Below are 113,245 nucleotides of genomic sequence, written 5' to 3' on the forward strand. Positions count from 1 at the left end.
CCGGAAGGAGGCCGTGATGGCCGTTTCGCCACCCGATGAATCCGTACGCCAGCAGGCCCGCGAACGCAGCGACGCCCTGGCCAAACCGCTCGGCGCGCTGGGCCGGCTCGAGGAGCTCGGCGCCTGGATCGCCGCCTGCCAGGGCACGTGCCCGCCGCGGCCGATCGAGAACGTCCGCGCGGTGATCCTGGCCGGCGACCACGGCGTGGTCAGCCGCGGGGTCTCCGCCTATCCCGCCGAGGTCACCCCGGCAATGGTGCGCGCGTTCACCTCCGGCCGCGCGGCGATGAACGTGCTCGCCCGCCAGCACGGGGCCAGCGTCCGGGTCTATGACCTCGCCGTGGACGCCGACCTGTCCGACCTCGGCCCCGAGGTGACCAAGCACAAGGTACGCCGCAGCAGCGGTTCGATCGACGTCGAGGACGCCCTCAGCACCGCCGAGGTGGCCGAGGCGCTGCGCGCCGGCTGGGAGATCGCCGCCGAGGAGGTCGCCGCCGGGGCCGACCTGCTGGTGCACGGGGACATGGGGATCGGCAACACCACCCCCTCGGCCGCGCTGATCGCCGCCAGCCTGGGGCTGAGCGCCGAACAGGTGACCGGCACCGGGACCGGGCTCGATGAGGCCGGCCGGCGGCACAAGGCGTCGGTGATCGAGGCCGCGCTGGGTCGCGCGGACTCCCGGGTCGCCGACCCGATCGACCGACTGGCCGCGCTCGGCTCGGCCGACCTGGCCGCCGGCGTCGGTTTCCTGGCCGGGGCGGCCGACGCCCGGGTCCCGGTGCTGCTGGACGGGGTGATCTCGGTCGCCGCCGCCGTGGTCTGCGAGGACTACGCCCCGGGATCGATGGCCTGGTTCGCGGCCGGACACCGCTCCACCGAGCCGGCCCAGGCGTACGCCCTGGACAAGCTCGGGCTGACCCCGCTGCTCGACCTGCAGCTGCGGCTCGGCGAAGGATCCGGGGCGATGGCGGCGGTGCCACTGGTGCGGTCCGCGGTCGGGGTGCTGCGGGAGATGGCGCTGCTCTCGGACCTGGTGGGCTGAGCCGTGTCGGCGCTCCGGGACGGTTGGTGGTGGGCGGTGGGCACGCTCACCGTGCTGCCCACCGGACGCTTCGACACCTCGCCGGCGGCGGCCCGGGTGATGATCATGGTGGCACCGTTCGCGGTGCTGCCGCTGGCGCTGCTCGCCGGTGCGGCGACCCTGGCGGGCCGGGTGCTCGGTGCGCCGGATCTGATCGTCGGGCTGCTCGTGGTCGGGCTGCTGGTCGCCGGGACCCGGGCGATGCACGTCGACGGGCTGGCCGACGTGGCCGACGGCTTCGGCGGCGGCTGGACCCCTGAGCGTGCCCGCGAGCTGTTGAAGCGCGGAGACATCGGGCCGATGGCGCTGGTGGCGCTGGTGGTCTCGCTCGGGCTGCAGGTGGTCGCGGTCGGGGAGTTGGTGCGCGAACCCCGCGGTTGGCTGCTGGTGATCGGGACCGTCGTGCTGTCCCGCTGGGCGTTCGCGCTGTGCTGCCGGCAGGATGTACCGGCGATGCCGGGATCGGATCTCGGGCACGCGCTGGCCGGCCGGTTGCCGACGGCGCTGGCGATGGTCTGCGTGGTCGGCATCGTGGGCGGCTGCGCGCTGCTCGGCTGGTACGCCGGGGAGTCGGCCTGGCGCGGGGCGCAGATCGGGCTGGCCGCGCTGGTCGTCGTGCTGTGGCTGATCAACCGGTCCAAGCGGGTGTTCGGCGGCGTGAACGGCGACGTGATGGGGGCCTCGATCGAGCTGGCTATGACCACCATGCTGATCGGCTGGGCCCTGTGAAGACCGTGGTCACCGGCGGCGTACGCTCCGGCAAGTCGTCGCATGCCGAACGGTTGCTGGGCGAGCACGGATCGGTGGTCTATCTGGCGCCGGGGCCGCCGGTGGATCCGGCGGCCGATCCCGAGTGGGCGCGCCGGGTGGCGGCCCACCGGGCGCGGCGGCCGGAGAAGTGGCGGACCGTCGAGGGTGCGGACGTGGCCGGGCTGCTGCCGGGGCTGCAGGGTGCGGTGCTGCTGGACTGCCTCGGCACCTGGTTGACCGGGCAGCTGGACGCGGTGAACGCGTGGGGTGACGCCGCCGGCTGGGAGGCGGAGATCGAGCGGCGGATCGCGGCGCTGGCAGCAGCCTGGGCGGCGTACCCGTCGGACGCGGTCGCGGTCACCAACGAGGTCGGCTGGGGGCTGGTGTCGGAGCACCGGTCGGGGCGGATCTTCGCCGACTGGCTGGGGCGTACCAACCAGGCGATCGCGGCCGCCAGCGACGACGTCTGGCTGGTCGTGGCGGGGCGTACGCTGCGGCTGTAGTCCTTGCTGGGCTCAGTTTCCGGGGCGCGGCTGCCAGGTGCAGACGCAGGCCTCGTTGCCCTCGGCGTCGGCGAGCACCCACCAGGCGGGAGCATATTCGTCGGTGACCAGGGTGCCGCCGGCCGCCACCGTGTCGCGGACCCGCTGCTCGGCCTCATCGGCCGCCACGATCACGTCGATGTGGATCCGGTTGCGCTGGTCGCGGCGCTCGTCGGTCTGCTGGAACCAGATCGACGGGCCGCTCTTGGCCGGGTCGACCAACTCGTCGTCACTGGTGCGCCGGTAGCCGTAGACGGCCTCCCAGAACGGCAGGATCGCGCCGATGTCCTGGGCGTCGATCGCCAACTGGGTCTCGGTGACCCCGGTCAGGTCGACGGTGCCGTCGCTGACCTTCACCACCGGATTCACCGCCGAAGCGAGGTCGACGTCACGCCCGGAGATGCCGCCCACGTCGTGGCTGCTCAGCGCCAGGTGCACCTTGTTGTAGCGGATGTCGATCTCCGGATGGTGGTTGAGGTCCTCGGCCAGGTTGCCGACCCGCTCCACGAACTCCAGCGCCCGCCGGAAGTCGGCGAACTTCACGGTCAGGTGCATCCGGCCCTGGAGCAGCCGCCACTTCGGCATCGCCTCGACGGCCTGCTCGTCGGTGAGCTTCTGGTCGGGCCCGTAGGGATTGGACATGCCCCCACCGTAGGCCGTGCCCGGTCCGCCCACCACCCCCGCCCAGCGAGGGCTCAGCGGCAGCTGGTCACGGATTGACTCTCAACTCTCCAAGGGCCCCCGAATCGGGGCGTTTCGGCCGTTGAGTGGCACGCGATGACCAGGACCCCCTCCTAAACTGTCCGCCGTGCCCGCACCTGCTCTGCTGCTCGGCCTGCTTGCCGATGAACTGTTCGGCGACCCGCGCCAGGGGCATCCGGTGGCCGGATTCGGGCGGCTCGCCCAGGCTCTCGAGCGACGCACCTGGCGGGACGACCAGCTCGCCGGCATCGCCCACGAGGCGATCCTGGTGGGTGGCGTCGCCGGCGCCGCCGCTGCCCTCCAGCGCGCGACCACCGGAACCGGCTGGCGGCTTCCGGTGACCGTCGCGGCCACGTGGGTGGTGCTGGGCGGCAGCAGTCTGCGCCGAGAGGCCGCCGCGGTGGATGCGCTGCTCTCGGCCGACGACCTGCCCGCGGCCCGGCAGCGGATCCGCAACCTGGTCGGCCGCGACCCGAGCAACCTGGCCGCCGACGAACTGGCCCGGGCCTGCGTCGAGTCGGTCGCCGAGAACACCTCGGATGCCGTCGTCGCCCCCCTGTTCTGGGGAGCGGTCGCCGGCCTCCCCGGGCTCCTCGGCTATCGCGCGGTGAACACCCTCGACGCGATGATCGGCCACCGCACCCCGCGGTACCGCAACTTCGGCTGGGCCGCCGCCCGGCTCGACGATCTCGCCAATTGGATCCCCGCCCGGCTGTGCACGGCCCTCACCATCGCCGCCGCTCCCCTGGTCGGCGGCTCCTCGACCGCCGCCCTCCGAGCCGTACGCCGGGACGCCCACCACCACCCGAGCCCCAACGCCGGCCCGGTCGAGGCAGCCTTCGCCGGCGCCCTTGGCGTACGCCTCGGCGGCCGCAACAGCTATCAGGGCCAGGTCGAGGACCGCGGCACCCTCGGCGACGGACCCCCGGTCACCCGCGCCGACATCGTCCGCGCCAACCGCCTGGCGCTGATCGTGAGCCTCGGCGCCGCGGCCACCGCCGCGCTGCTGGGGCGTACCCCTAGGCTGGCGAAATGAGCACACCGATCCGCGTCGTCTTCGTCTGCTGGGGCAACATCTGCCGCTCGCCGATGGCGGAACGCGTCGCCGAGGGGTACGCCCAACGGCACGGCATCGCCGGGGTCGAGTTCAGCTCCGCCGGGGTCAGCGCCGAGGAGCTCGGCAACCCGATCGACCCGCGCGCGACCCGCGTCCTCGAAGACCACGGTTATCGCGCCGACCGCCACCGGGCCCACCAGATCACCGCCGAGGAGATCGACGCCGCCGACCTGGTCATCTCGATGGAGGACCTGCACACCGGCCGGATGCGGCGCCTGCACCCCCGGCGCACCGACCACCTCCGCCTGCTCACCGACTTCGACCCGGACGCCGAGCGCGGCTCAGGCGTACCCGACCCGTGGTATGGCGACGCCGACGGGTTCGACGACACCCTGGCCAGCGTCGAGGCGGCCATGCCGGGCGTGTTCGAGGAGATCGAACGGATCCGCGCGAGCCGCTGACCGACTCGCTCCGCCCGGTGGATCAAGCGACATCACGCACACTGATGGAAGAATGACCCCATGCACATCCTCGTGGTTGACGACGACCAGGCCGTCCGGGACTCCCTGGCGCGCTCCCTGAAATACAGCGGCTACGAGGTGACGACCGCCAGCGACGGGGTGGAAGCCCTGGCCCGGCTCTCCGCGACCCGACCCGACGCCGTGATCATGGACGTGATGATGCCGCGGCTCGACGGCCTGGAAACCACCCGCATGCTGCGCTCCACCGGCAACGACGTGCCGATCCTGGTGCTCACCGCCCGCGACGCCGTCGGCGACCGGGTTGACGGGCTGGACGCCGGCGGCGACGACTACATGGCCAAGCCGTTCTCGCTGGAGGAGTTGCTGGCGCGATTGCGGGCCCTGGTCCGGCGTGCCGGCAGCGGCAACGAGCCCGACGACGACGGCCGCTCCGAGACCCTCTCCTTCTCCGACCTGAGCATGAACCCGCAGACCCGCGAGGTGTCGCGCGCCGGTCGCCACATCAGCCTGACCCGCACCGAGTTCGCCCTGCTGCAGACGTTCATGGAGAACCCGCGCCGCGTGCTCGAGCGGGGCTGGCTGCTCAACGAGGTGTGGGGGTTCGACTTCCCGACCACCGCCAACTCGTTGGAGGTCTACATCGGCTATCTGCGCCGCAAGACCGAGGCCGACGGTGAGGTTCGTCTGATCCACACGGTTCGCGGCGTCGGTTACGTATTGCGCGAATCAGCCCCGTGATCCGCCGGCTGCGCCGGTGGTTGGGCACCCCTTCGCTGCAGCGCCGGGTGGGCACGCTCACCGCCGTGGCGGTGTTCCTGGGGGTCGCCCTGACCAGCGTGGCCGGGTATGTCAGCGCCCGCATCTCGCTGTATGACCAGCTCGACAATGAGCTGACCGCCCTGGCCAAGCTCACCGGCGACACCGTCGGGTCCGACCTGCAGACCATGGGCGGGATGGACGCCGACTCCCTGCGCGCGGTGAACGTCACGGTGATCCTGCTGAAGGCCGACGGCACCACCGTCCGCGTCCCCGGGGAGCGGGTCAGCCTCGAACTCGGCCCCGACGAACTGGCCCTGGCCCGCCTGCAGCAGGGCTCCTCAACCCGCACCGGGACCGCCAGCGACGGGTCGGCGTACCGGATCGCGGCCGTGCCGCTGCCCCAGGCCGACGGGCGCTATGCGCTGGTGCTGGGTCGCCCGCTCGCGCCGACCCTGGCGATCCTGGACAGCCTGCGGATCGTGCTGACCGTGGTCGGCTCGATCGGCGTGGTGCTGGCGACGATGGTCGGCTCGATCATCGCGCGAAGTTCGGTACGCCCGGTGGGCGAGTTGTCTGCGGCGGTCGCACGAGTCACCCAGACCGACGTGCTCGACCCGATCGAGGTGCACGGCAACGACGAGCTCTCCGAGCTGACCCGGCAGTTCAACACCATGTTGCACTCGCTGGCGTCCTCCCGCGCCCGGCAGAACCGGCTGATCGCCGACGCCGGGCACGAGCTGCGCACCCCGCTGACCTCGCTGCGTACCAACATCGAACTGCTCGTCGCCGACGAGAAGACGCACATGCTGCCCGAGGGCGCCCGCCGCGAGATCCTGTCCGACATCGCCGCCCAGCTGGCCGAGTTCACCTCGCTGATCGGTGACCTGGTGCAGCTCTCCCGCGGCGACCAGGTACGCCCCGCGCGCGAGCCGGTCGACCTGCGCGACGTGGTCAACGCCGCCCTGCAGCGGGTACGCCGCCGCGGCCCGGGGCTGTTCTTCGACGTGGAGCTGAACCCGCTCTATCTGATCGGCGAACCGGACACGCTGGAGCGGGCGATCACCAACCTGCTCGACAACGCGGTGAAGTTCTCCCCGCCCGGTGGCACGATTCGGGTGCTGCTGGAGGGCGATCAGCTGCGGATCTCCGACCAGGGCCCCGGCATCGCCGAGGACGATCTGCCGCACATCTTCGACCGGTTCTATCGCTCGGACCGCGCCCGCAACACCCCCGGTACCGGCCTGGGCTTGTCCATCGTCGCCCAGACCGTCGCCCGCCACGGCGGCTGGGTCCGCGCCTCCCGCTCCGCCGAGGGCGGTGCCGAGTTCACCGTCCGCCTCCCCGGCCGCACCACCCGCGAAGAACTCCTCGCCGAAGAACTCGTGTAACGCCCGCTGTTCTCTTAAGGGCGGTTCGCGCCCGGGCGGTGAGCGTCGGTAAGGGCGCCTCTGGAAGAGCACCCAGGAGAAATCCCGCGTCACCGAGTCCCAGCCGTCAGAGCAGCCGCGTGGATTTCGACGACTGCGATGAAGAGCGGGGATTGGGCGCCCGGGCGCGAGCCGCCCAAATCAGGACGGCAGGTGGGTGGGGAGGGTGCGCCTTGGGCCGTGGCGTTCGGGGCGTATGCCGGCGAGCTCGACGAGCTGCTGCACCCGGTAGCGGTGGCCCCGATAGGGCTCCAGCAGTTCCTCGGCGGCGTCATTGTCGAGCTTCTCGCCGGCCAACGCCAGGGTGATCATCCCCGGCACGTGATAGTCGCCGGTGCTCCAGGCGTCGGGGTCGCCGTGCGCACGCTGGCGTACCTCCGCGGAGGTCCAGGCACCGATTCCGGGCAGCGAACGGAGCGCGGAGTCGGCGTCCGACCGCCCGAGGGTACGCTCCAGCGCCGGCCCGCGGCGGGCGGCGCCGACGGCGGCCCGGCTGCGTTTCTGCTCCACCCCGGCCTTCAGCCACGCCCAGCTGGGAACGGCCGCCCACTGTTCGGCGGTCGGCGGGCACCACATCCCGTACGCCGCAGCGCTCGCCTCCTGCGCGGGGCCGGGGGCCGGCGTACCGAAGCGACGCACCAGCAGCCGCTGCGCCCGGAACGCTTCGGCCCCGGTCACCTTCTGCTCGATCACCGCGGGGACCAGCGACTCGACAACCAACCCGGTACGCCCGACCCGCAGCCACGGGTTGCGCCGCCAGGCCTCGGCCAGCAGCGGGTGCTCGGGCCGAAACCCACCCACCTCGTCCGCGTCCCCGAGCAGTTCCGGCAACTGGTCCAGCGCCCACGCCGCCCCCGCGCCCCAGGCGTACCCGCGCACCTCGACCGCGGTCCCGCGCACCGCCAGCAGCACCGGACCAGAGGGGGTGTTGGCCGCCCGCCACCAGGTATCGCCGACCCGCCGGTGGGTCGGATCGCCCGTGCCCCGGCGCATCCGACCCAGCAACGGCCCCAGCGGGCGGGGGGTCAGGGCCCGCTCGAGCGGACTCACGGCGTACGCCCGGGCTGCGGCCACGAGTTGGCGCGGCAGCCGTCCAGCCCCTTGGTCTGCTGCATCATCACCGGCGCCACCTGGCCCGGGGCGGGGCACTCGGAGTGCTGGTGGCCGAGGAAGTGCCCGACCTCGTGGTTGACCAGATATCTCCGATAGCCGGCGACGTCGCCGCGATAGTCCGGCACGGCCTCCACCCAGCGGCGGGCGTTGAGGTTCACCCCCTGGCCCTGCTGGCAGGACACCTCGCCGAGGGTCTTCAGCGGCAGGCAGCGCTGGTCGGTGGTGTCCGGGGTGAGCACGCGCAGCGTCAGCTCGGCGGGCCCGGTCCCGACGAAGTCGAAGTGCGCTTCGCCGCGGGAGGTCCAGCTGCGCGGGTCCTGCAGCACGTCGGCGGCCTCGCGGGCCACCGCCTCCGGGTCGAGGGCCAGGCCCTGCTCGACCTCGACCCGGATCCGGATCGATCGACCCCTCTGACCGGCCGGGGCGGGTCGGGCGAAGGCGGCCAGGCGGACCTCCCCGGTCCCGTGCTGCGGTACCGGCGGCGGTGTGGGAGCTCCGGGAGCCGGCGCGGGCGCGGGCGGCCCGGGGGTGGCCGGCGCGCCGGCCGGCGGCGTGCCTCCTGTGGCCGCGGGTGTCGCCTCGGCCGCCGGCTGCGGCGTACCCTGACTCCCCGAACCCGCCTCAAAGGCGCCGCCCCAGACCAGCAACCAGCTGGTCACCCCGATCGCGACGATCGCCGCCAGCAGGGGCTTCCAGCGCTGTTTCGGGCGCGCTGGGGGGCGCCGGGAAGAGGCTCGCTTTGCTACTCGGGGGGTAGATTTCGGAGAATCAGGTGGGCGCATGCCCACCGCCGAAGCCGTTCCAAGAACCACGCATCGTTGAAAAAGACTAGGTCATAACGTGTCCCACACCCATACCAGCACGCCCGCGTCCCGCTCTCCGGAGGATCTGGCGCGGCAGCGACGTGCCCTGCGCCTGATGATCATCGCGCTGATCCCGATCGCGGTCTGGACCCTGGGCGCGTTGATCGTGATGTGGCCGACCAACGTCAAGGCCCACCTGACCGAGGGCATCTCCACCTATTCGGTGCAGGGCCTCAGCATCGAGACCGGCCGGATGATCGAGGTCGCCGAGATCAACTGCGAGGGCACCACCGGCTCCACCCCGACGGGCCCCGCACAGTCCTGCGGCAAGGCCCGGGTGGAGATGCTGACCGGTCCCGAGAAGGGGCAGATCATCGACGAGGTCACCCTGAAGGCGTCCGACTTCTCCTCCGGCGCCGAGGCCGGACAGAAGGTACGCCTGTTCCGGGTGCCGATGGAGGGCATGCCGGCGCAGTACCAGTTCAACGACTTCGAGCGCAGTACGCCGATGCTGGTGTTCACCGCCCTGTTCGCGCTGGCGGTGGTCGCGGTCGCCCGGTTGCGAGGGCTGTTGTCCCTGATCGGGCTCGGGTTCGCGGCGTTCATCCTGGTCAAGTTCATGTTCCCGGCGCTGGTGGTCGGGTCGAACCCGATCCTGGTCGGCCTGGTCGGCGGGTCGGCGATCATGTTCGTGGTGCTCTATACCGCGCACGGGTTCAGCGCCAGAACCACAACCGCGCTGCTGGGCACCCTGTTCGGCCTGTTCGCCGCGGCCGGGCTCGGCTACGTGGCGACCAAATGGGCCCACTTCACCGGGGTCACCAGCGAGGACGACTTCGTGCTGCAGGCGGCGGCGCCGGACCTGAAACTCACCTCGGTGGTGATCTGCGGAATCATGGTGGCCGGCCTCGGCGTGCTCAACGACGTGACGATCACCCAGGCCTCCGCGGTCTGGGAGCTGGCCGAGGCCGATCCGGACGGGCCGCGACTGTTCCGCCGGGCGATGCGGATCGGACGCGACCACATCGCCTCCACCGTCTATACGATCGCGTTCGCCACCGCCGGTGCGACGCTCGGCACGATGCTGCTGCTGAGCATCTATCAGCGGCCGCTGTTCGAGGTGATCCAGACCGAAACCTTCGCCCAGGAGATCATGCGGACCGTCGTCGGCTCGATCGGACTGGTGCTGGCGGTGCCGCTGACCACCGCGATCGGCGTGGCCGTGGTGAGCGCCTCCAAGAAGTCGCGCGGCGAGATCTCGCTGGCCACCGACGGCCCCACCGCCGGTCCGGGCGACGAACTGGTCGACAAGGACCGCTACCGGTCCTGATCGCCTGAGCATCCTGCACCGCCGGAGACCTCTCCGGGGTGCAGCCAGCCCACCGCTCCGTTCGGGGCCGGGTCTCGGCTCGGCCCACAGCGGCTCAGCCTGCACCTGGTGCACGGACGCACTGCGGAATCGGTCGACTGAACGCCCACGCCGGGGTCGCCGTACCGACCCGCCATCGGGGCACGTACGCTCGAACGCAGACCCGATCGAAAGGAGGCGCCATGGCACGCATCGCACTGATCGGCGGCCACGGCAAGATCGCCCTGCTGGCCGCCCCGCTGCTGTCCGCCGACGGACACCAGGTCGACTCGATCATCCGCAACCCCGACCACCTCGACGACGTCGCGGACGCCCGCGCCAATCCTGTGCTCGCCGACGTGGAATCGCTCGACACCGACCAGTTGCGCGAACTGCTGCGGGACCACGACGTGGTGATCTGGTCGGCCGGTGCCGGCGGCGGCAACCCCGCCCGCACCCGGGCCGTGGACCAGGAGGCGGCCATCCGCACCATGGACGCCGCAGGCCGGGCCGGCGTACCCCGGTTCGTGATGGTCTCCTACTTCGGTGCCAGCACCGATCACGGCGTACCCGAGGACAACCCGTTCTTTGCGTACGCCGAGGCCAAGGCGGCGGCCGATGCGCACCTGCGCGGCACCGACCTGCAGTGGACGATCCTGATGCCGAGCTCGCTCACCCTGGAGGCGGGCACCGGACGCATCGACGCCACCGCCACCCAGTCGGGCAGCGTGTCGCGGGCCGACGTGGCCGAGGTGATCCGGGCCGTGGTGGCTGCCGATCCGGCAGTGGTGGCCGGGCGGGAGATCTCCTTCAACACCGGTGACACCCCGATCTCCGAGGTCGTCGCCGCCGCCTGAAAACTTTCGGTGCTGGTGTCGCATCCGGCCCACCCCGTTCGTGGAGGGGGTGCGGGCACGGCAATAGGGTCGGTGCCCACGACGATAGGAACGATCATGGCCCAGTATCTGATTTCGGTGATCCACGAGGCCGGTGTCCAGGAGCGCGAGTTCGGGCCCTACGCCGACGAGGCCGCGATGATGGACGCCTTCCGGCGGACCGGTGAGTTCAACGAGAAGCTGATGAAGGACAACAAGTGGGTCTTCGCGGGCGGGCTGACCGCGCCGAGTGACGCCACCGTGGTCGACGGCACCGGCAGCGACCCGGTCGTCACCGACGGACCGTACGCCGAGTCGAAGGAATACCTGGGTGGGTTCTGGGTGATCGAGGCCGACGACCTGGACGAGGCGATCCGGTTGGCCGCCGAAGGATCGAACGCCTGCGGCAGCCCGGTCGAGGTGCGCCCGCTGCAGGGGGCGTGAGCCGATGCCCGCCGCCGGTGCCGGGGCCGGCGCAGAGCTGGAGCAGCTCTATCGCGCCGAGTTCGGCACCGTGGTCGCGGCGCTGGCCCGACGCTTCGGCGACCTGGGCCTGGCCGAGGACATGGCCCAGGAGGCCTTCCTGGAGGCGTTCGCCCGCTGGCCGGAGCAGGGCCTGCCGAACAACCCGGTGGCTTGGCTGGTGCTCACCGCCCGCAACCGCGCCCTGGACCGGCTGCGGCGGGAGGCGAAGCGCCAGGACAAGCACGAGGAGGCGATGATGCTGACCGGCAGCGACGAGGCGGGCGAACCGTCGTCGGTCCCCGACGAGCGGTTGCGGTTGCTCTTCACCTGCTGCCATCCGGCATTGGCACCTGAATCCCAAGTGGCATTGACGTTGCGGCTGCTAGGTGGCCTGACGGTGGCCGAGATCGCGGCCGCGTTCCTGGTCGGTGAGCGCGCTCTGGCCCAGCGGATCACCCGGGCCAAACGCAAGATCGCGCACGCGCGGATCCCCTACCGGGTCCCGGCCGATGCCGAGTTGCCCGATCGGCTGCGCGGGGTGCTGGCGGTGCTCTATCTGATCTTCAACGAGGGTTACCTGCCCCGCGGCGGCGAGCACGCGTTGCGCGCCGACCTGTCGGCGGAGGCGATCAGGATGACCCGGGTGCTGCGGGTGCTGACGCCCGACGAGCCGGAGGTGGCCGGACTGTTGGCGCTGATGCTGCTCACCGACGCCCGCCGCCCGGCCCGGCTCAGCGCCGATGAACGTCTCGTGCCGCTGGCTGAACAGGACCGCGCTCGCTGGAACGCCGAGCTGATCGCCGAGGGGCACGCGCTGGTGCGAGAGTGCCTGACCCGGAACCGGCCCGGGCACTACCAGCTGCTGGCGGCCATCAACGCCGTGCACACCGACGCGGCCAGCTTCGCCGACACCGACTGGTCCCAGGTGCGGACGCTCTATGACCTGCTGTTGACCATCACCCCGACGCCGGTGGTGGCACTGAACCGGGCAGTCGCGGTGGCCGAGACCGACGGGGTCGGCGCCGGGCTGCGAGTGATCGACGCGCTGGAGCTGCCGGACTACCAGCCGTTCCACGTCGCGCGGGCCGAGCTGCTGCGCCGCGCCGGACAACCCGAGGCGGCCGCTGCGGCGTACGAACGCGCGCTGGGGTTGACCACGAACCCGGCCGAACGTGCCCACCTCGAGACCCGCCTCACCGAGTTGCTCAGGCGGTGACCTTGATCAGGCCGCGGGCGCCGCGCTCCATCTCCACGAACGAGTGGTTCACGAACGTGTAGGTGCCGGGCTCGTCAAACACCAGCTCCACGAAACCGCCCTGGGCCGCGGCCAGGTCGAGCGCCTGCGCGCCGCCGCCCTCGGGGTTGTTCGGGCGCAGCAGATAGGCGCCCTCCTTGAACACCGTGTCGAACTGGGCACCCACGACGTGGAAGGAGATCCCGCGGCTCGGGCCCGCCGCGAGCACCCAGATCCGTACCCGCTCCCCGACCCGCGCGGTGAGCGGGTCGAACACGTACTGGTTGGCGTGGCCGTTCCAGATCGTCAGGTCCGGTGCCTCGTTGGCGATCTTGGCCGAGTCGGTCTCACCACCGGGTGGACCGAGGTATGCCTCCTGCTGGATCAGCAGGAATTCCCTGTCCACCTTGGCAATCCCGCGCGGTGGCACAACAACCGCCCCATACATCCCGGCGGCGATGTGCGCCGACATCGGCATCGTCGAACAGTGATACAGCCAGATCCCCGCACGATGGGTGACGAACCGATAGTCCAGCGACTCCCCCGGTGCGATCGTGCGCATCGTGTTGTCCGGTGCGACCGTGCCGGCATGGAAGTCGACCGAGTGACCCATCGAGCCGCGATTCACCAGCCGGCAGGAAATCCGGTCGCCGAGATTGGCGTTGACCGTCGGCCCCATCACCCGACCGTTGTAGGTCATCGCGTGCTGGATCACCCCCGGCGCCAACTCCTGATCGGCCTCGGTGACGGTCAGCTGGATGCTGCGCTCGGGGCTCGGCAGCACCGGTTCGAGAACCGCCGAGCGGGTGCGGAAACCCGGACCGGGTGGCTTGCTCAGGTCGACCTGCTGCCGGGTGGAACCGACGGCGACCGGTGGACCGGCCGGAGCGCCCGCCCCGGGAGTCGTGACGTGGAAGAGCATGCCCATCGACCGGTGTCCGACGATGCTGCACCAGCCCTCGACCGGAGCGCCGATCACCCCGGCGTCCAGCACCGACGTCTGGCCGGGCGGGAGCCGTTTCGTGCTGGCGCCGGTGGCCAGGTAGAGGTCGTGCACCTGCTCGGGATCCTCGTTGACCAAGGTGATCTCGAGCCTGTTGCCGACCGGCACCTGGACGGTGTCCGGGTGGAACCGCATCCCGTTGGCGACCACGCGGACCCGGGTGGTCTGCCCGGTCGCGGCCACCGCACCCTGCGCGGCGGTCGGCGTACCGGAGCCGCCGACCGCCCGCCCGATCGCGACCGCACCGAGCACCCCGCCCAGCCCCATCACCGCCTCGACGAAGTCGCGCCGCTGGCTGGGCGCCTCGAGCACGCCGCTCGTCACCTTTTCGGATTTCACCCTCTGGGCAGGGTTTCCCTTGACCGGTTCGGTGTCCGCGGTTGGCGCGGTTACCTTGGTGCAGCCCCGGGTGACCAGGCGCACCATTCGCACGATGAGCACGACGATGCTGGCCAGGGCGACCAGCGCGAGCAGCGAGGTGAGCACCCGGATCCAGGAGTTGTCGCTGGCCAGGAACGCCACCAGGCTGGCGTTCAGCACCGCGACCCGGGCGGCGCCGAACCGGTTCATCTCCGCACAGCTGGCGCGCACCACCTTCGGCCCACCGCCCATCACCGTCGGCATCAGATAACTCATCGCGCCGAACAGCAGCTGGGCAAGGAATCCTGCCACGAACGGCACCGTGAACCGCTGCACCTGCCCGGCGGCCAGCGAGGGGTGATCGGTGCGCAGCAGCAGCACGGCCAACCCGACCAGGCAGCCGACCAGCCAGACCAGTGCCGCACCGATCGAGTAGGCCGGGAAATCCTGCGGGGGTTTGCGCAGCGCGCACCGCAGGAGCGGGATGCCTATCAGCACCAGCCCGATCAGGTACGCCACCAGTCCCACCGCGACCACCGGCATCCAGCCCGCGAGTGCGGCCACCGCGGCGATCAGCACACCCCCGGCCATAGCCCACAGTGCGCGCCGCCCGGCACGCTCCTGATCCGGTTCCATCTTCGTCCGGAGCACGGTGGGCCACAGGGTGATCAGGGTGCCGATCGCGGTCAGCCCGACGAAGCCGAGCACGTTCACGAGCTGGTGGGCGAGCAGCAGTTTTCCCTGCCAGGGTTCGGGTTGGCTCAACGCCATCGCCCCGCCGAGCACCGCGCCGACCGGCAGCAGCAGGGCCGCCGCGACGTACCACCGCACGGTGAACGCGAAGCGACCACCCAGCGAGCCGCGCAGCTGCGTCAGCAGCGACCAGGCGTACCAACAGAGCGCCAACCCGATCACCGCCGCGCCGCCGATCGCCATGGCCCCGACGCCGGCCACCATGCCGACGCTGGTGATCACGATGCCCAGGTTGAGCACCCAGAGCCGACTCAGCTGGGAACCCCTGTCACCGGCCCGGCTGCGCAGCAGCGTGTCGGTGAAGTGCTGTCCCCAGATCAGGATCGAGTTGGTGACCAGGCCCAGGGTGAACAGGTGCACGAGCAGCCACCGCGACTGCGGCACCCAGCGGTGCACGAACGCCAGCACCAGCAGGGCGACCATCCACCCCAGCACCGGGCGGGCCGCGCGACGGTGCCACGCGCGGCGATCCATCGGGTCCCGGGATGAGGTGCTCGACGGTTCGGACAGGCGCACGGACATGCCGCCGAGTCTAGTTTCCGGAACCCCTTTTTACCATTTTTCCCGTTTCAAAACAGCCGCCTCAGAACCCCTGCCAGTCCGGCTTTCCCCGCGCCGCCTCGACGAAATAGGAGGCGAGCTGCAGCCGCGACGCCGCGGCCGGGTCGAGGAACACGGTGACGTGCGGATGGAATTGCAGCACCGAGCCGGGCCACATCGCGGTGACGGGTCCCTCCACCAGGTGGTGCACCGCCTCTGCCTTGGCCCGACCGTTGGCGAGCAGCACGATGTGGCGGGCATCCATGATCGTGCCGACACCCTGAGTGAGGCAGTGCCGGGGAACGGCGTCGACGTCGCCGTCGAAGAAGCGGGCGTTGTCGGCCCGGGTCTGCGCGGTGAGGGTTTTGATCCGGGTTCGGGAGGCGAGCGAGGAGCCCGGTTCGTTGAACGCGATGTGGCCGTCGGTGCCGATCCCGAGCAGTTGCAGGTCCACCCCGCCGGCCTCGCGGATCTGATCCTCGTACGCCGCACACGCGGCGGCCAGGTCGTCGGCCAGCCCGTCCGGGCCGTGCACCCGATCGGCGGGCAGGTCCACCTTGGCGGTGAAGTCGCGGTCGATCACGTGCCGGTAGCGCTGCGGATGGTCCGCGGCCAGCCCGACGTATTCGTCCAGCATGAACGCCTGCCCCGCGGCCATGGTCAGCTCGCCGGCCCCCACCCGCCGACCCAGCTCGTCGTACACCCAGACCGGGCTGGAACCCGTGGCCACCCCGAGCACCGCATCCGGCTTGTCGCGATAGAGGGCGGTGATCACGTCGGCGGCCAGGCGGGCCGACTCCTGCGGGGTGTCGCTGACGATGACCTCCATCGGCGGCCTTTCGGTTCGTGGATCTGCGCCATGGACTCTACTGCCGGCGCGCGGCGCTCAGTCAGCGGGTCGGCGTACCCACAGGTGCCGCCCGGTCACCGCGAGCAGCACCCAGGTGGCCAGCTGCAACACCGCGACCGCGGCGATCAGCAGCGGCAGCGCGTGGAGCACCCGGTGGCCGACACGGTCATAGCCGAAGCCGGTGATCGGGGCCGCGATCGCCGACGCGAGCTCCCCCCGGCGTACGCCAACGGGACGGCGGCCAGCGGAAGCACCTTTGCGGTGGTCAGGTGGAAGCCGATCACGCCGAAGGTGACCAGCCCGGCGGTCGCGGTCCCGGCCGCCGCGGCGAACAGCCAGAACCCCCGCCCGAGATGGCGGCCGACCGCTTCGGAGAACCAGCCGGTGCGGGTGGTCGAGGGAGCGGGCTGACGGTGGGTTGCTCGGACGGCGGGTCGTGGCTGCGCAGAGGTACCCAGCCCAGCCAGCGCCGCCAGGGGGTGCCGGACTCGGCCGGTTCCGGCTCAGGGAGTGGTCAGGTCAGCCGCGCCGGCCAGGAATTCGGCGACGACGCCCCCGACCTCACCGGGGGCGATCACGTGGGCGAAGTGTCCGGGCGCCTGCAACCGGTGCAGGGTGGCGTTGGGCATGGTCCGGGCCAGGTGCTCGCTGGCAGAGACCAGGTGGCCGGGGCTGCCGGCCCCGACCAGCAGCAGCGTGGGCAGTTCGATCCGTGCCATCGCGGCAAGCTCGTCCACGGTGCCGTCGATCTGGGCCAGCTCGCGGGTCCAGGTCGGGGTCAGCGCGGCCAGGCCGGCCCACAACGGAGTCTGCCTCAGGCCCTCGATCTCCTCGTCGGAGACCCGGACGAAGTGCGCCAGCGCATGCGTCAGTGCACCGTCGTGGTCGCCCGCCTCGACCAGCCGGGCGTACTCGTCCAGCTGGTCGCCGACCACCGGCCCGTCCACCGGCACCGGGGGTTCGTAGAGCACCAGTGCGCGCGGGGTCAGCTGGCCGGTGACCAGCGCGTGCAGGGTGGCGACGCCGCCGAAGGAGTGGCCGAGGACCGCAGCGTCGGGGCCGGCGGCGGCCAGCACGGCGGCGATGTCGGCGGCCTCGGCATCCAGCCCGTAGCCGGTGCCGTCGTCGATGCTGGTGGCGCGGCCACGGCGGTCCATCGCAAAGGTCTGCAGCCGATCAGCGGTGGCCTGGGCGAACGGCTCCCACTGCTCCCCGGTGGAGATGCTGCCGTGCACGATGGTCAACGGAATGCCGTTGCCGTGCCGGCGGTAACCGATGGTGGTGCCGTCGCTCGAGGTGACGGTTTCGGTGCTGAAGGCGTCGTTGCCCATGGATCCTCCCCGGGTGGTCGTGGCCCAACTCTAGGCCTGCGCTCAGGCGGTCTCGGTCACCGGGTCGATCCGCATCCGCACCGTCAGGGACTTGGCGATGAAGCACTCCTTGTGCGCGATCTCGACCAGGCGGGGGATCCGGGTGGTGTCTCCGCGCACGGTGATCCGCGGGCGCAGCACGATCTCGGTGATCTGGATCGGCCCGTCGTCCTCCGGCATGATCGCGGTCGCCTCGTCGGCGTACGCCACCACGTCGATCCGGGCGCGGGCCGCCACCGCCAGGAAGGACAGCAGTTGGCACGAGCTGGCGGCGGCCAGCAGCAGCTGCTCGGGGTTGGCGTACGCCGGGTCCCCGCGGAAGGCGGGGTCGGAGCTCATGGTGATCGCCGCAGCCCCGTGCGGCTCGACACGATGGGTGCGGTCGTACGCCTCGTAACCGACTCCGGTCGACCCGGACCAGGTCAGCGTGGTGGCGTACTCGTGGATGGTCATGACCCGAACGCTAGGTCACCAGTCCACTTCGGCGCAGCCGTGGTGGTCGGCGGGTTCGACCTGCAGGGTGGCGTGCTCGATCCCATAGCGGTCGTGCAGCAGTTCCCGGGCGGCATCGAGCACCGGGTGCATGCCATCGTGATCGACGCTGACCAGGTGGGCGGTGGCGACGTTCATGCCCGAGGTGAGCGTCCACAGGTGCAGGTCGTGCACGTCGGCGACACCCTCGATGGCTGCCAGGTCACGAGTCACCGCGGCGGGGTCGATTCCGGCGGGTACGTGCTGGCCGAGGATCGCGAATACCTCCCGGCCGAGCAGCACGGCGCGGATCGCGACGAAGACGCCGAGCGCCAGGGCGACGATGGTGTCCCACAGGGGCTGGCCCGTGGCCAGGACGAGCCCGCCGGCAATCAGTACGCCGACCGACCCGGCCGCGTCGGCGAGCACCTCCAGGTAGGCGCCCTTGACGTTGAGGCTTTCGGCGGCGCCCTCGTGCAACACCTTGAGCACGATCAGGTTGACCAGCAGTCCGAGCAGGCCGACGACCAGCATCGGGGTGCTCGCGACCTCGGCGGGTTGGCCGAAGCGCTCGATCGCTTCCACCACGACGAATGCGGCCACCCCGAGCATCATCAGCACGGCCAGCAGGGCGGCGAACACCTCGACCCGATAGCGGCCATAGCTCCAGCGGCCGCTGCGGTCAGGGCGGCTCGCGACGACGGTCGCGATCAGCGCGGCGCCAAGGGTGACCACATCGGCGGCCATGTGGCCGGCGTCGGAGAGCAGCGTCAATGAGCCCGACCAGAGGGCTGCGATCAGTTCCACCACGAAGAATCCGGCGATCAGCGCGAACCCGATCGCGAGCCGGCTGCGGTGCCGAGCGCCGGCGTGGCTGTGCCCGGCGCCCATCAGTGGTCCTCTCCGTCGGTGTGCGCCAGGGCGGTTTCGAGGAGGACGCGGACGTGGGCGTCCTGCAGCCGGTAATAGGCCCGGCGCCCCTCGCGCCGCGCGGCCATCACCCGGTGAGCGCGCAGCAGTCGGAGGGCGTGCGAGACTGCCGATTCGCTCTGACCGGTGGCCAGCGCGAGGTCGCCGACGCACCGCTCCCCCGGCAGCAGCTCGAGCAGCAGCCGCAGCCGGTTGACGTCCCCCAGCAGCGCGAACACCTCCGCCGCGTCCACGACCACGGAGGCCACCCCGACCTCTGAATGAGTCTTCATATGTTCATACTAACCGACGGCCGGTGGTCGCTCACGCTCATCGGTCAATCGTCCCGCGTCCCCACTTGGGTGCGCGTGAATTCAGGGCGATAAGCGTGGGCGGGCCTTGCGGTCGGGGTCAGGTCGTGGCCGAGCCTATGCTGACCCCATGCCGCGAGCCCGTGATGCCACCGAGTCGCGGAGCCACCGTCGCGAGATCCTCGCGCTGGCCATCCCCACCTTCGCGACCCTCGTCTCAGAGCCGCTGCTGCTGATGGCCGACGCGGCGATCATCGGGCACCTGGGGACCACCCAGCTGGCCGGACTCGGCATCGCCGGCAACATCATCGGCGTGCTGGCCGGGCTGTGCATCTTCCTGGCCTACGGCACCACCGCGACCGTGGCCCGTCGCCTGGGTGCCGGTGACCGCCGAGCCGCCCTCGCCGGCGGGATCGACGGGATGGTGCTGGCGATGCTGATCGGTGCGCTGCTCGCGATCACCCTGCAACTGGTGCACGCCCCCCTGATCGGGCTCTACGGCGCTTCTGCGGAGGTGGCCGAACAGGCCGCCACCTATCTGCGGATCTCATCGCTCGGTTTCCCTTTCCTGCTGGTGATGTTGGCGGCGACCGGTGTGCTCCGGGGACTCCAGGACACCCGGACCCCGCTCAAGGTGGCGGTCACCCTCAACGTCGCGAACATCCTGCTCAACCTCGCGCTGGTGCACGGGCTCGGGCTGGGGATCGCCGGCTCGGCAATCGGAACCGTGACCGCCCAACTGCTGGCCGCCGGAATCCTTTCCTGGGTGGTGATCCGCGGTGCGCGCCGCGAGGGTACGCCCCTGCGGTTCAACCCGACCGGGGTGCTCGGCGCAGCCCTCGGTGGCGCCTGGTTGGTGCTGCGCACCGCCGCGCTCCAGGTCGGCATCACCGCCACCACGGTGGTCGCCACCCACACCGGCGCGGTCGGCCTGGCGGCCCACCAGGTGGTGAACTCGGTCTGGACCTTCCTCGCCTTCGCCCTCGACGCGGTCGCCATCGCCGCCCAGGCGGTGATCGGACGCCACCTCGGTGCGGGCGACGCGGACACCACGAAACGGCTCACGGCGATGATGGTGCGCTGGGGGGTGATCGGCGGAATCGTCTGCGGGTTGGCGATCGCGGCCGTCTCCTGGCTGCTGCCGGTCGTGTTCACCCCGGACCCGGACGTTCGTTCCCTGGTCACCCGGGTGCTGCTGGTGGTCGCCCTGCTGCAACCCATCGCCGGGGTCGTGTTCGTGCTCGACGGGGTGCTCATCGGCGCCGGTGATGCCCGCTATCTGGCCCTGGGCGGCCTGCTGGTGGCGATCGCCTATCTGCCGGTCGCGCTGCTGGTGGACCACCTGGGCGCCGGGGTGGTGTGGCTGTGGGCGGCCTACGGGGTGTCGATGCTGGGGCGGCTGCTGGTGCTCGGGATCCGAGCCCGCGGTGACAGGTGGCTCCGTCTGGGAGCCTGACCCGTCCCGGCGGTCCCGGCTCGTCAGGAACGGACCTCCGGGGCGGCGTCCTCGTCGAACACGCTGGCCAGCTCCCAGCGGGCGAACGGGTTCTCGCAGGCCGGACCGGTCGCGATCGACAGCCGCCCCGCCTCCGGTTCCAGCAGCAGCGCATAGCAGGTGATGGTCTGCTCGGGCTCGGGCACGTCTGGGTCCACGTGCCGGCAAACGCTGTCCGGGAACGAGAAGTGATCCTGCAACGCGGCCGCGACGGCGGCCGCGTCCACGGCCCGGGCGGCCAGCGCCTCGGCCAACCGGTGCCGGACCCTGGTCGGCCGGAGCAGGGTCAGCGCGGCACGATCCACCCGCAGGTCGGTGAACGGGGTGGGCGGTTCGAAGTGGTTCGCGTGCACCACCAACCCATCAGCCCCCGGCCCCTGCACCGCGTGATAACCCGGAGCGAGCTCGAGATTCAACGCCTCCGCACCGTGCTCATCGGCCGCCCCCAGCATCAGGTTCCCCGAGGAGATTCGTCGCGCCTGCAGCAATCCCTGCAACGCGCGGCTGATCCGCGGGGCGTGCAGCACCGAGCGCAGCAGCAGGTGATAGGGGACACCGTCGGTCCCCCGGTCGCGGTCGGAGACCAGCAGATTGGCGCACACCGCCAACCCCGTCGAGGAGATCCCCGACTTGGCCAGCATGCCGGGCTCGGTCAGGGTCAGCGCGGCGTGCCCCCGCTCGTCGCGGGTGGCCAGCAGGAAGGAGGTGCCCTGCTGACGCGGATGCCAGTCCCAGTTCTGCGCCACCAGCAGCTGCCCGTCGGTGGTGTGGGAGCCGTGCACCGCCAGGGACGTGCACCCCTCCTCGGGGCGCTCGGACTCCCTGCCGCCATAGAGCAGTTCGGTCCGGGCGTTGAGGGCGAAGATCAACTCGGGAGCCACACCGGCTCCTCCGGCCAGTCCCCGCAGCAGTTGCTCGGCCACCGCGTCGAACCCTCGGCAGATCTCGCCGAATCGAGAACCGGCCCGACGTACCGTCGCCTCGTCGAGACCGGCCAGGTCGCGGAACTGGCTCAGGTAGTGCGTCAGCGAGTCCGCCACCAGGTCGGCGGTGGCGGCACCGATCTGCTCGCCCATCTCGGCCGGTGAACCCTGGACCGCCAACAGCGGGGGACCGGCCGGTTGGGCGCGCAGGCTCACGACGGCTCCAGGTCCAGTCGACGCCCGCCCTCACTCAACGCCTCGAATCCGCCGCTGTCGGCCTCGATGGCGGCGGCCAGATCGAGCAGCAACTGATCCGCGAAGCGCGGACCGACCAGCTGCACCCCGATCGGCCGGTTGCGCCCGTCCACCCCGGCCGGCACGGTGATCGCCGGCTGTCCGGTCAGGTTGAACGGATAGGTGTAGGGCGCCCAGTCCAACCAGGACCCCATCCCCGAACCGGCCGGAATGTCAGTGTCCACGTCAAACGCGGGCGTCGTCGTCACCGGGGTGAGCAGCACGTGAGAGTCCCGGTGCAGCTGCGCGAAGCGGCCCGCCAGGGTGGTCCGCGCGGCCATCGCGTCCGCATACTGCACCGCGGTGTGGTTGGCGGCGCGGTCGGCGAAGTACAGCAGGGTGTCGTCGAACAACTCCCGCTGTTCGGGCCCCGCCTTGGCCACCACCGAGGCGCAACCCGACTCCCACAACAGGTCCAGGGTTTCCCGGGCCCCGCTGACGTCCACCTGCACCGGCTGCACGGTGGCGCCCCGCGCGGCCAGCCATTCAGCGGTCCGATGCACCGCCTCCCGCACGTCGGGCTCGGCCGGGAACGGTCCCCAGTCCAGGCCGACGCCGACCCGGACCCCGGTCAGGGCCCGCTCCTGGGGCACCTGGAACCGCGGCCCCGGCCAGCACATCCCGTCCCGGTCATCGGGCTGGGCGATCACGTCCAGCAGCACGGCCAGGTCGGACACCGTACGCGTGATCGGCCCCTGGTGCGACAGCGACCCGAAGGCGCTGCCGGGCAGCGCGGCGACCCGGCCGTAGGTCGGCTTGATTCCTGCCAGGCCACAGAATCCGGCCGGCATTCGGATCGATCCTGCGCCGTCCGAACCGATCGACAACGCGGTCATCCCGGCGGCCACCCCGGCGGCGGCGCCGCTGCTCGACCCACCCGGGGTGAGCCGGCGGTCCCACGGGTTGCGGGTGGTGCCCCACTGCGGAGAGTCTCCGACCCCCTTGCAGCCCCAGTCGGGCATCACGGTGGCGCCCACGATCACCGCACCGGCTTCCAGCAGCCGGTCCACCACGGGTCCGTTCTGCACCGCGGGCGTGTCCGGCGTCGCCCGCGAGCCGCCGCGAGCCACCCGCCCGGCGATCGGAATGTTGTCCTTGATGGTGATCGGCACCCCGTCCAGCGGTCCTCGGGCGGCGCCGCCGCGCCAGCGCTGTTCCGCGGCGCGGGCCTGCACCCACGCGGTGTCGGCGTCCGTCCGGCTCATCGCGTTGAGCAGGGGTTGCAGCTCGGCGGTGCGGTCCAGCACCCGCTGCAGCTCCTGGACCGGTGACCGCTCCCCTGCGGCGTACGCCCGGACGAGCTGCTGCGCGCTCTGGAAGTGTTCGCTCATCAGTTCTCCTCCACCTCGAACCGCTGGGTCCCCCGGGATGTCGATCGGCCTATTCTGGGCGAGCCGAACCCGAAGGAACCGTCTTGCCGCGCAACGCTACGCCGTTCAACCTGACCCTGGCCCTGGACCCCCATGAGGGGCGGGTCGCCAGCCAACTGTCCGCGGCCCTGATCAGGGCGATCGCCGAGGGACAGCTCAGCGACGGCGATCCGTTGCCCTCCACCCGGGTGCTCGCCAGCAACCTGCGGGTGGCCCGCTCGGCGGTGGTGGCGGCCTATGAGGAGTTGACGGCGGCCGGGTTCCTGGTGGCCACGCCGGGGGCCTCGACTCGGGTCGGCCCCGGTGCGCGGGAGGCCTCGCTGGCCGGGGCGTACGCGTCCACACCGAGCGAACCGGTCCCGACCAGCCCGCCGCAGGCGACCGCACCCGAACAGCCGGGGGCCCGGTTCGACCTGCGTCCCGGTTATCCGGACGCCTCGCTGGTCAGCACCCGCGACTGGAACCGGGCCTGGCGAGCGGCCGCGGCCGGCACCCTGTCCGGTCCTGCGGCTCCACCCACCGGCGAGGTACGCCCGGGCCGCGGCCACGCCTTCCACCGACCGCTGCAGGAGGCGCTCGCCAACCATCTGCGCCGCAACCGGGCCGTTGTCTGTGAACCCGAGGAGGTGTTCCTCTTCCCGGGTGTGAACGCCGCCCTGCGGGCGCTGGTCCGGCTGGTCAACGATCCCGACCGGCAGGTCGCCTTCGAGGATCCGGGTTACGTCAGCGGACGCCGCGCCATCCAGCAGGCGGGGGCGCGGATCCGGCCGGTAGGGGTGGACACCGAGGGCCTGCTCACCGATCAGCTGACCGGCGACGACTGGGCCTGCTATGTCACCCCGGCCCACCAGTTCCCGCTGGGCAGCCGGATGTCGGTGTCCCGTCGGACCGATCTGCTGGCGTGGGCCGAGAGCCACGACGGGCTGGTCCTCGAGGACGACTACGACGGCGAATTCCGTTACGACGTGGCGCCGATGCCGGCCCTGCGCAGCATGCACGCCGGTGCCGAGCACGTGGTCTATCTGGGGACGGCGTCGAAGATCGTGGCCCGGGACCTGCGGCTGGCCTGGGCGGTGGTACCGCCGCGGTTGCGTGAGCGCGTGCAGGAATTTCTGCACGGTGAAGGGGATTCGGTCAATCCGGTGGCCGCGGCCGCGATGACCGAGTTCATCTCCTCCGGTGCCCTGGTCCGCCAACTGGCGTACGCCCAACGCACCTATGCCGCGCGCCGGAACCGCTTCACCGACGCCTGCACCGAATTGCTGCCGGAGCTGGCCCAGCAGGGCATCGAGGCCGGGCTGCACGTGGTGCTCACCCTGCCGGCCGGGACCGATGACTCTCTGGTCAGCCGACGACTGCGGGAGCGGGGACTGATCTGCTATGCCCTCAGCGATTACACGCTGACGCCGGTGAGCTGCGGCCCCGGAATCGTCTGCGGGTATGCCCGGCTGCCCGAGACCCGGGCGGTGGCCGCGGTCGAACTGATCCGGTCGGTGCTGAGCGAGCTGTCGCTGGCCTGATCGGCCGAACGCCTGTCTCACAGCACCCGTCTCAGGAACGCCCGGGTACGTTCGTGCTGCGGATCACCGATCACCTCACGTGGGTGCCCGCGCTCCACCACCAGACCCTGGTCGAGGAACACCAACGAGTCACCGACCTCCTTCGCGAACCCCATCTCGTGGGTGACCACGACCATGGTCATCCCGCTCTCGGCAAGATCCCGCATCACGCCGAGCACCTCCCCGACCAGCTCCGGGTCGAGGGCCGAGGTGGGCTCGTCGAACAGCATCAGCGACGGCCGCATCGCCAGCGCCCGAGCGATCGCGACCCGTTGCTGCTGTCCCCCGGAGAGCTGCGCCGGATAGTTGCGCGCCTTGTCGGCCAGGCCGACCTGCTCGAGCAGTGCCACCGCCCGCTCCCGCGCCTCGGCCCGGTTCTCCCGGAGCACTCGGACCGGCGCCTCCATCACGTTCTCCAGCGCGGTCATGTGCGAGAACAGGTTGAACCGCTGGAACACCATCCCGATCCCGGCCCGCTGGGCACAGACATCCTTCTCCCGCAGCTCCATCAGCCCCCGGGGCCGCTGTTCATAACCGATCAGCTGGCCCTCCACCCAGATCCGACCCGCGTCGATCTTCTCCAGGTGGTTGAGGCAACGCAACAACGTCGACTTGCCCGATCCCGACGGGCCGATCAGGCAGGCGACCTCACCGCGATCGATCGTCATGCTGACGTTCTTCAGCACCTCAAGCGGGCCGAACGACTTCCGCACCCGGTCCACCACCACCAGATGCCGATTCGGCGCCACGCTCATCACGCCACCTTTCCGAAGCCCAGCAGCCGTTTGCGCAGTTCCCCAGCGCCGCCGAGGCGTGCCTGGTCACGGCCGAAGTGTCGCTCGAGGAAGTACTGACCCACGCTGAGCACAGCGGTGAACAGCATGTACCACAGGCTCGCCACGATCAGCAGCGGGATGGTCTGGAAATTGGCGGAATAGATCAGCTGCGCGGAATAGAGCAGCTCGGTGAAAGCGATCACCGACACCAGGGAGGTGATCTTCAGCATCGAAATCACCTGGTTTCCCGTGGGGGGCAGGATCACCCGTAAAGCCTGCGGCAGCACGATTCTGCGCAGGGTGAGCAACCGGTTCATGCCGAGCGCCTGGGCCGCCTCGGACTGGCCGCGGTCGACGGCCAGGATGCCGCCGCGGACGACCTCCGACATGTACGCCCCCTCGTTCAGCCCGAGCGCGAGGAGCGCGGCGACGAACGGGGTGATCAGCGTGTTGGCCGACTCGCTCCACAGCACCGGTCCGAACGGGACCCGCAGTTGGAAGTCCGGATAGAGCGCGGCGATGTTGAACCAGAAGATGATCTGGACGAAGACCGGCGTGCCGCGGAAGAACCATGCGTACAACCAGGCCGCCGCCTGCACCAGGCGCAACGGGGACTGCCGCATCACCGCCAGCACGACGCCCAGCACGATCCCGATGGTCATCGCGATCAACGTCAACAGCAGTGTGTTGCCGACACCGCGGAGAATCCTGTGATCGAACAGAAAGCGGCCGACCGTCTGCCACTGCCACCGGGGGTTGGTGAACAGGGTGGAGACCAGGGCCACCGCGATCAGCAACACCACCGCGGTGACGACCCAACGCAGGGGGTGGGCCCGGCCGATCGTCCGGATCGCCTCCCCGTGCTGCTCGTCCTGTTCCTGGTGTGGGGAAGTGTCCTGGTGCACCGACATGGTGATCCCCTCAGTAGGTGACGTTGTTGACCTTGGCTTCGCTGACGGCGTGTTCGTCGACACCCCACTTGGCCAACACCTGCTTGTAGGACGGGCTCTGCAGCACCGCCTGGGTGGCCAGCTGGATCGCCTCCAGGTTGCCCGAGTCCTTCTTCACGCCCAGGGCCACCGTGGTCCAGGTGTCCTGCTTGCCCAGCTCGATCGGCGCACCCTGCTTCTTGGCCCAGGCGACCGGGGGTGCCGACTGCACCACAGCGTCGACCCGCCCGGAGGTGAGGGCCAGGATGGTCGCCTGCTGGTCGGGGAAGGAGTTCACCACGATGGCCGACTGACCCGCCTTGGTGCACGCCTCGTTGTAACCGGGCACGATCTTGCCCTCCTGTACCGATCCCTTCAGCACCGCGATCTGCTGTCCACACAGGGTGTTCAGCGTCAGCTTCTTCGGGTTGCCCGGTTTGGTCGCCAGGTTGGTCCCGGTGCGGAAGTAGTCGACGAAGTCGAGCACTTCCATCCGCTGCTTGGTCGGGGACATCGCGGCGATCGTCAGGTCGTACTTCCCGGCGGCGATTCCCGGGATGATCTGATCGAAGGAGGTGCCCACCGGCTTGACCCGCACCCCGAGCGCCTGACCCAGCAGAACGGCCATGTCTGCGTCCACCCCGACCACCGTCCTGCCATCCTGGCCGACGAAGCCCGAGGGCGGGGTGTGCTCGGTCATCGCGATCACCAGCTCGCCCTTCTGCCGCACGGTGGGCGAGAGCTTGTCCGCCGCCGCCTGGTTCTTGGTCACCGGGTCGATCTGAGCGCCGGCCGGCAGGGTGTCTGGGGACCCGCCGCCCGGTTGGCCACCGGCCGCGGCCTGGACCCCGCCGTCCCCGGACGAGCAGGCGGTCGCGCCGAGCAGGACCAGGGAGACGAGAGCGGTGCTGATGCGACGGATGCGGAACATGGTGACCTCCTGGTGCGGCGGCAGGTCCCTGCCGGTGGCTCCACCCCACTCTTCTGGTCAGCGTCGCAGCAAGACCGGAATGCACCCACTCCGCAAACCAGTACCCCGCACCCGCAATCGATATCCGGGCGTGACCTGCCGGGCCGCTCGACTCACAGCGCCGGGCCGTGCCCCGATTCGTCGATGTAGCTGGTGACCGACGGGGACACCGGAATGTCCTCGGCCAGATAGGGGGACGGCTCGGGCTGGCGATAGCGCGAGACGATCGGCAGCACCCCGGTCCACAACCGCGGATCGGCGTTGTCGGCGGCCGGCGGCTCCCCGGGCGGCTGGTTGCGCACCTTGACCGTCCAGCGTCCGTCGGTGATGTCCAGCGCCAGGCACTGGGTGGCGGCGAGCTGCTTGCGGGTGTGGGTGGGCACCTCGGCCGAGCGGCCGGGCATCATGCACTCCGAGAGCTGGGTGAGCGCCTCGGCGGCCTCCTCCCCCTGCAGCAGTTGCAGTTCCCCGTGCACGACCGCCGAGCGATAGTTGGCGCTGGAGTCGAACAGGGTGTGCGCATAGACCCACCCGTCGATGTGGGCCACGCACAGGGCCGCGGGTGCACCGGCTGCCACGTGACGCAGCGCGCCGGCACCGGTCGAGCCGTGCATGAAGATCCGATCCCCCACCCGGCCATAGAGCATCGGCACCACCCACGGTCGGCCGTCCACGACGGTGCTCAGGGTGCCGATGTTGTGCTCGGCATCCAGCACGGCGTACAGGTCCTGGCGCTCGTGGCGAGCGCGCTCGGGGTGACGGTTCACCCGGTCCACAGATCGGTTCATGCTACCGATCCTGTCGACTCAGCGGGGCCCGAGCAAGGCCACTATGCCTCCGATTCGGAGACCAGTTTCCCGGCCGCCTGGAGCAGCTCATCGCGCTGGGCGAGCTTGACGGTGTGGGCCCCGTGCTCGCTGCCGAGCGCCTTCTCCGCCTCCTCGATCAGGTTCCACTCCGACCAGTCCACGGTGGTCGCCCCACGCTCGGCCAGCAGCTCGGCGATGTCACCGCGCGACTCGGCCTGCGGCGTACGCCCCAGCCGCTCGACCAGCGTCTGCACGGTTTCGGAGGCGTCACCCCGGTTGGTGCCGATCACCCCGGTCGGTCCCCGCTTGATCCAGCCGGTGACGAACTCCCGCCCCTCGGCCGCGGGCGCCGACACCGCCCCGGCCTCGTTCGGGATCAGGCAGGCGGCCTCGTCGAAGGGGAGTCCCGGCACCGGTTCGCCGCGATAGCCGATCGCCCGGATCGCTGCCTGGGTGGGAATCCGCGCCTCGGTGACCGTTCCGTCCGGTGGCCGGGTGACCACCTCCACCCCGGTGACGTGGTCGGTTCCCTCGATCCGGATCGGGGTGGTCCAGAAGTGCACGTGCAGGCTGCGGGTGGGCGATTCCTGCCCGGCCGCGCGCTCCTCGGCGCCGCGGGCCAGCGCCTCGCGGAACAGTTTGAGGTTGATCGTCGCCTCGCGCGGCAGGTCGGTCCGTTCGGCCAGTTCGGCCGGATCGACGTGCAGCTCGACCGCGAGATCGGGCAGGGTGAGCAGCTCGTCGAGCTCGACCCGGGAGAACTTCACGTGCTCGGGCCCGCGGCGGATCAACAGGTGCACCTCGCTCAGCGGGGCCGAGGCGATCTCCTCCACCACCGAGCGCGGCATGTCGGTGTTCTCCAGAATTTTTCTGTCCTGCAGACAGATCCGGGCCACGTCGAGGGCCACGTTGCCCGCCCCGATCACCACCGCGCTCTGGTTACCGGTGAGATCCGCCGGCTGCGGCACGTCCGGGTGCCCGGAATACCACGCCACGAAGTCGGCGGCGCCGACGCTGCCGGTCAGATCCTCGCCGGGAATGCCGAGCTCGCGGTCATAACGCGCACCGGTGGCGTACACGATCGCGTCGTAGTGCTCGAGCAGTTCCTCCCTGGTCACGGTCCGCCCGACGTGCACGTTGCCGAAGAAGCGCACCCGGTCGTCGTCGAACGCGCGCGCCAGGGCGCGCGAGATCGTCTTGGTCTTCGCGTGATCGGGGGCGACGCCATAACGCAGCAGGCCATAGGGCGCGGGCAGCGACTCGAACACGTCGATCCGGGCGACCCGCTCCTGCTTGAGCAGCGCCTGCACCGCATACAGCCCGCTCGGGCCGGAGCCGACCACCGCCACCGACCAACCCTGCTCCACCATTGAGCCCTCCCAACTCGGCCAGCCGGCCCTTCCGCCGGCTGAGCCTGTCGAAGCCCATTCACCAGCAGCCCGGTGCCCTTGTCAACGGTGCGACGCCGGAGTTGAGCACAGCCCGGCACCGATCCTGACCACAGATCGTTACCTGGAAGGTGCTGACCGCGCGGCAACCCGCGTTGTATACAGGTGATCATGCCTGTTGCCAACGCGCCCCGCTCGCTCGACTGGGTGATTCGGCTGGTGTCGGCCGACACCACCAGCCGCAACTCCAACCTGCCGGTGATCGACGCGATCGCCGAGGAGGCGCGGCGGCTCGGCCTGAAACCGCGGATCTGTCCGAGCACTCAGGCGGGCAAGGCGAACCTGCTGATCACCGTGCCCTCGGCCGACGGCTCCACCAGCGGCGGGGTGGTGCTCTCCGGGCACTCCGACGTGGTGCCGACCGACAACCAGGACTGGCACTCCGACCCTTTCCGGCCCGAGATCCGCGACGGCCGGCTCTATGGCCGCGGCACCTGCGACATGAAGGGGTTCATCGCGGTGGCGGTGGCGGCGCTGCCGGAGATGGTGGCCGCCGAGCTGCGCGAGCCGATCCACCTGGCGATCTCCTATGACGAGGAGGTCGGTTGCCTCGGCGGAGAGCAGATCGTCAAAGACATCGCCGACGCCGGGCTGTCCCCGCGCGCCTGCATCGTGGGCGAGCCGACCAGCATGCAGGTGATCCGCGGGCACAAGTCGATCAACCTGACCCGGGTCACCTTCCGCGGCCGGGCCGCGCACTCCTCGTTGACCCCCGAGGGGGTGAACTCCATCGAGTACGCCGCCCGCTTCATCTGCTTCCTGCGTGGTATCGCCGACGACTGGCGTGACAACGGGCCGTTCGATGAGGCGTACCCGGTCACCCACAGCACCCTGTCCACCAACATCGTGCACGGCGGCATCGCCGGCAACACGGTGCCGGAGAGATGCTCGGTGGAGTTCGAGTTCCGCGGGCTGGGCGAGCTCGACGCGCAGGCCACCATGGACCGGATCGAGGCGTACGCCCGCGAAGTCGAGCAGCAGATGCGGGCCGAGCACCCCAGCGCCGGCGTCGACTTCGACGTGATCGCGATGGTGCCCGGCCTGGAGACCCCGGCCGACGCCGAAACGCGCTCCCTCGGCGAGGCGCTCGGCGGCGTACGCTCCGAGGGCAAGGTCACCTACGGCACCGAGGCGGGCCAGTTCTCCGGCGCCGGGATCGAGACGATCGTCTGCGGCCCCGGCGACATCGCCCAGGCGCACAAGGCCGACGAGTTCGTCGAACTCGACCAGCTGATCGCCTGCGAGGCCTTCGTGGCCCGACTCATCTCCCACCTCAGCCTCCCCAACGACGAGGACGACCAATGACCACAACGACCCCCACCGCCACCGCAGAGGAGACCTCGCGGGCCAGAAAGGCGGTGGTCGCCGCCTCGCTCGGCAACGCGCTGGAGTGGTACGACGTCGTGCTCTTCGGCTTCATGGCCACCACGATCGCCACCGTTTTCTATCCCGGTGGAAGTTTCGCCGCCCAGCTGATGACCTGGGCCACGTTCGCGATCACCTTCGTGGTCCGCCCGCTGGGCGCGGTGCTGATCGGCAACTACGCCGACACCCACGGCCGCAAGGCGGCGCTCAGCCTGACCATCGGGCTGATGACGCTGGGGGTGTTCATCATCGTGGTGCTGCCCGGTTATGCCACCCTCGGCATCGCCGCCCCGATCATCCTGGCGATCGCTCGGATCATCCAGGGCATCAGCGCCGGTGGCGAGTTCGGCAGCGCGACCGCCTTCCTCACCGAGAACGCCAAGCGGGGCAAGGCCTATTACGCCTCCTGGCAGGTGGCCACCCAGGGTGTGTCGATGTTCATGGCCGCCGGGATCAGCTGGCTGCTGTCGTCGGTGCTCAGCCCGGGCGCGCTGACCGGCTGGGGCTGGCGGATCGCGTTCGGGATCGGCCTGCTGATCGGCCCCGTGGGCTGGTACGTCCGCACGAAGATGACCGACACCCCCGAGTTCGAGGCCGCCGAGAAGCACCACGCCCCGCTCAAACTGCTCTTCGGCACCTACGGCGGACGCCTGCTCGCCGCCTTCCTGGTGATCGCCATGGCCACCATCTCGGTCTATCTGATCACCTACCTGCCGAGCTTCGCCAAGGGCCTCGGACTTCCTGCGTGGGCAGCATTCCCCGGCGCCGTCGTGGCCGGGGTGATCACGTTCATCGGCTCCCCTTTCGTGGGACGACTGGCCGACCGGGTCGGTGCGACGACGATCATGATCCCCGCCGCGGTGGGCGGCGTGATCGCCGGGTGGCCGCTGTTCCTGCTGCTGCAGAGTTTCCCGTCGATCGCGGTGCTCACGGTGTGCGAGGTGATCGTCGGAATCTTCATGTGCCTCTACTTCGCGCCGATGCCCTCGCTGTTGTCAGAGCTGTTCCCGGTGCAGGTGCGCAGCTCGGGGATGACCATCGCCTACAGCCTCGGGGTCGCCATCTTCGGCGGTTTCGCCCCACTGATCCTGACCGCACTGGTCAACGCCACCGGGATGAAGACGGTGCCGGGCTTCTACTACTCGGCGTGCTGCCTGCTCGCCCTGATCGGCGTGACGATGGCGCGCAAGACGTACGCCCAGCGCTGACTCACGCGCGGGGTCGCGGCGCTCACCGTGCCCCCAACTCGGCGTACCCGCGCCGCAGGTATTGGCTGGCCGACTCGAGGCCGAGTCCGAGCGCGCGCATGGCGCTGGCGTACTCCATGGACAGCTGCAGCGCCCGCCCCGCCACATCGGGCCCGTCGTTCGGCTCGGCGACGACGGTGCCGTTTCGGCCGGCCGTGCGGACGAAGCCGGCGGCCTCCAGCTCCCGATAGGTGCGCGCCACGGTGTTCGGCGCCAGCCCGAGATCGCTGGCCAGCCGGCGTACCGCGGGCAGACGCGACCCCGGCGGCAGCGCACCCGAGCGCATCTGCTCCAGCAGTTGGCCACGCAGCTGTTCATAGGGGGGTACGCCGCTGCTCGGGTCGATCCTCAGCACGGGGCCGGCTCCTTGAAGCCGGCGCCGCGCCACAGCTTCAGCGACGGGTTGGCGGTGAACCGGCCGCTCAGATAGGGCACCAGCAGGATCGCCCAGCAGATCAGCCCGACGACCAGGGCCGCGATGCCGAGCTGCAGGGTCAGGTTCTCGCTGCCCGCACGGACCTGCGGGGGGACCACCAGTCCTCCGGCCACGATCAGGCTGACGAACGGGGCGATCATCCCGGCGGCGATGCCGTTGTCGGTCAGCCCGCGCAGGGCATCGGTACGGTCGGCGTCGTCCCAGGCGAGCTCGAGGTCATCGCGGGCTCGTTGCGGGCGCTGCACCAGCAGCCGGGCGGAGGCTATCAGCAGCGCCCAGCCGGCGAGCAGCACCAGCGAGACGGCCGTTGCGACGGTCATCAGCAGCAGGTGGTCCTCGGGTCGGGTGGGCAGCAGGGCCCAGATCAGCCAGGCGGTGCCCAGGCCGAGCAGGATGCTCACCGGAGCCAGGGCGAAGGCGACCCGTTCGCCGCGGGTCTGATAGTCACGCACGTCGGTCTGCACCGAGCGGGCGACCCTCGGCGCGTCGGAGGCCAGCTGGGGCGTACGCAGCGCTGCAACGAAACCGCCCAGGCTGCCGCCAAGGGCCAATCCGCACATGATCAGCGCGCCCAGCCCACCGGTGCGCTCGGGAGCGAGGCGGCCGAGCACCAGGGCCAGCGCCAGTCCGACCAGCATGCCCGCGCCACCGCAGATCATCGCCATTCGTTCGCGGCGGCTGATCCGCTGCAGGACGAGCATCCGCAGCTGGTCCGGCAGCGGCAACCGGCGGGCCCGGGCATATTTCGCGAATCGCTTCTCGTCGATCTTGCGCAGCCCGCCCTGGGTGATCGGCGCCAGTGAGGCGAGCAGTCCGGCCGAGATCGGCAGCCAGATCGAGATCTCCATGACATCTCCCAACTTCGTAGCAATACATTCAATGTACTGATACAAACCTGGTCACGCAACCCTGGAGATGACCTCGCCCCGCGGCTCGGGGTTCCCCGGGGCGAGGGGAACGGGAGGTCCTGGGGGTGGGTGAGGTTGGTCAGTTGTAGGTCAGGCCGTAGTAGTTCAAGGCATCGGTGACCGGCTGGAAATAGGACGACTCCCCGGACAGGTAGCCGCCGTTGAACGTGCAGCGCTGGGTGGCCGGGCCACCGGAGGTCATCCCCACCGCATAGCCGCCGGGAGACGTACGCCCCACCCGAGTCACCGGCGGCGGTGCACACGGTGCTGGTACCCAGGCCGGAGACGCGCGCGACGGTGCGGCCCTGCTCGTCGGAGTAGGTGACCGACGCGTTGTAGCCGGTGACCTCGCCGCAGGTGATGCCCGAGGTGGCGCCGGACTTGCACATGTCGGTGCCGACCGGGGCCTTCCAGGCCCCCGCGGACGCCTGACTGATGCTGCGGCCATAGGGGTTGACCGAGGTGGTCATCTGGTCCTCGGAATCCAGGTAGATCGCGCCGATGTCGCGGTTGGTGATGTGGAGTATTGCCTGTCCGGCTACGTGAGCCTGGGCACAAAGAAACGGCCGGTCGCCCCGCGATGGGGAGACCGGCCGTTTGTACGCCTGCGTCAGGCGGCGACGACCTGGACCGGCAGGTGCGCGGTCACGGCGTCGTGCAGCTTCACACCGACGGTGTGGGCGCCGGTGGTCTTGATCGGCTTGGTGATCTCGACGGCGCGCTTGTCCACGTTGGGACCGCCCGCCTTCTTGATCGCGGTGGCGATCGACGCGGCGGTCACGGCACCGAACAGCTTGCCGTTGTCGCCGGCGTTCACCGGCAGCTCGACGGTCAGGCCCTCGAGCTGGGTGCGCAGTTCCTGGGCGTGGTCGAGGTTGCGCACCTCGCGGGCGTCGCGCGCCCGCTTGATGCCGTCGATCTGCTTCTCCGCGCCACGGGTCCACCGGATGGCGAAGCCGCGGGGCAGCAGGAAGTTGCGGCCGTAGCCGTCCTTCACCTCGACGATGTCACCGGCGATGCCGAGGTTGTCCACGGCAGCGGTCAGGATGAGCTTCATGCTGGTGTCCTTTCTCAGCGAGCCGTGGAGGCGTAGGGCAGCAGGGCGACCTCGCGCGCGTTCTTGATCGCGGTGGCGACCCGGCGCTGGTCCTGCACGGACAGACCGGTCACCCGGCGGGCGCGGATCTTGCCCCGCTCCGAGATGAACTTGCGGAGGGTGTTGATGTCCTTGTAGTCGACCTTGTCGATGCGGGTCGACTTGACCGGGACAGCCTTCTTGGGCTTCATCGGCTTTCGCGATGCGGCCATTGTGGTGCTCCTTACGTGATGAGCCCGGCGTGATGCCGGAATGTGCCTTGGGTTGTTACTGGGATGGCTTCGACAGGCTCAGCCAACATACGAGTGGCTTAGACAGGCTCAGCCATCGTGTTCATCAGAACGGAGGTTCTTCACTCTGCTGCGAGGCCCACGGGTCCGATCCCTGCGAACGGTTGTTGCCGCCACCGCCGCCCCAGGGGTCGTTGGCCTGCTGGCCACCCTGGGATCCGCCCTGGTTGCCGCCACCGTAGCCACCGCCGGAGGACTGCTGACCCCCGCCGTAGCCACCCTGGCCACCACCCTGACCGCCGCCGTAGCCGCCGCCTCCGCCGCCACCGGTCTTGGTGACCTTGGCGGTGGCGTACTTCAGCGCGGGGCCGACCTCGTCGACGTCGATCTCGAAGACGGTGCGACGCTCACCCTCACGGGTCTCGTAGGAGCGCGACTTGAGTCGCCCCTGGACGATCACCCGCATGCCCTTGGCCAACGACTCGGCGACGTTCTCCGCCGCCTGACGCCAGACCGAGCAGCCGATGAACATCGCGTCACCGTCACGCCACTCGTTGGTCTGTCGGTCGAAGTTGCGCGGCGTGGAGGCCACCGTGAAGTTGGCCACCGCGGCCCCCGAAGGGGTGAAGCGCAGTTCGGGGTCGCCGGTGAGGTTTCCGACGAGGGTGATGATGGTTTCGCCTGCCATGTTCGTCTCCGGATCAGGATCGGTTGATGTGTTCGTGCCCAGCCTGCCAGTCAGCACTGACGGGCGTAAGGGCACTGTCCACAGGTCCCTGCAGCTTGCGTGATCAGTGCAGCTCGGGCCGCAGCACCTTCGTCCGCATGATCTGCTCGTTGATGCCGAACTGGCGGTCCAGCTCCTTGACGTCCTCGGGCTTGGCGGTCAGGTTGACCACCACATAGATGCCTTCGGGCTTCTTCTGGATCTCGTAGGCGAGACGACGCTTGCCCCACAGATCGAAGTTGTCGACGGTGCCGCCGCCCTTGGTGATGATCTGCAGATACTTCTCCAACATCGGAGTGACCTGACGCTCGTCCACCTCAGGGTTGACGATGACCATGACTTCGTACTTGCGCATACGCGAACTCCACCTCCTCTGGTCTGAGCGGCCACGGGTCGGTCCCGTGGCAGGAGGGCGCTATGCCGGCCGGTACCCGTCGGTGAGCACCGGCACAAGGGAGCATTCTATGCCGACGTGGGCGCCGCGAGCGAATCCACGCACCTTCCAGACCGGTACGCCTCAGCGGCGCCGGTTGGCGACCTTGGCGTACAACTCCTCCACCAGGTCGCCGAACCGCTCCTCCACGGCCCGGCGCTTCAGTTTCAGCGTGGGCGTGACGAGACCGTTCTCCATCGTCGGTTCCTCGGGCAGCACGGCCACCTCGCGGATCTTCTCGTGATGCGCCAGCTGCTCGGACACCGCCGCCACCCGCCGCCGCAGCTCCTCCAGCAGCTCGGGGCTGCGGTGCGGTGCGGACCCGTCGACCCCGACCCCCGCCGAGGACGCCCAGCTGCGCACCTCGTCGGCCGAGGGCCAGAGCAGGGCGGTGAGGCAGGGCCGGTTGTCACCGAGCAGCACGGCGAACTCGATCAGCGGATCGGCGGCCAGCTCGGACTCGATCGGCCCCGGCGCGACGTTCTTGCCGCCGGCGGTGACCAACAGGTCCTTCTTCCGGTCGGTGATCCGCAGGAACCCGTCGTCGTCGATCTGGCCGATATCACCGGTGTGCAGCCACCCGTCGACCACCGCCTCGCCGCTGGCGTCGGGGCGGTTCCAGTAGCCGTTCATCACGTTCGGTCCGCGATAGCAGATCTCACCGTCGGCGGCGATCCGCAGCTCCCCGCCAGCGACCACGCGCCCGACCGTGCCGAAACGGAAGGCGCTTGGTGAGTTGAACGAGATCAACGGAGCCGCCTCGGTCAGCCCGTAACCCTGACTGATCAGCATCCCGGCGGCGTGGAAGAACTCCTCCACCTCGCGGCGCAACGGCGCGCCGCCGCTGGCGAGCACCTTCTTCTGACCGCCCAGCGCCTCACGGATCCCCGACAGCACCAGCCGGTCGGCCAGCCGCAGCTCCGCCCGCAGCCGACCGGAGACCCGATCCGCCGCCTGGGCCCGGGCACCCACACCCAGCGCCCAGTCGAAGATTCGCCGTTTGGCCGGCGAGCTGGCCGCACGCTGGTGGGCGATGGCGTACACGCGTTCATAGAGCCGCGGTACCGAGACCATCAGAGTCGGTCGGGTCTGCGGCAGCGCCTCCGCCACGGTCTTCGCGTCCGCCAGATAGGTGTTCATCGCACCGCTGCGCAGCACTACGAACGTCCACGCCCGCTCGAGGGCGTGCGCCAGCGGCAGGAAGCAGAGGCTGTGATCCTCGGGTCCGATCTCGAACAGCTCGCGGACCGCGTCGATCTCGAAGCAGAACGCCTGGTGGGTGAGCATCGCACCCTTGGGGTCGCCCGTGGTGCCGGAGGTGTAGATGATGGTGGCCAGGTCGGAGCCGGTGACCGCGGCCATCCGCTGCTCCAGTTCGGGGTCCTTCACCGGGGCGGCGGTGATCAGCTCATCCCACGCCACCACGTCGGCTGAGCCTGGCGAAGCCCCGTCGGCTGAGCCTGTCGAAGCCACCGGATCGAAGCTGATCACCTGCTCCAGCGCCGGCAGCTCTTCGCGCACCGAGGTCACCCGCTCCAACTCCGCGGCCCCGCCGACGAACGCCACCCGCACCCCGGCGTCACCGAGCACGTGCCGGGCCTGTCGGGGGGTGGAGGTCTGATAGACCGGCACGACGACCCCGCCGATCAGCAGGGTGGCCAGGTCGGCGACGGTCCACTCCGGCCGGTTGGCGGAGAAGATGGCGACGCGGTCGCCGTGGCGTACGCCGAGCCGCAGCAGCGCCTCGGCGACGGTCGCCACCTGGGCGCCGAGCTCGGCGTAGGTGGTCACCACCCAGTCGTCGCCGCGGCGTACCCGCAACGCGGGACGATCGGGATGCGCCGCCACCGACGCGGTGAGCAGCTGGCCCAGATGACTCACAGACATGACTCCCTCTCGCCGTTGGCTACCGGACCACGCTAGCGACTCCGATCAGGTTGGTCGCTTCGAGCGTGGCAGCTTGGCGACCACCAGGTCGTAGGACAGGTCGATCCCCTCGGCGATCTCCTCGTCGGGGATGCCCGTCAGCTCGATGGTGTTCCACCCGTGCCGCCCGATGTAGGCCATCACCGACGCCTGGTCCGGGTAGCGGTGCAGCCACTCGTCGGCCTCCTCGCGGCTGGCTCCGCACTTGAGTCCGATGCTGTCGCTCCCCAGGAACGCGAAGATCTTGTCCCCCACCTTGGCGACGCGGTCACCCTTCCAGGGCTCGTCCGGCCAGGCGCCGGGCTTGCCCAGGGCGTACGCTGCGAAGTCCACGACCCCATCCTGTCAGGCCTGAGCCGGGGCGGCGAGTGGCTCCGGGAGCACGAAGTCGCGGCGCACCCCTTCCCCGTCGGCGCGGTTGAGCAGCACGGTGGCCAGCGTGCGGCCACGGATGGCGTCCCGCAGTTGGGCTTCCGCGAGCCGGCACTCGGCCCGCTCGGCATGGGGCTGGCCTCGGTGGTGGGCGTGCACAGCCCGGTCCGAAACCGCTCCATCATCGTCCCCTTTGTACTTCCCCGTCTGGCCCGTACCACCCCGTCTGGCCCGTACCACCCCGTCTGGCTCGTCCAACCCGGCCTGGCCCGTACTACCGGTTCGGTTCGCGCTACCCAGCGACGCCCGACTTATGCCCCAAGAGACGACGCCTTTCCCCTGTCCGGCACGCCTCTCCGTGGCACAAACCGGAATCGGGGGTGCTGGGGCAGATCCGGGTCGTTGTCTACGTCGCGATCCTGGGCCGACTCGTTGGGGACGAGCGCCCGACCGAAAGGGCCGCAGCGCACTGCTGAGGCCCTTTCGCTTGCCGGGTCAGGAGTTGGCGGGCGCCGAGTCGATGTCCGGGCGTACCGAGATCGTCATCGCCACCGGCTTGGCGACCGAGGCGAAGAAGTCGTTGCCCTTGTCGTCCACCACGATGAACGCGGGGAAGTCCTCGACCTCGATCTTCCAGACCGCCTCCATGCCGAGCTCCTCGTATTCGACGACCTCGACCTTCTTGATGCAGTCCTGCGCCAACCGGGCGGCCGGTCCGCCGATCGAGCCGAGATAGAAGCCGCCGTGCGCGGCGCAGGCGTCGGTGACCTGCTTGGACCGGTTTCCCTTGGCCAGCATGACTTTCGAGCCGCCGGCGGCCTGGAACTGGTCCACGTAGGAGTCCATCCGCCCGGCGGTGGTCGGGCCGAACGAGCCCGACGCCATCCCCTCGGGGGTCTTCGCCGGGCCGGCGTAGTAGACCGGGTGGTTCTTCAGATAGTCGGGTATCTCCTCGCCGGCGTCGAGCCGCTCCTTGATCTTGGCGTGGGCGATGTCGCGGGCGACGATCAGCGTGCCGGTGAGGCTGAGCCGGGTCTTGACGGGGTGCTTGGTGAGCTCGGCGAGCACGTCGTCCATCGGCCGGGTCAGGTCGATGTCGACCACCTCGCCGCCGAGGTCGTCGGCGACGGTGTCGGGCAGGTAGTGCGCCGGCTCGAACTCGAGCTGCTCGATGAACACGCCCTCGGGGGTGATCTTGCCCAGGCACTGCCGGTCGGCGGAGCAGGAGACGGCGATCGCCACCGGCAGCGACGCCCCGTGCCGCGGCAGGCGTACCACCCGCACGTCGTGGCAGAAGTACTTGCCGCCGAACTGGGCGCCGATGCCGAGGGTGCGGGTCAGCTCGAGCACCCGCTCCTCCATCTCGAGGTCGCGAAAGCCGCGGGCGGTCTTCGCATCCCCGGTGGTGGGCAGGGTGTCCAGATATTTCGCGGAGGCGTATTTGGCGGCCTTCAGCGCGAACTCCGCCGAGGTGCCGCCGACCACGATCGCCAGGTGGTAGGGCGGGCAGGCGGCGGTGCCGAGGGAGCGGATCTTCTCCTCCAGGAAGGACATGATGCGATCCGGGTTCAGGATCGCCTTGGTCTCTTGGTAGAGGTAGCTCTTGTTGGCCGAGCCGCCGCCCTTGGCCATGAACAGGAACTTGTACGCCTGCTCGTGGCCCTTGGCGGTGTCGGCGTACAACTCGATCTGCGCCGGCAGGTTGGAGCCGGTGTTCTTCTCCTCGAAGAAGGTGACCGGCGCGTTCTGCGAATAGCGCAGGTTGAGCCGGGTGTAGGCGTTGTAGACCCCGCGGGCCAGCGGCTCCTCGTCGACGCCGGGGGTGAGCACGTGCTGGCCGCGCTTGCCCATGATGATCGCAGTGCCGGTGTCCTGGCACATCGGCAGCACCCCGCCGGCGGCGATGTTGGCGTTCTTGAGCAGGTCGAGGGCGACGAACTTGTCGTTGTTGGACGCCTCGGGGTCGTCCATGATCTTCGCCAGCTGGGTCAGGTGGGCCGGGCGCAGATAGTGCGCGATGTCGTGCATCGCCGTCTCCGACAGCAGCGTCAACGCCTCGGGATCGACCTTCAGGAAGCTGGCGCCGTCGGGGCCCTCAACGGTGCTGACCCCCTGATCGGACAGCTTGCGCCATCGGGTGTCGTCGGTGCCGAACGACTCCACCGGCAGCAGGTCCTCATAGGCGAACTCGCTCATCTGCTCCTCCTTGTGCGACTCGCCGTCCATCCTTCCACCTGCACCGATCTGGCGTTCAATGGGGACTGGAGAATCGCCACCCCGAACGGACCACCCAGCACATCGACACCAGCGAGCGGTTCGGCGCGCACAACTACCACCCGTTGCCGGTGGTGCTGAGTCGCGGCGAGGGGGCCTGGGTGACCGACGTCGAGGGGCGGCGCTACCTGGACTGCCTGGCCGGCTATTCGGCGTTGAACTTCGGGCACTGCAACCCGCGGCTGGTGGCGGTCGCGACCGAGCAGCTGCGGCGGTTGACGCTGACCAGCCGCGCGTTCCACAACGACCGGTTCGGGGCGTTCGCCGAGGCGCTCACCGGGTTGACCGGCAAGCAGCTGATGCTGCCGATGAACTCCGGCGCCGAGGCGGTGGAGACGGCGATCAGGGTCAGCCGGCGCTGGGGTTATCAGGTGAAGGGCGTACCCGAGGACCGGGCGACCATGATCACCATGCGCGGCAACTTCCACGGGCGTACCACGACCATCATCAGCTTCTCCGACGACGCCGTGGCCCATGATCACTACGGGCCGTACACCGGGGGTTTCCGTTCGGTCGGCCATGGGGACGCCGGGGCGCTGGCCGCGGCGATCGACGACACCACGGTCGCGGTGCTGCTCGAGCCGATCCAGGGCGAGGGCGGGGTGGCGATCCCGCCGGAGGGCTATCTGCGCCAGGTGCGCGAGCTGTGCACCGAGCGCGGAGTGCTGATGGTCGCCGACGAGATCCAGTCCGGGCTGGCGCGCACCGGGGAGACCTTCGCCTGCGACCACGAGCAGGTGGTGCCCGACGTCTACGTGCTCGGCAAGGCGCTCGGCGGGGGCCTCTATCCGGTGTCGGCGATCGCCGCGGACCGGGACGTGCTCGGGGTGATCACCCCGGCTCGCACGGCTCCACCTTCGGCGGCAACCCGCTGGCGTGCGCGATCGGCACCGAGGTGGTGGCGATGCTCGCCGAGGGCACCTTCCAGCAGCGCTCCCGCGCGATCGGCGTACGCCTGGCCGAAGGTCTCGCTGCGCTCAGCGATCGTGGGGTGGTCGGGGTCAGGGTGCGCGGTGCCTGGGCCGGGGTCGACGTCGGCACGGCGTTGATGACCGGCCGCCAGCTGTGCGAGCGGCTGCTCGAGCGGGGGGTGCTCGCCAAGGACACCCACGGGTCGACGATCCGGCTCGCGCCGCCGCTGGTCGCCTCCGACGCTGACGTGAAGCTGCTGCTGCCGGCGCTGGCGGACTCGCTCTGAGCAGCTGGTCATGGAGTGCCACTCAACGGCCACGGAGCCCCGCTTTCGGGCCCAGAATCAGGTTGAGTGGCACTCGGTGACCAGGGCGGGTCAGCACCGGTGGTCGGTTCAGCGCGGTTTGCGGCCCGTCCGGGCGAGCAGCCGGTCCTGCCGGCTGGCGTCCTCGCCCACCTCGACCGGTGGTCCGAAGATCCCCGGGGCGTACGCGTGGTCGCCGAACCCGTCGCAGGCGGCCTCGGCCGCCTCCAGCTCCGCCTCGCTGAACCGCTCCTGCCGCCCCTGGGAGGCGGCCAGGTCCCAGCGGTGCAGGATCAGGTCGAAGCCATAAAAGTCGGCCAGGGTGGCGCCGATGGTGGTCGGTCCGAAGAACCCGTCATAGGACTTCTCGGCCACCGCGGGATCGGCGAGCAGCTGGCGTACGCCGGCCTCGTGCCGCCGCCACCGTTCGGCGGGGTCGTCGGCGGTGGCCTCGGGGAGGTCGAGCTGCTGGCGGGTCAGGAAGTCCCGCTCGGTGTCGATCACGTGGTCGAGCAGGTCGGCCGCGGACCAGCCCGCGCACGGGGTGGCCGCTGACCAGTCGGTCACCGTCTCGACGACGGCGGTGAACGGGTCGGCGGTGGTGCGCCAGTTCGTCTGGGCATCGGTCTGCTGCTGTGTTTCGCTCATGTCCGGCACGCTAAGCGGCGGGCGCGGCCGCGGTATTGATAATTTCCGACAGTGCAGCCGCGACGCTCCGACGACATCGAACGGGCCCACCTGCGCGATCCGCGGGATGCCAGCTTCACCATCCACCGCTACCCGCCCACGGCCGAGCTCGCCGGACTCATCCGCCGGTACTGGATCCCCGTCTGGCAGGTCCCGGCCGGGGAGCAGTCGGTGCAGAAGGTGCTGCAGTATCCGATCTGCCTCGCCATCACCACCCCGGCGTACTCGCGTTTCGGCGGACCGAGCCGCGGCCTGTCCCAGACGGTGCTGGAGGGCAAGGCGTGGGGGTTCGGGGTGATGTTCACCCCGGCCGCGGGAGCGTTGTTGCTGGACGGGCCGGTGTCGGCGCTGACCGACACCTTCATCGAGCTGGACCGGGTGCCGCTGTTCGCCGGGGTGACCGAGCGGCTGCGGGCGCTGATGGCCAACGATCCGGACGACCCGGACGCGCACGCCGCCGGACGGGCCCTGTTCGAGGACCGGCTGGAGCCGCTGCTGCCGCTCGATGACGAGTCGGAGCTGGTCAACGCGATCATGGACCGGATCGAGTCCGACGAGCGGCTGCGCACGGTCACCGAGCTGTGCGCGACCTTCGGCCTCGGCGAGCGTACGCTGCAGCGGTTGCTCGGCCGGCGGATCGGGCTGAGCCCGCTGTGGCTGATCCGCCGGCGTCGGCTGCACGAGGCCGCCGACCGCCTCGGTCAGGGCGTCGGCTCGCTCGCGGAGGTGGCCGCCGACCTCGGATATGCCGACCAGGCCCACTTCTCGCGCGACTTCAAGACCGCGACCGGCTGGTCACCCGGTGAGTTCGTGCGGATGCGACGGGCCTGAGTGACCCTCCCGGTCCGGCCGAAATGATCCTGACCGATTCGTACATATTTTCGCATATTGCAGGAACAGTCCCGATCTGGTCATGATCATTCCGAGCCCCGGGGGAATAAAGTTGAAACCTCAACAGTTAGTCTCGGCGTAGCCTGCCAAACAGGAGGATGAAATGCCTGCCGTCACCGCCGACACGATGACCCTGCCCCGCCTGAGCACCGCGCGCCCGGGGGAGTCCGAGCGCCGCGTGGTCTCGCTCACCCGCGGACCGAGCGGCTTCGAGGGCGAGGGATTCCCGGTCCGCCGGGCCTTCGCCGGAGTGAGCGCGCGCCTGCTCGACCCGTTCATCCACATGGACCAGCTGGGCGAGGTGGAGTACGCCCCCGGCGAGCCGCGGGGCACCGACTGGCATCCGCACCGCGGTTTCGAGACCGTCACCTACATCATCGACGGCCGCTTCCAGCACCAGGACAGCCACGGTGGCGGCGGGATGATCGAGAACGGCGCCACCCAGTGGATGACCGCCGGTTCGGGAGTGCTGCACATCGAGACCCCGCCGGCCGAGCTGGTCGATTCCGGTGGCACCTTCCACGGCATCCAGCTGTGGGTGAACCTGCCGCGCACCGACAAGTTCCTCGCGCCGCGCTATCAGAACCTGACCGGGGATCGGGTGGGACTGGTCGCCTCGGCCGACGCCGGGGCGCTGGTGCGGATCATCGCCGGCGAGATCGACGGGCACGCCGGTCCGGGAGCGACGCACACGCCGATCACGATGGCGCACGCCACGGTGCAGCCCGGGGCCCGGCTGTCGCTGCCCTGGCGGCATGACTTCAACGCGCTGGCGTACGTGCTGTCGGGGCGGGGAACCGTCGGTTCCGACGAGCGGCCGATCAGCGAGGGCAACCTCGTCGCGCTGGCAGACGGCGACCGGATCTCGTTCACCGCTTCGTATTCCCAGGACTCGAAGTCGCCGGCGCTGGAGCTGGTGCTGCTCGGCGGACGGCCGATCAACGAGCCGGTGGTGCACTACGGACCGTTTGTGATGAACACCCGCGACGAGATCATCGCCGCGGTCGAGGACTTCCAGTCCGGGAAGTTCGGTCAGGTCCCGGCGGGCGCCCTGCGGCCCTATCACGGGCGGCGTTGATCACTCCGCGCCGAGAACCGGTTCGTAGTGCCGCATCTCCTCGATCGCATCGACGAAGGGGCGGACCAGGACGAAGAACTGCCGGAACTGCGCGCTGCCGCGAAACCCCCTTGAGGTGCCCCTCGGCCGAGTCCCATCGCATCCGGACGACCACCACCCCGGGTTCCTCGACACAGCGGGCGATGTCGTAACCCAGCGAGTTCGGCGCCTCGGCCAGGATCGGTGCGGCATCGACGTACGCCTGCACCAGGGCGTCGGACAGCGCCGGTTCGACCCGATAGCGGATGTACTCGACGATCACGCCGCAGGCCCTTCGGCGCGCGCCCGCTCGACCGACTTCAGGGCTTCCTGGAGTCGGTCGATCCACTCCTGCTCGTTGCGGCCGACCAGGCGTACGCACCAGGCGAGCGCGTCGGAGCGGGAGCGGGCCACGCCGGAGGCGACCAGGGTGTCCAGCACCTTGCGCTCGGGCTGGCGCAGTCGGGTCATCACCGGCACGGCCAGGTGAGTGAACAGGGCGGTCACCTCACCGGAGGTGGCTCCCCAGGCGACCTTGCGGCCATACCGTTCCTCGGCCTCGTCGGCGATCTGCATCCGCGCCTCGCGGGTCTCCTCGCGAAAGCGGGCGATCCGCCCCTCGTCGCGCGCCTCGAAGGCCTCGTGGTCGTCCGCCCCGGAGGGCAGGGTGCCGACCACGATGATCTCCTCGCGGTCGACGGTCACGGTCGGTTCCTCGCGGAACCAGGCGTCCGGCAGGCGTCCGGACAGCCAGTTCTGGATCTCACTCATGCAGTGATTACATCATTACATGGCAACCCCAACAAGGGGTTGGGAATCAGCCATCGAGCTGCCGGGCCAGCACCGGGCCCGGCCGGTCGCCCAGGTCGTGCCCGACCCCGGGTGGGAACTCGTGGCTGGTCCGGATCCCGGCGGCGGCGTACCAGCGCTCGCCCGACTCGGCGGTGGTGACCGAGTTGAGCCGGCCGGCGGTGTTCGTGTCGTCGGCGCCGACGTAGAAGTGCATCCGGAAGGTGTCGCGCAGCCGCGGGTTGAGCTGGGTGCCCCCGGCCGGCGGGCCACCCCCCGAGAACAGCACCGCCCCGCCCCCGTCGATCAGCTGCGAGTGCCGCGGCAGCAGCTGCCGGGCGACGAAGTGCGCGCCGCCGGAATAGCCGACCAGCCAGATCCGGTCGCGGTCGATCGCATGGTGGCGCTGCAGCTCACCCATCAGCTCCGCACTCCACTGCGCGTTCGCCGGTCCGTTGCGCCACCAGGTGCCGCTGCTTGTGTCGGGGGTCCGCACCAGCACCGTGACGAAATCGCGGCGCCGGGCCTGCTCGACGATCCCGCTGGCGCCGCCGAGCGCACCCGAGCGTGCCGGCTCCGCCTCCCAGGCGCCGTCGCCGTGGAAGAACAGCAGCAACCCGGCCGGTTGGCGTACGCCGCGGGCGAAGACCCGGTATTCGGAGGTGGTCCCGGCCTGGTCGGTGAACCGGCGTGGGGACCGATCGTCGGCGGCCTGGCCGCCGGCGGCCGGGGGCGCCTGGCCCGTGGGGTCGGAGGCGGTCGACGGGGCCGGCGTACACCCGATCAGCAGCACCATCGCCGCCGCCGCAACCAGCCGACTCAGCACGGGGTCGCCGACAGGTCCGCCACCGTGCGGACCAGGTGGTCAAGTCGATCGATCTGCATGAGGGGAGACTATGCGGCCGGGTCTGGTCGCGGCCGGTCGCTCGCCGCGCTGTTCGCCAAGGTGTTCAACATGGACAAGATGCTCGGCAAGGATTTCGAGAAGGGCCTCGCCCAGCTGAAGGTGGCCGCGGAGAACGACGGCCGCGATCCCTCCTAGACTCCCCCGCATGGCCAGACCCGAAGCCGCCTTCTGCCGCACCTGCGGGCACGCGATGCAGCGCGCCGTGCCGCCGATGGAGGACCGGGAGCGAGCGGTCTGCCCGAACTGCGGGTTCATCGACTATGTGAACCCGATAAACGTGGTCGGCACGGTGCCGGTGTGGGGTGAGACCGGGGAGCAGGTGCTGCTGTGCCGGCGAAACATTGAACCACGCAAGGGATTCTGGACCCTCCCGGCCGGGTTCCTTGAGGCCGGTGAGACCGCCCTCGACGGCGCGCTGCGCGAGACCTGGGAGGAGGCCGGCGCCCGGGTGCACGTGGACGGTCTGTTCACCGTGCTCGACGTGGTGTACGCCCAACAGGTGCACCTCTATTGGCGGGTACGCCTCGCCGATCTCGACCTCGACCCAGGCCCGGAGACCATCGAGTGCCAGCTGTTCCACGTCGATGAGCTCCCGTGGGGCGAGCTGGCGTTTCTGACGGTGATCCAGACCCTGGAGCACTACGTCGCCGACCGGCGTACCGGCTCCTTCGGCGTGCACTACGGCGAAGTGGTGTGGCCCCGGCCCTGATCGGACCGGTCGGCCGACACCAACGGGCGAACGGGCGTACACGCCGACGATCGTCTTGAGTTCATACCCTCTACGGGTATAGAGTATCGCCCATGAGACGAACCGGAGATCGCAGAGGAACCCCCCTGCTGGCAATCGCGTCCGGCGCGGCCGGGATGGCGCTGCTGCTCGGCGGGTGCACCGCCGACAACCAACCCCAGGGGCATCCCCAGCCGACCGGGAACCACCAGGGCCATGGCACCGGCGGCATGGAGCACCCGATGGACGGCGGTCCCGCGCCGGCCGGCATCGAGAAGGCGACCTCACCGAAATATCCGGCGGGAACCACCGTGCGAATCACCGCCGACCACATGCCTGGGATGAACGGGGCGAAGGGCCGCGTCGTCGGGGCGTACCGCACCTTCACCTACGCGGTGGACTACACCCCCACCACCGGCGGCCCGCCGGTCAAGGACCACAAGTGGGTCGTCCAGCAGGAGATCCGGGACGCCGGCGCCCAGCGCCTCGCCAACGGGGCCGAGGTCACCCTCCAGGCCGCGCACATGAAGGGCATGGAGGGCGCCCGGGCCACCATCGCCAGTTCGACCGACCAGACGGTCTACATGGTCGACTACACCGCCGACGGCATGACCATGACCAACCACAAGTGGGTCGTCGAGAGCGAACTGCAGCCGGGCTCCTGACCGGATCTCGCGAGGGAAAGAAGAACCATGACCGATCCGCACCAGCAGCACCATCAACACACAGAGGTGGTGCCGCACGAGGAACCCACCGGTCACGATCACCATGATCAGCATGGCGGTCATGATCACCACGGGGGCCACGGGGATCACGTGGGACAGTTCCGTCGACTGTTCTGGATCAACCTCGTGCTGGCCGTCCCGGTGATCGCCACCTCTCCGATGTTTGCCATGCTCGTTGGATATTCCGTGGCCGGCTGGGCCGGCTGGATCGCACCGATCCTGGGCACCGTGATGTACGCCTGGGGTGGTCGGCCGTTCCTGACCGGTGCCTGGAGCGAGCTCAGGGCCCGCCAACCCGGGATGATGCTGCTGATCGCGCTCGCGATCACGGTGGCCTTCTTCGCCTCCTGGGCGGCCACCCTCGGGATCGTGCACCACGAGCTCGAGTTCTGGTGGGAGCTGGCGCTGCTGATCGTGATCATGCTGCTGGGGCACTGGATCGAGATGCGCTCCCTCGCCCAGACCACCTCCGCGCTAGACTCCCTCGCCGCCCTGCTGCCGGACGAGGCCGAGCGCGTCGAGGGCGACGAGATCGTCCGCGTGGAACCGGCCGCGCTGCGGGTGGGTGACCTGGTGGTGGTACGCCCCGGCGGCAGCGTTCCGGCGGACGGCCGGGTGGTGGCTGGCCGCGCCGAGCTGGACGAGTCCATGATCACCGGGGAGTCGCGCCCGGTGGTCCGTGGTGAGGGCGACACCGTGGTCGCGGGCACGGTCGCCACCGATTCCGGGCTGCGGGTGCGGATCACGGCCACCGGCGACGACACCGCGCTGGCGGGCATCAACCGCCTGGTCGCCGAGGCGCAGGGCTCGACCTCGCGGGCCCAGCGCATCGCCGACCGGGCGGCGGCCTGGCTGTTCTGGTTCGCGCTCGGCGCCGCCGTGATCACCGCGATCGCCTGGAGCCTCGCCGGAATCCCGGACTCCGCGGTGGTTCGCACCATCACCGTGCTGGTGATCGCCTGCCCCCACGCGCTGGGCCTGGCCATCCCGCTGGTGGTGTCCATCGCCACCGAACGCGCCGCCCGCGGCGGCGTACTGGTCCGGGACCGGCTCGCACTCGAGTCGATGCGTCAGGTCGACACCGTGCTGTTCGACAAGACCGGCACCCTGACCAGGGGCGAGCCGACCGTCACCGGCATCGCGGCACTCGGCGACCTGGCTGAGGATGCCGTCCTCGCGCTGGCCGCCTCGGCCGAGGCCGACAGCGAGCACCCCCTGGCCCGGGCCATCGTCGCGGTCGCCCGGGAACGGGGACTGCCGCTCGAGGCGGCGACCGGGTTCTCGTCCGCACCGGCGGTCGGCGTCACCGCAACCATCACGGGTCACCAGATCCGCGTCGGCGGACCACGCCTGCTCGAGGAGGTCGGACAGCCCGAGGTCGGCGCCGCGCAGAGCTGGCGCGAGGAAGGTGCGATCATCCTGCACGTGGTCCGCGACGGCCGGGTGATCGGCGGTCTCCGGCTCGCCGACCAGATCCGGCCGCAGGCCCGCGAGGCCGTCGACGCGTTGCACCGGCTCGGCGTCCAGGTCGTGATGGTCACCGGTGACGCCGAGGCCGTCGCGTACAAGGTCGGCGCCGAGCTGGGCATCGACCGCGTCTTCGCCGGCGTACGCCCGGAGGACAAGTCCGCCAAGGTCGTCGAGCTGCAGCAGGAGGGTCGGACGGTTGCCATGGTGGGCGACGGCGTCAACGACGCCCCGGCGCTCGCCCAGGCGGACGTCGGCATCGCCATCGGGGCGGGCACCGACGTCGCGATCGCCTCGGCCGGGGTGATCCTGGCCAGCTCCGACCCACGATCCGTGCTGTCGGTCATCCAGCTGTCCAGGGCCGCGTATCGGAAGATGAAGCAGAACCTGTGGTGGGCCGCCGGCTACAACCTGATCTCCGTTCCGCTCGCGGCGGGAGTCCTCGCGCCGATCGGGTTCCTGCTCCCGATGTCGGTGGGGGCGATTCTGATGTCGCTGTCCACCATCGTCGTCGCCGCCAACGCGCAGCTGCTGCGCCGGATCGACCTCACCCCCGCGGCCAGCGCCCGCTCCGTCCTGTCGCCCGGCTGATCTCCGCTCGACAGTGTCAGCCGAGGCGTCGATAGAGTTCGGCCGGCTTGCCGCGACCGCCGCGGCGTACCTCGCCCGTCGGCGCCAGACCGGGCAGCATGGTGCGCCGGAAGGTGTCGGGGACCAGTCGCTCACCGAGCACCGCCTCGTGCAGCCGACGCAGGTCCCGCACCGTGAATTCCTGTGTGGCAAGGAGTCCGGCCGGATCGGGGTGCTCCCGGTAGTCGGCCCGCAGGGTGGCCACCGCGCGGTCGACGATGGCGGCGTGGTCGTAGGGCAGCGGCGGCAGGTCGGCGACCGGCACCACGCGTACGCCGGCCGGCACCCGAACCGCGGGGATCGTGTCCAGGTGCGCCACCGACAGCACCCACCCGCGATCGTCGCGATCAGGGGCGTCGAACACGTGCAACTGCTGCGGCTCGAGCCCGCGCACCCCCGCCTTGGCGGCCAGGCTGCGGCGTACCGCGTCGGCGAGTGCCTCCCCCTGATGGAGGAAGGTGCCCGGCAGGCACCAGCCGCCCGTGTCTCCCGGCACCAGCAGCACCGCCAACGCGTCGTCGCTCAGCGTGAGCACGGCGGTGTCCACCGCCACCGAGGGGCGCGGGTAGTCCTCGAGGGTCCTGCCGTGACTGTCCCGGTACGCCATGCCAGAGACATTAGACGGGACTTGCGCAAATAGCGAATCGGGTGCATCCTTGATTTAACTCAACTCCCCGTTAATCAACTGAAAGGAAGGACGAGCCAAGAACCCCAACCTCAACCCCAGCCTGCTCTGCCAGTTTGTCGGCGGCCCCTATGACGGGTTCCGCACCGCCGACCTGCCGCCCGCGCTCTCCGGTCGGCCGCTGACCGGATCGCGCATCTCGATGCCGGTGAACCTGCCCAGTCAGGGCAGTCCCCTGGCCGCCTACGAGTGCTCCGATGCAGCGCAGGTCAACGGGTGGTGGCGTTTCGAGTTCCTGGGCATGGTGCCGCTCGAGTTCCTGGGCATGGTGCCGCCGGCCGATGATGAGGCGGACGACGACGAGCCCGAGGACTTTCCCAGCCACACCCGGATCTGGGTGCCGAACACCGCCGCCTGAACAGGAGCACGCCGTGACCCGCAACGAACAGCAGCTCGACCGCGCCGTCGGCGCCGTGCTCGCCTCCGCCGCCGGGGACGCCCTCGGCTCGCAGTACGAATTCGGCCCGGCGCTGCCGGATGATCGACCCCTCGACTTCGGGATCGGCCACTTCGGGCACGCCCGTGGTGAGTGGACCGACGACACGTCGATGGCCGTGCCGATCCTGCGGGCGCTCGCCGCCGGGGAGTCCCTCACCGACCCCGAGACGCTCGGCGGCGTCGTCGTGGCCTGGCTCGCCTGGTCGCTCACCGCACGGAACGTCGGGGTGCAGACGTCCGCGGTGCTGCGTGGCCTGCGCGGGGAGCCGACCGAGGAGGAGGCGGTGCGCGCGGCCCGCGCGGTGCACGAGCGGACCGGCCGCAGCGCCGGCAACGGGTCGCTGATGCGCACCGGCCCGGTGGCCCTCGGCCATCTGGCCGACGGGGCGGAGCCTGGCCTGGTCGAGGCGGCCACCCGGATCGCCGCGCTCACCCACACCGAGCCCGACAACGCCGATGCATGCGTGCTGTGGTGCCTGGCCATCCGCCACGCGATCCGGATGGGCGAGCTGGCGATGACCGACCAGCTGGGCTGGCTGCCGGCCGAGCGGCGCGACCGCTGGGCCGGGTTGATCGACGAGGCCACGGCGCCCGGGGTCCGCCCACACGACTTCGCTGCCCAGAACGGGTGGGTGGTCGCCGCGTTTCAGGCCGCCCTGGCCGCGATCACCCACACCGGTTCCCTCGTGTCCGCGCTGGAGGAGGCGGTGCGCGGGGGCCGGGACACCGACACCGTCGCCGCGATCACCGGTTCTCTGGCCGGTGCCCTGCACGGGGCGTCGGCCCTCCCGCAGGAGTGGTTGCCGCTGCTGCACGGGTGGCCCGGGCTGCGCGCCGACGACCTGGCTGACCTCGCCAAGCAGGCGGTGTGGCTGACCTAATCCACCAGGCCGCGGTCGTGCGCCCAACGCGCGGCCACGGTGCGGGTGGCGAGGCCCAGCTTGGCCAGGATGTTGGACACGTGCACCGAGGCGGTCTTGGTGGAGACGACCAGCTCCTTGCCGATCTCGCCGTTGCTCAGCCCGCGCGCGACCAGGCGGAGCACTTCCAGCTCGCGCGGGGTCAGCCCACCGGGCCGCTCCGCCGCCGCGGTATCCGCCCGTTCGGCGAGCGCGGCGAATCGGGGCGTCCAGCGGGTCGCCCCCGCGGCCCCCGCCAATGTCCGCGCACGGGCGAGCGTCGCCGCTGCCTCCCCCGACCGTTCCCGCAGCTGCGCCTCGGCCAGTCCCTCGAGCAGCCGCAATCGCAACCACAGTGGCGTACGCGACGGATCGGTTGCCAGCGCAGCCGACCAGTGCTGCTGCGCCGGCTCACGGACCGCCGTCCACGCCGCCGACCAGACCGGGGTCATCGCCACCTCGGGCAGGGATCCCGCCCGCTTCGCCAGCGCGGGCACGTCCACCCCGGCGTGTGCCAGCTCGGCACCCACCAGGATCACTTTCCAGACGAAGGTCGGGTGCTCCCCCCGGACACCGCGATCCACCTCGGCCGCAACCACCTCCGCGGCCCGGTCCAGTTCGCCGGAATCCAACAGGACCACGGCTTCCAGCCAACCGAGCTCGACCAGGAACTGGGGTTGGGACGCCTCCGGGTCGGTGATCGCACGCAGCTCGGCCAGGTGGTCACGGGCGCCGTCGGTGTCCCCGGTCAGCCACGCCAGCTGCAGCTGCAGGGTGCGCAGCTGCACATAGTGTGCGAACGGCGGATCCAGCACCAGTGCGCGCTCCAGGACGCTGCGTGCTTCGGCCAGCTTTCCCTGTGCCAGCAGCGGATCGGCCAGGTTGCCGGCCAGCATCGAACCCGCGGTCCGCTCCAGGCCGAGCTTGGCGGCGGTGCCGACGCCCGCGCGCGCCACGGCGGCGGCGCGGGCGAAGTCTCCGGCCAGGTTGAGCACGTGCGAGAAGTTGGTGAAGTGGCGCATCTGGCCGCGCTGGGGCTCGTCCGCCGGGCCAGGCAGCAGGCTCTCAAACAGCTCGAACGCCTCCGGCTCGCGACCCAGCGGAGCCAGGGAACTCGCCCTGGTGTTGAGAATCCGCTCGACGGTGGTTTCGTCATCGACAGCCCGGGCAACCTTCAGGCCTTCGTCACACACGCGCAGGCACCGCTGGCGGTCCTCGCGCAGCATCAGGATGTTGGACACCATGTCGAGCGCCCGGGCCCGTTCCACCGTTGGCGACTCCGAGGGCGTGAGCGCCAACGCCTCCTCGGCCACCGGGAGGGCACCGCCCCGTCCGCTGAACTCCAACGCGCGCGCCTTGAGCAGCAGTCTTGCCGACCGCAGCAACGGATCCGCGTCATTCGGTGTGGCGGCGAGGCAGGCGTTCGCCAGCCGCAGCACCTTGGCCGAATCGCTCAGCCAGGAGGCGGCGGCGGCCGCGTTGGCCAGCAGCAGGTCGCGGCCACCGGCCACCGACTCCGGATCGCTCACCCGGTCCCACAGCTCCAGTGCCGTCTCCAGCAACCCCAGCCGGTCCAGATGCGCCTCCCCCAGGGCGTCGGCACGCTCCAGACAGGCGCCGAACGCCTCGTCGACCCGTCCGGCCCCCAGCAGGTGCCGGGACAGGTCGTGACCCGGGAACCGCCACGGGTCGGCGCCGATCACGTCGGCATACCTCCCGTGCCAGCGGCTCGCCTCCCCGGGCAGCAGTTCGTCGGCCAGCACCTCGCACAGCAGGGCGTGGCGGAAGGCAAACCCGTCCTCATCGATCGTCAGCAACGCGGAGTCGACGGCCTCGCGAAGGCCGCTGGACAAGGAATCCCGGCCGTCGAGGACTTCGCTCAGCAGCGCCTCGTCGAAGCGTACGCCGGCCACTGCGGCGATCCCGAGGAGTTCCTGGGTCTCCTCGCGCAGCGTGTGCACGCGCACCAGCAGCGCCTCTCGCAGGGTGCCGGGCAGGACACCGACGCTGCCGGCGCGGGCCATCTCCTCGGCGAAATAGGGCACGCCCTCGCTGCGTTCGACGATCCGGGCGACCAGGTTGGGGGTGGCCGCGGCGGGCGCCAGAGAGGTGACCAGGGCGGAGACCGCGGTGGGTTCCAGCGCACCGAGCGGGAGCCGGCGTACGCCGGGGCGGCGCTGCAGCTCGGCGAGGGTGGCGCGCAGGGGGTGCCGGCCGGTCACCTCGTCGCTGCGGTAGGTGACCAGCATCAGCACCGCCGGGCTGTCGGCCAGGGTGACCGCCAGGAACTGCAGCAGGTTGGCGGTCGACGGGTCGGTCCAGTGAAGGTCCTCGATCACCACCACCAGCGGGGATTCGGCTGCGGCGCGTTCGAGCACGGCGGCGACCGCCTCGAACTGCTGCATCCGGTCGACCTCACCGGTCCCGTCGCGCCCCAGCGAGGGGACGATGGAGGCGAGGGCGTCACGGCCGGCGCCGGCCCACTCGGTCACCCGTTCGGCACCGTGTCGGGAGACGAGCCCGCGCAGCAGCTGGCTGACCGCGGCGTACGGCATCGCCTCGGAGCCGAACATCAGGCACTGGCCGGTGACGACGGTGGCACCCTCGAGGGTGTCGGTGAACTCGCGGACCAGGGTCGTCTTGCCGATGCCGGCCTCGCCGCCGAGCATCACCAGGTGCCCGTGGCCGGCCCGGGCCTCGGCCCAGAACTCGGCCAGCCGGGCCAGCTCCGCGGTGCGCCCGACGACGCGCTGGTTCGTCACGGCAGCCATGCTGCCACGACACCGGTCGGGGTTCAGCGGACGCCGACGGGCCGGTTGGCCGGCCGGCGGGCCGGGGGACGCTCCCCGTGCCCGCCGACCAGGTTCTTGAGGCGGGACAGCCAACCCGGTCCAGCGATCTGCCTCGCCAGCCGCTCCTCGGCGGCACGTTCGACCAGCTCGCGGTGCTGCTGGCCCTGCACGATCAGGTGGTAGTAGTCGCTGTTGCTCATGACTCAACCATCGTGCTGAGGCGTACCCCGGCACATGGGGCAGATGCCTGATCTTCGCGGCGTACGCCTACCTCAGGCGGGTACCTCAGCTACCTCAGGCCCGCCGTACAATGGTGAGCGAGGAACGAGCGAGTCGAAGGGCACGGGCTTCGACTCGCTGCGCTCGCTCAGCTGAGCCTGTCGAAGGCAGCTCGGTCGGGCACCGGCCGCAATGACCATGGCCAGATCGGGGTCGTTTTCTCACTGTGCGAAAACGACCCCGATCGGGTCATGATCATTTCTGGAGTGCCCCGCGGATCAGCGCTCAGCCAGCGTGCACGGGGGGTCAGTGGGAGAGCTTGGGGACCGCGGAGCCGCGGCAGCCGCGCAGGAAGCCGAAGTCGCAGCCCTCGTCGGCCTGCAGCACCTCGCGGACATAGAGGCTCTGATAGCCGCCGGGCAGCTGCGGGGCGGGATCGGTGGGCAGGCCCTCCATCCGCTCGGCGAGCTCCTCGTCGGAGACGCACAGCCGCAGCACCCCGGCGTCGGCGTCCAGCTCGATCTCGTCACCATCGCGGACCACCGCGAGCGGTCCGCCGGCGGCGGCCTCGGGGGCCACGTGCAGCACCACGGTGCCGTAGGCCGTGCCGGACATCCGGGCGTCCGACACCCGCACCATGTCGGTGATCCCGCGCTCCAGCAGCTTGGGCGGGAGACCCATGTTGCCCAGCTCGGGCATCCCCGGATAGCCCTTGGGGCCGACGTTCTGCAGCACCATCACACAGTTCTCGTCGATGTCCAGCTCCGGATCGTCGATCCGCGCCAGATAGTCGTCGTAGTCGCTGAACACCACCGCCCGGCCCCGGTGCTTCATCAGCTCCGGCGTCGCCGCCGACGGTTTCAGCACCGCCCCCTTGGGCGCCAGGTTGCCGCGCAGGATGCGCAGACTGCCGTCGGGCACCAGCGGATCGGTCAGCTCGCGGATGCACGAGTCGTCGTACACCTCGGAGCGTTCGGTGTTCTGCCACAGGGATTTCCCGTTGACGGTGAGCGCGTCGGGGTGTGGCAGTCGGCCGTCGTCACCGAGTCGGCGGATCACCCCGGGCAGGCCGCCGGCATAGTAGAAGTCCTCCATCAGCAGCCGCCCCGACGGCTGCAGGTCAACGATGGTGGGAGTTCCGTGACCGACCTCGGTCCAGTCCTCCAGCTCCAGCGGTACGCCGAGCCGGCCCGCAATTGCCTTCAGGTGGATCACCGCGTTGGTGGAGCCGCCGATCGCCGCACACACGCGGATCGCGTTCTCGAACGCCTCGCGGGTGAGGACCTTCGACAGCCGCAGGTCCTCGTGCACCATCTCCACTATCCGCGCCCCCGACAGGTGCGCCAGCACGTAGCGCCGGGAGTCGACGGCGGGGATGGCCGCGTTGTGCGGCAGTGAGGTGCCGAGCGCCTCGGCCAGGCACGCCATGGTGGAGGCGGTGCCCATCGTGTTGCAGCTGCCGGCCGAACGCGACTGGCTGGCCTCGGCGGACAGGAACTCATCCAGGCTGAGGTTTCCGGCCTTCACGTCCTCGCTCCACTGCCACACCATGGTGCCGGAGCCGATCTGCTGGCCGCGATGACGCCCGCTCAGCATCGGCCCGCCGGAGACCACGATGGTGGGCAGGTCGACCGAGGCAGCGCCCATCAGCAGCGCCGGGGTGGTCTTGTCGCAGCCGACGAGCAGCACCACCGCGTCGACCGGGTTGCCGCGCAGCGCCTCCTCGACGTCCATCGACGCCAGGTTGCGGGTGAGCATGGCGGTCGGGCGCAGGTTGGACTCCCCGTTGGAGAAGACGGGGAACTCGACGGGGAACCCGCCCGCCTCCAGCACGCCGCGGCGTACGTGTTCGGCCAGCTTGCGGAAGTGCGCGTTGCACGGGGTGAGCTCGGAGAACGTGTTGCAGATGCCGATCACCGGGCGGCCGTCGAACTGGTGCTCGGGGAAGCCCTGGTTCTTCATCCAGCTGCGGTACATGAACCCGTGCTTGTCGCGCCCGCCGAACCAGCCCTGTGACCTCAACCGTCGCTGCTCAGTCATTTCCCTGCCTCCTCGCTCCGGTGGGTTCCAGCCTCGCGTACGCTGACGGACATGGCCAGCCCCCAGCAGATGCGCGCCGGAAACGACGACCGCGAGCGGGTGATCCAGACGCTCCAGCAGGCGTACGCCGACGGCCGGTTGACCGCGGACGAGCTGCGGGAGCGCGCCGCGCGCACCCATGCGGCGCAGACGTTCGGTGAGCTGGACGCGGTGGTCGCGGACCTGCCGGTGCCGCCGCCGTCGGCGGCGCAACAGTCCGGTGCGGTTGCCCCGGTGGCTCCCGCGGGTGCGCCGGTGGTGGCGGGGACGCCGGGGTCGTCGATGGAGAACCCGTTGATCCTCGACGGCGGCTGGTGGGCCGAGTCGCGCAAGGGGCCGTGGGAGATCCCGCAGCACCTGCTGCTGCGCGGCGGCGCCGGGATGGTCACCCTCAACTGCCTCGAGGCGACCACCCCGCACCAGGTGATCCACGTGTGGGTGGAGGGTGGCATGGGGATGATCACCGTCGTCGTGCCCGACGGGTGGGCGGTCGACACCAGACGACTCGCGAAGTCGATGGGGATGGTGACGAACCGGGTCGGTGACACCCCGACCGGCGGGCGGCCGACGATGGTGGTGAACGGGTCCGGCGGGATGGGCACGATCACGTTCCGGCACCCGAACTGGTTCGAGCGACGAGCGGCGAAGAAGAACCTGCGATGATCCGGTTCCGGGTGGTGGAGCGAACCGGCCGATTTCCGGCGGACGCGCTGGCCGCGCTGCTCGATCTTGATGCGCACACCGCGGTGATCCCGTTCACCCGGGTGCGGCACGACGGCCGAGAACTGAGAGAGGGTACGGAATTCGTGGCGCGCACTGCTGTCGGCCCGGTGGGGTTCGATGATCGGATGCGGGTGGAGCAGTGGCTGCCGCCGGTCGAGGGACGGGTCGGCCGGGTGCTGATCAGCAAGCGCGGTCGGCCGCTCGGTGGTCGGATCGAGATCCTGGTACGCCCCGACGGTCGCGGTTCGGTCGTCGAGTGGCGTCAGGAGCTCACCGTGCTCGGGTTGCCCGGGTTGCTGGGGCGACCCGCGGCGGCAGTGGCCGCTGCGGCGTACGGCTCGGTGATCCGGAGGTTGCTCGCTTGCCCTTCGACGTGATGTGAGGCGAAGGGCCCTTCGACAGGCTCAGGGACCCTCGGCAGGCTCAGGGGGTGAGGTCGGTGAGCAACTGTTCGACCCGAGCTCTGATCTCGTCGCGGATGGGGCGTACGGCGTCGATGCCCTGCCCGGCGGGATCGTCCAGAACCCAGTCCTCGTAGCGTTTTCCGGGGAAATAGGGACAGGTGTCGCCGCAGCCCATGGTGATCACAACGTCGGAGGTCTGCACCGCGTCGGTGGTCAGGATCTTCGGCTGCTCGGCGGCGATGTCGATCCCCACCTCCGCCATCGCCTGCACCGCGGCGGGGTTGACCTGATCCGCCGGCGTCGAACCGGCGGAGCGCACCTCGACGGCGCCCTCGGAGAGATGAGTGAGCCAGGCGGCCGCCATCTGGGAGCGACCGGCGTTGTGCACGCAGACGAACAGCACGCTGGGTCTGGTCATCGGATTTCTCCTTGCTGGACAGCGTTCTCGGAAACGGGTGCGGGCGTCGGACGGGTGTGCCAGAGGTGTACGCCGGCCCAGCGGGCGACGTAGACCAGGCCGACCAGCACCGGTACCTCGATCAGCGGGCCGACCACCCCGGCCAGCGCCTCGCCGGAGGTGACGCCGAAGGCGCCGATCGCCACCGCGATCGCCAGCTCGAAGTTGTTGCCGGCGGCGGTGAACGCCACGGTGGTTGACTTCTCATACCCCAGACCGGCCGCGCGGGCCAGCAGCAGCGAGCCGGCGAACATCACCACGAAATAGACCAGCAGCGGCAGGGCGATCCGGGCCACGGCGAGCGGGTTCGCGATGATCGCCCGCCCCTGCAGCGCGAACAGCACCACGATGGTGAACAGCAGCCCATACAGCGCCCACGGACCCAGCCGCGGCAGCAGCCGCTCCTCGTACCACTCGCGGCCGCGTACCCGTTCACCGAGGGTGCGGGTCAGAAACCCTGCCAGCAGAGGGATTCCCAGGAACACCAGCACGCTGACCACGATGGCCCAGACCGAGAACCGGACGCTCGTGGTGGCCAACCCGAGCCAACCGGGAAGCAGCTGCAGATAGAACCAGCCGAGCACTCCGAACATCAGCACCTGGAACACCGAGTTGATCGCGACCAGCACGGCCGCCGACTCGCGATCCCCGCAGGCGAGATCGTTCCAGATCAGCACCATCGCGATGCAGCGGGCCAGGCCGACCAGGATCAACCCGGTCCGGTAGGCCGGGTGGTCCGGCAGCAGCAGCCAGGCCAGCGCGAACATCAGCGCCGGTCCGATCAGCCAGTTGAGCACCAGCGACAGCAGCATCAGCCGCCGATCGCCGGTGACGCGGCCGAGCTCGGTGTAGCGCACCTTGGCGAGCACCGGATACATCATCACCAGCAGGCCGACGGCGATCGGCAGCGACACCCCGCCCACCTCGACCGCGCCGAGCGCGTGGTCCAGGTCAGGGACGGTGCGCCCGAGCAGCAGCCCGAGGGCCATCGCGGCCAGGATCCACACGGGCAGGAAGCGGTCGACCAGAGACAGTTTCGGCGCCTCGGCGAGGGTGTCCGCGCTCACGAGCAGCAGGCCCCCTGTCCCTGGTCAAGCACCGAAACGGAGGCGCTGGCGGGCTGGGGGTTGGCGGGGTCGTCGTCGGTCACCACATAGACCTCCCACGGTGCACCGGCCGGGTCCTGCAGCCACACCTTGTCCTGCTCGGCATAGCAGCAGGTGGTCGCGTTCTCCTCCAGCGTGATCAGCCCGGTCTCGCGCAGCCGATCGGCACCGGCGGCGAACTCCTCCGCCGACTCGACCTCCACCCCGAGGTGGTTCAGCGCCCCGGCGGTGCCCTCACCGCGGGTCTGCTCGTCGGTCTCGATCAGCACCAGCTTCAGCGGCGGGTCGACGACGACGAAGTTGGCGTACCCGGGACGGCGTTTGTGCGGCTCGGCGCCGAACAGGGTGCGATAGAAGTCGATGGATGCCTCAAGATCGGTGACGTTGAGCGCCAGCTGTACGCGGGACACGGAATCTCCTTGATATCGATCGTTGTCTATATGAGCGTGACAGGGCGCATCGACGTCTGTCAATATAGGTGGATGACCCTGATCAGCCGGAGCGAGGCCGAGTCGGTGGCCGAGCTCCTCAAGGCGGTCGCCGATCCGGTACGCCTGCAGCTGCTCAGCTTCATCGGTTCCCGGCCCGACCAGGAGGCGTGCGTCTGCGACCTGGTCGACGTGGTCGGGCTGAGCCAGCCCACCGTTTCACACCACCTGAAACGGCTCACCGCCGCCGGGCTGCTGACCCGCGAACGTCGTGGACCGTGGGCCTGGTTCCGGCTGGTCCCCGACCGGCTGGCGGACATCACCCGGCTGATCGGGTTGGACTCGCGGGCCGGCGATACGGTGGCCGGGTGAGTTTGCCGCGCAGCAAGTGGACCGAGATGGTCGAGAACGACCCCGAGCACTCCGACCGGTACGCCCAGCGGTTCCGGTCGCTGGAGGCCCAGGGTGAGGACATCTACGGTGAGGCCCGACTGGTCGACGCGATGCTGCCCCGCGGCGCGCAGGTGCTGGACGCCGGCTGCGGAGCCGGGCGTACCGGCGGTTGGTTGGCGAAGGTGGGCCACGAGGTGGTCGGGGTCGATCAGGACCCGGTGCTTATCGAGGCGGCCGGGCAGGACTATCCCGGGCCGACGTGGCTGGTCGGTGACCTGAGTGAGCTCGACCTCCCCGCCCGCGGGGTGATTGACAAGTTCGACGCGATCGTCTGCGCCGGCAACGTGATGACCTTCCTGCACCCCGAGACCCGGGTGCCGGTGCTGCGCAAATTCGCCGCCCACCTGAAGAGCAACGGCCGTGCGGTGATCGGGTTCGGCAAGGGGCGGGATTACGAGTTCACCGACTATCTGAACGACGTCGCGCACGCCGGGCTCGAGGTGCAGCTCGGGCTGTCCACGTGGGATCTGCGGCCGTTCGACGCCGACTCGGATTTTCTGGTGACTGTGCTCGGACTGGAGTGAGTCTGGCCGGGAGGTTCGCCTCGGCACAGGCCCTGACAGGCTCAGCCAGCGTGGGGGTGGCCTCGACAGGCTCAGCCACCGTAGCGTTGCGGTCATGAAGAAGCGTTGGCTCGCTGCCCTTCCGGCGATCGGGCTGGCCGGACTGGCCGCCCAGGACCTGCTCCAGCGCGATCACGCGCTGCGCCACAACTTCCCGCTGCTGGCCCGGGCGCGCTATGCGCTGGAGACCATCGGTCCGGAGCTGCGGCAATACATCGTCACCTCCAACGACGAGGAGCGGCCGTTCAGCCGCGACCAACGCCGCTGGGTGTACGCCTCCGCGAAGGCCCAGAACAACTACTTCGGGTTCGGGACCGACAACGACGTCGAGGACCAGGTGTTCCCCGTCGTCAAGCAGCGCACGTTTTCCGACGTCGCCCCCAGCCCGCACCTGGACGACCTGAGCGCCGACCTGCCCGGGGCGAAGATCCTCGGTGGGCCCCGCGGCCGGCGGCACGCGTTCCGCCCCGGCTCGGTGGTGAACGTGTCGGCGATGAGCTTCGGCTCGCTCAGCCCCCAGGCGATCAAGGCGCTCAACCAGGGCGCGGAAATGGCCGGCTGCTGGCACAACACCGGCGAGGGCGGCCTGTCCGACCACCACCGCCAGGGTGGGGACCTGATGCTGCAGGTGGGTACCGGCTATTTCGGCTGCCGCGACGCCGACGGAAACTTCGACCTGGAGAAACTGGTCGGTGTGGTCGGCTCCGGCCCGGTCCGCGCCGTCGAGTTCAAACTGAGCCAGGGCGCGAAACCCGGCCTCGGCGGGCACCTCCCGGGAGCCAAGGTGAACGCCGAGATCGCGCGGATCCGCGGGGTACCCGAAGGCCAGGACGTGGTCAGCCCGTCGCGGCACGCCGCCTTCCGCACCGTCGACCAGATGCTCGACGTGGTCGAACAGGTGGCCGAGCGGACCGGCGTACCGGTCGGAATCAAGTCGGCGGTCGGCGACCTCAAGTTCTGGGACGACCTGGTGGAGGCGATGGCCGACGGGCAACGCGGGGTCGACTTCATCACCGTCGACGGGGGCGAGGGCGGCACCGGTGCGGCACCGATGGTGTTCGCCGACAACGTCTCCTTCCCTTTCCGGACAGGGTTTGCGCAGGTGTACCGCCGGTTCGCCGAGGCCGGGCTGACCGATCGGGTGACGTTCATCGGCTCCGGCAAGCTCGGCCTGCCGGACAACGCCGTGGTCGCGTTCGCGCTCGGTGCCGACCTGATCAACGTCGCCCGCGAGGCGATGTTGTCGATCGGCTGCATCCAGGCCCAGAAGTGTCACACCGACGAGTGCCCGACCGGGGTCGCCACCCAGAACCGCTGGCTGGCCTCGGGTCTCGACCCGGCCCGCAAGTCGGTACGCCTGGCCAACTATGTCCGCACGCTGCGGCGCGACCTGGTCAAGCTGGCCGAGGCGACCGGGGTCGCCCACCCGGCGCTGATCGGGCCCGACGACGTGGCGCTGGCCGAGGGGAACCGCACCCAGACCCCGCTCGCCGAGGTCTACGGCTATCGGCCCGACTGGGGCGTACCCGGACCGGAGATCAGCCGGGAGATCGCCGAGCTGATGCGCTGACGCGCAAGGAGGAGACTTCCACCCCCGGCGGGCTGGTCGGCCGGGCCCACCGCTGCCTACCGTCAAGGTGTCCCCAATGAGGGGACTCCAATCCGGGGGCAGCTCATGAACCGCAAGCTGGCGAGCATCATCACCGCGGCGGTCGTCACCGTCGGCGGGCTGGGTGGGTTCGTCGGGCAGGCGATGGCCGCGCCGAAGAGCGCGTACCCCAAGGAGACCCGGCCGTATGGGGTGCACCCGCCTGGGTTCAACGACGGCGCAGAGGTGCAGGTCCGCGGCGGCAAGGTGAACTGTGACGTCAAGCTGGCCACCGCCTCGCACAACAACCTGAAGGTGACCACGCGCGCCGAGCTCGCCCCGCTGGTCAGCGAACTGCTGCGGCTCACCGAGCAGAAGCACGGCTACAGGATCAAGCAGCTGGGCGGCTACGACTGCCGGTTCATCCGCGGCTCGTCGACCAGCATCTCGAACCACTCCTACGGTCGCGCGATCGACCTGAACTGGGACCAGAACCCGATGAGCTCGACGTTCTCGTCCGACCTGCCGCCGGCGGTGGTCGAGACGTGGTTGAAGTATGGGTTCTATTGGGGCGGGCACTACAAGAGCCGCCCGGACACGATGCACTTCGAATACATCGAGGACCGGTCCAAGATCGACGAGATGATCGCCAGGGCGAAGCAGGACGGGAAGACGCAGGGCCACGGTTCGACCCCGAAGCCGACGAAGACCCCGAAACCCGCGCAGTCGCCGACGGCGTCCCCGAAGCCGACGCGCTCGGCGACGCCGAAGGGCTCCGCCACCCCGAAGGCCTCCGCCACCCCGAAGGGCACCGCCACCCCGAAGGGCACCGCCACCCCCAAGGGCACCGCCACTCCGAAGAACTCGGAGACTCCCAGGGGCACGGCCACCCCCAAGGTGACCGCGACCCCCAAGAACACCGCGAGCCCGCAGGGCAGCGCCACCCCCAGGGGCACGGCCACCCCGGAGCCGACCCGGTCACCGCGACCGACCGCCTCGGGTACGCCGCAGCAGACCACCAGGCCGCCGGTGAGCCCGACGCCGACCAACCCGTCGACCCCCCGCGGGGCGTCTCCGACGACCTCGGGACCGACCACTTCGGCACCGACCACCTCGGCACCGACCACCTCGGCACCGACCGCGGAGTCCGAGACCCAGGCCGGCGGCTCCGCCGTTTCGGAACAGCAGCCGGCCGAGCCGATGGCGACCGGAACCGAAGGGACCACGGACGACCAGACCCACGACCAGACCCACGACGGGAAGGCGCACGACCACGACGACGAGTCGGCGTACCCCGGAGGGCTGGCCGACACCGGCGGACCCGACGACGCCCTGCCGCTGCTGCTCGGCGGCATCGGCCTGATCGGCGCCGGCGTCTGGGTGATCCGACGCGGCTGGATGGGCAAACGCTGACTCCATCTCCGGGCGACACCCCGCCCCCCAGATTCAACCGGCCCCCGTTTCCCCGAGCGGGGGCCGGTTGCCGTCCTCGTCGGCGCACCGGTCTTGAAGGCGTGTGAAAGATGAGCCAGCCCGCTCGCCCGTGGCAGACTGACTCCGATCCGAACCGACCGGTTCGCCGTCTGAGTCGCCCGGAGGGGGCCGAAGGAGTGCCGACTTGAGCTCGCAACCGCACTCGGGTGAGCCGTCGCCCGGCGGCAAAGGCCCGGGCCGGATCGACCCGGCGCTCGGCAGCGACGACGAGTTCATCCCGCAGAGCCACCTGCCGAAGGTGGCCACCGGTTCGGCCACCGATCTGAGCCCCGGTGTCTACAACCACTACGGTCCGCACCGCAACGGCCTGCCGCCGCTGCGGAAATATCTGACCGAGTTGTGGCAGCGTCGGCAGTTCGCGTTCGAGCTGTCGCGGGCCAACATGCGCGCCTCCAGCTCCGACACGTTCTTCGGTCAGATCTGGCTGGTGCTCAATCCGCTGCTGATGGCCGGGGTCTATTTCCTGCTGGTGGCGATCCTGTCCAACCGGGTCGCCTCCGACCCGCGCTATTTCCCGCACCTGACCACGAACCTTTTCGTGTTCACCTTTGTCACCACCTGCGCCAACGCCGGGGCCACCTCGGTGACCACCGCCGGCAAGCTGTTGCTGAACACCGCGTTCCCGCGGTTGCTGATCCCGCTCGGGGCGGTGCACACCGCCTTCTTCCGGTTCATCCCGACGCTGCCGGTGACCCTGGTCATCTTCCTGGTCTGGAACAAGGCGATCGGGTGGGGTCCGAAACAGCTGGCAGCGATCTATTTCCTGTTCCTGATGACGCTGTTCGGCGCGGGACTGGCGTCCTTCTTCGCCGCCATGCAGGTGTACTTCCGTGACACCAGCAATTTCCTGCCGTTCTTCGTGCGGGTGTGGACCTATCTGTCCCCGGTGCTGTGGCTGCCGATGCACCTGGAGGAACGCTCGGGCTGGCTGCAGACGGCCGCCCAGCTCAACCCGGCGTACTCGATGCTGAGCGGCTATTCCTCCCTGCTGATCTATGGCAGCTTCCCGAAGCTGAGCACCTGGCTGATCGCCACCGCCTGGGCGGTCGTGACCTTCCTGGCCGGCTCGCTGTTCTTCATGTCGAGGGAGCGTGAGTTCGCTGTCCGGATCTATTGACCGAGCCGATCGAGGGGGCGGGGCGCGTACGCGCACCACCCGCGACGGCTTCACCCTGGAACCCGACCGCACCGACCTGGCGGTCCGGGTGCAGGACCTGCGCATCACCTATCGCACCACCTTCGAGAAGCGACCCACCCTCAAGCAGGCCGTGGTCCGGTTCGGTCGCGGCACCCGGCAGGTGCACACCGTCGAGGCGCTGAAGGGGATCAGCTTCGACGTGAAGATGGGCACCACCGTCGGGGTGATCGGCGCCAACGGGGCCGGCAAGTCGACCCTGCTCCGCGCGCTCGCCGGGATCCTGCCGCCCACCTCCGGGCACGTCGAGACCTGGGGGAAGGCGTCCACCATGCTCGCCCTGGGCGTCGGTTTCAACGGGGCGCTCACCGGACGGGAGAACATCATCCTCGGCGGGCTGGCGGCCGGACTCTCCCGCAAGGAGGTGCGCGCCCGGGCCGACTCGGTGGCCGACTGGGCCGAGGCGGGTACCGACCCGTTCATCGACCGGCCGATGCGCACCTATTCCTCGGGCCAGGCCGCGCGGGTCGGGTTCTCGGTGGGCGTACACATGGACCCCGACATCCTGATGGTCGACGAGGCGCTGTCCACCGGTGACGCCGGCTTCCGGGAGCGGGCCGCCGCCAAACTGGAGGAGCTGCGCGCGAAGTCGCGGGCGATGTTCTTCGTCAGCCACGGGCTGGCGTCGGTACGCGAGCTGTGCGATGACTGCATCTGGCTGGACCACGGCAATCTGATGATGCGCGGCCACCCCGACGAGGTGACCGCCGCCTATCTGGAGTTTCTGCACGTGAAGAACTCCGACCAGAACTCCGAAGAGGTCTGATTCGACAACCGGATCCTTCGACAGGCCGGGCGTCGGTGCGGCATGGTGGCCGCATGGGATTTCGCGACACGCTTCGGGAGGCGCTCGGCCGGCAGGCGCCGGCCGAACCGGCCAGTGCGGGTGGGCTGGACCTGAACGACCTCGGTTTCGACCAGGTCAACACCAACGACTGGATCCGGTTGGAGTTGCGGGCCGCCGAGCCCGGTGACCCGGAGGCGCGGATGGTCGGCCTGCCGGCCGGGCGGCTGATCCGCGTGAACGGTGCCGACGGTCAGCCGGTACCACTGGGCTGGCTGAGCGATCGCGCCGACGACTTCACCGAGGAGTGGTACGCCGTCGCCGACCGCTTCCCCAGCAGCGGGATCTGGCCGGTGAAGCTGGGCGGCGCGACGGCGTTGGAGCCGGGCTGGCTGTCCGGCGGAGTCGGCAGTCCGCAGCCGGTGACCGAGGACGCCGAGGCGTTGCTGGCGCGTACCTACGCCGCGGCCGAGGGCCTGCCGGATCTGGAGCCCTGGCGTACCGAGTGGAAGGGGCTGGCGCAGGCCGAGGCGGCCCGCGACGATCGGGCCGAGGTACGCCCGCTGGCCGGTTCGCACGCGCTGCTGCTGGTCCCGGTGACCCGGCCGGCGGATGTACCGGCGGCGCTCGGCTGGACGGGCGCCGAGGCGTACGAATATCTCGGGGCCTCGGTCAGCGCGGTGCTGCGCAGCTGGGAGGACCGCTTCGGGGCGGTGCTGGTCGGTCTCGGCGCGGACCGGTTGCGACTGTCGGTGGCCCGGCCACCGCGGTTCGAGGAGCAGGCCTTGCGGCTGGCCGGGGAGCACTACGGGCTGGCGCCCGATGTGATCGACCAGACCGACGACGGTGACCTCGAGGCATACGCCGATCACCTCATCGATCGCCGCGACTGGGACTTCTGGTGGAACTGAGCGTCAGTCGCGCAGGGTGATCCGGGAGCGGCGCAGGTCGAAGCGGACCACCTCACCGGGCCGGGCCTGGGCGAGCCGATCGGTGGCGAACTCGTCGACGACCGCGATCACCGGATAGCCGCCGGTGGTCGGGTGGTCGGGCCCGAACACGATCGGCTGGCCGGAGGCGGGCACCTGGACCGAGCCGCGGACCACGCCCTCGCTGGGCAGTTCGCCCTCGCGGCTGCGCTCCAGGACCGGGCCGCTGAGGCGTACCCCGACCCGATTGGCGTCGCCGGTGACCTCCCAGGCGGTACGCCCCAGCAGTTCGACCGCGGCGTCGGTGAACCAGTCATCGCGGGGCCCGACGGTGGCCGGGAGGACGATGTCGCCGTGCCGGTTGGAGGGCAGGGTGTCCACCGGTCGTGGCGGGTCGGCCGGCTCGGCGCCGACGCTCAGGGTGTCGCCGGCCTGCAGCGGTGCCGGGCCGAGGCCGGTGGTCGGATCGCTGGCCAGCGAGTCGAGGAACTCCTCGGCGACCAGGCCGCCGCGGACTCCGAGATAGCAGCGCACCCCGGTTTCGGGACGGCCCACCTCGAGCACCTGGCCGGGGCGCAGGGTCAGCGGTTCGCCCCAGGCCACCGCGCGCCCGTCGACCCGGAGCGGGGCCCGGGCGCCGGTGAGCGCGAGCTGGACGTCCCGTTCGGCGCGCAAGGTGGCACCGCCGAGCAGCAGCTCCAGGCCGGCGGTTGACTCGGGGTTGCCGAGCAGGCGGTTGGCCAGGCGCAGCGCCTCGCGGTCCATCGCACCGGAGGTGGTCACGCCGAGTCGCGCATGGCCGCGGCGGCCCAGGTCCTCGATCAGCAGCTGGGCGCCGGGCTGCTCGACGGTCAGGGCGGGGTTGTTCGATACGGTCCCTGAGCTTGTCGATACGGTCCCTGAGCTTGTCGAAGGGACCTCGTTTGCCTGGGTGGCTTCGACAGGCTCAGCCAGCATCTCGGGCTCAGCGGTCGTGAAGCGAACGCGGGCGCCGGGGGTGAGGAGGGCGGGGGGGTCGCGGTGAACGTCCCAGAGGGTGGCATCGGTGCTGCCGATCAGCTGCCAGCCGCCCGGCGAGGCCTGCGGATAGACCGCGGAGAACTCACCGGCCAGAGCCACCGACCCCGGCGGCACCTTCGTCCGCGGGCTGTCCCGACGGGGCACTTCGAGCCCGCCGGATTCTCCTGTCAGATAACCGAATCCGGGCATGAACCCGCCGAACTCGACCGTCCACACCTGCCCCGCGTGCCGAGCGATCACCTCGTCGGGGTCGATGCCGAGGTGTTCGGCCACCGCCGCCAGATCCGGCCCGTCATAGCGCACCGGGATCGTCACCTCCGCCACCTCGGCATCGTCGGCCTCCAGCTCGGCCAGGTCGAGGGTGACCAGCTGCTCCGCGGCACGGGCCAGGCTGTCGGCGTCGACACAACGGACCAGCACCGTGCGCGCCCCCGGCAGGTGTTCCAGCATTCCGGGCAGTGGGTTGGCGGTGAGGGCCGCGTCGAGCCGGCGCCGTTCGTCCGCGGCGGCCAGGTCAACCAGCAGCGCGCGGTCCCCGCAGGGGCGTACCCGGATCGCCATCAGAACGCCCGGATCTCAACGCCGGCCGAGGTGAGCGCATCGCGGACCCGCTGCGCCATCGCCACCGCTCCGGGCGAATCTCCGTGTACACACAGCGAATCCGCCTCGACGCCGATCGTCTCGCCGTCGATCGCAGTCAGCTCCCCGGTCTCGACGAGTCGCACCATCCGCTCCGCCACCTGCTCGGGGTCGTGCAGCACCGCACCATCGGTACGCCGGTTGACCAGGGTGCCGTCGTTGTTGTAGGCCCGGTCGCAGAACGCCTCGCGGACCGCGCGTACGCCGGCGGCCTCGGCCTGCCGCAGCACCACCGAACCCGGCAATCCCAACAGGGCAAGGGGTTCGGTACGCGCGGCGCTGAAGTCGGCGACCGCGCGGACCACCGCATCGGCCTGCGGCTCGTGATGCACGATGGTGTTGTAGAGCGCCCCGTGCGGTTTCACATAGCTCAGCGACCCGCCGACGGTGCGGGCGACCCCGTCGATCGCGGCGAGCTGATACAGCACGTCGGCGTACAACTGCTCGCCCGGGACGTCGATGAAGGAGCGGCCGAAGCCGGCCAGGTCGCGATAGGCGACGTGCGCCCCGAGCTGTACGCCGCGCTCGACCGCGCCACGGCAGGTGGCGAGCAGCACCGACGGGTCACCGGCGTGGAAACCGCAGGCGACGTTGGCCGAACTGACCACGTCGAGCAGGGCGTCGTCATCGCCCATTTGCCACATCCCGAAGGATTCGCCGAGATCCGAGTTGAGGTCGATGCTGGTCATCACACCAGCCTTGTTCCACCGGCCGGGGGTGTCAACCGCCTCGGGCCCGCAGTGAACCGCTCCCTTCCTGGCCTTGAAACACGTGGCGCGATGTGGGTCGGTGGGTCCGGTACCCGGTGATCATGGTGGTGGTGCTGCTGGCGGCAGCAGCGATCGGGATGCTGAGCAGCGGAAAGTCCGTTGGAACAGGGACAACCGAATCCGCGGACTTCAGGGTGCGCTCGTTCATCGCCGACTACACGGTGCAACCGGGTGCGGGCGGCACCACCGACGTGCGCGTCACCGAGCGCATCCGGGTGAGTTTCAACAGCGGTGGGAATCGCGGGCTGCTGCGCGCGATCCCGCTGAAGTATCAGTCCCATGAGAACACCGTCTCGGGGGTCAGCGTCCAGGTCACCCTGCGCTATCGAGACGGCAAGGACCACACGGGCGAGGTCGAGGTCACCCGCACCGAAGAGAACGGTGTCGTGGTGCTGCGGATCGGCACCACCTACGAATATCTGGCCAGCGGGGATCAGGAATACGTGATCAGCTACACGCTGCACGACGTGGCGATGGGTTCGTTCAACGGCAAGCGCCAAGAGATCTATCTGGACGCCAACGGCACCGGTTGGAGCGCCAGCTTCGACAGCGTCACGGCGCGGCTGCACGTCCCGGCGTCCCTGGCGGACCGGCTGGACGGCAACCAGAGCTGCTATCGCGGTGGCTCCGGTTCGAACGATCGCTGTCAGATCACCCGCACCGAGGGCAACGGTGAGGTCATTTTCTCCGCCAGCACCGAAAACCTGGCCCCCAAAGAGAATCTGACGTTTGCGGTGGGGTTCAAACCGGGGACGTTCGCCAAGGCGTACACCCCAACGCCTCCCGGCCTGCCGGCCTGGCAGTGGCTGGTCCCCTTCGGTCTGGCGTCGTTGATCTGGCTGATCGCCCGGCTGCGCTATGCCCGGGCCACCCACGTCGGCAAACCGCAGGTGCTGGTCACCGAATATCTGCCGCCCAAGGGCGTACCGGCGATCGCCGCCGCCGACATCATGGGTCGCCCCGAGCGCGGGCCCGGCGCCCAGTTGCTGGAGTGTGTGGTTGCGGGACAACTGCGCGTACGCAGCACCGAGTCCGCGGGAGAGACCGTCGTCGGCTCCCGTTCGGGCGGAAAACTCGGTCGGCGGGACCGGGAGCGACTGCGCGCCCAGCTGAAGGTCGAGGAGGTGGACCTGTCACCGGTCACCGACAAGACCCTGCTGGCGCTGATCAAGGGATATTTCCTGCGTCCGGGCCAACGGCTGGGGAGCCGGTTGCCGCCCGAGGACCCCGTGGAGCTGGGCCACAAGCGAGGGCAGTTGATGGTGGACCGGGACTGGCGGGAATACCAGCCCGCCGGCGGCAGCTGGTTCCTGCCGACCTTCGTGATCGCCTGCCTCATCGAGGCGGTGATGATGCTCTCGCTCGCCAAGCACGGCCTCGCCTTCCCACTCGTGGTCGGGGTGCTGATGGTGCTGCTGCTGATCGCCGCGCTCTATCGCACCCCAAGCTTCGGACGGCTCACCGAGGCGGGACGGGCCGTGCGTGACCACCTGCTCGGGCTGAAGCAGTTCCTGACCATGGCCGAGGCGAACCGGATCGCCTGGCTGCAGAACGCCGAGGACGCCCCTCGGGTGACCGCCGAGGACCACGGGAGCCTGGTTGGCTCTGTCAACTTCGATTGGCCCCATGGTGACGGTCTGTTCTGGCCCCATGTCTACCCGGAGACCGGCTTGGCCGAATCTTCATATTCCCTTGCCCGGGTCTCGATGTGGGGCTTCGAGGCTTGTGGCCATGACCTCGAACTAGAACTCCTCCCGTACCGTCCCGCTGGTTGCCCTGGGTGTCGGCACCCCTGCAGCTGCTGCTCTGGCCCTGGCCGCTCCTGACCTGACCTCCGGGTCGGGGATGGAGGGCATGCCGATGACCCACTACATGGGGCTGTTGGCCGTGCGTCAGCCGTGGAACCTGCTGTTGTTCATGGCGCTTCCGGTCGTGCTGGCCGAGACGCTCGCGATCACCGAGCTGGTGATGCTGCTGGCTCGTCGCGGTGACCGTCCGGCGCCGGGATGGGTGACGAAGGTGAGCCACTGGGTCGGGCTTCTGGCCGGTGTGGGTGTTCATCAGCCTGCACCTGCTCGTCACCGCCGTGGTCCCGCTGACGGACAACGGTGGCTGGCGTGGCCCCGCGGACGTGATCGCCGTGCTGTCCTACTTGGCTGGTGGCCTGCCGATGCTGGCGATCAGCCTTCTGGAGGCCGGGCTCCTGGGTTGAAACGAGGCCGGGCGCCTGCGCCTGCACGTGGCGATGGTGGCCGTCTTCCTGGTCGTGGCCCACGTCGCGATGATCTTCGGCATGCTCGACCCTGCCGTCATGGGCTACTCGCCGCCGGCTTCGACCTCGATGCACCACGACTTGGGTGGCATGACGGGCATGGACCACTCGACGATGATGCCCAGCTCCGCCCCGTCGAAGTGATCCCCGGCCGGTTCCGTGGTGAGGTGGTGTCATGAATAGCGCGTCTGGTGCGGTTGCGCCGAGTGTCCTGGTCGTCGACGACGAGCCGGTGCTGTCGGGCACGGTGAAGAACTACCTCGAGCGGGCCGGCATGTCGGCCCAGACCTGCGGCGACGGGCTGGCCGCGCTTGACCTTGTCCGGGCCACGGCCCCCGACGTGGTCGTGCTGGACCTGGGCCTGCCGGGCATGGACGGGGTGGAGGTGTGCCGCCAACTGCGCACCTTCAGCGACTGCTACGTGTTGATGCTTACGGCCCGCGCCGACGAGGTCGACAAGCTGATCGGGTTGTCGGTCGGCGCGGACGACTACATGACCAAACCGTTCAGCCCGCGTGAGCTGGTGGCCCGTATCCAGGTGCTGCTGCGACGCCCCCGCGCCGGGAGTACGGGCACCACGGCCTCGGCGGTGCACCGGATGGGCGCCCTCACCCTGGACCCCGCGTCGCGTCGGGTGGAGCTCGACGCCTCACCGGTGGAGCTGACCCGTACCGAGTTCGACCTGCTGCAGGCCTTGGCCGAACACCCCGGCCGGGTGCTGAACCGCCGCCAGCTCACCGACGCCGTGTGGGGCGAGGACTGGGTCGGCGACGACCACCTGGTCGACGTGCACATCGCGCACTTGCGCAAGAAGCTCGGTGACGACCCCTCCCAGCCTCGGTTCGTGCAGACGGTGCGCGGCGTCGGCTACCGGATGGGCCGAGGGCAGTGATGCCGCCCAACCCGCGCGGCAGTTGGGCACGCCGACTGCTGTGCACCCAGATGGCCGTGGTGGCAGCGATGGCCGCCACCATGGTGCTGACGGCACTGCTGGTCGGCCCGGCATGGTTCCGGATGCACATGCACGAAGCCGGCCACGCCCAGCCCGACGTCGTCGAGCACGCGCAGCAGGCCTTCCACGACGCCGGCCTGGTGTCACTGGCCGTGGGTCTGGGCACCGCGATGCTCGCCGCCCTCGGGGTCGCCACCGTCCTCAACCGGAACCTGTCGCGCGGGGTGGAAGCCCTCGTGGACGGCGCCCAACAGGTCGCCGCCGGACACTACGACCAACCCGTCACGATGACCTCGGCCAGCCCCGAGCTGGCCCAGGTCGCCGACGCCTTCAACCACATGGCCAGCCAGATCGCGTCCACCGAGCAGACCCGACGACGCATGCTCACCGACCTGGGCCATGAGCTGCGCACCCCGCTGGCCGCCACCCAGGTCACCCTCGAGGGGCTGCAGGACGGTGTGGTCGACTTCACCCCCGCAACCGTCGAGATCCTGTTACGGCAGAACCAGCGGCTGGCCGCCCTGTCCGCCGACATCTCCGAGGTGTCGCGTGCCGAGGAAGGCCGCATCCCGCTGTCCCTGAGCCACCAGGACCTCGACCAGGTCGTGACGGCCAGCGTCGCCGCAGCCCGCCATGCCTACGACGCCGCCGGGGTGACGCTGCACGCCCAAAGCGTCCCCGGCCTGCGCGTCGACGTGGACGCCGCCCGTATCGGGCAGGTCCTGGACAACCTGCTGCGCAACGCCCTGCAACACACGGTGGCCGGCAACCGGGTCGAGGTCACGATGGGGCACGAGCACGACCGGGCCGTGGTCCGCGTCACCGACAACGGCGTCGGCATCCCCACCGAGGCCCTCACCCACGTCTTCGAACGCTTCTACCGCGTCCAGGACACCCGCACCCGCGACGTCGACGGCGGCACCGGTGTCGGCCTGGCGATCTCCCGCGCCATCGCCCGCGCCCACGGCGGCGACCTGACAGGCCACAGCGACGGCCCCGGCCACGGCGCGACCTTCGCGCTGGCACTGCCCACCGTGACTTCTTGACCAGATCTTGACCAACCCCTGCCGGGGGCTTCATCCGGGCCCGACAGGCTCGAGGACATGAACACACTTTCCCGCCGCCACGTCCTGTTCACCGGTCTGGGCCTCGCCTCGGCAGGGGCCTTGAGCGCCTGCGGCGCCAAGAACACCCCGGCCGCAGCACCCGCCGCGCCGAACTCCCCGTTGACGATCCCCAGCCAGACCCCGCTGGTCGCAGCCCCCGGCACGAAGACCGTCAACCACGTCCTCACGCCCCGGCCGGTCACCCTCGACCTGGGCGGGGTCACGGCCAGGACCTGGGCCTACGACGAGACCCTCGACGCTCCCGTACTGCGGGCCCGCGCCGGTCACCTGCTGCAGGTGCGCGTCGACAACAAGCTGCCCACCAGCACCTCCGTCCACTGGCACGGCATCGCGCTGCGCCAGCCCAGCGACGGTGTGCCCGGCGTCACCCAGCAACCCATCGAGGCCGGCAGCAGCTTCACCTACCAGTTCGTCGCCCCCGACCCCGGCACCTACTTCTTCCACCCCCACACCGGGGTACAGATCGACCGCGGCCTGTACCAGCCACTGGTCATCGACGACCCCGCCGAACCCGGCCGCTACGACCACGAGTGGATCATCACCCTCGACGACTGGACCGACGGCGTCGGCACCTCCCCCGACGACATCCTCGCCGCGTTCAAGGCCCAGAACGGCACCGTGTCCAGCGGCATGAACCACGACATGGGCGGCATGGACCACGGCATGTCACCCCTGGGCGACGCCGGCGACGTCACCTACCCCCACTACCTCGTCAACGGCCGCGTCCCCGCAGCACCCCGAACCCTGACCGCCAAGCCCGGGCAGAAGGTGCGACTGCGCGTCGTCAACGCCTCCTCCGACACCATCTTCAAGCTTGCCCTGCAGGGCCATCGACTCACCGTCACCCACACCGACGGTTTCCCCGTGACCCCCACCGAGGCCAGCGCCGTCTACCTCGCGATGGGAGAACGACTGGATGCGACCATCACGCTGGGCGACGGCGTGTTCGTGCTGCAGGCCGCGCCCGAGGGCAAGAAGGGCACCCCGGCCCGCGCGATCGTGCGCACCGGCTCCGGCAGCGTCCCGACCCCGGACGCCCGCAACGCAGAACTCGACGGCAAGGCCCTGCTGACCACCCAGCTCAAGCCCGCCGACAGCGCACGACTGCCCGACCGCAAGCCCGACATCACCCTCGACGTGGCACTCAACGGCCAGATGAAGCCCTACGCGTGGGGCCTCAACGGCAAACGCTTCGGCGAGGACACCCCACTGGCGGTCAGCCGCGGCCAGCGCGTGCGGCTGCGGATGACGAACATGACGATGATGGCCCACCCCATGCACATCCACGGCCACACCTGGGCCCTGCCCGGCAGCGACGGGCTGCGCAAGGACACCGTCCTAATCCGCCCGATGGAGACCGTCGAGGCCGACCTGCAGGCCGACAACCCCGGCACCTGGATGCTGCACTGCCACAACATCTACCACGCAGAACTCGGCATGATGACGACCCTGCGCTACTGACATGCCCCGGCCGACGCCGGCCACCCACGCCTGCACTGCTGGTGCGGCTGCCCCCTGCGGCAGCCGCACCATCACCGTCTGCAGGTCTTGACCAGACTTTCACCAAAGCTCGCGGGCGCATTGACCTCGCCCCGTCACCGTGGAAGTGGAAGGAGAACCCCTTCCCCGAGCAGACAAGGACACGCCATGTACACCAGCCCCGACCAGACCCCCCGCTCCTTCGGCGAGGCCGCCCGCCAGCCCCTGACCGGCCCCTTGGCCGACCAGGACCCCACCAGCACCACCCACTACACCTGCCCCATGCACCCCGAGGTGACCAGCGACCAGCCTGGCCGCTGCCCCGAGTGCGGCATGTTCCTCGTCGATGCCGGGGCTGCACCCGCCACCCACCAGCACGGACACGGCCACCAGCACGCCGGCCACGACGCGCACGGCCACGACCTCGCCGGGGCCGGCAGCCCGGCACCCGCCGCCGTCGGTGAGGACACCTGGCTCTGCCCGATGCACCCCGAGGTGACCAGTGACCACCCGGGGCGCTGCCCCAAGTGCGGGATGTTCCTGCAACCCGCCGACGGCGGGGATGCGCCGGCCGCCCAGCACCACGACCACCAGCACCACGACCACCAGCACCCGACCGACCACCAGCACCCCACCGACGAGCCGGCGGTGGTGGCCGCTGCGGTCGCTGCAGGGGACTGGACCTGCCCGATGCACCCCGAGGTCCGCAGCGACGGCCCCGGTGACTGCCCGATCTGTGGCATGGCGCTGGAGCCGGTCTCGGCCGGGCTCGACGACGGCCCGAACCAGGAGCTCGTCGACATGCGTCGCCGGTTCCGGGTGGCGGCGGTGCTGAGCGTGCCGCTGGTGGCGATGGTGATGGTTCCCATGGTGCTGGGTCGTGCGCTGCCCGGCAGCGTCGCGCCATGGCTCGAGCTGGCCCTGTCGACGCCGGTGGTGTGGTGGGCTGGGTGGCCGTTCTTCGTGCGCGGCGCGAAGTCGGTGGTCAGCCGTCACCTGAACATGTTCACCCTGGTGTCGTTGGGTGTCGGTGCCGCGTGGCTGTACAGCGTGGTCGCGGTGCTGGCGCCGGGGCTGTTCCCGTCCGGGATGCGGGCGATGGACGGCCGGGTCGGCACCTACTTCGAGGCCGCGGCAGTCATCATCACCCTGGTGCTGCTCGGCCAGGTCCTCGAGCTGCGGGCCCGCGACCAGACCTCCGGTGCGATCCGCGCGCTGCTCGACCTGTCACCGGCCACCGCGCACCGCATGGGGGCCGACGGCACCGAGACCGACGTGCCGGCCGCCGAGCTGCAGCTGGGCGATCGGTGCCGGGTGCGGCCGGGCGAGAAGGTGCCGGCCGACGGCACCGTGGTCGATGGTCACGCGTATGTGGACGAGTCGATGATCACCGGCGAGCCGGTTCCGGTCGACAAGAGCCCCGGTGACCGGGTCATCGGCGGCACGATCACCCAGGGCGGCAGCCTGGTGGTGAAGGCCACTGGCATGGGCGCCGACTCGACCCTAGCCCGGATCGTCGACCTGGTCTCTCAAGCGCAGCGGTCCCGTGCCCCGATCCAGGGACTGGTCGACAAGATCTCGGCGGTGTTCGTGCCGGTCGTGATCGCCGTCGCCCTGGCCACTTTCGGGTTGTGGCTGGCGATCGGGCCGCAGCCGCGGCTTCCGTTCGCGATCGTGGCCGCCGTCAGCGTGCTGATCATCGCCTGCCCGTGCGCGCTGGGCCTGGCCACGCCGATGTCGATCATGGTCGGGATGGGGCGCGGCGCCAGCGAGGGAGTGCTGGTCAAGAACGCCGAGGCCCTCGAACGGCTGCAGAAGGTCGACACCCTCGTCGTCGACAAGACCGGCACCCTCACCCAGGGCCGCCCCAGCCTGGTCGACCAGCAGGGCGTCGACGGACGTGACGACGCGCAGGTGCTGCTGCTCGCCGCGGCTGTGGAGGCCGGCTCCGAACACCCGCTCGCCAGGGCCGTGGTCGATGCTGCCCGCCAGACGGGACGCACGGTGCCGGCAGCCAGCGACTTCGCCGCCCACCCGGGTGGCGGTGTCAGCGCCACCGTCGACGGCCAGCACGTGCTCGTCGGCAGCCCCGCCTTCTTGGGCAGCCAGCAGGTCGACACCCATGCCCTGGACGCCGTGGTGGAGGCCTACCGTCGTCGTGGTGCGACCGCGATCGTCGTGGCCGTCGACGGCCGGCCCGCCAGCGTGATGGCCATCGCCGACCCGCTCAAGGCGACCACCGCCGGCGCGATCGAGGACCTGCGTCGGCGCGGGATGAAGGTCGTCATGCTCACCGGCGACAATGCCACCACCGCCCGGGCCATCGCCGACGAGCTGCACATCGACCAAGTCGTCGCCGACGTCCTGCCCGACCAGAAGCACGGCCACGTGCAGGCCCTGCAGGCCCAGGGCCACACCGTCGCCATGGCCGGCGACGGCGTCAACGACGCCCCCGCCCTCGCCGCAGCCGACGTGGGCGTGGCCATGGGCACCGGCACCGACGTGGCCATCGAGAGCGCCGACGTGACCCTGCTCGGCGGCGACCTGGCCGCCCTGGTCAAGGCCCGCGACCTGTCGGTCGACACAATGCGCAACATCCGCCAGAACTTGGTCTTCGCGTTCGTGTACAACGTGGTCGGCATCCCACTGGCCGCTGGCGCCCTCTACCCGGCCTTCGGCTGGCTGCTGTCGCCCGTCATCGCGGCCGCCGCCATGGCCCTCAGCTCGGTCAGCGTGATCACCAACTCCTTGCGGCTTCGTCGCCGCCGCTGACCCCAAGAGCCCAGCCGGTCGTTGTTCACCCCATCACAGATGCCCGGGCTCGGGTGTGGGCGAGGCGGTAGGAGTTGGTGCCGGTTTCGATGATGGTGGCGTTGTAGGTGAGGCGGTCGACGATTGCTGCGCACAGGCGGGGGTCGGTGAAGGTGTCGGTCCAGGCGGAGAAGGACTGGTTGGACGCGATCGCGATGGCGTTCTTCTCTTCGCGTTCGGTGAGGACCTGGAACAGCAGTTCGGCGCCTCGTCGGTCGAGTTCCATGTAGCCGAGTTCGTCGATGACGAGGAGGTCGACGCGGCCGTAGCGGTTGATGGTCTTGGTGAGTTGTTTCTCGTCGGCGGCTTCGACGAGTTCGTTCACGAGCCGGGTGGCGAGGGTGTAGCGGACGCGGTAGCCCTGTTCGGCGGCGGCGGTGCCGAGTGCGATGAGCAGGTGGGATTTTCCGGTGCCGGAGTCCCCGATCAGGCACAGGGGGTCGCCGCGGCGGATCCAGTCGCCGGTGGCGAGCTCGTTGATGGTGGCGGGGTTGATGTTGGGGTTCGCCTCAAAGTCGAAGTCGGCGAGCCATTTCTCGCGGGGGAATCCGGCGCTCTTGATGCGGCGCAGGGTGGAGCGGCGGTCGCGGTCGTCGACCTCAGTGAGCAGGAGTTCGGCGAGGAAGCCTTGGTAGGTGAGTTGTTCCTTGGTGGCGGCCGTGACGGCGTCATTGACCACGGCGCGGATCGTAGGCTCGCGGGACGGCTGGTGCTGGTGGTGGTCATGGGGTTCCTGTCGGGGTGTGGTGATGAGCCTCGGCGGGGGCCGGGGTGGGGTCGGGTTGGCGACGGCGCAGGAGCTCGTCGTAGGCGGTGACGGTGGGCAGAGGTCGGGTGTCCTCGGGCAGGTGCGCGATGACCTGGTGCGGGTCGGTGAGGCGTCGGGGTGGCAGGTTCACGACCATCCCGCCCCTGGTGGGGGCAGCTGGGGCGGGTGTGTGGGTGGTGGCGTGGCGGCGGGCTTCGACGGCGACGACATCGGGGCTGATCGCACCGACCGACAGGGCTGAGGTGATGCCGGCGATCACGACATCGGTTGGGAGGGATCGGTGGAGCAAGAGCACGTCGATCAACGCTTGGGTGCCGGCGACATCGCCGTTGGTCTTGCGGGCGGCGGCCCAGAACGCGTCATGGGCCGCGGTGAATGCTCCGGCGGCGCGGGCCTGGGCGAAGGCTGTGGAGCCGGGGAACGCGCCGGGCTTGTGCCGTAGGACTTCGAGGTAGTGGTCCAGCTCGACCCGGGTCACGCCACGGGTGCCGAGGCGGGGGTGGGTGGCGACGACGCTGCGGCCTCGAACACGACCACGCACGAGGCCCGAAGGGACACGCGGACACGTTGGCCGATCAGGTGCGCGGGGACGGAGTACTTGACCATGCGGACGGTGATCAGGGCGGAGCGGTCGACGCGGGGGTGGAGGATCAGGCCGGGGTCGAAGTCGTCTGCTGGTAGGGGTGCCAGGTGTGGGAGTTCGGTGTGGTAGTACTGCCCGATCGTGTTGGCGTGGCCGGTGATGCGGCGGGTGTTGTCGTCGACTTCCCAGGCGCGGATCTTGTCGTTGAGTTCGTCCAGGGTGGCGACCTCGGGCATGGGGGCGAGGTGGTTTCTGCGGAACCATCCGACCTCGCCCTCGACGCCGCCTTTCTCGTGGGCGCCGTCGATGCCGGGCTGGCAGTAGAACGCGTCGAAGCCGTAGTGGCAGCGGAACAGTCCCCAGCGTTCGTTCTCCTCGCGGAGCCGGTCGCCGCCGTGGATGACCTGCACCACGGCGGAGGTGAGGTTGTCGTAGCGGATGTGGCGGGTCGGGATGCCGCCCAGGGCGTGGAAGGCCTCGATGTGGCCTTCGAGGAATACCTCCTGCCCGCCTGTCGGGTAGACGCGGTGAATGGCCTTGCCGGAGTGGGACAGGCGGTAGACGAACATGAGGCACTTGGTCTTGACGCCGTCGAGGATGACGTAGACCTCGCCGAAGTCGACCTCCGCTTCGGCGCCGGGGGCGTGGTCCTGCGGCACCATCGCCTCCACCCGGCGGCCGGCCTCCAGGTCGATCTGCGCCCGCCGGATCCGGACGTAGTCCCGCACCGTGGAGTAGGACAGGTCGGTGGCGCCGTGCTCGTCGCGTAGCCGGGCCAGGATCCTGGTCGCGGTGTGACGCTGCTTGCGGGGCGCGGTCAGCTCATAGGTGAGCATCTCGTCGATGGCCGGCTTGTACGGGTCCAGGCGCGGTGCCGTGCGGACCGGCTTCTTGCGGGGTGGGGGTTCGGCCGCGGCGAGGGCCTGGCGGACGCTGCGGCGGTGGACTCCGTGTTTGCGGGCGAGCTCGCGGATGGACAGGCCAGCGACTCGCGCGTCGTGGCGGATGTCGGCGTACAGCTGCACTCGTGACCCCACCTTGGCTCCCTTGCCCTCGCGACCGGTTCCCAGTGATGGGGACCAGCGTGAAGGGGTGGGGCCAGTTCAGACCGTCAACACCCCCGCAAGTCGCACGCGGGGCCAGATCAGGCCGTCACAACGGGGCCGAACCAAGCTGTCACAACCACCTGGTCAAGCTGTACGAACCGCTGCTGCCGTACGCGCTGATCTTCGGGGTCGAGGAGACGTGGTCGCAGGTGATCGGGCAGCACGCCGACCTTGTGCCGGAGCATCGCGGGCTGCTGGACGACGTGCGGTTCGGCGACTTCGTGATGGCGGACATGGTGCACACGATGTATCAGCCCGACCACTACGGCGGCTATGACAGTTTCTCCGGCACCCAGTCGCTGATGAGTACCCACGAGTCCGCGTCCGAGGGGTGGGACTCGTTCACCGAGACGATCAGCGAGCTGGGCTCCTCCAGCAACGACGGCGAGGGCGGTGGCGGCTGGTTCGACGGTGGTGGCGGATCGAGCGGCAGCAGCTGGTCCAGCGGCGACTCCGGTGGCTGGTCCAGCGGCGGATCATTCGGCGGCGGCGACTCCGGTGGCGGCATGGGCGGTGGCGGCGGCGACAGTTGGTGACGCGGCGCGACTGAAACGAGACCGCGGCCCGGGGCCGCGCTCAGGCGGCCAGCAGGTGCAGCCAGACCGGACTCGGCAGCCGGTACGCCGGTTCGGGCAGCACTGTGGGCCGACCCGGGTCGGTGACGTCGAGGGCGAGCACCACATCGGAGTCGCGGCAGGCGACCAGCACCCGGTCGCCGATCAGCTTCAGGTGCTGCGGCCAGCGGCCGGGCACCTCGAGCTCGCCGACCAGCTCGGGCCGCTCCCCCAGCCGGATCACCCCCAGCGTCGCGTGCCCGCGGTTGGCGACCAGCACCAGGTCGCCGACCAGCACCAGGTCGCCGACGTACGCCCCCTCCTCGGTGGCGGTGCTCGGCGTCACCGACTCCACCCGCCGCGCGGCCAGGTCGACCACCGCCAGCGCCGCGCCCAGCTCACCGCTCACCGCGACCCGGTCGCGGTCGATCGGCACGGCGTGCCGCGGGCCGACCCCGGCCGGCACGGCGATCCGTTCGACCCTCCCGTCGGCGCCGACCAGGTGCAGCACGTCGGCACCCAGGTCGGGCACCACGTTGCCGTGGACCGTGGGCAGCACCATGTGCGGGTGCACGGCGTCCAGCGGCCAGGTGCCGCGCAGCCGCGTCGCCGCAGCGTCGGTCAGCTCGACCAGCCCCACCGAGGCGCCGGAATAGTTGGCGACGGCCAGCACGTCCCGCGCCCCCTCGGGCAGAGCCGCCGCGCACGGCGTACCCCCGCCGCTCGGGGCGCGACCCAGCTCGACGAAGCCGTCGGGGTCGACGCGCAGCGAGACCACCTCGTCGGGCTGGTCCTCGGCGGTCCAGCGCAGCGCGTGCACGATCTCGCCGGCGCCGCGCGAGAGCCCGGCGATCCCGGTCTGGTGCCACTGGTTGATGGGGTACGCCCGGTCGTCGCGCCATTCGCACTGGATGATGCCGTGCTCCGGCCCGTCACCCTGGGACACGATCAGCAACTGCTCCACCCCGGCACCCTAACCACCGATCCGCTCACGCTTATCGCCTCCCTTCACGCTCCCCCAGTTGGGGACGCGTGAGCACGAAGCGATAAGCGTGAGCGGGTTGGGGGTGGGGGTCGACTAGCCTGTGCGGGTGGAATTCGTACGCGGCCTGCGCCGTCTCTGGCGGCACCCGTTGTTCCGCCGTCTGGTCGCGGTGCGGATCGCCACCCAGGCCTCGGACGGGACGCTGCAGATCGGGATGGCGGCGTACGTGCTGTTCTCCCCGCAGCAGCAGCCCGACGCCGCCTCGATCGCGCTGGTGCTGGCGATCACCCTGCTGCCGTTCTCGATCATCGGCCCGTTCGTGTCGCTGACCCTGGACCGCTGGAACCGCCGCCAGGTTGCGGTGGTGACCGATGTGATCCGGGTCGGGATCGCGCTGCTGCTCGGGGTGCTGGTGCTGAACCCGGAGCTGCGCGAGCACTGGACGATGTGGCTGTTCTATGCCGGCGTGCTGGTGGCGATGAGCCTGAACCGCTATCTGCTCGCCGGGTTGTCGGCGGCGTTGCAGCACACCGTGGACGAGGACGAATATCTGATCGCCTCCTCGGTGATGCCGACGATCGGCCCGGCCGGGGTGCTGGTCGGCGCCGCGGTGGCGTTCGGGATCCGCTTCGGCACCGGTGCGGTGCTGGAGAGCTATCAGGCCGACGCGCTGGTGTTCACCACCGCGGCCGCCGGCTTCGCGCTGACGGTCGTGCTCGCCCTGCGCATCCCGCGGCGAGCGCTCGGCCCCGACCTCGACTCGGCCGAGGCACAGACCACGCCGACCCGCGAGGTGCTGCAGGGGCTGGTACACGCCGTCGGGCACCTGCGCGAGCGCCGCCCGGCCGGGATCGGGCTGGTCACCATCGGCGTACAACGGGTGCTCTATGGGATGACCCAGGTCGCCACGATCCTGCTGTTCCGCAACTGGTTCCACCGGGTCGAGGAGGTGGACGCGGCGATGGCCGACATCGGAATGTGGGCGGGCGCGACCGGGGCCGGGTTCATCGCCTCGGCCGCCCTGGTCCCCCCGCTGGCCCGGCGGGTCGGCGTACGCCGCAGCATCGTCGTGGTGCTGGTCGCGGCCGGGGTGCTGCAGGTGCTGCCCGGGTCGATCTTCACCCTGTGGACGCTGGTCGCGGCCGGGTTCGGACTCGGGATCTGCTCGCAGTCGCTCAAGATCTGCGTGGACACGCTGGTGCAGGCGCACGTCGATGACGACTTCAAGGGGCGAGTGTTCACCCTCTATGACATGATCTTCAACGCCTGCTTCGTGCTCGCCGCCTGCCTGACCGCGCTGCTGCTGCCCGCCGACGGGCACACGCTGATCGGGTTCGTCGCCCTCGGCGTACTGCTCGCACTGACCGGGGTCGCCTTCTGGCTGCGTACGCACAAGATGGGCTCCCCCACCTTCGACCGTGGTACCGCGTTCGAGGAAGCATCCTCCGGAGCGTCCCGGGCCGGCTGACCCCGAACGTGACCCCGACGCCCGCCCTGTGAGCGAGGAAACAGTGGAAGAACTCCTGCCGGAAGTGGTCGAGGCGTCACGCGAGGTGATCGAGGCCTGGCGCGGACGGATGCCGGACCTGCTGCCATCTGTCAGGTGCTCAGCCCCGGCCTGGAGAACTTCTCGATCGAACCGGCCGAGGCCCACCTGGCGGTCCTCGCCACCCTCTGAGGGGGAACCCCGAGCCGACCCTGACCGTCGGTCCGGAGAATCCTCACGAAAGGGGCCGACGATGACACTCCACCTAGTCACCGAACATCCCACCCGCCCCGCCGGCGTGGTGATCACCGAACCGACCAGCGGGCTGACCTGCCGCTTCGACGCACGTGTCGCCGACCACCTGGTGTTCGAGGTGCGCAGCTGCTGCCGCTACACCGCAGACGACTTCCTGGGGGCGGCGATGCTGCAGCTCGCGGTCGCCGACTCCCCGATCCACTGGCGACTCCCGCACCAGGCCTGCACGAGCCGGGTCGAGGGCGTACTCAATGACTATGGGATCGACCGGATCCTCATCGAGCACCCGACCCGGCCGATGGCCGCCTGAACTCCTAGTTGAGGTCGAGCCAGGAGTCCTCGGAGCCGGGGCGCTGCTGCTCCGGGGTCTGCGGCCGCTGACCCTGCTGGCCCTGCTGCCCCTGACCCTGCTGCGTCGCCTGCGGCCGCTGCTCCTGCCGTCGCTGCTGATCGGCCTGGTGCTGCTGCGGAGAATACCCGGGCGGTGAGGCCTGCGGGCGACGCTGATCCGACTCGGGGTCGCCCTGCGGGCGGTGCTGCGACTCGGCCTGCGGCCGGCTGCCCTCTCCCGGCTCGGCCTGGTGCTCCATCCGCGGCCAGTTGCCCGGACCGGGCTGGGCGGCGGCGGCCCGGGCGATCGACTGCGGGGTGGCCCCCGGCTCGCCCTCGCCCAACGGAACCGCGACCACGGCGGTGCCGTAGGCGCACACCTCGGTGAACGTCTGGGAGATCGACCCGGTGTCGAACCGCATCGCCACGATCGCGTTGCCGCCGCGCTGCACGCACTCCTGCCACATCCGGTTCATCACCTCGTTGCGGCTCTCGTAGACGATCTTGGTGAACTCCGGCATTTCGCCGCCACCGAGCGAACGGAAGCTCGCGGTGATGTTCGAGCCTATGTGGGCGCTGCGTACCGTCATCCCCATCACCTCACCGAGGACGGCCTCGATGCGATACCCCGGGATCCCGTTGCTGGTCACGATGATCATGGGTGACAGTATTCCCACGCCCGGGGTCGCCGGGCACTCCGATCAGGTTCTTGGACAACACCGCCGACCAGTTCCTCGACCCGGGTCTGTTCCGCTAGTCGGCGCTTCGCTCGGCCCACCACTGCCGGAGCAGCTCGGTGGCGCGCTCCTCGCCGAGCGGGCCGTGCTCCATCCGCTGGTCGAGCAGGAACTGGTACGCCTGGCCCACCTCACGCGACGGTTTCAGGTCGAGGATCGCCATGATCTGCTGGCCGTTCAGGTCGGGCCGGATCGCCTCCAGCTCCTCCTGCTCGGCGAGCGCGGCGATCCGCTCCTCGAGATCGTCGTACGCCCGGCGCAGCCGGTTCGCCTTGCGCTGGTTGCGGGTCGTGCAGTCCGCCCGCGTGAGGATGTGCAGCCGCTCCAGTTGGTCTCCGGCATCGCGCACGTAGCGGCGTACCGCCGAATCGGTCCACCCCTTCGCCTCGTCGAACAGGCCGTCACCATAGCCGTGGAACCGCAGGTGCAGCTCGACCAGCTTGGCGATCGCCTTGATCTGATCGGCGGAGAACCGCAGCGCCTGCAGCCGCTTCTTGACCAGCTTGGCGCCCACCACGTCGTGGTGGTGGAAGGTGACCTTGCCACCGTCGGTGAACCGGCGGGTGGCCGGCTTGCCGATGTCGTGCAGCAGCGCCGCAAGTCGGCCGATCAGGTCCGGTGCGTGCCCGCGGGCGCGCTCCAGGTCGATCGACTGCTTGAGCACCGTCAGCGAGTGCTCATAGACGTCCTTGTGCCGGTGGTGCTCGTCCACCTCCAGCCGCAGCGCGGGCAGTTCGGGCAGCACGTGCTCGGCCAGCCCCGACTCGACCAGCAGATTCAGCCCGGCCCGCGGCCGGTCGGTCAGCACCAGCTTGACCAGCTCGTCGCGGACCCGCTCGGCGGAGACGATCTTGATCCGCTCCGACATCGCCAGCATCGCGGTGATCACCTCGGGGGCCGGCACGAAGTGCTCCCCGTCCGGGCGGGTCAGCTGGGACAGGAACCGGACCGCGCGCAGCATCCGCAGCGGGTCGTCGGAGAAGGACTGCTCGGCCGTGGCCGGCGTACGCAGCACTCCGGCGGCCAGGTCGGCCAGGCCCTGATACGGGTCGACGAACGTGCGCCCGGGCAACTGGATCGCCATCGCGTTGACGGTGAAGTCGCGGCGGACCAGGTCGCCGTCGATGGTGTCACCGAAGGCGACCTCCGGCTTGCGGGAGTCCTCGCGATAGACGTCGGCGCGGAAGGTGGTCACCTCGACCAGCCATGGCTCGGCGTCGGGATCGCCGGCCACCGGCACCCGGGCGCCGATGGTGCCGAACTCCTTGCCGATGTCCCAGACCGCGGCACCCTTCACCCCTCGGGTGAACTCGCGGAGCAGCCGCTCCACCTCGTCGGGGCGGGCGGAGGTGGTGAAGTCGAGGTCGTTGCCAAGCCGGCCCATCAGCGCGTCCCGGACCGATCCGCCGACCAGATAGAGCTCGTGTCCGGCCGCGTCGAACAGCTCGCCGAGGCGGTCGGCCACGGGGGCGATCCGGAGCAGCTCGGCGAGCGCGTTGGTCTGGGCGGTGGTCAGCACACCGGGTTGCACATTGGCTGGCACGGTGGACGATTCTAACTGTCGGGTGCCCCGGTTGGCTCGCCGATGAGGGGCCGGGACCGTCGCCGCCTCCCGGGTGGGACTCCGGCCGCCTCTACGATGAACGGGTGATGCCCGAGCCCCTTCCCCTCGCTGCGGTCGTTGCGCGACCTGCTCGGAGGGCGTGGGGTCGGGGTGCGGTTCCCCTCGACACGGCCACGTGGGGGGTGATGGCTTCGACAGGTTCAGCCACCGTGCGGGTGGGCTCAGCCACCATCAGGCTGGTGCTGGTGCTGCTGCTGGGTTTGGCGGGGCTGCTGGCGCCGCTGGGTACGCCGGCGCGTGCCGACGACGAGGCCCAGCCGGTGGCGATCACCATCGAGGGGATGGAGCCGGCCCTGCCGGACCGCAACGGCACGATCACCCTGCGCGGGACGGCGACCAACAACTCCGGCGAACCGCTGAGCGGGGTGCAGGCGATCTTCTGGCGGGACCAGTCGCCGATCACCGACAACAGCGCGTTCGCCTCCACCCTGGCCTCCAGCCCGACCCAACCGTGGGGGTCGCGGGTGTTCGACAAGGTGGGGGCGTACCAGGACCTGACCACCCAGCAGCGGCTGACCATCGCCCCCGGCGAATCGGTGCCCTTCCAGGTGCAGGCGCGGGTCGCCGACCTGGAACTGCCGCGCACCGCGGGGGCGTACCTGATCGGGGTGCACGTGCTGGGCCGGGTCGGCCGCAAGGCCAACGCGACCATTGGCCGGGCCCGGCTGCTGGTGCCGCTGCCGCGAGAGGGCAGCAGCGCCCAGCCGACGCCGATCCCGACGGTGACCGCGGTGCTGCTGTCCAGCCGGCCGGCGATGATCGCGCCCGGCCTGTTCGCCGACGACCACCTCAGCGAGGAGCTGTCCGCCGGCGGTCGGCTCACCCTGCTGCTGCGCGCCGCCCGGCGGCAGAACGTGTCCTATCTGGTCGACCCGTCCCTGCTCGACGAGGTGACCGCGATGGCGTCCGCCGAGGGCTATCAGGTCCAGCAGTCCGACGGCCGGACCGCACCGGGCGGCGGCAGTCAGGTGGCCCGCCGCTGGCTCGACGAGTATTCCCAGCTCAACGTGCTCGAGGGGTTCCGACTTCCCTACGGCACCCCCGATCTGTCCGCGCTGGCGCACCAGCGGATGGATGCGGTGCTGGCGCGTACGGCGGCCGCCACCGATCGGCCGAGCCGGGTCCGGGACCTGCCGCTGATCGCCTGGTCCCGCGACGGGACGGTGGCCCCGGACACCCTGCCGGTCTGGGAGAAGACCGGGGCGTCCGCGATCCTGGCCTCCAACGCGCAGACCAGCCAGGCGCTGCTGAAGGGCCCCGGACAGATCCCGCTGGTCAGCTACAACCCGAACCTGTTCAACGGCGGCCCGGGGCCGGATCCGCGCACCACCGGGGTGCACCTGCGCCAGCGACTGCTCGCCGAGAGCTATCTGGATTCGTTGAACAAGCGGGGTACGCCGAATGTGCGGGTGATCAGCACCGGCGCCCAGGCGAGCGCCGACCTGGCCTCGGATGCCCCCTGGGTGCAGCGGCAGAGCCTGCGCACCCTGATGGACGGACGCCCGGCCGAGTGGTCGGGGGAGCTGGCGTACCCGCAGTCGGCGGCCGCCGCCGAACTCAGCCCGTTGCAGGGGGCCGCGCTGACCGACCTGCAGAACTCCTACGCGGCGTACGCCGACCTGGTCGTCGACCCGGAGCCGATGAACGTGCGCGCCGACGCCGCGGTCGCCCGGGCCGCCAGCAGCTGGTGGCGTGGGGACCAGGCCGGTTTCGAGACGTTCACCCGGCCGCAGCTGCGGCAGGCCTCCGCCCTGCTCACGGGCAGCACGATCACCCTGAACGTGCAGAAATCGGTGATCATGTCGGGGCAGAGCGGCTCCTTCCCGATCACCCTGGTCAACGGGTTGAACGAGGCCGTGCACGTCACCGTGGAGTTCGACTCCGACCAGCCGCAGCGGCTCAGCATCCCGCCGCAGCGCAACATCACCATCGAACCGAACCGGTCGGTGACGGTGAACATCCAGCCCCGCGCCGCCGGAAACGGCCCGGTTCGGGTGATCGCCCAGCTGACCACCCCGAACGGGACGCCGCTGGGCCGCCGGACCGCGCTCAGCGTCGAGGCGACCAACCTCGGCTTCGTCGGTTGGATCATCGTGGTCGCCTCCGGCATCGTGCTGCTCGGGGCCACGGCGTTGCGCATCCGACAGGTACGCCGGGAGCGGCAGGCTGCGCACAGGGACCAACCGGCCCCCGAACCCGACGAGTTGACCGAGCACCGGACGCCGAAGGTGATCGAGATCGACCCCCTGCCCGAGGAGGAGGTGCCGAGTGAGCGACACCGCTGAACGCAGCGACCAGGTGGCGACCCGGCGACTCGTCTCGGCCGGGGCACTGATGGCGGGCGGGACGATGATCTCCCGGGTGCTCGGGTTCGTCCGGGTGGCGCTGCTGGCGTTCGTGCTCGGCAACGGCACCAGTCAGGCCGACGTGTACGCCGTGGCGACGATGGTGCCCACCGGGTTGTACATCCTGTTCGCCGGTGGCGCGCTGAACACCGTCCTGGTGCCCCAACTGGTGCGGGCCGCCAAGAAGGACCCCGACGGGGGTGAGGCGTACACCAACCGGATCATGACCGCCTTCTTGCTGATCGTCGCGGCGGTGACGGCGTTGGTCACGGTGGCCGCGCCCCTGGTGGCGCGGATCTATTCCGACGACTCGTGGCGCGCGCCGGACATGGTGGAGCAGTATCAGGCGCTGCTGCTGCTCACCTATCTCTGCCTGCCGGAGATCTTCTTCTATGGCGCCTTCTATCTGCTCGGGCAGGTGCTGAACGCGCGCGACCGGTTCGGGCCGATGATGTGGGCGCCGATCGCGAACAACGTGGTGCAGATCGCCGTGCTGGGGGTCTATCTGGGGATCTGGGGTACGCAGGACCGGCTGGCCTTCTCCTCGCCCCAGCTGTGGCTGCTCGGCGGCGGGCACCTGCTCGGCATCGTGTTGCAGGCCGGGGTGATGGTGTGGGCGCTGCGCCGGATCGGCTATCGCTATCGGCCCCGGTTCGACCTCAGGGGCACCGGGCTGGGGCACACCTTCCACCTCGCCAAGTGGACCCTCGGGTTCGTCCTGGTCAACCAGATCGTGCTCGCGGTGATCACCCGGCTCGCCACCTCCGCCACCTCCGGTGGGATGGGTGCCGGCGCGACGGCGTACAACAACGCCTATCTGATCTTCGTGCTGCCGCACTCGCTGATCACCGTGTCGCTGGCAACGGCCATGCTGCCGTCCGCATCCCGGCTGGCGGCCGACGGGGATCTCGGCGGGGTGGCCCGGGAGACGAGGCGGACCGTCAAGCTGACCACCACGGTGCTGCTGCCGGCCGCGGCCGCGTTCATCGCGCTCGGGCATCCGATCAGCCGACTGCTGTTCGGCCACGGGTCGGGCGCCGAGGACGCCGACTTCGTCGCCTGGACGCTGATCGCGTTCGCTATCGGGCTGGTGCCGTTCACCGTCCAGTACATCTGCCTGCGCGCGTTCTATGCCCTCGAGGACACCCGCGCCACCTTTGTCCAGCAGTGCCTGATCGCCGGGCTGAACGTCGCTCTGGCGCTGCTGCTGGTGGTGCCGCTGCACCGCGACGAATGGGTCGCCCCCGCGCTCGCCCTGTCCTATTCGCTGGCCTACCTGATCGGGGTCGCGGTCACCTATCAGCGGTTGATGAAGCGGCTGCCCGAGCTCACCCCGATGCCGGTGCTGCGGCACCTGGCCCGGGTGGGTCTGGCGGTGCTCCCCGGGGCGGTGGCGGCGTGGTACATCACCGATCGGCTGGACGGGTCGCTGCTGAAGCAGGTGCTCGGGTTGGCGGTGGCCGGGGTGGTCGCGGTGGGGTTGTTCCTGGGGTTGGCGAAGCTGCTGCGGATCACCGAGGTCACCTCGATGGTGTCGATGGTGCTGCGGCGGCGGCGTACGCCCGAGGCGGAGGGCGAGCGCCCCGCCGACGTGGGCGCCGACACCCCCGAGAACGAGGCCGTCCAGTCCGCTGAGCAGACCACCGTCCGGGCCGCCGAGACCGCGCGGGCTACGGTGCACGCCCAGGTGTCCGATGCGGCCGATCCCGCCCAGGCGGAGGAGCCGCCGGACCCGCTCCTCGACAACCTGGCGGACCAGGCGGACCTGGCCGAGGAGGATGTCGAGGACACCGCCGAGGAGGTGCATCCGATCCGAGCCCGGGCCGGACAGCAGCTCGGCAGACGGTACCGGCTCGAGGAGGTGCTGATCCGGCGGGCCAGCACGCAGACCTGGCGGGCGATCGACGAGGTGCTCTCTCGTCCGGTGCTGATCCACCTGCTGCCGCCGAACGGGGACAACGACGACCTGATGGGGATCGCCCGCAAGGCCGCGGTCGCCACCGATTCGCGGTTCCTGCGCGTGCTCGACGCCGCCTTCCCCACCGACGAGGACCACCTCCAGTCGGCGGACCCCGAGCACCCGGACGACCCGGGCGGCGCGGTCGAGCTCGGTCCCTACATCGTCTGCGAGTATGCCGCCGGCCAGTCGCTGCAGGTGCTGCTCGCCTCCGGGCCGTTGAGCGCGCTGGAGGCGGCGTGGCTGGTCCGCGAGGTCGCCGACGCGCTGAGCGGGATGCACGTGCAGGGGTTGTTCCACCAGCGCATCTCCCCCGACACGGTGATCATCACCGCCACCGGAAACGTGAAGATCGTCGGCTTCCTGCTCGAGGCGGAACTGCAGCCCAGCCACCACAAGATCGCGGCCGATGAGGAGCCGGAGACCGTCGACGTGATGGATCTCGGCCGGCTGCTCTATTGCACCCTGGTCTCCCGCTGGCCGGGCGGGCACGCCTACGGGATGGCGTCGGCACCCATCGACGCCGAGGGCCACATCCTCACCCCGCGGCAGGTGCGGGCGGGGGTGTCACCCGCCCTGGACCGGATCTGCGACCAGATCCTGTCGGATTCGCCGCGACACAAGGAGGTACCGCTGCGGACGGCGAGCGAGGTGGTGCAGGAGCTGAGCCGGGTGCTCGGTACCGCCGATGCGGCCCACGACCTGGAACGCCGGCTGCGCTATCCGGTGCCGGTGGTGCACGTGGACGAGGACGAGCCGCCGATCGCGCAGTCGCCGAGCTCGGCCTTCGCCGAGTTGGACACCGCGGCGATGCTGCGCGCCGACACCGGCGCCGCGACCGGTCCGCTCACCGATCCGGACGCGCCCACCGGGGCGTACCTGCCGATCACCCCGCAGACGCCCGACGACAACGAGCCGACCGTGGCCCGCGCCGTGCCGCAGCCGCCGGTGGCGGCCCCGCGGCGGCAGGAGAACCGGCGCTGGCTGGGCTGGCTGATCGGGCTGGTGCTGCTGGTGCTGATCGGCAGCCTGATCGCGGTGGCGTTGCGGCAGGCGCCGAGCGGTCCGGGCGCGACGGGTACGCCGAGTGCGCCGCCGCCGACCCCGACCCAGTGGCAGGTCGTGCGCGCGGCCGACTTCGACCCTCAGGGTGATGACCGGACCGAGAACCCCGCGGATGTACCGAAGGCGTACGACAACAACCCGGACACCGCCTGGCGGACGGTGAACTATCGCCAGGCCGACATGGGTGACAAGGACGGGTTGGGGATCGTGTTCGACCTCGGCGAGGTACGCCCCATCGCCCGCGCCGAGCTGGTCCTGGCCGGGGCGCCGACCGGGGTGGAGCTGCGCATCCCGGCCGACCGGCCCGAACAGGTCAGCACGGCCCCGACGGACAACGCGAACCAGTGGCGGCAGGTGGCCCGGGCGCCCGGCAGCCCGACTCAGGCCACCCTGGCCCCGACCCAGCCGGTGCGCAGCCGGTTCGTGCTGGTCTATCTGACCGAGCTGCCGCCGGACGGGTCCAACTTCCGCGGCGGGATCGCCGAGGCGAAGTTCTTCGGCTGAGCGCGACGGCGTTAGGCTGTCCCCTGACCCGCCGCCCTCCACCGACGAAGGACCACCCGTGACCGACGAGCGCACCGACCACGAGTTGCTGCGGGCGCACGTCGACGGGGACGAGGGCGCGTTCGCGATCATCGTCACCCGGCACAAGGACCGGCTGTGGGCGGTGGCGCTGCGGACGATGCGCAACCCGGAGGAGGCCGCCGACGCGCTGCAGGACGCGTACATCTCGGCGTTCCGGCGGGCGCACACCTTCCGGGGGGACGCCCAGGTGACCACCTGGCTGCACCGGGTGGTGGTTAACGCCTGCCTGGACCGGATCCGCCGCAACAAGGTACGCCGGGCCGAGCCGCTGCCCGAGGATCCTGACCGCGCGGCCGAGCTGGGCGTGGCCGACGAGTCGGACCAGCTGGAGGTCAAGGAGCGCCGGGCCGACGTGACCGCCGCGCTGGCCCAGATCAACGCCGACCAGCGGGCCGCGCTGGTGCTGGTGGACATGGAGGGCTATTCGGTCGAGGAGGCCGCCCAGATCCTGGGGTGCGCGGTCGGCACGATCAAGTCCCGGTGCTCCCGGGGCCGTGCCAAACTGGTACCCATGCTCGCCCACCTCCGTGAGGGCAGCGACTCGGGGGCGCGATGATCGGCCGTGAGGCAGATCACGGGGAACCAGGTGGCTGTCGGACTTCGTCCGATCCGCGTCGCCAGACCTGACGACCGCCCAGATCAACATGTGAGGACACGCCGTGAACGACGAAGTGAACGCATCGCCACAGATGACGTCCGCCGCCGGGCACATCTCGCTCGATGAGCTTGCTGATGCGGCCGAGCGGTTGCTCGCCGACGATCACGCCGCGCAGGTGCGCGCCCACGTGGCCGCGTGTACCCGCTGCGCCGAAGCGGAGACCGCCCTCACCCACACCCGGTCCGCCCTCACCGAGGAGCCGACCCCGGCCATGCCGGCGGCAGTGTTCGATCGGTTGAACCGGGTCGTCGAGGCCGAGGTGGAGCGGCGCCGCGCGGGTGGCAGCCAGGCGGAGGCGGACGTTGAGCAGGCTGCCCGGGCCAAGCGGTCGGTGGGCAACTTCGGTCAGCATCCCGACTTCGACCGGAAGTGGTCCCCGGAGCAGGTACGCCGCGGCGATCGGTTGTCGCGCTCGGAGTGAGGTGGGTGCGCGCCGCCCGGTGATCGGATTGTTGTCGATCGACGTTTGAACGGGGCCGGTGACAGGGCAGAATGGCGGCGAGACCCGTGCCCCAGGGAGCCCTATGAACAAGCCGCCGTCGTCCACCTCGGACCGCACCCTCTGGTGGGGTTTCGGCGTGCTCGCCGCGATGCTGGTGGCGAGCCTGATCGGGTTCGCGTGGTTGCCGCAGGCGCCGGTGGCGTCGGCGGATTCGCGCGCCGGCAACCCTGGGGTGTCCGGCCCGGGCGGTTCGGCGACGCCGCGGCGTACGCCGACACCCAGCCCGACCCCGGAACCGCCGAAGGTGACCGACCCGGCTGACGCGCCGATGTACCGGATGGAGTTGACCCTGTCCGCGTGCCCGAGCTTCACCCCGCGCAAGGGGGTCGTGCCGCGGGCCGAACTGCGGCCCTACCTGGAGTCGATCATGACGTGCCTGGTGGCCAGCCATCAGGACTCCCTGCAACGGGCCGGTCTGCCGACGGTCGCGCCGAAGCTGGCCGAGGACGACAAGGTGGGCGACTCGCCGTGCTCCGGCCCTGAGGAGCCGCCGACCGGCTGGGCGGCGCTGTACTGCTCGGGGAACAACACGATCTACTACCACCCCGAGTGGAAGCCGCAGCACGGCCCCTACGTGGGTGTGATGGCGCACGAGTATGCCCACCACCTGCAGTGGCTGACCGGGATCCTGGACGAGGTTCACGAGCGCGAGGCCAAGGCGAAGACCGAGCCGAACGGACAGATCAAGGCCAACGAGGTCTCCCGGCGGACCGAGCTGCAGGCCCAGTGCATCGCCGGTGCGGTGCTGAACGGTGGCTGGAGCCCGCTGCGGTCACGCGAGGTGTACGACGAGTTCATCGAGGGCACCAGCACGATGAACCCGGAGGGGGCGGCCACCCACGGCACCGGCCGGGCGAACAACCGCTGGATCGCGGCCGGTGGGACCAGCGCGGGTCCGACGCATTACAAGGCGTGCAACACCTTCACCGCGCCCGCCGACCAGGTCGACTGATCCCACGTTGGCTGAACCTGTCGAAGCCGTGCGTTGGCTGAGCCTGGCGAAGCCTGGCTGAGCCTGGTTGCGTCCGGTGGTTGGGGCGGAAAGGGCGTCCCGCCCACCTCGCTGGCGGTCTGGGTTTGTGCTGCCGCCGGTCTGGTCTCCAGCTCGGTACGCCCGACCACGCCCCGACGCCCTTTCCGCCTCCACCGCCTCAGCGCCCAACGTCCAGTTTCCAGGCCTACGGTGACTGAGCTTGTCGAAGCCATCTGGCCAGCGGAACGTTGGCTGAGCTTGCGAGGAAGGAGCGAGTCGAAGCCTGTCGGGAGGCTGTGACTGGAGTGGCCAAAGGTTTTCAAACTTTTTCTGCCCACACAGCCATTTCGGGCCGCTTCCGGGGTCGGACTGTCAGACCCGGCTGATGTACTTGAACCATGAGCACAGCAGCCGACACCCCCACGGTGATCACCGCGGTGTCGATGCTGCCCGAGCTCGACAACCTCGCATTGCTCACCGACGAACAAATCCTCGCGTTGCTGGACCGTGCGGACGCGATGGCCGCCGCGGTCGCCGCAGCGCGTGCGAAGGTGATCGCGGAGACCGAGCAGCGCGAAGCCGCCGAACGAACCCACCTGTGCTCCACCGCCACCTTCCTCACCCGGCAGCATCGGCACAGCAGCCGCGAGGCACGCCGGATCGTGAAGCAGGCAACGATTCTGTTCGGCCGCTTCAACCTGATCGCCGCGGCGGCGTGTGCCGGGCTGCTGTCCGACAGCCAGGTCCGCGGAATCCTCACCGGGCTGCAGAACCTCCCCGACACCCTGTCGGCCGAAGAGGTGCAGCAGGCCCAAGAGCTGATGGTCGGGTTCGCCGCCGACTTCGCCCCCGACGACCTGCGCAAACTGTCGCTGCACGTCCGCCAGACGATCGATCCCGACGGCACCGACGCCGTCGAGGCCGCCCGCCTCGAGGCCGAACGGCTGCAGGCCGAGAAGAACCGGCGGCTGTCGTTGGCGCCGGATCATCACGGCTCCTACATCCTGGCCGGCAAACTCCCCCTCGCTGATGGTGAAGAGTTGGCTGCGTTGTTGAAGGCGCACGAGTCGGCGCTGTGGCGAGTGGTCACCGAAACGGATGCGGTCGCGCCGACCCGGGCGCAGCTGCGGGCGGATGCGTTGATGATTCTGGTTCGCCGGGCCACGAAGGTCGGGGACGCACCCCGCAACGGTGGTGATCGTCCGCGGATCTCTGTGCTGGTGTCGTTGGAGACGTTGCGCACGGGTCTGGGTACGGCTCAGGTGTCGTGCGGGGAGCATCTGTCGGCGACCGAACTCCGACGGCTGGCGTGCGATGCCGACATCCTGCCGGTCGTGATGAACGGCAAAGGGGTTCCGATGGAGGTCGGCACCCCGCAGCGGCTGGTCACCCCAGAGATCCGTGCGGCATTGGTCGCGCGGGACAAGGGGTGTGTGTTCCCCGGGTGTACGCATCCGCCGGAGGACTGCGAGGCCCACCACATCCAGCCGTGGTGGGCGCTCGGCCCGACGAAACTGTGGAACCTGGTGCTGCTGTGCCCCCACCACCACCGCCAGGTCGAACCCGCCCGCGACCGACCCTGGAATGCCGACAACCCCGACCGCTGGGCCATCCGCCTCGACGAAGACGGCCTCCCCTTCGTCATCCCACCGACGTGTTTCAACGCAGACCGCACGCCACGCCGTCATGCCCGCTTCCGAATACCCCGACCCTGTGACCCCAACGCTCCCTGAGCTGAGGAGCTCCAGCGACGAGTCGAAGGGGTCCCCCTAGGCAGGCCGAGCTACTCGGGGAACGTGTGGGATCCCATCCGCAGGCCGGCCTACTCGGGGAACGTAAGGTGTGGATGCGCGAATCGGGGCATGACCGGTGAACGACTGGCGCGGCTGAGCCTGCGCTTCGACGCGGCGTACTGCATTGTGGTCGGCCTGGTGGTGGCCGCCTCGTCCTCATTCGCCTCCGCAGCCGTTGCGCTGCCCATGCCGCTGCTTGTCGGGATCGGTGGAATCACGGCGCTCTGGGGTGGTTACGTGTGCCACGCCTCGGCGACCCGACCGATCCGGGCCCGGACGCGGCTGGTCATGATCGCCGACCTGGTCGCCAGCGCCGGCCTGGCCCTGACCGGCGCCCTCGCCGGGACGACGGTGCTCACCCTGGCGACGCTCGCCCTGGCGGTGGACGTGGCCGCCTTTGCGGTCAGCCAGGGTGTCGCACTGCGCCGCCTGAGCATCGACGGCTCCCCGGGCGCGGCTTCGGCAGGCTGATCCCGAGCTACCGAGAACGAGCGCCTCGCAAGCTCGCTCAGCCAGCGTGGGGGTGGCTTCGACAGGCTCAGCCGACGTGAGGGCTCAGCCGGCGTGGGTGGGGCCGGGAGGGCGCTTGGTGGGGCTGACGGGGTCGGTGGCTTCGGCCCAGAGTTCCGCCTCCGCCTGGGCCCGGCGGTTCTGACGGACCATCAGAGCGCCGATCACTCCGATCGACCCGGCGAGCAACACGAAGACCCGTTTCATGCGTCAAGGCTACGGGGCGGGCCAAGGGCAGTCTACGGTTGGTCGCATGAACGAGGGCGCTCGCCACCTGCCGGCACGAAGACTGATCCAGGTGGCACTGACCGCCAGTTGCCTCAGCCTCACCCTGCTCACCGGCTGCGGGAAACCCCCGGTCGCCAGCACGGCCACCACTCCGCCGCCCGCGCAGTCTCCCGCTGCGCAGGCGCCGCGTGGTCCGGGGGCGGAGTCCACCCCGCACGAGCCCGGCCCGCTCGATCCGCCGACCGAGCCGCCGGAGGGGGACAAGTTCACCTTCGACCAGGCGGCCCGTTACAGCGACGGGGTGCTGGTCGAGGTCTCCACCATCACCCGGGCCAAGGCAACCCCGCAGCAGCACGGGGCCGAGGGCACCGAGGGCAGCATCGCGGTGGCCGAGATCTTGATCACCAACCAGTCCAACAAGCCCTACGACACCGCGCCGATCAAGGTCTGGGGCTATTACGGTGACGTCGGCGCCCCGAAGATTCTCGACGACAGCAAGAAACTCGGCGACTCCTTCCGCGGCGTGGTCCAGCCCGGCGGTCAGGCCAGGGCGACCATGGGGTTCGCCATCCCGTCCGAGGCGATGAACGACGTGACGATCATGATCGACGCCGGCGCCCCGGACAAGAGCGCCGTCCAGTTCAGCGGACCGGTGCCCTGACGCCGGATCAGCCCCCGGTCGCTCGCCGTTGCGCGATCGCGGCGAACCCGAACGCCGCCACCCCGTAGTCCCAGTTGGCCCCCCGGGGCACCGCCAGATAGCCGGTGCGCGGCAGCAACGGTAACGGGATGGTCGGTCCCGAGATCTCCGGCAGCAGCCAGCGCCCCTCCCGGTCCCGGTGCACCGCCGCGGTCACCGCCGTCAACGCCTGGTCGGCCGGCTCGAGGAACTCCCGCCCCAGCAGACCCAGGCGTACGCCGTCGAACCAGCCGGAGGCCGCCAGCGCGGCGGCCGACAGCTCCCGATAGGAGGGCTGACTGAGCAGGGTGTTGAACGCCCCGTCGATCCGCTGCCGCGACCGCATCGCAACCGCTGTCCGCTGCAGGATCGCCGCGATCCGCTCGGCCCGCGGATGGTCGGTGCCGATCGCCTCCACGATCATCGGCAGCGAGGCCAGCACCCACCCGTTGCCGCGCCCCCAGAACACCCCCGTTGGATAGGCGGCGCGACGCCCGGCCCACCACGCGTGCGCCCACAGGCCGGTGTCCGGGTCCTGCAGCAGCGCCGCGTACTGCTCCGGCTGCCGTGCCGCGAGCTCGACCAGATCGGACTCCCCGACGTCCCGTCCGCGGATCGCTGCGAGCACGCCGAACATCATCAGACTGTCCACCCACACCGACCGCGGATAAAGCCGCCCGATCGCGCTCGGTCCGAGGTGGTTGGTGGCGTCGTCGACCAGCCGGGGCTCATGCCGCAGATAGTGCACCACCCGCTCGGTGAGCGCCTCCAGTTCTGCCGAACCGGTCCGGCGGGCCATGGCGTGAGTGACCAGCCCCGGCGCCGCCATGTCGGACTGGTCGACCCGCGGCGGGTGATCCAGGTAGTGCCGCACCCAAGTGTTCAACCACCGTTCGAATCGCGACACCCCGGCGTACCGGTCCAGCTCGGTGAGCGCGTAGCCGAGCAACGCCGGACCCCAGGTCCACTTGCGGATCCGGCCCGCGGCCAGATCCCGGTCGGTCAGGTCCGCACACAGCGCGATCGCGGTCTCGAGCGGGTCGGGTCGGTTCACCACTGCTCCCTGGTTCGTCGGGGCCAGTCCAGTCGCAAACCCCTTCCGGCATAGGAAATTTCGATCATCTCGGGTTCCCGGGGGACGCTGCCGAAGTCGCACTCCAACCTTGGGTACGCCGTCTCCAGCGGACTTCCGTCCAGCAGGGCGGGTCCACCTCTGGCGAGGGCGAGGGTGCGCCGACCGCGGGCCGCGGCGGCCTCAGGAAGGTGCCAGGTCGCCAGTCGACGGGACAGGAGAAGCCTCCCCGCCGCGACCGATCGCGCGAACCGCGTCAACTCACCCGACTCGGCCACGTCTGAGCAGAGCACCCCCCAGCCGGTCAGCTCACCCTCCTGGATGAACTCGTTGGATCCCTGCTGGCGCAGCGGTTCCGCGGAGCGTACGCCGATCAGCGACTCCCCCTTGCGGCCGCACACCCAGTCGCCGCCGACCAGCACCTCATCGAAACGTTCGGTGGGGAACCACAGGTGGCTGAACCGCAACCGCTCCGGCTCCAGATAGCCGCGACGCCCCGCCAGGTCGTGCACCGCCAGCACCGCGTTGTCGTGGGCGATCACGTCCGGGTTGCGGCCGTTGCCCACCCAGTATGCCGGGGAGAACCCGCGCGCGGTGTCGTCGAACATGGGCGCCCCGGGGTGGGTGGCGAACACGCTGACGTCGCCCGGCAGGGTGGCCTGCCACAGGTGCTGCTGGTCCCCGAATTCCCTGGGGTGATAGCGCTGTGCGGCCGACAGCATCCAGTGCGCGGTCCGATGGGTGAACACGCACGATCGCTGGATCGCCACCCCCTGGGTGGCCGGGTTGAGCACGCGCACCAGCGCCGGCAGCAGTCCGGTGGGGGCGAGCGGGGCGAAGGGGGCCAACGCCGCGAGGAAGGAGTTGCTGCGCAGGCCCCAGCGGGTGAACAGCGCCATCGTGTCGTTGATCGACTCGGGAGTGGTGAACGCTTCCATCAACCAGAAGAACAACCCCCGTCGTTCGACGTCACCCCCGACCCGGGCGGCCACCTCGGGCAGGTCGAGTCCGTGACTGACGCGGATCTCGTGATCCGCTGTGCTGGTGGCGATCGCGCGGATCACCTCGGGCACCTGGTAGCGCTCCCGGAGGACGAAGGTGGCCGACAACCGGTTCGGGTCCGGTTCTCCCGGGCCCTTCGACAGGCCCTGGGAGCCGAAGGCGGAACCCAGGATCTCGTTCACGTCCGCGGCCGCCGGGTCACACTTCTGCGCCTCATAGCAGCGCCCCGAACTGGCGACGAATCGGCCGTCGAAACGGTGCAGCGCCAGATCCAGCAGCAACAGGTCGAGCACCATCGTCGCCTCGGATCGCAGCCACTCGTCGGGGGCGTGGTCGACCAGCAGGGACAGCGGGGTGATGTCCTCCTCATAGTAGGTGTTGGACAACCACTCGGTGAACCCGAACCGGAACCGGTCGGCGAGCCAGACCCGCAGCCGGTCGGCGCCGCGCTCGGCGCGGGTCCGCCCCAGCACCGGGAGGTTGCCGAAGACCGTGTCCGGGAACAGGTTTCCGGCCAGGTATTCACACACGGCGAAGATGCACTGGTGGTTCTCCGACCAGAAGCACATCGAGTCGTCACCGGGCTCGTCCATCCAGTACCTGAAGCCCAGGATGGTGGCGTCGACCCTTTCTCGGGTGGTGTCCGACAGCAGCTCGGGCCAGGCGTACCGGACCTTGAGCAGGGTGACCATGCGGAAGTCGGCGCAGTCGATCCGGGCGTCGACGAAGTCGCACAGGGCCAGCAATCCGGCTTCGTCGCAACGACGGCCAGCGGCCAGGTCGAGGATGCCCGGCCAGCTGGCGCCGGTCATCTTCACCGCCATTCCCGGATCGTCGCCGCCGACCGGTCGGGTGGCTGATTCCGTTGCTCCGCTGATTTTCCAGTCGCTCATCGTTGCTCCACGTTGTGGGGGTCGCCTGCACCACGGCGTCGGGACAGCTCCTCGGTCATCCGACGGCAGGTGGCGATGTCCAGCGGATAGCGCCGGGAGACGAACCAGGCCACGGACAGCAGCGAGAACACCCCGATCAGCAGGATCAGCCGAATCCCCCACACCGCCGAGCCGGGCTGCTCGGGCGGGAGCTGGCCGGCCGTCGGAACCCGGTAGTGGGTGAGGTGCAGCACCAACCCGATCACCTGGATGGTGATCGCCGCGGCGATCCCGCGGGTGAACGTCATCAGGCCCCCGAAGGAGCCCGCATCACGCAGTCCGGTGGTCAGTTCCGCGGCGTCCAGCACGTCGGGAAAGATCACCCAGCTGAGCAGTTGGGCACCGGCCATGCCGATCGCCAGCAGGGCCGCTGCGGCGTACACACCCCAGGGCGGTCCGCCGCTCGGATAGAGCGCCACCACCCAGATCGCGACCAGCGCGAGCGGCAGCCCGGTTCGATAGATCCGGTGCTTGCTGACCCGCTTCACCAACTGGTTGATGATCGGGAAGGCGAGCAGGTTCACCGCGATGAAGGTACCCAGGAAGACGGTGGCGTTGATCCCCCGCACGACGTTGGCCGAGAAGTAGAGGATCACCGCCGAGATGATGTCCATCGCGATCGCCTGACACAGGTACATCCCGAGCAGGACCCGGAACGCCGGAAGCCGAAGCGGTGCGGCGAATCCGGCGAAGAAGCGGAACTCCTGCGATCGTGGTGGCAGGGGTACCCGCTCCCGGCAGAACACGCCCACCGCCAGCACCAGCACCGTGAACACCACCCCGAAGCCACCGACCAGGGCCAGGTGCAGCCCGTGGGCCGACAACGACCCGTTCCGGTACGCCTGCACCAGCTGGGTGGCGACCAGGGTGATCGAGGCACTCGCGACGGTGGAGCAGAGCAGGCGCAGCACGTTGACCCGGTTGCGGATCGCCGGGTCGGTGGTGATCTCGGTGCTCAGCGAGGCGTACGGCACCGCGATCGTCGTCTGGATGGAGTTGTAGACGATGTAGGACCCCATCGCCCAGGCCGCCAGCCCGAGCTGCCCGGACACCGGCGGGGTCGGCCACCAGAGCAGCGCCATGCCACCGGCGAGCAACAGACCGCCGACGATGATCCACGGCCGACGGCGCCCGAGCCGGGTCCGGGTGCGGTCGCTGAGCGCCCCCGTCAGCGGGTCGTTGATCGCATCCCACAGCTTGGCGACGAGGGCGGCGGTACCGGCCAGGGCGGGGTTGAGGCCGACCACGTCGGTCAGGAAGACGAGATAGAGCACCGCGATCAGCGAGGAGGCGCCCCCGGCGAACATGTCACCGGCGGCGAACACGCCCCGCTCGAAGCGGCCCGGGCCCGGGCGGTTCACCGGTTCCACGGCTGCTCCCGGGGGCGTACGCGGGTGGTGTCGGGGTCAATCCCTTCGACAGGCTCAGGGAACGTGGGGACGGGCTCAGGAAACGTGGGGAGTGATTTGGGTTCGACGAGGATCAGGTGATCCACGCGGAATTCTTCACCGGGGCGCTGATCCCCGCCCTCGCGGCCGCGTACCCCGAGCAGCAGGCCGACCACCAGCACCGCGAGCAGCAGCGCGCCACCGAGCACGGAATCACCGGCGTTCTCCAGCACCTGCAGCTGAGCCGTGCCCGGCTGACCGGCCAGCGCGAACTGCGACACGGCCATGCCGATCAGGGTCATGTTGGCCAGCGCCAGCAGCACCCGGACGTAGTGCGGCATGGTCCGGCTGTGCCCGCGGGTGACCGCATATTCGGTGAGCTGGCGCCAGAGCAGACCGACCAACAACAGCCCGCCGCCGCCGGTGAGCTGGAAGATCGCCGCCAAGGGTTCATCCAACACATCGCGGAACTCGTGGACCCGTCCGACCAGCAGCAGCGAGGCGATCGCCAGCCCGCGATCGGCGGTCAGCCTGCGGGTGACCAGCAGCCCGATCAGCACCAGCACCGCCAGCAGCACCGAGGCGCTCACCACCTGACGGGTGTCGAAGCCGATCCGGACCCGCAGCAGCAACTGCCCGGTCATCAGGCCGATGCCGAAGACGGCGGCGAGAATCGCCGGCGCGGTACGCCCCCGCCGCGCCCACCAGACACCCAGGCCGATCGCCGCCAGCCCGCAGAACACCGCGCTCTGCGACTGGGCCCATTCCAGCGCCTGCTGCCGCACTCCGAACAACGAGAGGAACAGCGACAGGAAGAGCGTGCCGAACACCGAGGCCCCCAGGATCAGCGCCAACGGCCACGAGGTGCGCGACCAGCTGCTGCTCAGATCGTCGGCATCCGTCGGTACGCCCGGCGCCCGGCCGCCCGGTGCGAGGCGGAGCACCAGCAACCCCGTGAGCGCAGCGACGAGCACATAGCCGGTGGCCCAGGCCAACCCGGTGAGGTCCATGTTCACCTCGGTCAGCGCCAGCTGCACCTCGCGGGCGACGGCCCCCAGCACCACCGCCGACAGCAGGCTGCCGCCCACCATGGCGCGCAGCCGCGGCCTGGGATCGGGGCCGGGCACGGCCTCCCACACGCCGCGCGCGGTCCAGGTACCCAGGGCGATCGCGATCTCGGTCATCGCCGCGCCGGCGAGCAGGGCCGAGGGGGTGGTGATGATCGTCAGCAGGCTGGTCCAGTAGCCGAGCAGACCGAGCCCCCAGTTGTTCAGCGACACCCCGAAGAAGAATGGCGCCAGCAGCCGCTGCAGCAGCACCGCGCCGATCAGCAGCACCGCGACGACGAACTCCCACAGGCTGAACGGCCGCCGGCGGCGCCACAGCGCGAAGGCGAGCAGCAGCACCAACACCACCCCGGTGAGAATCAGGCCCACGCCCTGGCCACCGGGCGTACCCCCGAGCACCACCAGCAGGATCAGCCCCAGCGGCACCTGCACCCGCCAACCCGCGTGAATGGCGGCCACGTAGCCCAGACTGAGACCGACGATTGCGGCCAGGACCAGGAAGGGTGCGGTCACCCAGGGCAGCGAGAGGTCCGCGTCGGCGACCAGGTCGATCGCACGCAACCGCGGCGCCGCCAGCCCGAGCAGGGTGAGCAGGGCGTACAGTCCGACGCTGATCCCGACCAGCCAGCGGAAGCCGACCGGCCAGGGGTGGGCGCGGTTCTGCTTCAGGTGCCCCTCGCGGATGGGGTCGACGAAGGTGCGGAACAGGATGAAGCGAACCACCTGCCACAGCTTGATCAGCGTCTCCATCAGCGAATCCACCAGACGGTCAGGTCCGCATCCGGTTGGTCGATCAACCACACCCGGTCAGCACCGAAGTGCAGCCGCGCCCCGCTGGTGAGCTTCGCGTCGACGGTGATCCGGCGCAGCTCGGCGCCGGTGTTGTCCACCTGGCGCAACGCACCCGATTCCAGCACCCACCATCCGGCCCGGTCCGACACGGCGTCGAGCACCCCCGGCAGCTCGGCCACCACCTCACTGGTGGCGGTGCGCAGCAGGATCAGGCCCTTATCGGTCTGCATCGCCACGACACGCGGATCGGGACCGGGGGTCAACCGGCTGGGGCGATCGCCATAGCCGGCGATCGCGGTGCTCAGCGACTTGCCGGTGCTGGCCTCCATCAGCAGCATCGCACCGGTGGCGGTGCCCGCGAGCAGGGTGTCCCCGTCCCGGGCCAGCCCGACCAGCTCGTAACTCAGGTCGTCGTTGGTCCAACGCTGCTCACCGCTGTCGGCGGCCAGGGCGGCCAGACCGGCCCCACCCTTGCGCGCAACATAGACGGTGTCGTCCAGCACCCAGGGACGACCGGTCACTCCGTCGTCCACCTCGGCGCTCCAGATCCGGCGGCCGTTGGCGAGGTCGTACGCCTCCACGCGCCCCGACAACGTCGCCAGCACGACCCGGTCCGGGCCCAGGGCGACGGCGCCCTGGGGTGCCAGGTCGCTGATCCGGTTGGACCACAGCCGGCGCCCCGAATCGGCGTACCCGACCAGACGCCGGTCGCTGGTGGTGACCACCACGGTGTCCCCGACCGCGGTCAGCCCCTGCACCGAGCCCCCGGGCAGCCCCCACCAGGTGGCGCGCAGGGAGTCCCCGACCACGCGATGGGCGGCCACGTCCTGGGTGAGCTGACCCACCGAGAAGGCGGTACCGCTGGTGGTCACCACCGGCAACCGCTTGCGGTCCACGTCCCGGCGCCACGGCTCGGTACCACCGCCGGGCCGATCCACCAGCACCTCGGGCCTGATCACCTGGCCGCTGACCGGCTCGAACGGAGCACGCTCGCTCGTGCCGCCGACCATCGGCCAGGCACCGCTGAACTGGCGGCGCGCCTGGCCGAGGGTGGGCGTACCGTCGACGATCCCGCGGTTGGGGCACCAGGTGGCGACATCGGTCCGCCGGGTCTCCGCCGACAGCCGCAGCCGGGTCCGGGACTCCACCACCAGACAGCCGTCGCCACCCGGACGCGCCGTGGACTCGTTGTCATATTCCCCCGCACCGTCGGCGGTGACGATTCGCCCGCTCGAGGACCACCGCTTCCCCGGTGCGACGTCGTCGGGGAGCTCGATCATCGCCGGCTCCAGGGTGATCACCTCGCGGCCATAGAAGGCGTGCAGGGATACGCCCACCGAGGTGCTCGAGCGCAGCGTGACCTGGGGCAGGTCAGCTTCCTCGGAGCCGCTGGGGGTGACCACCTCGCGCAACCAGGTCGCCCGGGTGGGGGCGCCGACCGGCCGGATGGCCCTGATCACCGAGGGGGGCACCGCCAGCACCACCGCGTTGCCGTCGAGGATCCCCGACTCCGCGGAGGCGGGCACCTGGTTGGTGCCGACCCGCAGCCGCTGCGGCTGGTCGGTGTCGGCGACGAAGCGGGAGGCGCCGCTGCGGCGCAGCTCGGAGCCGGGCGTGAAGGCGAGCAGGCTGAGCGGGAGGAGGGCGCACAGCAGCAGCACCGAGAACACGCCCGCCACCCAACCCCGCATGGCAGAGACTGTAACGAGCGAGCGGCCCGGAATATCGGCGGCCACGTCACGGTTCGGTATGGTCGGCGGGGGATCCGCCGGATGACCACAGATTTGGGGAGTGACGGGACGATGACGGACGAGGTGCGCGAGATCATCATCGTGGGCAGTGGCCCGGCGGGATGGACCGCAGCGGTGTACGCCGCCCGGGCCGAGCTGCGACCGCTGGTCGTGGAGGGGGCCCTCGAGGGTGGCGGTGCGCTGATGAACACCACCGAGGTGGAGAACTTCCCCGGCTTCCCGACCGGGATCATGGGCCCGGACCTGATGACGAACATGCGCGAGCAGGCCGAGCGGTTCGGTGCGGAGATCCTCACCGAGGACGCCACCCGGCTCGACCTGACCGGCGAGGTGAAGGTGGTCGAGACCGATTCGGGCACCTACCGCGCCAAGGCGGTGGTGCTGGCCACCGGTTCCGGCTATCGCAAGCTTGGGCTGCCGGATGAGGATCGGCTCTCCGGTCGTGGCGTGTCCTGGTGCGCCACCTGCGACGGGTTCTTCTTCAAGGACAAGGACCTGGCGGTGGTCGGCGGCGGTGACTCGGCGGTCGAGGAGGCCACCTTCCTGACCCGGTTCGCCCGATCGGTGACCCTGGTGCATCGCCGCGACGAGCTGCGCGCCTCCAAGATCATGGCCGCCCGCGCGCACAAGAACCCGAAGCTGTCCTTCGCCTGGAACTCGGCGGTCACCGCGATCCACGGCGACACCTCGCTGAGTGGGGTGACGCTGACCGACACCGTGACCGGCGAGACCCGGGAGCTGCCGGTGCAGGGGCTGTTCATCGCGATCGGGCACGACCCGCGCTCGGAGCTGCTGAAGGGCCAGATCGAGCTGGACGAGAACGGCTACGTGCTCTGCGAGGGGCGGTCCACCCGGACCAACCTGGCCGGGGTGTTCGCCTGCGGCGACCTGGTCGACCACACCTATCGGCAGGCGATCACCGCCGCCGGGTCCGGCTGCGCGGCCGCCCTGGACGCCGAGCACTACCTGGCGATGATCGCCGACCAGGCCCAGCCGGAGCTGGACCGCGAGGTGGCGGTTCCCTGAGTCCGCGGCCCGATCGGGGTGGGAGCTGAGCGGGCCGGGATTGGCCCGACTTGCGGTCAAGGGGCACACTTGACAGGTCCAACAGACCCCGACCGGGAGTGAGCATGGCCGTATCCGAGGTGACCGACGGCACCTTCGACGACCTCGTGCTGCGCTCCGACCGGCCGGTCCTGGTCGACTACTGGGCGGAGTGGTGCTCACCGTGCAAGCAGTTCGCGCCGATCCTGTCCGAGTTGTCCGACAGTTTCGGCGACCGGATGGAATTTCTGCGCCTGTACACCGACGACAACCAGATCACCCCGGCCCGCTTCGAGGTGAAGGGGCTGCCCACGGTGCACATCTTTGTCGCCGGCGAGCTGGTGCACAGCCTGCAGGGCGCCCGGACCAAGTCGACGATCACCCGCGCCATCGAGGAGTACGTCTGACCCATGGCTGACGATCGAACCCCCACCGGATCCACCCCCTGGTCCCCCGGGCAGAACCCGCGCGCCCTGCAGGACACGCCGGAGCGTACGCCCGAGACCGCGGAACTGCCCGGCCTGGCCGGTGAGGACGAGCCGCAGGCGCGCAGCAACGTGCCGGTGAAGGTGATGATCATCGCCCTCGTCGCGCTGCTGGCCACGCTCGGCGTGGTCGGCTATCTGGTCACCCGCGGCACGGCCCCCACCCCGCCGGCCGCCACCCCGCTGGCACCGGAACCGACCGGCGTACCGGAACTGCCCGTCACCGCCGGCTCCTATTCCCGCGATCCGGGCAACGTGCAGGCCCCCCCGGAGTTCGGGGTCGATCGGAGCATCCAGACCACCAGCGCCAACTATCGGCAGAACGGCCAGCCGGCGCTGATCGCGGTGGCCGCCCGCCCGGTGAACGACGGGCGTACCCTGCTCACCCAGATCAAGACGAACGCGATCCGTCAGGTCGGCGACGCCTGGTGCGGCCGGATGGCGAGCAACGATCTCGACGTGTGCGTGCTGCGCCGCGGTACCACCGCTCTGCTGGTGGTCGGGCTGCGCAGCCAGCCGGTGAACGAGCTGGTCGCCGCGGGGCGGGACCTGCTGAGGGACACCAAGTAGCCCTTCGACCGGCTCAGAGAACCCTTCGATCGACTCAGGGAACGTCAGCTCTCGTTGGGCCAACCGGTGTAGGCCTCGGCGACGTAGGTCTGGCCGGCCCGGTGCCGGGTGACGTATTCCTGCTCGCCGCGGCGGCGCTGCTCGTCGAACGGGTTTGTCCCGGGCGGGGGCGTGTGCATCAGCTGGGAGAACCAGTAGGAGAAGTTCTGCGCCCGCCACACCCGCTCGATCGCGCGCCGCTGATATTCGGCGAACAGCCCGGGGTCGTCGGCCGCGACCGCCCGCTGCATCACCTCGGCCAGCACCTGCACGTCGGCCAGCGCCAGGTTGAGGCCCTTGGCTCCGGTCGGCGGCACGGTGTGCGCGGCGTCGCCGGCGAGCACCAGCCGGCCGTGGTGCATCGGCTGCTGCACGAAGCTGCGGAAGGGCAGCAGCACCCGTTCGGTGATCCGCCCGGTGATCAGCTCGAACCCGTTGCCGTTCACCCGCTTGGCGAGCTGGTCCCAGATCCGGTCCTCGGACCAGGTGTCGAGGTCGCTGTCCGGGTTGGCGGGGTCGGGCAGCGGGGTCTGCAGGTACATCCGCTGCAGGGTCTCGGTGCGCTGGCTGATCAGCGCGAACCCGTGCGGTGAGCTGGCATAGATCAGCTCCGGGGAGCTCATCGGTGCCTCGCAGCTGATCCCGTACCAGGCGTACGGGTATTCGCGGAAGAACCGTTCGGCACCCGGGATCAGGTCCCGGCAGATGCTGCGCGACCCGTCGGCGCCGACCAGGAAGTCGGCCTCGATCAGGCAGTCGTGACCGTCGGCGTCCACGAAGCGCACCTGCGGCCGCTCCCCGGACAGGTCGCACGCGGTGTCGCGTACGCCGAAGCGCACGTCCCCGCCGTCGCGGTCGCGGGCCGCGGCCAGGTCGATGAAAACGTCGGTCTGCGGATAGAGCCAGACCGAGGCGCCGACCAGCGCTCGGAAGTCGATCCGGTGACCCTCGCCGTCGATCCGCAGTTCGACCCCGTCGTGCTCGTAGCCGTCGGTGCGATAGCGCTCGGACACCTCCTCGTCGCTGAGCATCCGGACGGTGCGGTCCTCCAGGATGCCGGCGCGGTGGGTGCTCTCGATCACCGCGCGCGGGCGCAGGTCGAGGTTGATCGCCGAGATCCCGCGACGGTGCAGCTTGTGCGCGAGCATCAGCCCCGCGGGGCCGGCTCCGACGATCACGACCTGGGTGCGTTCTGGCTGCATGGTTCCTCCACTGCGCTGGGGCTCGGCACCACCCTGACACAACGCGTATGCCCAGTGGGCGGCGTCCGCGCCGGCGTACGCCCGATCGCGCTTTCTTGCTCTATCTAGACCTCGCACTAGAGTCGGCTAGCCAGCTCAATCGAACCAGTGACCCCTCTGCGCGATAGTTTTCTTATGCAAACTTTTGCGAAGGGAGACCAGATGATCGAGCGCGCGGAACTCGAGCGGGCCGGCCGGCTGATCGGGGCGGTGCGGCACGGGTTCGCCAGCAAGGTGGTGGGCCAGGAGCAGCTGAGCCGCTCTTTGCTGACCGGTCTGATGGCGGGCGGGCACATCCTGCTTGAGTCGGTGCCGGGTCTGGCGAAAACGCTCGCCGCCTCCACCCTGGCGTCCACGGTGCAGGCAGGGTTCGCGCGGATCCAGTGCACCCCCGACCTGCTGCCGTCGGACATCATCGGCACCCAGGTGTTCGACGCCCGCACCGGCGAGTTCGTCACCCAGCTCGGCCCGGTGCACCACCACTTCGTGCTGCTGGACGAGATCAACCGCTCCTCGGCCAAGACCCAGTCGGCGATGCTCGAGGCGATGCAGGAGCGGCAGACCACCATCGGCGGGGTCACCCACCGGCTGCCGGAGCCGTTCATGGTGCTGGCCACCCAGAACCCGATCGAGGAGGAGGGCACCTACGTCCTGCCTCAGGCGCAGATGGACCGGTTCCTGCTGAAGGAGATGGTCGACTATCCGCACCCGGCCGAGGAGCTGGAGGTGCTGAACCGGATCGAGTCCGGCGCCCTCGACGAGCGGGCCACCGACGCCGTCCTCGGCCCCGCCGAGGTCGGTTTCCTGCGCGAGCTGGTCGGCCGGGTCTATGTGGACCAGGCGATCAAGCGCTACATCGTGGAGCTGGTCAACGCCACCCGGCACCCGCAGCGAGTGCTCGGCGCGGAGCAGGGCGGCTATCTGGAGTTCGGCGCCTCCCCGCGCGGGGCGATCGCGATGCTGCTGGTCTCCCGGGCGCACGCACTGCTGTGCGGTCGCGACCACGTGATCCCCGACGACGTCCGGGTGATGCGGCACCAGGTGCTGCGGCACCGGTTGGTGCTCACCTTCGAGGCGGTCGCCGACCGGGTCCGTCCGGAGACCCTGGTCGACGCCCTCTTCGCCGCCGTCCCCACCCCGTGAGGTCGCCATGGCGCTGCTGACGAAGGTGAAGACGCGGATGGCGATCCACGCCCACCGCAAGGTGCGCGGGCTGCTCGACGGGGCGTACGCCTCGTTGCACTCGGGGCGCAGCATGGACTTCCACGATCTGCGCGAATACGTCGCCGGCGACGAGGTGAGGGACCTCGACTGGAAGGCGTCGGCCCGCCGCGGGGAGCTGCTGGTGCGCCGCTATGTGGCCGATCGCAAGCACACGATCAGCCTGGTCGTCTCCACCTCCCGGTCGATGGCCGGCCACGCGGATCTGCAGTCCAGCAAGCAGGAACTGGCGATCATGGTGGCCGGCATCATCGGCTGGCTGGCGGTCAAGCACGGTGACCGGGTGCTGCTGGTGGCCGGCAACTCCGCCGGCTGCCGGCTCACCCGACCGGGGTCCACCGAGATCGCCCTGGAGCGGATGTTGCAGCTGGTCCAGCAGGGGTGCACCGAGTCGGCTCCGTCGGCGGATCTGACCGGTCTGCTCGGCCACGTGGTGCGCACGGTGCGCCGCAGCACGATCCTGCTGGTGATCTGCGACGACGTCGCCCTGGACGCGGCCAGCGAACGGCAGCTGCGCCGGCTCCGCGCCCAGCACGAGGTGCTCTTCGTCACCCTCGCCGATCTCGACCCGACCGCCCCCGAGCTGCGCCAGATCTTGTTGTGGGAGGTGGATTCCGGGCAACCCGGTGTCGATTTCCTGACCGATCCCGCGCTGCACGCCGAGTTGGCCGAGGCGACCGTCGAGCGGCACCGCCAACGCCGAGAGACGTTGGACCGGCTCGGCATCGCCAGCGAGCACGTGACCGGCGCCGAGCAGGTGGTGCCGGCGGTGTTCCGGCTGTTGGAGAGGCACCGTCATGCGACCCGGTGAGGCCGAGGTGTTCGCGCCGGTGGCGTACTCCCCCCTGTGGTTGGTGCTCGGTGCCTCGCTGCTGCTGGCCGTGCTCGGCTGGCCGCTACTGGCGCTGTGGCTGACCCGTCCGCGACGGGTACGCCCGGCCGCGCCGACCCCGCCACCGGACCCGGCGGAACTGCGGAGGCGTACGCTCGCCGAAATTTCCCATGTGCACAGCGAACACGCGGCCGGTCGGATCACGGCGCGGGAGGCGCAGCAACGACTCTCGCGGGTGGTCCGACGGTTCGGCGGGCGCGCCTCGGGCGTACCCGCCGACACGATGACCCTGGCCGAGCTCGCCGCGGTGATGCAGCGGGACCCGCGACTGGCCGAGCTGACCGACTATGTGGCACTGCTGCACCCGCCGAGCTTCGCGCCGAGCGAGAGCGGGGACGTGCCGGCGGCCTGTGCCCGCGCCGAAGAACTGGTCGCCCGCTGGGCCGACCCGCATCCCGCACAGGAGGGACGACGATGAGCCTCACCCATGGGTGGATCCCGGTGCTGGTGCTGGCATTGCTGGGCGCCGGCTGGTTGTGCTGGCGCCGCCGGAGGGCCGCAACGCCCACCAGGCAGGGGATCGCGGCGGCCAACCTGGACCGGGTCCGCAGCACCCGCCGCTTCCGGGAGCTGGCCCGCGCGGCCCGTCGGCGCGCGCTGGTGCTGCTGATCGCGGCGGCCCTGCTGGTGGCCGGCGGGACGCTGGCCGCGTCCCGGCTCGCGGCGGCCAGCAGCACCGACGACCCGCAGCACCGCCGCGACATCATGCTGTGCCTGGACGTGTCGGGCTCGATGCACGATGTGGACGCGGCGATGCTGCGCTCATATGCCGATCTGGTGCGGCGGTTGCGCGGTGAGCGGATCGGGCTGACCATCTTCGACTCCACCGCGGTGTCGGTGTTTCCGCTGACCGACGACTATGAGTTCATCGAGCGGCAGCTGCGCCGGGCGGCCGAGCGGATCGACGCCTCCGACCAGGACTTCCTCACCGGCACCCGCGAGGGGAAGGGGTCCTCGCTGATCGGCGACGGGGTGATGTCCTGCCTGGACCGGTTCGACCGGGGCGATCAGAGTCGTTCCCGGACGATGATCCTGGCCACCGACAACGACCTCTCCGGAACCCCGCTGTTCCCGCTCAGCCAGGCGTTCGACCGGGCCGTCGAACGCGGCGTGGTGGTGCACGGGATCGCCGACGCCGACTCCCCCGACGTGGCCGCCCTGCGGGTCCAGTCCCAGCGCACCGGTGGGCAGATCTTCCTGCTGGGTGACGAACCCGGCAGTGCGGCGGTGGTGGACGCGATCAACTCCGGTGACGCCAGCCGCACCGACGGACTCCCCCGCGCCCGGGTCGCCGATCTACCGCTACCGGGGGGAATCCTGCTGGCGTTGGGATTGACGGGCCTGCTGGTGGCCACCGCCGAACGCCGATCGCTCGGGAAACGAAAGGGGGAGCGATGAGTGTGCATCCGATCTGGCCGGTGCTGGTGGTCGGACTGGTGGGCACCGGATGGGCCCTGTGGCGGCTGCGCAGAACCCGTGACCGGGCCGGGTGGCGGCGGCTCGGCCTGGCCGTGCTGGTGCTGCTGATCGGCGTACGCCCGGTCGTGGGCTCCGCCGCCGGCGAGGCCGCCGCGAGCACCGCCGACGTGGTGATCGTGATCGACCGCACCACGTCGATGGGGGCCCTGGACCACGCCGATGGCAAGCCGCGGATGGACGGCGTACGCTCCGACGTTCGCGCCGTGGTGAAACGGTTTCCGGGCGCGCGCTTCGCGCTGGTCACCTTCGACAGCGGTGCGCGGGTGGAGATGCCGCTGAGCAGCGACGCGGGGGCGGTGGTCACCCTCGCCGA

Annotated in this window: 108 protein-coding genes and 5 pseudogenes (1 of these 113 cut by a window edge); 59 read left to right on the plus strand and 54 right to left on the minus strand. The window is 70.3% G+C overall.

The features are described from left to right. The first annotated feature begins 16 nt into the window (after positions 1–16). The 3 genes from cobT to CGZ93_RS01665 are packed head-to-tail and all read left to right on the plus strand — an operon-like array spanning position 17 to position 2,334. On the plus strand, positions 17–1,042 hold the full coding sequence (gene cobT, locus CGZ93_RS01655; RefSeq protein ID WP_094362395.1) for a nicotinate-nucleotide--dimethylbenzimidazole phosphoribosyltransferase: 1,026 nt from the start codon (positions 17–19) through the stop codon (positions 1,040–1,042). Positions 1,043–1,045: 3 nt separating this feature from the next. Beyond that, the gene (locus tag CGZ93_RS01660) at positions 1,046–1,810 is read left to right on the plus strand and encodes an adenosylcobinamide-GDP ribazoletransferase (protein ID WP_094362396.1); all 765 of its coding nucleotides are present in this window, start codon (positions 1,046–1,048) and stop codon (positions 1,808–1,810) included. Further along, positions 1,807–2,334 (plus strand): bifunctional adenosylcobinamide kinase/adenosylcobinamide-phosphate guanylyltransferase, encoded by a 528-nt coding sequence (locus CGZ93_RS01665; RefSeq protein WP_229117121.1) that lies wholly within the window; start codon positions 1,807–1,809, stop codon positions 2,332–2,334. The genes CGZ93_RS01660 and CGZ93_RS01665 overlap by 4 nt, the downstream gene beginning before the upstream one ends. Positions 2,335–2,346: 12 nt before the next feature. Here CGZ93_RS01665 and CGZ93_RS01670 read toward each other — a convergent pair whose 3' ends face one another. Beyond that, a complete protein-coding gene (locus CGZ93_RS01670; RefSeq protein ID WP_094362397.1) occupies positions 2,347–3,015 on the minus strand; it encodes a 4a-hydroxytetrahydrobiopterin dehydratase in 669 nt (222 codons plus the stop codon). Between the two features lie 166 nt (positions 3,016–3,181). On the opposite strand from CGZ93_RS01670, the gene CGZ93_RS01675 reads away from it, so the two are divergent. Genes CGZ93_RS01675 through CGZ93_RS01690 form a run of 4 tightly spaced genes read left to right on the plus strand, consistent with a single transcriptional unit; the run spans position 3,182 to position 6,761 of the window. Continuing rightward, a complete protein-coding gene (locus CGZ93_RS01675) occupies positions 3,182–4,111 on the plus strand; it encodes a cobalamin biosynthesis protein (RefSeq protein WP_229117122.1) in 930 nt (309 codons plus the stop codon). Beyond that, a complete protein-coding gene (locus CGZ93_RS01680; protein ID WP_094362398.1) occupies positions 4,108–4,593 on the plus strand; it encodes a low molecular weight protein-tyrosine-phosphatase in 486 nt (161 codons plus the stop codon). Before CGZ93_RS01675 ends, CGZ93_RS01680 begins: the two co-directional genes overlap by 4 nt. Positions 4,594–4,653: 60 nt before the next feature. Beyond that, complete coding sequence (locus tag CGZ93_RS01685; protein ID WP_094362399.1) at positions 4,654–5,352, plus strand: response regulator transcription factor; 699 nt, start codon at positions 4,654–4,656, stop codon at positions 5,350–5,352. After that, positions 5,349–6,761 carry a HAMP domain-containing sensor histidine kinase gene (locus tag CGZ93_RS01690; protein WP_094362400.1) on the plus strand — a complete coding sequence of 471 codons (1,413 nt, stop codon included), beginning with the start codon at positions 5,349–5,351 and terminating at the stop codon, positions 6,759–6,761. The genes CGZ93_RS01685 and CGZ93_RS01690 overlap by 4 nt, the downstream gene beginning before the upstream one ends. A gap of 180 nt (positions 6,762–6,941) precedes the next feature. On the opposite strand, the gene CGZ93_RS01695 is transcribed toward CGZ93_RS01690, so the two are convergent. Beyond that, the gene (locus CGZ93_RS01695) at positions 6,942–7,850 is read right to left on the minus strand and encodes a DNA-3-methyladenine glycosylase family protein (protein WP_229117123.1); all 909 of its coding nucleotides are present in this window, start codon (positions 7,848–7,850) and stop codon (positions 6,942–6,944) included. Beyond that, entirely contained in the window at positions 7,847–8,572 is a 726-nt protein-coding gene (locus tag CGZ93_RS01700) for a DUF3152 domain-containing protein (RefSeq protein WP_176451589.1), read from the minus strand. The genes CGZ93_RS01695 and CGZ93_RS01700 overlap by 4 nt, the downstream gene beginning before the upstream one ends. 181 nt (positions 8,573–8,753) lie before the next feature. Between CGZ93_RS01700 and CGZ93_RS01705 the strand changes: the two genes are divergently transcribed. From CGZ93_RS01705 to CGZ93_RS01720, 4 genes are all read left to right on the plus strand, one after another. Then, positions 8,754–10,046, plus strand: a complete 1,293-nt coding sequence (locus CGZ93_RS01705) for a YibE/F family protein (RefSeq protein ID WP_094362403.1) — start codon at positions 8,754–8,756, stop codon at positions 10,044–10,046. Between the two features lie 221 nt (positions 10,047–10,267). Continuing rightward, on the plus strand, positions 10,268–10,921 hold the full coding sequence (locus tag CGZ93_RS01710; RefSeq protein WP_094362404.1) for an NAD(P)H-binding protein: 654 nt from the start codon (positions 10,268–10,270) through the stop codon (positions 10,919–10,921). A gap of 96 nt (positions 10,922–11,017) precedes the next feature. Continuing rightward, positions 11,018–11,383 carry a YciI family protein gene (locus tag CGZ93_RS01715; protein ID WP_094362405.1) on the plus strand — a complete coding sequence of 122 codons (366 nt, stop codon included), beginning with the start codon at positions 11,018–11,020 and terminating at the stop codon, positions 11,381–11,383. Between the two features lie 4 nt (positions 11,384–11,387). Beyond that, a complete protein-coding gene (locus tag CGZ93_RS01720) occupies positions 11,388–12,620 on the plus strand; it encodes an RNA polymerase sigma factor (protein ID WP_094362406.1) in 1,233 nt (410 codons plus the stop codon). Here the strand turns inward: CGZ93_RS01720 and CGZ93_RS01725 are convergent. Both CGZ93_RS01725 and nagB read right to left on the minus strand, forming a co-directional pair. Further along, on the minus strand, positions 12,610–15,276 hold the full coding sequence (locus CGZ93_RS01725; protein ID WP_094362407.1) for a multicopper oxidase domain-containing protein: 2,667 nt from the start codon (positions 15,274–15,276) through the stop codon (positions 12,610–12,612). The genes CGZ93_RS01720 and CGZ93_RS01725 overlap by 11 nt on opposite strands. 61 nt (positions 15,277–15,337) lie before the next feature. Further along, a complete protein-coding gene (gene nagB, locus CGZ93_RS01730) occupies positions 15,338–16,123 on the minus strand; it encodes a glucosamine-6-phosphate deaminase (protein ID WP_094362408.1) in 786 nt (261 codons plus the stop codon). A gap of 174 nt (positions 16,124–16,297) precedes the next feature. On the opposite strand from nagB, the gene CGZ93_RS01735 reads away from it, so the two are divergent. After that, positions 16,298–16,555 carry a hypothetical protein gene (locus tag CGZ93_RS01735; protein WP_094362409.1) on the plus strand — a complete coding sequence of 86 codons (258 nt, stop codon included), beginning with the start codon at positions 16,298–16,300 and terminating at the stop codon, positions 16,553–16,555. Positions 16,556–16,647: 92 nt separating this feature from the next. On the opposite strand, the gene CGZ93_RS01740 is transcribed toward CGZ93_RS01735, so the two are convergent. The 4 genes from CGZ93_RS01740 to CGZ93_RS01755 are packed head-to-tail and all read right to left on the minus strand — an operon-like array spanning position 16,648 to position 19,187. Continuing rightward, positions 16,648–17,475, minus strand: a complete 828-nt coding sequence (locus tag CGZ93_RS01740) for an alpha/beta fold hydrolase (RefSeq protein ID WP_094362410.1) — start codon at positions 17,473–17,475, stop codon at positions 16,648–16,650. A 42-nt stretch (positions 17,476–17,517) separates the two neighbouring features. Further along, the gene (locus tag CGZ93_RS01745) at positions 17,518–17,967 is read right to left on the minus strand and encodes an OsmC family protein (protein ID WP_094362411.1); all 450 of its coding nucleotides are present in this window, start codon (positions 17,965–17,967) and stop codon (positions 17,518–17,520) included. 15 nt (positions 17,968–17,982) lie between these two features. Further along, positions 17,983–18,876 (minus strand): cation diffusion facilitator family transporter, encoded by an 894-nt coding sequence (locus tag CGZ93_RS01750; protein ID WP_094362412.1) that lies wholly within the window; start codon positions 18,874–18,876, stop codon positions 17,983–17,985. Further along, positions 18,876–19,187 carry an ArsR/SmtB family transcription factor gene (locus tag CGZ93_RS01755; protein ID WP_094362413.1) on the minus strand — a complete coding sequence of 104 codons (312 nt, stop codon included), beginning with the start codon at positions 19,185–19,187 and terminating at the stop codon, positions 18,876–18,878. Before CGZ93_RS01755 ends, CGZ93_RS01750 begins: the two co-directional genes overlap by 1 nt. 148 nt (positions 19,188–19,335) lie before the next feature. On the opposite strand from CGZ93_RS01755, the gene CGZ93_RS01760 reads away from it, so the two are divergent. Then, a complete protein-coding gene (locus CGZ93_RS01760; RefSeq protein WP_094362414.1) occupies positions 19,336–20,661 on the plus strand; it encodes an MATE family efflux transporter in 1,326 nt (441 codons plus the stop codon). A 23-nt stretch (positions 20,662–20,684) separates the two neighbouring features. On the opposite strand, the gene CGZ93_RS01765 is transcribed toward CGZ93_RS01760, so the two are convergent. Next, positions 20,685–21,839, minus strand: coding sequence for a C45 family autoproteolytic acyltransferase/hydolase (locus CGZ93_RS01765; protein WP_229117124.1), 1,155 nt, complete (start codon positions 21,837–21,839; stop codon positions 20,685–20,687). Beyond that, on the minus strand, positions 21,836–23,248 hold the full coding sequence (locus CGZ93_RS01770; protein ID WP_094362415.1) for an amidase family protein: 1,413 nt from the start codon (positions 23,246–23,248) through the stop codon (positions 21,836–21,838). The genes CGZ93_RS01765 and CGZ93_RS01770 overlap by 4 nt, the downstream gene beginning before the upstream one ends. A gap of 83 nt (positions 23,249–23,331) precedes the next feature. Between CGZ93_RS01770 and pdxR the strand changes: the two genes are divergently transcribed. After that, positions 23,332–24,807, plus strand: coding sequence for a MocR-like pyridoxine biosynthesis transcription factor PdxR (pdxR, locus tag CGZ93_RS01775; RefSeq protein ID WP_176451590.1), 1,476 nt, complete (start codon positions 23,332–23,334; stop codon positions 24,805–24,807). A 17-nt stretch (positions 24,808–24,824) separates the two neighbouring features. Here pdxR and CGZ93_RS01780 read toward each other — a convergent pair whose 3' ends face one another. The 5 genes from CGZ93_RS01780 to CGZ93_RS01800 form a co-directional block, all read right to left on the minus strand. Continuing rightward, positions 24,825–25,577: an amino acid ABC transporter ATP-binding protein gene (locus CGZ93_RS01780; protein ID WP_171196723.1), complete on the minus strand. Its 753-nt coding sequence runs from the start codon at positions 25,575–25,577 to the stop codon at positions 24,825–24,827. Positions 25,578–25,600: 23 nt separating this feature from the next. Next, the gene (locus CGZ93_RS01785) at positions 25,601–26,533 is read right to left on the minus strand and encodes an amino acid ABC transporter permease (protein ID WP_094362418.1); all 933 of its coding nucleotides are present in this window, start codon (positions 26,531–26,533) and stop codon (positions 25,601–25,603) included. Positions 26,534–26,543: 10 nt separating this feature from the next. Continuing rightward, positions 26,544–27,482, minus strand: a complete 939-nt coding sequence (locus tag CGZ93_RS01790; protein ID WP_094362419.1) for a transporter substrate-binding domain-containing protein — start codon at positions 27,480–27,482, stop codon at positions 26,544–26,546. Positions 27,483–27,634: 152 nt separating this feature from the next. Then, the gene (locus tag CGZ93_RS01795) at positions 27,635–28,309 is read right to left on the minus strand and encodes a pyridoxamine 5'-phosphate oxidase family protein (RefSeq protein ID WP_229117125.1); all 675 of its coding nucleotides are present in this window, start codon (positions 28,307–28,309) and stop codon (positions 27,635–27,637) included. A 41-nt stretch (positions 28,310–28,350) separates the two neighbouring features. Continuing rightward, the gene (locus CGZ93_RS01800) at positions 28,351–29,700 is read right to left on the minus strand and encodes an FAD-dependent oxidoreductase (protein WP_094362420.1); all 1,350 of its coding nucleotides are present in this window, start codon (positions 29,698–29,700) and stop codon (positions 28,351–28,353) included. Positions 29,701–29,889: 189 nt separating this feature from the next. On the opposite strand from CGZ93_RS01800, the gene argE reads away from it, so the two are divergent. Beyond that, the gene (gene argE / locus CGZ93_RS01805; protein WP_094362581.1) at positions 29,890–31,083 is read left to right on the plus strand and encodes an acetylornithine deacetylase; all 1,194 of its coding nucleotides are present in this window, start codon (positions 29,890–29,892) and stop codon (positions 31,081–31,083) included. Further along, positions 31,080–32,351 carry an MFS transporter gene (locus CGZ93_RS01810; protein WP_094362421.1) on the plus strand — a complete coding sequence of 424 codons (1,272 nt, stop codon included), beginning with the start codon at positions 31,080–31,082 and terminating at the stop codon, positions 32,349–32,351. Before argE ends, CGZ93_RS01810 begins: the two co-directional genes overlap by 4 nt. A gap of 22 nt (positions 32,352–32,373) precedes the next feature. Here the strand turns inward: CGZ93_RS01810 and CGZ93_RS01815 are convergent, their stop codons facing one another. The 12 genes and pseudogenes from CGZ93_RS01815 to CGZ93_RS01860 form a co-directional block, all read right to left on the minus strand. Further along, positions 32,374–32,745, minus strand: coding sequence for a GntR family transcriptional regulator (locus CGZ93_RS01815; RefSeq protein WP_094362422.1), 372 nt, complete (start codon positions 32,743–32,745; stop codon positions 32,374–32,376). Beyond that, positions 32,739–33,674: a hypothetical protein gene (locus tag CGZ93_RS01820; RefSeq protein ID WP_094362423.1), complete on the minus strand. Its 936-nt coding sequence runs from the start codon at positions 33,672–33,674 to the stop codon at positions 32,739–32,741. The genes CGZ93_RS01815 and CGZ93_RS01820 overlap by 7 nt, the downstream gene beginning before the upstream one ends. A gap of 139 nt (positions 33,675–33,813) precedes the next feature. After that, positions 33,814–33,972 carry a hypothetical protein gene (locus CGZ93_RS18680; RefSeq protein WP_176451591.1) on the minus strand — a complete coding sequence of 53 codons (159 nt, stop codon included), beginning with the start codon at positions 33,970–33,972 and terminating at the stop codon, positions 33,814–33,816. Positions 33,973–34,012: 40 nt separating this feature from the next. Next, positions 34,013–34,204: pseudogene (locus CGZ93_RS19990) on the minus strand (hypothetical protein); the annotation flags it as partial. A gap of 140 nt (positions 34,205–34,344) precedes the next feature. Continuing rightward, a complete protein-coding gene (gene rplI, locus CGZ93_RS01825; RefSeq protein ID WP_094362424.1) occupies positions 34,345–34,791 on the minus strand; it encodes a 50S ribosomal protein L9 in 447 nt (148 codons plus the stop codon). 14 nt (positions 34,792–34,805) lie between these two features. Continuing rightward, a complete protein-coding gene (rpsR, locus tag CGZ93_RS01830; protein WP_094362425.1) occupies positions 34,806–35,042 on the minus strand; it encodes a 30S ribosomal protein S18 in 237 nt (78 codons plus the stop codon). A 124-nt stretch (positions 35,043–35,166) separates the two neighbouring features. After that, positions 35,167–35,748 carry a single-stranded DNA-binding protein gene (locus CGZ93_RS01835; protein WP_094362426.1) on the minus strand — a complete coding sequence of 194 codons (582 nt, stop codon included), beginning with the start codon at positions 35,746–35,748 and terminating at the stop codon, positions 35,167–35,169. A 103-nt stretch (positions 35,749–35,851) separates the two neighbouring features. Continuing rightward, positions 35,852–36,142: a 30S ribosomal protein S6 gene (gene rpsF, locus CGZ93_RS01840; RefSeq protein ID WP_094362427.1), complete on the minus strand. Its 291-nt coding sequence runs from the start codon at positions 36,140–36,142 to the stop codon at positions 35,852–35,854. 162 nt (positions 36,143–36,304) lie between these two features. Further along, positions 36,305–38,107 (minus strand): AMP-dependent synthetase/ligase, encoded by a 1,803-nt coding sequence (locus tag CGZ93_RS01845; RefSeq protein WP_094362428.1) that lies wholly within the window; start codon positions 38,105–38,107, stop codon positions 36,305–36,307. A gap of 45 nt (positions 38,108–38,152) precedes the next feature. Beyond that, on the minus strand, positions 38,153–38,479 hold the full coding sequence (locus CGZ93_RS01850; protein WP_094362429.1) for an MmcQ/YjbR family DNA-binding protein: 327 nt from the start codon (positions 38,477–38,479) through the stop codon (positions 38,153–38,155). Positions 38,480–38,491: 12 nt separating this feature from the next. After that, entirely contained in the window at positions 38,492–38,677 is a 186-nt protein-coding gene (locus CGZ93_RS01855) for a hypothetical protein (protein ID WP_094362430.1), read from the minus strand. Positions 38,678–39,013: 336 nt separating this feature from the next. Then, positions 39,014–40,714: a fumarate hydratase gene (locus CGZ93_RS01860; RefSeq protein WP_094362582.1), complete on the minus strand. Its 1,701-nt coding sequence runs from the start codon at positions 40,712–40,714 to the stop codon at positions 39,014–39,016. 179 nt (positions 40,715–40,893) lie between these two features. Between CGZ93_RS01860 and rocD the strand changes: the two are divergent. After that, a pseudogene (gene rocD, locus CGZ93_RS01865) lies at positions 40,894–41,990 on the plus strand (ornithine--oxo-acid transaminase). Positions 41,991–42,098: 108 nt separating this feature from the next. On the opposite strand, the gene CGZ93_RS01870 reads toward rocD, so the two are convergent. Beyond that, positions 42,099–42,656, minus strand: a complete 558-nt coding sequence (locus tag CGZ93_RS01870) for a TIGR03086 family metal-binding protein (protein ID WP_094362431.1) — start codon at positions 42,654–42,656, stop codon at positions 42,099–42,101. 51 nt (positions 42,657–42,707) lie between these two features. On the opposite strand from CGZ93_RS01870, the gene CGZ93_RS01875 reads away from it, so the two are divergent. Further along, the gene (locus CGZ93_RS01875) at positions 42,708–43,526 is read left to right on the plus strand and encodes a helix-turn-helix domain-containing protein (RefSeq protein WP_229117126.1); all 819 of its coding nucleotides are present in this window, start codon (positions 42,708–42,710) and stop codon (positions 43,524–43,526) included. Positions 43,527–43,689: 163 nt separating this feature from the next. Next, positions 43,690–44,664 (plus strand): pirin family protein, encoded by a 975-nt coding sequence (locus CGZ93_RS01880; RefSeq protein ID WP_094362432.1) that lies wholly within the window; start codon positions 43,690–43,692, stop codon positions 44,662–44,664. Here CGZ93_RS01880 and CGZ93_RS19995 read toward each other — a convergent pair. From CGZ93_RS19995 to CGZ93_RS01895, 3 genes are read right to left on the minus strand one after another with little or no spacing between them, the layout of a single operon-like run. Continuing rightward, positions 44,579–45,064, minus strand: a complete 486-nt coding sequence (locus CGZ93_RS19995) for a putative quinol monooxygenase (protein ID WP_407643911.1) — start codon at positions 45,062–45,064, stop codon at positions 44,579–44,581. The genes CGZ93_RS01880 and CGZ93_RS19995 overlap by 86 nt on opposite strands. Beyond that, entirely contained in the window at positions 44,962–45,453 is a 492-nt protein-coding gene (locus CGZ93_RS01890) for a hypothetical protein (RefSeq protein ID WP_094362433.1), read from the minus strand. Before CGZ93_RS01890 ends, CGZ93_RS19995 begins: the two co-directional genes overlap by 103 nt. A gap of 46 nt (positions 45,454–45,499) precedes the next feature. Continuing rightward, positions 45,500–46,297, minus strand: a complete 798-nt coding sequence (locus CGZ93_RS01895) for a hypothetical protein (protein ID WP_094362434.1) — start codon at positions 46,295–46,297, stop codon at positions 45,500–45,502. 57 nt (positions 46,298–46,354) lie between these two features. Between CGZ93_RS01895 and CGZ93_RS18685 the strand changes: the two genes are divergently transcribed. The 4 genes from CGZ93_RS18685 to CGZ93_RS01910 all read left to right on the plus strand — a co-directional run bounded on the left by CGZ93_RS18685 (position 46,355) and on the right by CGZ93_RS01910 (position 49,888). Continuing rightward, positions 46,355–46,513 (plus strand): hypothetical protein, encoded by a 159-nt coding sequence (locus CGZ93_RS18685; protein ID WP_176451592.1) that lies wholly within the window; start codon positions 46,355–46,357, stop codon positions 46,511–46,513. A gap of 10 nt (positions 46,514–46,523) precedes the next feature. Next, entirely contained in the window at positions 46,524–47,087 is a 564-nt protein-coding gene (locus CGZ93_RS01900) for an NUDIX hydrolase (RefSeq protein ID WP_094362435.1), read from the plus strand. Between the two features lie 92 nt (positions 47,088–47,179). Next, entirely contained in the window at positions 47,180–47,770 is a 591-nt protein-coding gene (locus tag CGZ93_RS01905; protein ID WP_094362436.1) for a YdhK family protein, read from the plus strand. Positions 47,771–47,797: 27 nt separating this feature from the next. Next, entirely contained in the window at positions 47,798–49,888 is a 2,091-nt protein-coding gene (locus CGZ93_RS01910) for a heavy metal translocating P-type ATPase (RefSeq protein ID WP_094362437.1), read from the plus strand. Positions 49,889–49,904: 16 nt separating this feature from the next. Here the strand turns inward: CGZ93_RS01910 and CGZ93_RS01915 are convergent, their stop codons facing one another. After that, positions 49,905–50,534 carry an NUDIX hydrolase gene (locus tag CGZ93_RS01915; RefSeq protein WP_094362438.1) on the minus strand — a complete coding sequence of 210 codons (630 nt, stop codon included), beginning with the start codon at positions 50,532–50,534 and terminating at the stop codon, positions 49,905–49,907. A 220-nt stretch (positions 50,535–50,754) separates the two neighbouring features. Between CGZ93_RS01915 and CGZ93_RS18690 the strand changes: the two genes are divergently transcribed. Beyond that, on the plus strand, positions 50,755–50,970 hold the full coding sequence (locus CGZ93_RS18690; protein WP_176451593.1) for a hypothetical protein: 216 nt from the start codon (positions 50,755–50,757) through the stop codon (positions 50,968–50,970). A 13-nt stretch (positions 50,971–50,983) separates the two neighbouring features. Continuing rightward, a complete protein-coding gene (locus CGZ93_RS01920) occupies positions 50,984–51,931 on the plus strand; it encodes an ADP-ribosylglycohydrolase family protein (RefSeq protein WP_176451594.1) in 948 nt (315 codons plus the stop codon). Here the strand turns inward: CGZ93_RS01920 and CGZ93_RS19835 are convergent. The 3 genes from CGZ93_RS19835 to CGZ93_RS01935 all read right to left on the minus strand — a co-directional run bounded on the left by CGZ93_RS19835 (position 51,928) and on the right by CGZ93_RS01935 (position 57,000). Continuing rightward, entirely contained in the window at positions 51,928–54,711 is a 2,784-nt protein-coding gene (locus tag CGZ93_RS19835; RefSeq protein ID WP_176451595.1) for a helix-turn-helix transcriptional regulator, read from the minus strand. The genes CGZ93_RS01920 and CGZ93_RS19835 overlap by 4 nt on opposite strands. Before the next feature lie 32 nt (positions 54,712–54,743). Beyond that, positions 54,744–54,941, minus strand: coding sequence for a hypothetical protein (locus tag CGZ93_RS01930; protein ID WP_094362441.1), 198 nt, complete (start codon positions 54,939–54,941; stop codon positions 54,744–54,746). 325 nt (positions 54,942–55,266) lie between these two features. Then, positions 55,267–57,000: an IlvD/Edd family dehydratase gene (locus CGZ93_RS01935; RefSeq protein WP_094362442.1), complete on the minus strand. Its 1,734-nt coding sequence runs from the start codon at positions 56,998–57,000 to the stop codon at positions 55,267–55,269. Between the two features lie 51 nt (positions 57,001–57,051). Here CGZ93_RS01935 and CGZ93_RS01940 point away from each other — a divergent pair, with 51 nt between their 5' ends. Further along, entirely contained in the window at positions 57,052–57,702 is a 651-nt protein-coding gene (locus CGZ93_RS01940) for a DUF1707 SHOCT-like domain-containing protein (RefSeq protein WP_094362443.1), read from the plus strand. After that, complete coding sequence (locus tag CGZ93_RS01945) at positions 57,699–58,139, plus strand: hypothetical protein (protein ID WP_094362444.1); 441 nt, start codon at positions 57,699–57,701, stop codon at positions 58,137–58,139. The genes CGZ93_RS01940 and CGZ93_RS01945 overlap by 4 nt, the downstream gene beginning before the upstream one ends. 46 nt (positions 58,140–58,185) lie before the next feature. On the opposite strand, the gene CGZ93_RS01950 is transcribed toward CGZ93_RS01945, so the two are convergent. The 3 genes from CGZ93_RS01950 to CGZ93_RS01960 are packed head-to-tail and all read right to left on the minus strand — an operon-like array spanning position 58,186 to position 60,139. Beyond that, positions 58,186–58,584: an arsenate reductase ArsC gene (locus CGZ93_RS01950; RefSeq protein WP_094362445.1), complete on the minus strand. Its 399-nt coding sequence runs from the start codon at positions 58,582–58,584 to the stop codon at positions 58,186–58,188. Beyond that, positions 58,581–59,690: an ACR3 family arsenite efflux transporter gene (gene arsB, locus CGZ93_RS01955; RefSeq protein WP_267489703.1), complete on the minus strand. Its 1,110-nt coding sequence runs from the start codon at positions 59,688–59,690 to the stop codon at positions 58,581–58,583. Before arsB ends, CGZ93_RS01950 begins: the two co-directional genes overlap by 4 nt. After that, positions 59,687–60,139 (minus strand): ArsI/CadI family heavy metal resistance metalloenzyme, encoded by a 453-nt coding sequence (locus tag CGZ93_RS01960; RefSeq protein WP_094362446.1) that lies wholly within the window; start codon positions 60,137–60,139, stop codon positions 59,687–59,689. The genes arsB and CGZ93_RS01960 overlap by 4 nt, the downstream gene beginning before the upstream one ends. 72 nt (positions 60,140–60,211) lie before the next feature. Between CGZ93_RS01960 and CGZ93_RS01965 the strand changes: the two genes are divergently transcribed. From CGZ93_RS01965 to CGZ93_RS01995, 7 genes are all read left to right on the plus strand, one after another. Next, entirely contained in the window at positions 60,212–60,529 is a 318-nt protein-coding gene (locus tag CGZ93_RS01965; protein ID WP_094362447.1) for an ArsR/SmtB family transcription factor, read from the plus strand. Further along, the gene (locus tag CGZ93_RS01970) at positions 60,526–61,134 is read left to right on the plus strand and encodes a class I SAM-dependent methyltransferase (RefSeq protein ID WP_229117127.1); all 609 of its coding nucleotides are present in this window, start codon (positions 60,526–60,528) and stop codon (positions 61,132–61,134) included. The genes CGZ93_RS01965 and CGZ93_RS01970 overlap by 4 nt, the downstream gene beginning before the upstream one ends. 94 nt (positions 61,135–61,228) lie before the next feature. Then, positions 61,229–62,743 carry an FMN-binding glutamate synthase family protein gene (locus CGZ93_RS01975; RefSeq protein WP_094362448.1) on the plus strand — a complete coding sequence of 505 codons (1,515 nt, stop codon included), beginning with the start codon at positions 61,229–61,231 and terminating at the stop codon, positions 62,741–62,743. A 105-nt stretch (positions 62,744–62,848) separates the two neighbouring features. Further along, the gene (locus CGZ93_RS01980) at positions 62,849–64,174 is read left to right on the plus strand and encodes a M15 family metallopeptidase (protein ID WP_094362449.1); all 1,326 of its coding nucleotides are present in this window, start codon (positions 62,849–62,851) and stop codon (positions 64,172–64,174) included. 205 nt (positions 64,175–64,379) lie between these two features. Continuing rightward, positions 64,380–65,372 carry an ABC transporter permease gene (locus tag CGZ93_RS01985; RefSeq protein ID WP_229117128.1) on the plus strand — a complete coding sequence of 331 codons (993 nt, stop codon included), beginning with the start codon at positions 64,380–64,382 and terminating at the stop codon, positions 65,370–65,372. Further along, the gene (locus tag CGZ93_RS01990; protein WP_229117129.1) at positions 65,347–66,216 is read left to right on the plus strand and encodes an ABC transporter ATP-binding protein; all 870 of its coding nucleotides are present in this window, start codon (positions 65,347–65,349) and stop codon (positions 66,214–66,216) included. The genes CGZ93_RS01985 and CGZ93_RS01990 overlap by 26 nt, the downstream gene beginning before the upstream one ends. A 53-nt stretch (positions 66,217–66,269) precedes the next feature. Beyond that, positions 66,270–67,145: a DUF4253 domain-containing protein gene (locus CGZ93_RS01995; RefSeq protein WP_094362450.1), complete on the plus strand. Its 876-nt coding sequence runs from the start codon at positions 66,270–66,272 to the stop codon at positions 67,143–67,145. A gap of 3 nt (positions 67,146–67,148) precedes the next feature. On the opposite strand, the gene CGZ93_RS19210 is transcribed toward CGZ93_RS01995, so the two are convergent. From CGZ93_RS19210 to CGZ93_RS02005, 3 genes and pseudogenes are all read right to left on the minus strand, one after another. Further along, positions 67,149–68,018, minus strand: a complete 870-nt coding sequence (locus tag CGZ93_RS19210; protein ID WP_229117147.1) for a 5-oxoprolinase subunit C family protein — start codon at positions 68,016–68,018, stop codon at positions 67,149–67,151. Between the two features lie 108 nt (positions 68,019–68,126). Continuing rightward, a pseudogene (locus CGZ93_RS19215) lies at positions 68,127–68,738 on the minus strand (5-oxoprolinase subunit B family protein); the annotation flags it as partial. A gap of 5 nt (positions 68,739–68,743) precedes the next feature. Continuing rightward, positions 68,744–69,511, minus strand: a complete 768-nt coding sequence (locus CGZ93_RS02005) for a LamB/YcsF family protein (RefSeq protein ID WP_094362452.1) — start codon at positions 69,509–69,511, stop codon at positions 68,744–68,746. Between the two features lie 122 nt (positions 69,512–69,633). Here CGZ93_RS02005 and CGZ93_RS02010 point away from each other — a divergent pair, with 122 nt between their 5' ends. The 6 genes and pseudogenes from CGZ93_RS02010 (at position 69,634) to CGZ93_RS02035 (ending at position 78,194) form a co-directional block, all read left to right on the plus strand. Then, entirely contained in the window at positions 69,634–71,418 is a 1,785-nt protein-coding gene (locus CGZ93_RS02010; protein WP_229117130.1) for a DUF2207 domain-containing protein, read from the plus strand. A gap of 46 nt (positions 71,419–71,464) precedes the next feature. Continuing rightward, a pseudogene (locus CGZ93_RS19840) lies at positions 71,465–72,008 on the plus strand (DUF6803 family protein). Positions 72,009–72,039: 31 nt separating this feature from the next. Continuing rightward, positions 72,040–72,756 (plus strand): response regulator transcription factor, encoded by a 717-nt coding sequence (locus CGZ93_RS02020; protein WP_094362454.1) that lies wholly within the window; start codon positions 72,040–72,042, stop codon positions 72,754–72,756. Beyond that, positions 72,756–73,862 (plus strand): sensor histidine kinase, encoded by a 1,107-nt coding sequence (locus CGZ93_RS02025; RefSeq protein ID WP_229117133.1) that lies wholly within the window; start codon positions 72,756–72,758, stop codon positions 73,860–73,862. Before CGZ93_RS02020 ends, CGZ93_RS02025 begins: the two co-directional genes overlap by 1 nt. Positions 73,863–73,919: 57 nt before the next feature. Then, on the plus strand, positions 73,920–75,404 hold the full coding sequence (locus tag CGZ93_RS02030; RefSeq protein ID WP_094362455.1) for a multicopper oxidase family protein: 1,485 nt from the start codon (positions 73,920–73,922) through the stop codon (positions 75,402–75,404). A gap of 186 nt (positions 75,405–75,590) precedes the next feature. After that, positions 75,591–78,194 (plus strand): copper-transporting P-type ATPase, encoded by a 2,604-nt coding sequence (locus CGZ93_RS02035; RefSeq protein ID WP_229117134.1) that lies wholly within the window; start codon positions 75,591–75,593, stop codon positions 78,192–78,194. Between the two features lie 25 nt (positions 78,195–78,219). On the opposite strand, the gene istB is transcribed toward CGZ93_RS02035, so the two are convergent. Together istB and istA are read right to left on the minus strand one after the other, a co-directional pair. Beyond that, entirely contained in the window at positions 78,220–78,984 is a 765-nt protein-coding gene (gene istB / locus CGZ93_RS02040; RefSeq protein WP_324252428.1) for an IS21-like element helper ATPase IstB, read from the minus strand. After that, positions 78,956–80,622, minus strand: a pseudogene (gene istA, locus CGZ93_RS02045) (IS21 family transposase). Before istA ends, istB begins: the two are co-directional and overlap by 29 nt. A 218-nt stretch (positions 80,623–80,840) precedes the next feature. Between istA and CGZ93_RS18695 the strand changes: the two are divergent. After that, a complete protein-coding gene (locus CGZ93_RS18695) occupies positions 80,841–81,227 on the plus strand; it encodes a hypothetical protein (RefSeq protein WP_176451596.1) in 387 nt (128 codons plus the stop codon). 40 nt (positions 81,228–81,267) lie between these two features. On the opposite strand, the gene CGZ93_RS02055 is transcribed toward CGZ93_RS18695, so the two are convergent. Further along, entirely contained in the window at positions 81,268–82,209 is a 942-nt protein-coding gene (locus tag CGZ93_RS02055) for a lactonase family protein (protein WP_094362458.1), read from the minus strand. Between the two features lie 127 nt (positions 82,210–82,336). Between CGZ93_RS02055 and CGZ93_RS02060 the strand changes: the two genes are divergently transcribed. Further along, positions 82,337–83,698: an MFS transporter gene (locus CGZ93_RS02060; protein ID WP_141211035.1), complete on the plus strand. Its 1,362-nt coding sequence runs from the start codon at positions 82,337–82,339 to the stop codon at positions 83,696–83,698. A 271-nt stretch (positions 83,699–83,969) separates the two neighbouring features. Further along, on the plus strand, positions 83,970–84,281 hold the full coding sequence (locus tag CGZ93_RS02065) for a hypothetical protein (RefSeq protein WP_094362460.1): 312 nt from the start codon (positions 83,970–83,972) through the stop codon (positions 84,279–84,281). A 4-nt stretch (positions 84,282–84,285) separates the two neighbouring features. Here CGZ93_RS02065 and CGZ93_RS19230 read toward each other — a convergent pair whose 3' ends face one another. Together CGZ93_RS19230 and CGZ93_RS02075 are read right to left on the minus strand one after the other, a co-directional pair. After that, on the minus strand, positions 84,286–84,960 hold the full coding sequence (locus tag CGZ93_RS19230) for a YbjQ family protein (RefSeq protein WP_229117135.1): 675 nt from the start codon (positions 84,958–84,960) through the stop codon (positions 84,286–84,288). Positions 84,961–85,054: 94 nt separating this feature from the next. Continuing rightward, a complete protein-coding gene (locus CGZ93_RS02075; RefSeq protein ID WP_267489707.1) occupies positions 85,055–86,557 on the minus strand; it encodes a CCA tRNA nucleotidyltransferase in 1,503 nt (500 codons plus the stop codon). A gap of 260 nt (positions 86,558–86,817) precedes the next feature. Between CGZ93_RS02075 and CGZ93_RS18700 the strand changes: the two genes are divergently transcribed. The 7 genes from CGZ93_RS18700 to CGZ93_RS02110 all read left to right on the plus strand — a co-directional run bounded on the left by CGZ93_RS18700 (position 86,818) and on the right by CGZ93_RS02110 (position 97,011). Next, positions 86,818–88,947 carry a DUF6049 family protein gene (locus tag CGZ93_RS18700; protein ID WP_176451597.1) on the plus strand — a complete coding sequence of 710 codons (2,130 nt, stop codon included), beginning with the start codon at positions 86,818–86,820 and terminating at the stop codon, positions 88,945–88,947. After that, positions 88,931–92,533 carry a murein biosynthesis integral membrane protein MurJ gene (gene murJ / locus CGZ93_RS02085; RefSeq protein WP_094362463.1) on the plus strand — a complete coding sequence of 1,201 codons (3,603 nt, stop codon included), beginning with the start codon at positions 88,931–88,933 and terminating at the stop codon, positions 92,531–92,533. Before CGZ93_RS18700 ends, murJ begins: the two co-directional genes overlap by 17 nt. A gap of 58 nt (positions 92,534–92,591) precedes the next feature. Next, the gene (gene sigM, locus CGZ93_RS02090; RefSeq protein WP_094362464.1) at positions 92,592–93,170 is read left to right on the plus strand and encodes an RNA polymerase sigma factor SigM; all 579 of its coding nucleotides are present in this window, start codon (positions 92,592–92,594) and stop codon (positions 93,168–93,170) included. Between the two features lie 103 nt (positions 93,171–93,273). Then, positions 93,274–93,693 (plus strand): hypothetical protein, encoded by a 420-nt coding sequence (locus tag CGZ93_RS02095; protein WP_141211036.1) that lies wholly within the window; start codon positions 93,274–93,276, stop codon positions 93,691–93,693. 103 nt (positions 93,694–93,796) lie between these two features. Then, entirely contained in the window at positions 93,797–94,726 is a 930-nt protein-coding gene (locus tag CGZ93_RS02100; protein ID WP_094362466.1) for a neutral zinc metallopeptidase, read from the plus strand. Positions 94,727–95,145: 419 nt separating this feature from the next. Beyond that, a complete protein-coding gene (locus CGZ93_RS02105) occupies positions 95,146–96,480 on the plus strand; it encodes an HNH endonuclease signature motif containing protein (RefSeq protein WP_094362467.1) in 1,335 nt (444 codons plus the stop codon). 129 nt (positions 96,481–96,609) lie between these two features. Continuing rightward, positions 96,610–97,011 carry a hypothetical protein gene (locus CGZ93_RS02110; protein ID WP_094362468.1) on the plus strand — a complete coding sequence of 134 codons (402 nt, stop codon included), beginning with the start codon at positions 96,610–96,612 and terminating at the stop codon, positions 97,009–97,011. An 84-nt stretch (positions 97,012–97,095) separates the two neighbouring features. Here CGZ93_RS02110 and CGZ93_RS18705 read toward each other — a convergent pair whose 3' ends face one another. Then, entirely contained in the window at positions 97,096–97,257 is a 162-nt protein-coding gene (locus CGZ93_RS18705; protein ID WP_171196630.1) for a DLW-39 family protein, read from the minus strand. 46 nt (positions 97,258–97,303) lie between these two features. On the opposite strand from CGZ93_RS18705, the gene CGZ93_RS02115 reads away from it, so the two are divergent. Then, positions 97,304–97,939, plus strand: a complete 636-nt coding sequence (locus CGZ93_RS02115; protein WP_094362469.1) for a flagellar basal body L-ring protein FlgH — start codon at positions 97,304–97,306, stop codon at positions 97,937–97,939. 7 nt (positions 97,940–97,946) lie between these two features. Here CGZ93_RS02115 and CGZ93_RS02120 read toward each other — a convergent pair whose 3' ends face one another. The 5 genes from CGZ93_RS02120 to CGZ93_RS02140 are packed head-to-tail and all read right to left on the minus strand — an operon-like array spanning position 97,947 to position 105,901. Next, complete coding sequence (locus tag CGZ93_RS02120; RefSeq protein ID WP_176451598.1) at positions 97,947–99,011, minus strand: glycoside hydrolase family 88 protein; 1,065 nt, start codon at positions 99,009–99,011, stop codon at positions 97,947–97,949. Further along, positions 99,008–100,924, minus strand: a complete 1,917-nt coding sequence (locus tag CGZ93_RS02125) for a hypothetical protein (protein ID WP_141211037.1) — start codon at positions 100,922–100,924, stop codon at positions 99,008–99,010. Before CGZ93_RS02125 ends, CGZ93_RS02120 begins: the two co-directional genes overlap by 4 nt. Beyond that, positions 100,921–102,333 carry an MFS transporter gene (locus CGZ93_RS02130; RefSeq protein ID WP_094362472.1) on the minus strand — a complete coding sequence of 471 codons (1,413 nt, stop codon included), beginning with the start codon at positions 102,331–102,333 and terminating at the stop codon, positions 100,921–100,923. Before CGZ93_RS02130 ends, CGZ93_RS02125 begins: the two co-directional genes overlap by 4 nt. Then, entirely contained in the window at positions 102,321–104,168 is a 1,848-nt protein-coding gene (locus CGZ93_RS02135) for a hypothetical protein (protein WP_094362473.1), read from the minus strand. Before CGZ93_RS02135 ends, CGZ93_RS02130 begins: the two co-directional genes overlap by 13 nt. Then, complete coding sequence (locus CGZ93_RS02140; RefSeq protein ID WP_094362474.1) at positions 104,168–105,901, minus strand: outer membrane protein assembly factor BamB family protein; 1,734 nt, start codon at positions 105,899–105,901, stop codon at positions 104,168–104,170. The genes CGZ93_RS02135 and CGZ93_RS02140 overlap by 1 nt, the downstream gene beginning before the upstream one ends. Before the next feature lie 81 nt (positions 105,902–105,982). Here CGZ93_RS02140 and trxB point away from each other — a divergent pair, with 81 nt between their 5' ends. The 3 genes from trxB (at position 105,983) to CGZ93_RS02155 (ending at position 108,060) form a co-directional block, all read left to right on the plus strand. Next, positions 105,983–106,987, plus strand: a complete 1,005-nt coding sequence (gene trxB / locus CGZ93_RS02145) for a thioredoxin-disulfide reductase (protein WP_229117136.1) — start codon at positions 105,983–105,985, stop codon at positions 106,985–106,987. Between the two features lie 104 nt (positions 106,988–107,091). Then, complete coding sequence (locus CGZ93_RS02150) at positions 107,092–107,412, plus strand: thioredoxin family protein (RefSeq protein ID WP_094362476.1); 321 nt, start codon at positions 107,092–107,094, stop codon at positions 107,410–107,412. Between the two features lie 3 nt (positions 107,413–107,415). Next, complete coding sequence (locus CGZ93_RS02155; protein WP_094362477.1) at positions 107,416–108,060, plus strand: hypothetical protein; 645 nt, start codon at positions 107,416–107,418, stop codon at positions 108,058–108,060. 44 nt (positions 108,061–108,104) lie between these two features. On the opposite strand, the gene CGZ93_RS02160 is transcribed toward CGZ93_RS02155, so the two are convergent. Continuing rightward, positions 108,105–109,301 carry a 4-hydroxybenzoate 3-monooxygenase gene (locus CGZ93_RS02160; RefSeq protein WP_094362478.1) on the minus strand — a complete coding sequence of 399 codons (1,197 nt, stop codon included), beginning with the start codon at positions 109,299–109,301 and terminating at the stop codon, positions 108,105–108,107. 201 nt (positions 109,302–109,502) lie between these two features. Between CGZ93_RS02160 and CGZ93_RS02165 the strand changes: the two genes are divergently transcribed. The 5 genes in view from CGZ93_RS02165 to CGZ93_RS02185 are tightly spaced (at most 7 nt apart) and all read left to right on the plus strand, a layout consistent with a single transcriptional unit that may run on beyond the window. After that, entirely contained in the window at positions 109,503–110,483 is a 981-nt protein-coding gene (locus CGZ93_RS02165; RefSeq protein WP_407643912.1) for an AAA family ATPase, read from the plus strand. Between the two features lie 7 nt (positions 110,484–110,490). After that, the gene (locus CGZ93_RS02170; RefSeq protein WP_094362480.1) at positions 110,491–111,372 is read left to right on the plus strand and encodes a DUF58 domain-containing protein; all 882 of its coding nucleotides are present in this window, start codon (positions 110,491–110,493) and stop codon (positions 111,370–111,372) included. Then, complete coding sequence (locus CGZ93_RS02175) at positions 111,359–111,871, plus strand: hypothetical protein (protein ID WP_094362481.1); 513 nt, start codon at positions 111,359–111,361, stop codon at positions 111,869–111,871. The genes CGZ93_RS02170 and CGZ93_RS02175 overlap by 14 nt, the downstream gene beginning before the upstream one ends. After that, positions 111,868–112,851, plus strand: coding sequence for a VWA domain-containing protein (locus tag CGZ93_RS02180; protein WP_094362482.1), 984 nt, complete (start codon positions 111,868–111,870; stop codon positions 112,849–112,851). Before CGZ93_RS02175 ends, CGZ93_RS02180 begins: the two co-directional genes overlap by 4 nt. Further along, positions 112,848–113,245, plus strand: partial view of a vWA domain-containing protein gene (locus tag CGZ93_RS02185; RefSeq protein ID WP_094362483.1) — the start only. The gene runs 550 nt beyond the window's last position; the window shows 398 of its 948 coding nt (coding positions 1–398); the start codon lies at positions 112,848–112,850; its stop codon lies beyond the right edge, outside the window. The genes CGZ93_RS02180 and CGZ93_RS02185 overlap by 4 nt, the downstream gene beginning before the upstream one ends.

This window comes from Enemella dayhoffiae, from assembly GCF_002250625.1.
GTDB lineage: Bacteria > Actinomycetota > Actinomycetes > Propionibacteriales > Propionibacteriaceae > Enemella > Enemella dayhoffiae.

Coding starts and splice junctions, on each gene's coding strand:
- cobT (WP_094362395.1), top strand. CDS start 17: ATGGCCGTTTCGCCACCCGATGAATCCGTACGCCAGCAGGCCCGCGAA.
- CGZ93_RS01670 (WP_094362397.1), bottom strand. CDS start 3,015: ATGTCCAATCCCTACGGGCCCGACCAGAAGCTCACCGACGAGCAGGCC.
- CGZ93_RS01680 (WP_094362398.1), top strand. CDS start 4,108: ATGAGCACACCGATCCGCGTCGTCTTCGTCTGCTGGGGCAACATCTGC.
- CGZ93_RS01685 (WP_094362399.1), top strand. CDS start 4,654: ATGCACATCCTCGTGGTTGACGACGACCAGGCCGTCCGGGACTCCCTG.
- CGZ93_RS01710 (WP_094362404.1), top strand. CDS start 10,268: ATGGCACGCATCGCACTGATCGGCGGCCACGGCAAGATCGCCCTGCTG.
- CGZ93_RS01715 (WP_094362405.1), top strand. CDS start 11,018: ATGGCCCAGTATCTGATTTCGGTGATCCACGAGGCCGGTGTCCAGGAG.
- CGZ93_RS01720 (WP_094362406.1), top strand. CDS start 11,388: ATGCCCGCCGCCGGTGCCGGGGCCGGCGCAGAGCTGGAGCAGCTCTAT.
- CGZ93_RS01725 (WP_094362407.1), bottom strand. CDS start 15,276: ATGTCCGTGCGCCTGTCCGAACCGTCGAGCACCTCATCCCGGGACCCG.
- nagB (WP_094362408.1), bottom strand. CDS start 16,123: ATGGAGGTCATCGTCAGCGACACCCCGCAGGAGTCGGCCCGCCTGGCC.
- CGZ93_RS01740 (WP_094362410.1), bottom strand. CDS start 17,475: ATGGGCAACGACGCCTTCAGCACCGAAACCGTCACCTCGAGCGACGGC.
- CGZ93_RS01745 (WP_094362411.1), bottom strand. CDS start 17,967: ATGACCATCCACGAGTACGCCACCACGCTGACCTGGTCCGGGTCGACC.
- CGZ93_RS01750 (WP_094362412.1), bottom strand. CDS start 18,876: ATGGGCGCCGGGCACAGCCACGCCGGCGCTCGGCACCGCAGCCGGCTC.
- CGZ93_RS01755 (WP_094362413.1), bottom strand. CDS start 19,187: ATGAAGACTCATTCAGAGGTCGGGGTGGCCTCCGTGGTCGTGGACGCG.
- CGZ93_RS01760 (WP_094362414.1), top strand. CDS start 19,336: ATGCCGCGAGCCCGTGATGCCACCGAGTCGCGGAGCCACCGTCGCGAG.
- CGZ93_RS01770 (WP_094362415.1), bottom strand. CDS start 23,248: ATGAGCGAACACTTCCAGAGCGCGCAGCAGCTCGTCCGGGCGTACGCC.
- CGZ93_RS01785 (WP_094362418.1), bottom strand. CDS start 26,533: ATGTCGGTGCACCAGGACACTTCCCCACACCAGGAACAGGACGAGCAG.
- CGZ93_RS01790 (WP_094362419.1), bottom strand. CDS start 27,482: ATGTTCCGCATCCGTCGCATCAGCACCGCTCTCGTCTCCCTGGTCCTG.
- CGZ93_RS01795 (WP_229117125.1), bottom strand. CDS start 28,309: ATGAACCGATCTGTGGACCGGGTGAACCGTCACCCCGAGCGCGCTCGC.
- CGZ93_RS01800 (WP_094362420.1), bottom strand. CDS start 29,700: ATGGTGGAGCAGGGTTGGTCGGTGGCGGTGGTCGGCTCCGGCCCGAGC.
- argE (WP_094362581.1), top strand. CDS start 29,890: ATGCCTGTTGCCAACGCGCCCCGCTCGCTCGACTGGGTGATTCGGCTG.
- CGZ93_RS01810 (WP_094362421.1), top strand. CDS start 31,080: ATGACCACAACGACCCCCACCGCCACCGCAGAGGAGACCTCGCGGGCC.
- CGZ93_RS01820 (WP_094362423.1), bottom strand. CDS start 33,674: ATGGAGATCTCGATCTGGCTGCCGATCTCGGCCGGACTGCTCGCCTCA.
- rplI (WP_094362424.1), bottom strand. CDS start 34,791: ATGAAGCTCATCCTGACCGCTGCCGTGGACAACCTCGGCATCGCCGGT.
- rpsR (WP_094362425.1), bottom strand. CDS start 35,042: ATGGCCGCATCGCGAAAGCCGATGAAGCCCAAGAAGGCTGTCCCGGTC.
- CGZ93_RS01835 (WP_094362426.1), bottom strand. CDS start 35,748: ATGGCAGGCGAAACCATCATCACCCTCGTCGGAAACCTCACCGGCGAC.
- rpsF (WP_094362427.1), bottom strand. CDS start 36,142: ATGCGCAAGTACGAAGTCATGGTCATCGTCAACCCTGAGGTGGACGAG.
- CGZ93_RS01845 (WP_094362428.1), bottom strand. CDS start 38,107: ATGTCTGTGAGTCATCTGGGCCAGCTGCTCACCGCGTCGGTGGCGGCG.
- CGZ93_RS01860 (WP_094362582.1), bottom strand. CDS start 40,714: ATGAGCGAGTTCGCCTATGAGGACCTGCTGCCGGTGGAGTCGTTCGGC.
- CGZ93_RS01870 (WP_094362431.1), bottom strand. CDS start 42,656: ATGAGCGAAACACAGCAGCAGACCGATGCCCAGACGAACTGGCGCACC.
- CGZ93_RS01880 (WP_094362432.1), top strand. CDS start 43,690: ATGCCTGCCGTCACCGCCGACACGATGACCCTGCCCCGCCTGAGCACC.
- CGZ93_RS01890 (WP_094362433.1), bottom strand. CDS start 45,453: ATGAGTGAGATCCAGAACTGGCTGTCCGGACGCCTGCCGGACGCCTGG.
- CGZ93_RS18685 (WP_176451592.1), top strand. CDS start 46,355: ATGAGGGGAGACTATGCGGCCGGGTCTGGTCGCGGCCGGTCGCTCGCC.
- CGZ93_RS01900 (WP_094362435.1), top strand. CDS start 46,524: ATGGCCAGACCCGAAGCCGCCTTCTGCCGCACCTGCGGGCACGCGATG.
- CGZ93_RS01905 (WP_094362436.1), top strand. CDS start 47,180: ATGAGACGAACCGGAGATCGCAGAGGAACCCCCCTGCTGGCAATCGCG.
- CGZ93_RS01910 (WP_094362437.1), top strand. CDS start 47,798: ATGACCGATCCGCACCAGCAGCACCATCAACACACAGAGGTGGTGCCG.
- CGZ93_RS01915 (WP_094362438.1), bottom strand. CDS start 50,534: ATGGCGTACCGGGACAGTCACGGCAGGACCCTCGAGGACTACCCGCGC.
- CGZ93_RS18690 (WP_176451593.1), top strand. CDS start 50,755: ATGCCGGTGAACCTGCCCAGTCAGGGCAGTCCCCTGGCCGCCTACGAG.
- CGZ93_RS01930 (WP_094362441.1), bottom strand. CDS start 54,941: ATGAGCAACAGCGACTACTACCACCTGATCGTGCAGGGCCAGCAGCAC.
- CGZ93_RS01935 (WP_094362442.1), bottom strand. CDS start 57,000: ATGACTGAGCAGCGACGGTTGAGGTCACAGGGCTGGTTCGGCGGGCGC.
- CGZ93_RS01940 (WP_094362443.1), top strand. CDS start 57,052: ATGGCCAGCCCCCAGCAGATGCGCGCCGGAAACGACGACCGCGAGCGG.
- CGZ93_RS01945 (WP_094362444.1), top strand. CDS start 57,699: ATGATCCGGTTCCGGGTGGTGGAGCGAACCGGCCGATTTCCGGCGGAC.
- CGZ93_RS01950 (WP_094362445.1), bottom strand. CDS start 58,584: ATGACCAGACCCAGCGTGCTGTTCGTCTGCGTGCACAACGCCGGTCGC.
- CGZ93_RS01965 (WP_094362447.1), top strand. CDS start 60,212: ATGACCCTGATCAGCCGGAGCGAGGCCGAGTCGGTGGCCGAGCTCCTC.
- CGZ93_RS01975 (WP_094362448.1), top strand. CDS start 61,229: ATGAAGAAGCGTTGGCTCGCTGCCCTTCCGGCGATCGGGCTGGCCGGA.
- CGZ93_RS01980 (WP_094362449.1), top strand. CDS start 62,849: ATGAACCGCAAGCTGGCGAGCATCATCACCGCGGCGGTCGTCACCGTC.
- CGZ93_RS01995 (WP_094362450.1), top strand. CDS start 66,270: ATGGGATTTCGCGACACGCTTCGGGAGGCGCTCGGCCGGCAGGCGCCG.
- CGZ93_RS02005 (WP_094362452.1), bottom strand. CDS start 69,511: ATGACCAGCATCGACCTCAACTCGGATCTCGGCGAATCCTTCGGGATG.
- CGZ93_RS02010 (WP_229117130.1), top strand. CDS start 69,634: ATGGTGGTGGTGCTGCTGGCGGCAGCAGCGATCGGGATGCTGAGCAGC.
- CGZ93_RS02020 (WP_094362454.1), top strand. CDS start 72,040: ATGAATAGCGCGTCTGGTGCGGTTGCGCCGAGTGTCCTGGTCGTCGAC.
- CGZ93_RS02025 (WP_229117133.1), top strand. CDS start 72,756: ATGCCGCCCAACCCGCGCGGCAGTTGGGCACGCCGACTGCTGTGCACC.
- CGZ93_RS02030 (WP_094362455.1), top strand. CDS start 73,920: ATGAACACACTTTCCCGCCGCCACGTCCTGTTCACCGGTCTGGGCCTC.
- CGZ93_RS02035 (WP_229117134.1), top strand. CDS start 75,591: ATGTACACCAGCCCCGACCAGACCCCCCGCTCCTTCGGCGAGGCCGCC.
- CGZ93_RS02065 (WP_094362460.1), top strand. CDS start 83,970: ATGACACTCCACCTAGTCACCGAACATCCCACCCGCCCCGCCGGCGTG.
- CGZ93_RS19230 (WP_229117135.1), bottom strand. CDS start 84,960: ATGATCATCGTGACCAGCAACGGGATCCCGGGGTATCGCATCGAGGCC.
- CGZ93_RS02100 (WP_094362466.1), top strand. CDS start 93,797: ATGAACAAGCCGCCGTCGTCCACCTCGGACCGCACCCTCTGGTGGGGT.
- CGZ93_RS02105 (WP_094362467.1), top strand. CDS start 95,146: ATGAGCACAGCAGCCGACACCCCCACGGTGATCACCGCGGTGTCGATG.
- CGZ93_RS02110 (WP_094362468.1), top strand. CDS start 96,610: ATGACCGGTGAACGACTGGCGCGGCTGAGCCTGCGCTTCGACGCGGCG.
- CGZ93_RS18705 (WP_171196630.1), bottom strand. CDS start 97,257: ATGAAACGGGTCTTCGTGTTGCTCGCCGGGTCGATCGGAGTGATCGGC.
- CGZ93_RS02115 (WP_094362469.1), top strand. CDS start 97,304: ATGAACGAGGGCGCTCGCCACCTGCCGGCACGAAGACTGATCCAGGTG.
- CGZ93_RS02125 (WP_141211037.1), bottom strand. CDS start 100,924: ATGAGCGACTGGAAAATCAGCGGAGCAACGGAATCAGCCACCCGACCG.
- CGZ93_RS02135 (WP_094362473.1), bottom strand. CDS start 104,168: ATGGAGACGCTGATCAAGCTGTGGCAGGTGGTTCGCTTCATCCTGTTC.
- CGZ93_RS02140 (WP_094362474.1), bottom strand. CDS start 105,901: ATGCGGGGTTGGGTGGCGGGCGTGTTCTCGGTGCTGCTGCTGTGCGCC.
- trxB (WP_229117136.1), top strand. CDS start 105,983: ATGACCACAGATTTGGGGAGTGACGGGACGATGACGGACGAGGTGCGC.
- CGZ93_RS02150 (WP_094362476.1), top strand. CDS start 107,092: ATGGCCGTATCCGAGGTGACCGACGGCACCTTCGACGACCTCGTGCTG.
- CGZ93_RS02155 (WP_094362477.1), top strand. CDS start 107,416: ATGGCTGACGATCGAACCCCCACCGGATCCACCCCCTGGTCCCCCGGG.
- CGZ93_RS02160 (WP_094362478.1), bottom strand. CDS start 109,301: ATGCAGCCAGAACGCACCCAGGTCGTGATCGTCGGAGCCGGCCCCGCG.
- CGZ93_RS02165 (WP_407643912.1), top strand. CDS start 109,503: ATGATCGAGCGCGCGGAACTCGAGCGGGCCGGCCGGCTGATCGGGGCG.
- CGZ93_RS02170 (WP_094362480.1), top strand. CDS start 110,491: ATGGCGCTGCTGACGAAGGTGAAGACGCGGATGGCGATCCACGCCCAC.
- CGZ93_RS02175 (WP_094362481.1), top strand. CDS start 111,359: ATGCGACCCGGTGAGGCCGAGGTGTTCGCGCCGGTGGCGTACTCCCCC.
- CGZ93_RS02180 (WP_094362482.1), top strand. CDS start 111,868: ATGAGCCTCACCCATGGGTGGATCCCGGTGCTGGTGCTGGCATTGCTG.